The following is a 108,778-nucleotide window of genomic DNA, read 5'->3' as shown; positions in this document are numbered from 1 at the left end:
CGATCCCGTTCCCCGCCGACAACGCCTGGAATCGCGACGTCTCCGGAGACCCCGTCGATCCGAACTCCGACCGCATCATCGCCTCGATCGGCCTTGATCGCGGGCTCCATCCCGATTTCGGCCGCGGAACCTACGCCGGCGCGATCATCGGCATTCCTTATGTGGTCGTCTCGGGCGACCGGCCGAAGGTCAGGATCAAATACAAGGCCTACGGCGACGAGAGCGACAAAGGCCCCTTCCCCATTCCGCCCAAAGCGCGGATCGAGGGTTGGAAACCGAACGGCAAGCCGTTCGGCGGCGACCGCCATGTGATCGTGATCGACCGCGACAACGACCGGCTCTACGAGCTCTACCGCGCGTTCAAGCGCGACGACGGCGGCTGGAACGCCGACTCCGGCGCCGTCTTCCACCTCGACTCCAACGACGTCCGGCCAACCGCCAAGCCCGGATGGACCAGCGCCGACGCCGCGGGACTGCCGATCTTTCCCGGCCTCGTGCGCTACGACGAGGCCCCGGCCGGCGCGATCCGTCACGCGTTGCGCTTCACCGTCTCACGCTCGCGCCGCGCCTATGCGCCGCCCGCCACCCACTGGGCGTCGTCCGACACGGACCCGGACCTCGCCCCATGGGCATGCGGGTGCGGCTGAAGGCGTCCTACGCCGTCCCAGACGGCTTCAGCCGGGAGACGAAAGCGATCCTGAAGGCGCTCAGGACCTACGGGATGTTCGTCGCCGACAACGGCAGCGACTGGTTCCTGTCCGGCTCGCCCGACGATCGCTGGAAGAGCGGACGGCTTCTGGACGAGCTTCGTCAGGTCGCCGGACGCAACTTCGAGGTGGTGCGGATGGACGGGCTGGTGACGCCATAACAGGCGCGCCGCTCAGGCCTCGCGCTTCCAGCGGCCGTCGTCGGTCTGCTTCCAGTAGGTGACGGCGTGACCCTGCGCCTTCAGGGTCTTCCACTGCGCGCGGGCGGCGTCGAGCGCCTCGCCGTCATGGCCGTCGAACATCACGAGCGCGCGCTCGTAGCCCGACAGGTCCGGCGGCGCGGCGCCGTCGACCAGCACGCGCACCGCAGCCTTGTTGGGGTTCTGGTCCGTGACGGTCAGCCAGATCGGCTCGTCAGCGCCGTCCGGGCCGGCGCCGTGCGGCAGGAAGCTTTCGTCCGAGACCGTCCAGAGCGCGTCGTCGAGCGCCGAAACACGTTCTGGCGCAGAGGCCTGCACCACGACGTTCCAGTTCCGCTCGAGGCACTTTTCGAGCAGGGACGGCAGCGCCTTGTCGAGCGGCTGCCGGGTGAGGTGATAGAACAGGACTTCGGTCATCGTGGACCGACCATGCGCCATCGGCGCGTCCGCGTCAGCAACAGTTGAGCCGCCGCGCTTGTGATATTTTGTGATAAAATCACAAGCGCGATGTCAGGAGGATCTCGATGGCCACGATGACGCTCTCGATGCCCGACGCGATGAAGGAATGGATCGAGGCCGAGACGGCCAAAGGCGACTACGCCAGCACCAGCGACTTCATGCGCGACCTCGTCCGCCGCGAGCGCGAGCGGCGGGAGCCGCGCATGACGCTGGAGGAGCTGCAGCAGAGACTCGCCGAGGCGAGCGCTTCGGGGCCGGGCGATCGGACCATCGAGGAGATCATCGCGGAAGGCGACCGCATTCTGAAGCAGCGCGGAACCTACCGTGACTGATTGGACTCTGGCCCCGCAAGCCGAGCGTGATCTTCGGGATCTTTACGTTTACGGGGCCGAGGCCTTCGGCCGAACCGCCGCGCTGACCTATGTGGATCAGCTCTTGGCGTGTTGCGCGACGCTCGCGGAACAACCACGGATGGGTCGCGCCGCCGACGCAGCCCGCCGCGGCGCGCGCCGGTTCGAGCATGGCCGTCACGTGATCTATTATGAGGAGCGCCCGCCCGGTGTTCTCATCCTGGCCATCATCCACGAACGCAGCATCCGCGGAACCGGTCCCTGAACGTCCCGGACCGGCGACGCACGGCCGCCGGTCCGGAACAGCGCTTCACTTCTCGTAGGCGTCCGCAACCATACGGTCGAGCAGGCGCACGCCCCAGCCCGAGCCCCAGCTGCGGTTGATGTCGCTCGCGGGCGACCCCATGCCGGTGCCGGCGATGTCGAGATGGGCCCAGGGCGTCCCGTTGGTGTGGCGCTTCAGGAACTGCGCCGCGGTGATCGATCCGCCGTGGCGCCCGCCGGTCTGCTTCATGTCGGCGAACTTCGAGTCGATCAGCTTGTCGTATTCCGGGCCGAGCGGCATGCGCCACACCGGCTCGCCCACCGCCTTGCCGGCCTTGAAGATGTTTTCGGCGAGCTCGTCGTCGCTCGAGAACAGGCCGGCGTTGTCGACGCCGAGCGCGACCAGGATCGCGCCGGTGAGCGTCGCGAGATCGACCATGAACTTCGGCTTGTAGATCTCCTGCACGTGCCACAGCACGTCGGCGAGCACGAGGCGGCCTTCGGCGTCGGTGTTGATCACCTCGATGGTCTGGCCCGACAGCGAGGTGAGGATGTCGCCCGGGCGATAGGCCTTTCCGTCCGGCATGTTCTCCACGCAGCCGATCGCGCCGATGACGTTGGCCTTGGCCTTGCGTGAGGCGAGCGCGTGCATGAGGCCGACCACGCAGGCCGCGCCCGCCATGTCGCCCTTCATGTCCTCCATGCTGGCGCCCGGCTTGATCGAGATGCCGCCGGTGTCGAAGATCACGCCCTTGCCGATGAAGGCGATCGGCTGCTCGTCCTTGTCCTTGGCGCCCATCCACTTCATGACGACGACGCGGCTCTCCTGCTGGGAGCCCTGGCCGACGGCGAGCAGCGCGCCGAAGCCCGCTTTCTTGAGGTCCTTCTCGCCCATCACCTCGACCGCGACGCCGAGCTTGGAGAGCTCTCCGGCGCGCATGGCGAATTCGGTCGGCGTCAGGACGTTCGGCGGCTCGTTGACGAGGGTACGGGCGATCTCGACGCCCTCGGCGAGACCCTCCTTCGACTTCCAGGCCTTCTTGGCCGCGCTCTCGTCCGCGACCGCGATCGTGACCTTCGCGAGCTGCCCGGCGTCGTCGTCCTTCTTCTTGGTCTTGTAGGTGTCGAACGAATAGCTGCGGAGCCTCAAGCCCAGAGCGAGGTCTGCGGCGGCGTCCGCGTCCGCCGCCTGACCGCTCGCGGCCTCCAGAAGCACGACGACGTTTTCGGCCGAGGCCGGCAGCTTGCCGCGGATCTGGCCGCCGAGCTTCACCCAGTCGGTCGGCTCCTTGCCGTCGCCGATGCCGACGACGATCAGCCGGTCGACGCCGGGCAGCGCGGGCGCCAGCAGCTCGAACGACGCTCCGGCCTTGGCCTTGAAGCGGTCGCTGGCGGCGGCGCGCAGCAGCGTGTCGTGGACCGGCTCGGTCCAGGCCGCGGTCGCGGAGCCGAAGGCGAGATCGGGTCCGGTCAGCGCCACCACCACCCCGCTCGCGGACGCGGTCAGCTTCTGGAAGGCGATCTTCAGCGGCGCGGGCTGGGCCGCCGCCGGCTCCTGGGACTTCGACATCGGTTGCAAGATCCTCGCAGGTTGCGGCCGGGCGCGGCGTGTTCGCGGCTTGCGGGCCGCGCCGGGAAATGGGCGTGCGGTGTCTCATCTATACGACAGGCCGCTCATCTTCCAGCGCAAGGGCGCGCCCGAAGCCTCGCCGCCGCTTGCAACAGGCGACGGCCGCGTCTCATGTGGCGCAGAGCGCGTCGCCGGTCGGACTGCAACCCGAGTCGAGACGCCGCGACGGGGACGAATCGGGCGGCGGATGACGGCAGGCTGGGCGGCGATCAGGGGAGGCAAGCGCGTTTCAGCAGCGCCGGTCCGCATGGTCACGCCTCGTAAACGCGCCTCTGAGACACTCTTCCCCCGGACCCGCGATCGGGCCCCTGTTGCCGCGATGCGTCGGCGCGCCGGTTTCGCGCCGGCCGCGGCGGAGCGCGATGCGAAGGAAAGGTCTCGAACTGCAAGCTCCGATGCGTTTTTTCAACGTTCGCCGCGTTGCGGCGACGGAAACCCGCCACGCGTTTTTGGCGATGGCGCAGCCGCGGGCTTCGTGCTTTATCTCTGCCCGGTTGCCGCCGATGGTTCGGGGGCGACGGGTGCTCTGCGCGCTCGTGAATGGGCGCCGTCCGTCGCTGCCTTCGGCAGGCTCGTAAGCGTGAGGTTTCGGTGGGATCGGGAAGGCGGTTGACGCTCGGTTTGCGCCCCGTCCGGCTGATCCGGCCGGTCGCGCTCGGCGTCGCCGCGGCGCTGATGGCGACGGCTGCGCCCGTGAGCGCGGCCGAGGTCGGCATTCCCGTCATCGACCAGCTGCTGCCGACCCGCCCGAAGTCCTTCAGCGGGCCGCACGCTCCCAATCCGCTTGCGCCGGGACCTGGCCTCAAGGGCAAGGCGGCCAAGCAGAACGACCCCAACGCCAAGATGCTGATGGAGGCCAAGCAGCTCGTCTACGATTACGACCGTGAGGTCGTGACGGCGGTGGGCGGCGTCGACATCTATTACGACGGCCGCGCGCTGCAGGCCGACAAGGTGATCTACGACCAGAAGGCGAACCGCGTGAAGGCGGTCGGCCGGGTCAAGATGACCGAGCGCACCGGCGACGTCGTCTACGCCGAGTCGATGGACGTCACGGACAACTTCAAGGACGGCTTCGTCGAGCCGCTCCGCCTCGAGACCGTGGACCGCACCCATTTCGCCGCCGCCAAGGGCCGGCGCGAGAACGGCAACGTCATGGTGTTCGACCGCGGCGTCTACACGGCCTGCGAGCCCTGCCGCGAGAACCCGTCCAAGCCGCCGCTGTGGCAGATCAAGTCCAAGCGCATCATCTGGCGCCAGGACGAGAAGACGATCTATTACGAGGACGCCACCTTCGAGCTGTTCGGCCTGCCGATCGCCTGGCTGCCGTTCTTCTCGAGCCCCGACCCGACCGTGAAGCGCCGCACCGGCGTGCTCGCGCCGACCGCGCGCTATTCCGGCGACGTCGGCGTCGCGGTCGAGACGCCCTATTACTGGATCCTGTCGCCGACCTCGGACCTCACCCTCGCGCCGGTCTTCAGCTCGAAGCAGGGCGTGATGCTGAAGGGCGAGTACCGCGAACAGCTGATGGACGGCGCCTATTCGATCCGCGGCGCCGGCATCCACCAGCTGAAGACCAGCGAATTCGCCGACAAGGTGCCGCTGACGAAGCCCGACGGCTCGCCCGCGCCCGACGGCGGCCTCACGGTCGGCCCCGGCGACAAGAAGGACCGCTGGGCGGTCTCGACCAAGGGCGACTTCTGGATCAACGACAAGTGGTCCTGGGGCTGGGACATCAACGCCGTTTCGGACAAGTGGGTCCGCGGCGACTACAACCTCTGGGGCTCGCGCTACGACGCGACCTCGACGGTCTATCTCGCCGGCCAGGGCGACCGCAGCTGGTTCGAGATGCGCGCCTACTCGTTCTACGGCATGACGCGCTACGACCAGCAGGACAAGCTGCCCTGGGTCGGCCCGGTCATCGACTACAACTACGTGTTCGAGGACCCGGTCGCGGGCGGCGAGCTGGCGTTCAACCTGAACGCCACCAGCGTCTATCGCGAGGACGCCGACTTCGCGCGCTACCGCATGCGTCCGCGTCAGGACAACGCGCTCGTGGGCGCGGCCGGCACCTACAGCCGCATCTCCGGCGACATGCATTGGCGCCGCCAGTTCATCGACCCGATCGGCCAGGTCTGGACGCCCTTCGCCTTCATGCGCGGCGACCTGATCTACACCGATCCGAAGACCGACCCGCGCATGGGCCCGTTCCTCGACGCCCGGCAGGACGCGCTGTTCCGCGGCATGGCGGGCGTCGGCCTCGAATACCGCTTCCCGTTCATCGCCGAGAGCGCCAATGGCGCGCATCAGATCGAGCCGGTCGCCCAGATCATCCTGCGGCCGAACGAGGGCCAGATCGGCAAGCTGCCGAACGAAGACGCGCAGAGCCTGATCTACGACGACAGCACGCTGTTCTCGTGGAACAAGTTCTCGGGCTACGACCGCATTGAGGGCGGCAGCCGCGCGAATGTCGGCGCGCGCTACACCTTCACGTCCGACACGGGCGCCACCTTCTCGGCGATCGTCGGCCAGTCCTATCACCTGTGGGGCCGCAACTCGTACGACGCCATCGACGCGACACGGACCGGCCTCGACTCGGGCCTCGACACCGACCGCTCGGACTACGTCGCGGGCGCGACCTTCGCGCCCAACCAGCACCTCTCGTTCGGCAGCCACTTCCGCTTCGACGAGGACAATTTCAAGCTGCGCTCGGCCGAGATCGCCGCCCGCGCCAACTTCGACCGGTTCCAGGCCAACGTGATCTACGGCCGCTACGATCAGCAGCCGCTGCAGGGCTATGATTCGATCCGCGAGGGCGTGCTGACCGGCGGGCGCGTGTATGTGACGCCGGACGTCTATGTCGAAGGCGGCGCGCGCTACAATTTCGACTTCAAGGTGTTCGACCGCACCGAGGTCGGCTTCGGCATCGACGACATCATGCAGTGCCTCGCGCTCGGCTTCACCTACATCCGCGAAGTCGACAACTCGAGCGACTCGATCAAGCTCAACGACGTCGATCACAAGTTCTTGCTGCGGGTCGACCTGCGCACGCTCGGCAGCGCGAGCGCCTCGACGCAGAACCGCAGCACCCGCGACAACTACGATCAGAGCGGCTTCTGATCCGAAGGATCCATCTCCGCAAAAAGGCGGCTTCGGCTCAAATCGGCCCCGTTCTCCCGTGATCGTGGCGGCGCGCATGTTGACGGGGCGCGGCTGAGGCCGGAAAAACGGCGCGTCTCGTCTTCCGCGCCGCCCGAGCGCCGTTCATACAAGGGTCGCGATGTCATCGAAGTTGCGTGTTGCGGGGCGGTCCCGCGCCCTCTCCCTTCTCGCGCCGGCGGCTGCGGCTTTCGTCGTCGCCTTCTCGGCCCCCGCCTCGGCGCAGTCGATCGCCGTCGTGGTGAACGGCCAGCCGATCCTGTCGAGCGAGGTCGCGGCGCGCAACGCGCTCGCGAAGCTCGGCGGCGGCAAGCCCGAGAAGAGCGCGGTCGACGAACTCATCGACGAGAAGCTGAAGCTCGCCGAGGTTAAGCGCTACAACATGGTGGCGAGCGACTCCCAGGTCGACCAGGCCTACGCCTCGATCGCCTCCCGCACCAAGCTCTCGGTCGACCAGTTCACCAAGGCCATCGGCCAGCGCGGAGTCACCGCTCAGACGCTGAAGGACCGGCTGAAGGCCGAGATCAGTTGGGCGCAGTTCATCCGCCGCAAATACGCCGCCCAATACGCCAACCGCGACGTGACGGCGGCGCTCAGCAGCCGCGGCGCGACGGCGAGCAACAAGTCCACGCAGTACACGCTGCGCCAGATCATCTTCGTGGTGCCCAAGGGCGCGAGCGACGCGCAGACCAACCAGCGCCGCAGCGAGGCCGTCGGCGCGCGCGGCCGCTTCCCCGGCTGCGACGGCGCCGTCCAGTTCGCCGGCCAGCTGCGCGACGTCGCCGTCAAGGATCCGGTGATCCGGTCGAGCGGCCAGCTCGGCAAGGAGATGACCGACATCCTCGACAAGACCAAGCTCGGCGCGCTCACCGATCCGCAGCGCGGCGACCAGGGCTGGGAGATGATCGCGGTCTGCGAGAAGAAGGACATCGCCGACGATTCGTCGCTGCGCGCGCAGGTGATGGAGGAGGTCGGCGCGAAGGAGGCGCAGGCCCAGGCCGACAAGTACCTCGCCCAGCTTCGGACCCGCGCGGTCATCGAGCGTCGCTGACGCCATGAGCCGCGAGGGAGCCCTGACTCGCCCCCTCGCGCTCTCGATGGGCGAGCCGGCCGGCGTCGGCCCCGAACTCGCCCTCGCGCTCTGGCGCGACCGCGACCGCCTCTCTACGCCGCCCTTCACCGTCCTCGGCTGCCCCGCGACCTTCGCGGCCCGCGCCAGGCTCGTCGGCATCGACGCGCCGATCGCCGAGGTCGAGCCCGAAGGCGCGCCGGCGGTCTTCGCCGACCGCTTTCCCGTCACGCCCGTCGGACGCTGCGTCGCCGAGCCAGGCAAGCCGAATTCGGCCGACGCGAAGACGGTGATCGAGGCGATCCGCCTCGGCGTCGAACTTGTCCATGGCGGGCGCTGCTCGGCGCTCGTGACGCTGCCGATCGCCAAGGCGCCGCTGGTCGAGGCCGGCTTTCCGCATCCCGGCCACACCGAATATCTCGGCGCGCTTTCCGAAACGCTCTGGGGCCGGCCGTTCCGGGCTGTGATGCTGCTCTGGGCCGAAGAAATCGCGGTCGTGCCGGTGACGGTCCATATGCCGCTTCGCGAGGCCTGCGAGCGCCTCACCGAAGATGACATCGTCGCGACCGGCGAGATCGTGGCGCGCGACCTCTGCCGGCGCTTCCGCATCGAGCGGCCGCGGCGCCTCGCGGTCGCCGGCCTCAATCCTCACGCCGGAGAAAACGGCGTGCTGGGCCATGAGGACGACGCCATCGTCGCGCCGGCGGTCGAGCGGCTGAAGGCCGAAGGCATCATCGCCACCGGCCCTCATCCCGCCGACACCATGTTCCACGCCGCCGCGCGCGCCCGCTACGACGCCGCGCTCGCGATGTATCACGACCAGGCGCTGATCCCGGTGAAGACGCTCGCCTTCGACAGGGCGGTGAACGTGACGCTCGGCCTGCCCTTCGTGCGCACCTCGCCTGACCACGGCACGGCGTTCGACATCGCCGGCACGGGCGCGGGCGACCCGTCGAGCCTCCTCGCCGCGCTGAGGCTCGCGGCGCGCATGGCGCGGGAGCCCGCCCTCGCGTGAGCCAGATCGACGACCTGCCGCCCCTGCGCGACGTCATCCAGCGCCACGGGCTCGCGCCGAAGAAGTCGCTCGGCCAGAATTTTCTATTGGACCTCAACCTCACGAGCCGCATCGCGCGCACTGGCGGACGGCTCGAGGGCGTGACGGTGATCGAGGTCGGCCCCGGCCCCGGGGGGCTGACGCGGGCGCTTCTCGCCGAGGGCGCGGCCAAGGTGGTGGCGATCGAAAAGGATTCGCGCGCGATCGCCGCGCTGACCGAGATCGCCGAGCGCTATCCGGGCCGGCTCGAGATCGTCGAGGCCGACGCGCTCGAAGTCGACATGGCCGCGCTTGCGGGCGAGGGCCCCTCGCGGGTCATCGCGAACCTGCCCTACAACGTCGCGACGCCGCTGCTCACCGGCTGGGTCGCGACCGAGAGCTGGCCGCCGTTCTGGGACGGGCTGACGCTGATGTTTCAGCGCGAGGTCGCCGAGCGGATCGTGGCTGAGCCCGGCGACGAGGCCTATGGGCGGCTCGGCGTACTGTGCGGATGGCGCTGCGAGGCGAGAATCGCCTTCGACGTGCGCCGCGAGGCCTTTACGCCCCCGCCCAATGTCACGTCCTCGATCGTTCGCCTGACCCCGCGCGAAAATCCCCTGCCCTGCCCGGTGCGCGATCTCGAGGCCGTCACGCAGGCCGCGTTCGGCCAGCGCCGGAAGATGCTGCGGCAGAGCCTGAAAAGCCTCGGCGACGCGACCGCGCTGCTGGAGGCCGCGGGGCTGGAGCCCACGCGGCGCGCCGAGGAGATTCCGGTGGAAGGCTTCGTGGCGCTCGCCCGCGCGCGGCGGGCGGCGCTCTAAACCGCGACTTCACCGGTCGGAGACGTATCCGAGTAGGTAGTTCTCCGAATAGCGGCAACATCCGCGCTGGGCGACCGTCCATGCCTTCAGGCGGAGGTCGACATGCGCAAGCGATCGGTTTTTTGGCCCACTGTGGCGGCCATTCTCACGGCCTGCGCGCCGGCGGCGGCGGAAACGCTGGTTTTCAAGTCTGGCAGCTGCCCCCCGGGCGACGGCAGCTGCGTCTACAGCTTCGGCCCCAGCGAAACCATGCCGCTCTACATTCAGAATGTGGTGGTCAAAGCGCCGAGGAGCGGCGTCGCGACCGTCCTGCTGAACGGTTCGATGCAGTGCGCTTATCCCAGCTACACGCAGGGCGATGTCGGCGTCATCGACCTGACCGCGGTCGTCTCAAAGGGTAAGAGCGCGCCGCCTGTCGGCGGTGGAGGATCGGTGCGGCTCGCGATGCGGGTCCCTCCGATCGTCGGGACCCCGGGGCCGGCGCTGAGCTATGCGGTGAATCTCGCTTCGACACGCGTGTTCGAGGTCGAAAAGGGCAAGACCGAATTTCGCTACTGGTTCAATAAGAACCGAATGGACCCGGACACCACCTGTTCGATCTTCGACATCACGATGACGGCGACCTTCAGCGATTGAGGCGATCGGCCTGAGAGCCGGACGGCTTCCGACCGAACCGCCGCCTCGCCCCCGCGCGAGACGCAGCGAGCTCAAGCGATCGTGTCACGCTCTGGAATGGTCGCGGTCCACGTCGAAGTCGTGGATACACGCACGAAGGCGCGGGCATGACCAAGCGGGACGGATCAGCGCAAGTTAGGAAACGCTTTAGCGCCGGATGTCCCGGCGGCGCGAGACGACGCGGACGGGCTTGAGCTCCTGCTGGCGCGCGTCCATCGCCGACAGCACGGCGTACATGGCCGCGCCGAATCCGAGCAGCATCAGGGGCGCGACATAAAGCAGGTAGGTCTCAGCCGTCATGTGCGATGGCTCCAAGCAAGCGTCTTGCGAAGAAATGTAGTGCCGCACCGCTGAAAAGCCAAATCCCCGCGCTCAAGATAAGGCGACCGCCCGACACATGCGCCCCGTTCGGCGCGAGACCGACCAGGATCGAGGCCGCAGGGATCACAATCCCGGCCAGCACGCAGCCCGAGGCGAGCGTGTTGAAGAAGGTCGCGGAGAGCTTGATCCGCTCGACATGGACGAGCCTCAGATCCTCTTCCCGCGCGTCGTCGGCGCCGTCGCCGGCCGCGCTCACAGCAGAGTCTGGCCGAGCGTCTCGACGAGGCCCTTGGCGAAGACGCCGATCGCAGGCCGGCGCAGGCGCTTCAAGCGCTCGGCGTCGAGAATGGCGCGAATCTCCTTGAAGCAGCGGTCGAGGTCGTCGTTGACGACCACGTAGTCGTACTCCTCCCAATGCGCGATCTCGACCGCGGCGTTGCGCAGGCGCCGGGCGATGACCTCGGGCGTGTCCTCTGCGCGGCGCTCCAGGCGCGCCCGCAGCTCCTCGGCGGAGGGCGGCAGCACGAACACCGTGGCGACGTCGGCCGCCATCTTCTCGCGGACCTGCTCGGTGCCCTGCCAGTCGATGTCGAACAGCACGTCGCGGCCGGTGGCGAGCGCGGTCTCGATCGGCTCGCGCGGCGTGCCGTAGCAGTTGCCGTGGACCTCGGCCCATTCCAGCAGGTCGCCGGCGTCGCGCATCTCGTCGAAGCGCTTGCGGGTGATGAAATGGTAGTGCCGGCCGTTGATCTCGCTGCCGCGCTTCTCCCGCGTCGTGACCGAGATCGACAGCTCGACCAGCGGATCCGACTCGATGAGGTTCCGGGTCAGCGTCGACTTTCCCGCGCCCGAGGGCGAGGAGAGAATCAGCATCACGCCCCGTCGGGCGAAGGCGGGGGTGGTCGCGGGATCCGCCATGCCGGTCACTCCACGTTCTGCACTTGCTCGCGGAACTGCTCGACCACGGCCTTCAGCTCCAGTCCGATCGCGGTGAGGCCGCGGTCGTTCGACTTGGCGCAGAGCGTGTTCGATTCGCGGCCGAACTCCTGCGCCAGAAAATCGAGCCGCCGTCCCACCGCCCCGCCCTCGGCGATGAGCGCCCGGGCCGCCTCGACATGGGCGGCGAGCCGGTCGATCTCCTCGCGCACGTCGGCGCGGGTCGCAAGCAGCGCCGCCTCCTGGTGCAGCCGGTCTGGATCGAGCCCGACGCCGGTCCCGACGAGCGCCTCGACCTGTTCGGCGAGCCGTTTGCGCACCGCCTCCGGCGTGCGGGCGGGACAGGCGTCGGCCCTGGCGGTCAGATCCTCGATGGCGGCGAGGCGTTCGGCGAGCACCGCCTCGAGCGCCGCGCCCTCGCGCGCGCGGGCGGCGGCCAGATCCTCGAGCGCGCCTGAGAAATCAGCGATCACGGCGCCGGCGACCGCGGCGCGCTCGTCGGCCGTCTCCTCCGCCTCGACGAACTCCACCACGCCGCGCTGCGCAAGGATCGCGTCGACGCTCGGGCTGCCGGCTCCCGGCACGCGGGCCGCGATGGCCTCGGCGGCCGCCAGAACGGCCGCGAGCGCCGCCTCGTTGACCCGCACCTCGGTCTCGCTCTGCGGGCGCTCCAGCGTCAGCGTCGCCTGCACCGAGCCGCGCTTCAGCCGCGCCTGCGCGGCGGCGCGCGCCGCCTGCTCCACCTCGTCGCAATGCGGCGGAACCCGCAGGCGCACGTCCAGCCCCTTGGCGTTGACGCTGCGCAACTCCCAGACCCAGCGCGCCCGGCCAAGCGCGCCGGACGCGCGGGCGAATCCCGTCATGCTCGCTAGCGGCATACTGCTCATCCCCGACCAGGCGCCCGGCGGCCCCCGCCGTCGCCCGCATGTCTCGATATCGACGCTGACCGCGTCCCTACACCTTCGCGGCCGCCGCGTCAGCGCTCACCGCTGCTGACGGCGCGGATCGGCGGGCTTGGGACGCTGCGCGGCCGGCGTCGAGGTCGCGGCCGCCGCCGAGCCCGCGGCGCCCGTCCCGGAGGCGTCGGCCTCGTCGTTGGAGGCCTCCGGCGTCTGCTCGTCGGGATCGAGGCGGTCTGCGGGCACGCCCCTCTGCTTCTCGATCTTGCGCCAGTTCGCGACGTTTCGGTTGTGCTCGGCGAGCGTCTTGCCGAAGGCGTGGCCGCCGGAGCCGTCGGCGACGAAATAGAGGTCGCTGGTCTTGGCCGGCCGCGCCGCGGCTTCGAGCGAGTCGCGGCCGGGATTGGCGATCGGCCCCGCGGGCAGGCCGCGCACCACATAGGTGTTGTACGGGGTCTTGGACTGGATGTCGGCGCGCGTCAGCGAGCGGCCGAGCGTGCCTCGCCCGCCGACGAGCCCGTAGACGATCGTCGGATCGGACTGGAGGCGCATGCCCTTGGCGAGGCGGTTCGCGAACACGGCGGCGACCTGCGGCCGCTCTTCGGGAACGCCGGTCTCCTTCTCGATCAGCGACGCCATGATCACGAGCTCGTCCGGGCTCTTGAGCTTCGTCGCCGGATCGCGGCCCTTCCAGATCTCCTCGACCACGGCCTCGCGATGCTGGCGCATGCGCGCGACCATCTGCTCGCGGGAGGCGCCGCGGGTGAACTTGTAGGTCTCGGGGAGCAGCGAGCCCTCCGGCGGGACTTCCTTGACGTCGCCGGTGAGCAGCGGCTGGTCGCGCAGACGCTGGACGATCTGCAGGCTGGTGAGGCCCTCGGGCGCCGTGAAGGCGTGCTCGATCGACTTGCCCGAGACGATGATCTCCATCACCTCGCGCATGCTGGCGCCCGGCGGGAAGGCGTATTCGCCGAAGCGCATCCTGTCCTTGGCGCCATAGGCCGCGACGCCCGCCTTGAAGACGTTGGCGTCCGAGATCACGCCGGCGCGCTCGAGACTGTCGGCGATCTCGCCGACGCCCTGGTTCCGGTTGATCATGACGGTGGCGTCCTGGGCGAGCGGCCCGCGCTCGTCGAACGAGGCCTTGCCCCAGTAGACGACGCCGCCGATCGCCAGAACGCCGAGCGTGGCGAGCGTGAACAGCCCGCTCATGTAGCCGACGAGGGCGCTGTCGCGGCGGCGCTTGCGCGGGCGGCCCGCAGGCTTTTCCTGAAGCGCGGCCTCGTGCGGCGCGTTCGCCGAAGAGCCTTCAGCTTCGACAGCCTGCTGGTTCGGCTCCGTCGTCAACCGCTGGGCGCTCCCTTGAGAATCGTCGGCAAGCGCCGAAGCCGGCGCCTGCGCGAAGGTCCGCGCACTCTAACCGCGAATGTGGCGAAAGGCGCGTCGGTTCACGGTCCGGAGCGCAGCGGCGCCGGACCTCGCGTTCACGACGCCGTCAGGCTGCGTGCCGCTTGAAGACGAGCGACGCGTTGGTGCCGCCGAAGCCGAAGGAGTTCGACAGCGCGACGTCGATCTGCATCTGCTTGGCCTTGAGCGGCACGAGGTCGAGAGCGGTCTCGACCGACGGGTCCTCGAGGTTCAGCGTCGGCGGAGCGACGTTGTCGCGCATCGCGAGCAGCGAGAAGATCGTCTCGACCGCGCCGGCGGCGCCGAGCAGATGCCCGATCGCGGACTTGGTCGACGACATCGTGATCTTGGCCGCCGCGTTGCCGACGAGGCGCGTCACGGCTCCGAGCTCGATCTCGTCGCCGAGCGGCGTCGAGGTGCCATGGGCGTTGATGTAGTCGATCTCGCTCGGCTGTAGCCCGGCGCGCTTCAACGCCATCTGCATGCAGCGGAACGCCCCGTCGCCGTCCATGGACGGGGCGGTGATGTGATAGGCGTCGCCCGACAGGCCGTAGCCGACGACCTCGCCGTAGATCTTCGCGCCGCGCGCCACTGCGTGATCGTATTCCTCGAGCACCACCACGCCCGCGCCCTCGCCCATCACGAAGCCGTCGCGCTGCTTGTCGTAAGGGCGCGAGGCCCGGGTGGGCTCGTCGTTGAAGTTCGTGGAGAGGGCCCGGCAGGCCACGAAGCCCGCGACGCCGAGGCGGCTGATCGGGCTTTCGGTGCCGCCGGCCACCATCACGTCGGCGTCGCCGAGCGCGATGAGCCGCGCCGCGTCGCCGATGGCGTGGGCGCCGGTCGAGCAGGCGGTGACGACGGCGTGGTTGGGACCTTTGAGCCCGTGCCGGATCGACACATGGCCGGAAGCCAGATTGATGAGGCGGCCGGGGATGAAGAACGGCGAGATGCGTCGCGGGCCCTTCTCCGCGAGCACGATCGCCGCGTCCTCGATGCCCTTGAGCCCGCCGATGCCCGAGCCGATCAGAACGCCGGTCGCCCAGCGCTCCTCGTCGGTCTGGGGCTTCCAGCCGGAATCGGCGAGGGCCTCGTCGGCCGCCGCCACCGCATAGGTGATGAAATCATCGACCTTGCGCTGCTCCTTCGGCTCCATGACGGCGTCGGGATTGAACGTTCCGTTCGATCCGTCGCCGCGCGGGACCAGGCCCGCGACTCGCGCGGGCAGGTCGTCGACCGGGAACAGGTCAATGTTCCGGAGCCCGCTTTCGCCGGCCACGAGCCGACTCCAGACGGTCTCCACGCCGGAGCCGAGCGGACAGACGATTCCGAGGCCGGTGACGACGACCCGCCTCATGAAGTCGTCCCTGACATCATCAAGTCCATCAGCGCCATGCGTAGTTATGCCAGCGACAGGCCCTCAGGCCTGGGCGGCGTTCTTCTCGAGAAACTTGGTGGCGTCGCCGACCGTCAGAATGGTCTCGGCGGCGTCGTCCGGGATCTCGCAGCCGAACTCTTCCTCGAACGCCATCACGAGCTCGACGGTGTCGAGGCTGTCGGCGCCGAGATCGTCGATGAAGCTCGCGTTTTCGGTGACCTTCTCGGCGTCGACGCCGAGGTGCTCGACCACGATCTTCTTCACCCGTTCGGCAATGTCGCTCATCGTTGTCTTTCCCTGATCCTAAGGTGTTCGGAAGATCGCCCCGTCAAACCGGTCCGGCCGACGAGACGTCCGGGATCCGCGATTCCTCCGAGCGGGCTATTTGGAGGCGGACGGCGTCCCGGGCAAACGTTTTTCGACGAAGCCGCCGCGACCCTTTGGACGGCGACCTTGCCGAGGACCGCCGCTCCTTCGAGACGGCGGGTTCGTAACATGTAAAAAACGCCTGCGCCAGACGAAGAGCGCAGGCGCGGACAAGTCCTCAGATCATAGCCATTCCGCCGTTCACGTGAAGCGTCTGCCCCGTGACGTAAGAGCTTTCGCCGCTTGCGAGATAGACAGCCGCCGCGGCGATGTCCGCGCCTTGGCCGAAACGCGCGGACGGGATTCGGCTGAGCGAAAGTTCGCGCTGCTTCTCGTTCAGCTCGTCCGTCATCGGGCTCTCGATGAAGCCCGGCGCGATGCAGTTCACGGTGACGTTGCGGCTGGCGACTTCATAGGCGAGCGATTTCGACATGCCGATGAGCCCGGCTTTCGAGGCCGCATAGTTGCCCTGCCCCGGATTGCCGGTGACGCCGACCACCGAGGTCACGCCGATGAGGCGTCCATAGCGGCGCTTCATCATGCCGCGCAGGGCGGCCCGGTAGAGCCGGAAGCCGGCCGCGAGATTGACCTCGAGGACGTCCGCCCACTCCTCGTCCTTCATCCGGACGAAGATGTTGTCGCGCGTGATTCCGGCGTTGTGGACGAGGATGTCGAGCCCGCCCATCGCCGCCTCCGCCGCGCCGGGGAGCGCGTCGACGGCGGCGGCGTCCTTGAGGTTGGCCGGCGTGACGTGGACGCGTTCGCCCAGATCGCCGGCGAGCGACTCGAGCGCTTCGGCGCGCGTGCCGGAGATCGCCACGGTCGCGCCCTGCGCATGAAGCGCCCGGGCGATCGCGCCGCCGATGCCGCCGGTCGCGCCGGTGACGAGGGCGTAGCGCCCCGTGAGGTCGAACATCTGTCTCGCCTTCCCTTGGAGAGCTTGCGTCAGGCCGCGTCGAACGCGGCTTCGCCCTTGAGGCGCGCGACGTCGTCGGGCGTGCCGACGGATTCGGCCGAAGCCTCCGGCGCGATGCGCTTCACGAGGCCGGCCAGAACCTTGCCGGCGCCGATCTCGACGAAGCGGGTCACGCCGGCCCCGGCCATGAAGACCACCGATTCGCGCCAGCGCACCGCGCCGGTCACCTGCTCGACGAGCCGGGCGCGGATCGCCTCGGGGTCGGTCAGCGGGCCGGCGGTCACGTTGGCGACCAGCGGAGCCTTCGGCGCGGCGATCTTCACGCCCGCGAGCGCCTCGCGCATCACGTCGGCGGCGGGCTGCATCATGGCGCAGTGGAACGGCGCGGAGACCGGCAGGAGCATGGCGCGCTTGGCGCCCTTGCCCTTGGCGATCGCGATCGCGCGCTCGACCGCGGCCTTGGCGCCGGAGACCACGACCTGGCCCGGAGCGTTGTCGTTGGCGGCGGCGACCACCTCGCCCTCCGCCGCCTCGTCCGCCACCTGGCGCGCCGCCTCGAGGTCGAGCCCGAGCAGCGCCGCCATGGCGCCCTCGCCGACCGGCACGGCCTTCTGCATGGCGTCGCCGCGCGTCCTGAGAAGCTTGGCGGCGTCGCCGATGGTGAGCGAGCCCGCCGCCGCCAGCGCCGAATACTCGCCGAGCGAATGGCCGGCGACGAAGGCCGCGTGGCGGCCGACCTCGAGCCCCGCCTCCGCCTGCAGCACCCGCAGCGCGGCGAGGCTCACCGCCATCAGCGCCGGCTGGGCGTTGGCGGTCAGGACGAGCCTGTCGTCCGGCCCCTCGAAGATGGTGGTCGAGAGGCTCTCGCCGAGCGCGGCGTCCACCTCCTCGAAGACGGCGCGGGCGACCGCGAAATTGTCGGACAGCGCCCGGCCCATGCCGACCTGCTGGCTGCCCTGTCCCGGAAAGATGAGCGCGATGGTCACGGCGTTACGCCTCCCTCGACGCGGCGCGGAGGCCGCTTGTCGTGGTTTTGTTGGCCCGGCGATCCGGGCGGGGGCTGCAAAGCAGGCGAGCGCGGGCGATGTCAAGCGCCGCGCCCCGGCCAGCGCCCGCCGGCCTCCCGCCGATCCGCCCCCCAAGGAGGTTTAGTCGACCACCTCGTCGCACCACACCTTGAAGCTTTTCAGCTGGTTCGGGCCGAAGGCGTTGGTGAGCGCGACGTCCGAGGCGTCGCGGCCGCGGCCCATGACGATGCGCCCGATTCGCGGGTGGTTGTGACGCGCGTCGAAAGTGTGCCAGCGCCCGCCGAGATAAACCTCCATCCAGGCGGAGAAATCCATCGGCGCCGGGTCCACGGGGACGCCGATGTCGCCCAGATAGCCGGTGGCGTAGCGGGCAGGAATGTTCATGCAGCGGCACAAGGTTATGGCGAGATGCGCGAAATCCCGGCAGACGCCCTGCCGCTCCTGATACGCCTCGAAGGCCGATTTGGTGGCGCGGGCGTGCTCGTAGCCGAACGCGATTCTGCCGTGGACGAAGTCCACGATGGCCTGGACCCGCCCCCAGCCCAGCGGCCCCTCGCCGAACAACTTCCAGGCGTCGTCCACCAGCCGGTCGGTCTCGCAATAGCGGCTTCCGAGCAGGAAGATCAGCACGTCGTCGGGCAGGTCCTCGATGGCGTGCTGGATCGCCCCTGGCGTCGCGACGTCCGGCTCTCCGCTGTCGGCGACGATCGCGTCTGCGGTGAGCAGGAAATCTCCCGCCGGGGCGGTCATTCTGCTGCAGAGATTGCCGAAATCGTCGGAATAGACCGAGATCGGCACGTAGGGCTCGCATGTGATGGTGTCTGGCGTCAGCAGGTCCCGATCCCGGCTCGGATGCACGTTCAGCATCGCGAGCATCGGCGTCGGATGGGGAAACGTCTGGACGATCTCGAAGCCTATGCGGATCTTCATCGCGCGAGACCCGAGGGCGGCGACGGAAGCGGCTTCATGGGCATGGCGGGCCTTTGTCGGCGACGACCCGGCTGGGCGGCGCTTGCTTCAAGAAACGCGCCGCCGCCGTGATGGTTGCCGGACGGCGCGGGCTCGATCCGCTCCTGCAAGTCCTGCGCCTATATAACCGCCCGAACCCAGGAGACGACGAGATGCCCCAATCCGACGACCGCCGCGCTCGGGGAAACGAGACGCTCGACCAGATCCACGGGCCGCTCGGCCGGGAGGTGGCCGCCCGGCTCGCCAAGGTGGCGCCGGACTTCGCCGACCATCTCGTCGACTACGCCTTCGGCGACGTCTATTCGCGCCCGGGCCTCGATCTCCGCGCGCGCCAGATCGCGACCATCGCCGCGCTCGCGGCGCTCGGAAACGCGGAGCAGCAGCTCAAATGGCACATCCGGGGCGGACTGAACGTCGGCCTGAGCCGTGACGAGATCGTCGAGATTCTGATGCAGATGGCGATCTATGGCGGCTTCCCGGCGGCCGTTCGGGCGCTGACGGCGGCGGGCGAGGTGTTCGACGAGATCGAGACCGCGGCCGCCGAGGAGAGCCTTCAGGACGACGCCTGAACGCCGCCTCGTTCCGGTCGCTTCACTCGCAACGCGCGAGCCTGTTGACCCAACAGGTGACGTCGAAGAACCGGTCGAAGCTTTCGCCGAGCGTGTCGTAAGGCGTCGCGAAACCGCTCGGATCGGTCGCGACAAGATCGTCGGTCGTCACGAACCACCAGCCGCCGTTTTGCCCCGTCGGTTTCTGAAATCGAATCTCGCGCGCGACTCGGCAGAGCCGCGTCCGGTCGCTGGGGGCCGCGAGCGACCCGCTCGTGTGAACGAGACAGGCGAACCGCTTCGCCTTCTGCTTGCGCAGCGCCTTGGGCAAGACGACGTCGCTGAAGTTCGCGCCGACGTCTTCGAAGACCACGAGAACGTCGAACAGGTCGCGGTAGCGCTTGTGCGGAGCGCGGCCGGGATTGCCGATCAGCAGCGCGTCCTCGCCGAAGGTCTCGCGCGCCCGGGCGAGGAGCTGATCGTAATACGCCTTCTTCTCGCCCGCGTCGTCGTTCGGCACCTGGTCGAAAAAGAAGCCGCGGATCTTGGGATAAAACCGCTTCCACGCCGCTATGTCGTCGAGGACGTCGGCGACCGGCCGCTCGATCCCGGCAGGATCGAGACGCGACAGATAGCCGACCAGCGTCGCGCCGGCCGCGTCCATGCGATCGACGACGGCGACATAGTTCGGATCCGCGGCGCGGAAGCTGCCGTTCGACGGATTCACGATCGTCACGAAATCGATCCCGGCGGCCGCGCTGCGCCGGGCGTATCCCTCGAGCCGCGTCCACGACTCCGCGCCGTAATCAGTCGTCGGGTAGAAATAAGCGGGCACGATCACGCCAAGCGAGCGCGCCTGCGTCACCGACGGGCATACCTCCTCGGCGCGGACCTGCCCCGCCGCAGCGACGCCGATCAGCGCCGCAGCGATCAGACCTCGAAACCACCCCAGCAGAGCCGCTCCCGGAGCCGAACGCCACAACTCGAGATGGTATGGACACGCTATGGTCGGGGCAACGTATCCTTGGTCGTGGGTCAAATCCGCCAAGCGCCTCGGTCGCGATTCCGTCGCTGGCCGCGGTTGGCGGACCCGGTCAGACCGGCTCCGGACTGCTGGCTCGGCGGCGCTCCGACAGCCTCCGCCCAAGCCCGCGGCCGATCTGCTGCGAGGGCAGCTCGACGCAGATCCGGAAGAGAAGAGCGACCGGCGGAAGGCTCGCGAGCCCAAACACGATCGCAGGCCCCACTCCGATGACGCCGCCCAGAATCAGCACGGCCCCGTAAAGCCACGGCAGATGGACAAGATAGAGGCTGTAGGAGATGCGTCCGAAAAACAGCGGAGCGGCGCGGTTGAGCGCCGAACGCGCGGGGACCGCGCGGGCGGCGAGCGCCACGAGCGTCGCCGCGCCGACCGCGACCAGCGCGTCGTTCGGAAACCACATCAGGCCCCAGGCGAGCGCGAAAACGCAAAGCGCGCCTCGAGGCCCGAGCCGTTCGATCCCGAGCTCCGACCGCCTGAGAGATTCGGACGTCGCGGCGCCCAGCAAAAACATCGGCAGGCAGTAGACCGTGCCGAGCAGGCTCAGTCCGATGTCGCCGAACGCCTGGTAGTTGCGCTCCGCCAGGCTCTCCTGGGCTGACGCCGACAGGGCGACGTCGGCGAGGATCGCCAGGCCCACGCCGACGGCGAGCGTCGCCCCGCGGGCCCGCACGATGAGAATCGACAGAACGGGAAGCAGAAGCGCCACCCGCAGTTCGTATACCAGCGACCACGACACCGAGTTGAGCGCGAGGTGGCGCTCGATCCCGTCGAGCGTCAGGTGCCGGGCGAGCGCCGCAAGGCCGTATCCGTCCTCGGGCCAGCCGCGCATCGGCGCGGGCAGGAGTTGGGCCGGAAGCGTGGCGAAGACAGACGCCGCGGCCGCGACCGCGGCCGCCAGCAGGCCGGCCGCCGCGAAAGGCGGCCAGATCCGGCAGAATCGCTTGAGCGCGAAGGCGCCTATGTCGACGCGCCCCGTCGCCCGGCGTTCCGCCGAAAGCGCTCCGTGGAGCACGAAGCCGCTCAACACGAAGAACAGGATGACGGCCGGCCGCCCGGTCGCGAGCGGATAGAGCGGCGAGCAGAACAGCGCCCACATCGCTTCGCGGGACGGCGGATGAAGCGCGAGCGCGTGATAGGCGACGACGCAGACCGCCGCGACGCCCCGCAGCGCGTCGAGCTCCCCTCGCCGTTCCGGCCGAATGTTCAGGGCCTCGCTCATGGTCCGGCAGTAAACCGCCGCCCCGCTTAAGCCCGACTGAACGAAAAGGGCCCCCGCGGTCGCCCGCGGAGGCCCGAAACGACGTGGAAGCCGAGAGCTTACCAGCCGAACTTGTAGGCGACGCCGACCATCACGCGATGCTCGTCCTGGCTCGCCTTGCCGAAGTTGTACTTGTCGCTGCCGTAGTCGGTGTAGCGATATTCGGCGCGGGTCGAGACGTTGTCGGTGACCGCGTATTCGGCGCCGGCGCCGACGGTCCAGCCGAAGTTGGTCTTGCTGTCCTTGGCGCCGCCGACGCGAACGCGGGTGTCGGCGTAGGCCACGCCGCCCGCGCCGTAGACGAGGAAGCGGTCGAAGGCGTAGCCGACGCGAGCGCGGGTCGCGCCGTTCCAGCGCTGGTCGAACTTCACGCGGCCGGCCTTGTCGTCAGCGTCGGACCAGTTGAAGTCGGTCTCGATGCCGACCACGACCGGCGAGCCGTCCATCTGGTAGTTGTAGCCGAGGTAGCCGCCGATGGTGAAGCCTTCCGGCTTGATCCGGCCGACGTTGCTGTCGCCCCAGATGTAGCCGGCCTGAACGCCGAGATAGGGGCCGGTCCAGGTGAAGGACGGCACCGGAGCGGCGACCGCCGGAGCCGGCTCGTAAGCCGGGAGGTCGGCGGCCAGAGCGGGAACCGCGGAGAGGGTCACGACCGCGAGGGCGGCCGCCGAAACGTAACGATACATGCGATGCAACCTTTTATGCGTACCTAACTAGCGGATGACGGTATCGACCCGGAATGTGGCGTCGAATGGTGATCACGTGGCCATTTCGTGACCGCGGCGCCGCCGTCCTGCAGCGCAGCATTTTGGCAACACTCGCCTTTCCCGCCGCACGTCCCTTGCGCGTGCGCCCCTGTTCCTCTATAGGCCGCGCCTTCGCCGTCGTTCGGCTGGGGGCTGAACGGAGGGATCGGGCTCGCCCGATCAGGATTTTCGGAAGCTTGCTCCCGAGACTCCGGCCTCCCGTGTCTCCGCCTTCGAGAATTCGTTCGGGCCTTCGCGGGCTCGGAGGGCTTCGCGCCGAACGGCACGTTTGGAACCGATAGAAGGCCATATCTCATGCCGCTCTACGAACACGTCTTCCTGGCGCGCCAGGACGTGACGTCGCAGCAGGTCGAGGACATGACCGCCCAGTACAAGACCCTCCTGGAAAGCCAGGGCGGTTCGGTCGCGAAGATCGAGCACTGGGGCGTCAAGCCGCTCGCCTACCGCATCAACAAGAACCGCAAGGCGCATTACACGCTCCTCAACATCGACGCGCCGGCCCCGGCCCTCGCCGAGATGGAGCGCCAGATGGGCATCTCCGAGGACGTCCTCCGCTTCATGACCATCAAGGTCGAGGAGCTCGAGGACGGTCCGTCCGCGATGCTTCAGCGCCGTGACCGCGACGATCGCGACGACCGTCCGCGCGGCGGCGGCCGCGGCTTCGGCGGCGGCGACCGCGGCGATCGCGGCCCGCGCCGCGACCGCGAAGACCGTCCCCGTCGTGACGAGGAGGCCAACTGATGGCTGCCGCAGCTTCCGGCGGCCAGCGCCGCCCGTTCTTCCGCCGTCGCAAGACCTGCCCGTTCTCCGGCGCCAACGCCCCGAAGATCGACTTCAAGGACGTGCGTCTCCTGCAGCGCTACATCTCCGAGCGCGGCAAGATCGTGCCGTCGCGCATCACGGCGGTCTCCGCCAAGAAGCAGCGCGAGCTGGCTAAGGCCATCAAGCGCGCCCGCTTCCTCGGCCTGCTTCCTTACGTGATCAAGTGAGTTCCGCGGCCTGAGGGCCGCCGGACGAAGGCGTCGTCCCGGACGGCCGAAAGGCCGCTCCGGGATCGTTTTCAGAAGTGCACGCATCCCGTGGACCAGCCTGGGATGACGACGTTGTTTCTGGCGCACGCGCCGAAACTGGTTCCCTTTCGCCGGCCTCGGCCGGCGTCGCTGGGCGGATCACCCGCCCTAACCGCGGCCGAACAATCGGCCTCGGGACAGCAGGACGGACGATGCAAGCTGGCGTTTTCCCTATCGGCCTTGGCGCCGGCGCGGTTTCGGCGCTGCTCTATGCGGCCGCCGCCTCCGGGTCGCCGCTCGCGCTCGTCCTGCTCTACGTCGCGCCCCTCCCGGTCCTGCTCGCCGGCATCGGCTGGCGCCATCACGCCGGCATCGTCGGCGCGACCTTCGGCGCGCTCGCCCTGACGCTGCTGGTCGGTCCGAAGACCGGCGTCTATTTCGCGATCGCGGTCGGGTTCCCGGCCTGGTGGCTGGCCTATCTCGCGCTGCTCGCGCGCGACGGAGCCGACGGCGCCCCGGCCGAATGGTATCCGGTCGGCCGTCTCGTCGCCTGGTGCGCGGCGATCGGCGCGCTCCTCGTCGCCGCCACCATTCCGCTCGTCGCGACCTCCCTCGAGGAGTATCGGGCGGCGCTGCGCGACGTGTTCTCGAAGGCGCTTCAGGCCGCAGGCCCCACGCCGCAGCTTCCCGGCGGACAGGATCCGAAGGCGCTGATCGACTTCATGGCGCTGCTCGCTCCTGGCCTCGCCGCCACCTTCTGGACGCTCTCGTCGCTGTTCAATCTCTGGCTCGCCGGGCGCATCGTGCGCGCCTCCGGCAAACTCGTGCGGCCGTGGCCGGACATCGCGCGCTTCGAACTCCCGCGCGGCGCGAGCCTCGCGCTGCTCGGCGGCTTCGCGGGATCGTTCCTGCCGGGCCTTCCGAGCCTCGTGGCCGAGCTCGTCAGCGCGACGTTCCTCATGGCCTTCATGCTGCTCGGCCTCGCCGTGATGCACGTGACCACCCGCGCGCTTCCCGCCCGCGGGCTGCTGCTGTTCGCCCTCTACGCTCTGCTCGTGTTCATGCCCTGGATCGCGATCTTCCTCGCGGGCCTCGGCCTCGCCGAACAGTTCCTCGGAATCCGGAGGCGCTTCGGCCCTCCCCCCGGCGGCCCGCCCACGGCCGTCGCCAACCTGCCCTGATCAAAACCCAAACGAACGGAGACTGACCCATGCAAGTGATCCTGCTCGAACGCATCGCCAAGCTCGGCCAGATGGGCGACGAAGTCCGCGTCAAGGACGGCTACGCCCGCAACTTCCTGCTGCCGAAGCAGAAGGCGCTTCGCGCCAATGAGGCGAACCGCAAGAAGTTCGAGGGCCAGCGCGCCCAGCTCGAGGCCCGCAACCTCGAGCTCAAGACCGAGGCCGAGCGCGTCGGCGAGACCATCGAGGGCAAGGTCCTCGTGCTCGTCCGCCAGGCCGGCGAGACCGGCCAGCTCTACGGCTCGGTGTCGCCCCGCGACGTCGCCGAGGCGCTGACCAAGGACGGCGCGAGCATCAACCGCAACCAGGTCGTGCTGCACACGCCGATCAAGACCATCGGCCTGCACGTGCTGCCGATCCAGCTCCACCCGGAGGTCGAGGTCTCGATCACCGTCAACGTCGCGCGCTCCGAGGCCGAGGCCGAGCGCCAGGCGCAAGGCGAGGATCTCACCCAGCGCGAGGAAGGCCCGGCCTTCGAGACCTTCTCCGAGGACGACGAGGACGACGACCGCCGCGGCCGCCGTCGCGACCGCGACGACCAGCCGGAGGCCTTCGAAGAGACCGAGGAGCAGGAGGGCTGAGGCCCTTCGCCGATCCGATCTCGCTTCAGCGGCCGCCCCCTCCCGGGGCGGCCGTTTCGTTTCGCAGGCGCGTCATCACCGCCTGTTGACCCAGCGCGCTGTTGAGGCCGCGAACCTCTCGCGATTTAGCTGCGCGCCCCGGGGGCCGAGATCGCCCCCTTCGGAGGCGCTCCCCATGGGTCTGATCGAACGCCGTCGCGTCCTCGCCGTCGCAGGCGCCGCCACGCTCGCATCCTTGCCGGGGACCCGCGCCTTTGCGCAGGCGGACAAGACCGCGGCCGAAAAGGCGCTCGCAGAAAGCGGGCCCTTGCCCGAGAACGTCTTCGGCTCGGCGAGCGCGCCCGTCACGGTCGTCGAATACGCCTCGCTCACCTGCCACCGCTGCCGCGATTTTCACATTCAGACCTGGCCGCAGGTGAAGGCCAAATATGTCGACACCGGACGGATCCAGTTCGTGTTCCGCGAATTTCCGCTGAATGCGCTCGACACCGGCGGTTTCATGCTCGCGCGCTGCGCGGGCGAGAAGCGGTGGAGCCAGATCGTCGACCTGCTCTACCGCGCCGACGACGCGTGGGCGCATGCGCCCGACCCGCTCGAGGGCCTTCGAGGCGTCATGAAGCAGGTCGGCATGGGCCGGGAGGCGGTCGACGCGTGTCTCGGCGACCAGAAGATGCTGGACGGGATCAACGCCGTCGCGCGCCGCGGGACGATCGCAGGCGTAACCGGCACGCCGACCTTCTTCGTCAACGGCCGCAAGGCCTCCGGCATGATGACGATCGAGCAGTTTTCGGCGCTGATCGAGCCGCATCTCGCCGGGAAGTAGGGCGCGCGCTCAAACCGCCGCAGGCGTCTCCCGGACTTGAGCCGGGCGCCGTGGACGCTACGTCGGTCAGACGCCGCAGCCCTGGGAGCTCCATTCACCGAAGCGTCACGGTCATGGGTTCGGGTTTCAAAAGCCGGGACGCGGTGGCGGAGGTTCCTGCGGCTTCGCGGTCAAGCGATTCCGCCGCCAAAAAAGTTCTCGCCGAGTCGCCTGTGGGAATCGGGACCAACCCCTCCCCGCGCTGGTCCGCCCAACTGACGCCAAGCCGTCCGTGTTAACGTCTCGCTAACCCCGACGCCGCGAAGTCCCGTCCCATGGCCCTTGTCGAATCCCTCCGCCGTCTGCCCGAACCGGACGCCCAGTACCGGCAGGCGCCTCACAACGTCGAGGCCGAACAGGCGCTGCTCGGCGCGGTGCTGGTCAACAACGACGCCTTCTGGCGCGTCTCGGACTTCCTGACGCCCGAGCATTTCTACGAAGGGCTGCACGGGCGGATCTTCGAAATCGCCGCCTCGCTGGTGCGCGCCGGCAAGGCCGCGACGCCGGTCACGATCAAGACCTTCCTGCCGACCGACCTCGACCTCGGCGGCATGACCGTGCCGCAATATCTCGCGCGCCTTGCGGCCGAAGCCACGACGGTGCTCAACGCCGAGGACTATGGCCGCACGATCTATGATCTGGCGCTCCGCCGGTCGCTGATCGGCATCGGCGAGGACGTCGTGAACGTCGCCTATGACGCGCCGGTCGACGCCACGCCCCGCGACCAGATCGAGGACGCCGAACGCAAGCTGTTCGCGCTCGCCGAGACCGGCGCCTATGGCGGCGGGTTCCAGAACTTCTCCACCGCGCTGAAAAACGCGGTGGACATGGCGGCCGCCGCCTACAAGCGCGACGGCGGCCTCTCGGGCATCTCCACCGGGCTCGACGATCTCGACCGCCTGATGGGCGGGCTGCAGTCCTCGGACCTGATCGTGCTCGCCGGACGTCCCGGCATGGGCAAGACCTCGCTCGCCACCAACATCGCGTACAACATCGCCAAGGCCTATCGCGGCGAGGTGCAGCCGGACGGGCGCACCAAGACGGTGAACGGCGGGGTCGTGGGCTTCTTCTCGCTCGAAATGTCGGCCGAACAGCTCGCCACCCGTATTCTGGCCGAGCAGGCGGAGATCTCGTCCTCGTCGATCCGCCGCGGCTCGATCACCGAGGCTGAGTTCTTCAAGCTGACCGAGGCGGTCGTCGAGATGCAGCGCTCGCCGCTCTTCATCGACGAGACCGGCGGCATCTCGATCGCCCAGCTCGCCGCCCGCGCAAGACGGCTCAAGCGATCCAAGGGCCTCGACCTTCTCGTTGTGGACTATCTCCAGCTGCTCTCCGGCTCGTCCAAGAAGGGCGACAACCGCGTCCAGGAGATGACCGAGATCACCACCGGCATGAAGGCGCTGGCCAAGGAGCTCGCGGTGCCGATCATCGCGCTCTCCCAGCTCTCGCGTCAGGTGGAAAGCCGTGAGGACAAGCGCCCGCAGCTCTCGGACCTGCGCGAATCGGGCTCGATCGAGCAGGACGCCGACGTGGTGATCTTCGTGTTCCGCGAGGAGTACTACGTGAAGAACAAGAAGCCCCGCGAGGGCACGCCCGAGTTCGACCAGTGGATGACCGAGATGGAGAACGTCTCGGGCAAGGCCGAGGTGATCGTCGGCAAACAGCGCCACGGGCCGACCGGAACGGTGGAGCTCTCCTTCGAGGCGCAGTACACCCGCTTCGGCAATCTCGCCCAGTCGAGCAACCTGCCGGAGATGCATTGACGACCGATTTTCCGGGCGGCCGGCTGACGATCGATCTCGGGGCGCTGGCGGACAACTGGCGGACGCTGCGCTCGATCTCTCCGCAGAGCGAATGCGCCGCCGTGGTGAAGGCCGACGCATATGGGATCGGCTTGCGGCGCGCCGCGCCGGCGCTCGCCGACGCGGGCGCCGGGACCTTCTTCGTCGCCCAGCTTTCCGAGGCCGTCACCGCGCGCGCCGCGGCCCCCGGATCCGCGGTGTACGTCCTCAACGGCCTGCCGCCGGGCGCCGCGGCGGCTTATGCCGCGGCGGGCGCGCGTCCAGTGCTCGGATCGCGGGAGGAGATCGGAGAATGGGCGGCCTTCGTCGCCTCGACCGACGCCGATCCTTCCGCCGCGATCCATGTCGACACCGGCATGAACCGGCTCGGCCTCAGCCCCGACGAGTTCCGCGCGATGCGGGCGGCCGGCGGCCCGGGTTTCGCGCCCGCGCTCCTGATGAGCCACCTCGCCTGCGCGGACGAGCCGGAACGGCCTGAGACCGCGCGGCAGCGGAAACTGTTCGCCGAGCTTCGCGCTCTGGCTCCGGAAACGCCCGCAAGTCTCGCCAACTCCGCCGGAACCCTGCGGCCGGAGACAAGCGAAGGCGACCTCGCCTTCGACCTCCGCCGTCCCGGGGTCTCGCTCTATGGCGCGAACCCGATCGCGGGTTTCGCCTCCCCGCTCAAGCCTGTCGTGCGGCTCGAAGCCCGCATCATACAGGTGCGCGACGTCGCGGCGGGCGAAACGGTGGGCTATGGCGGCGTGGAGCGCATGCGCCGTCCCTCGCGCGTCGCCGTCTTGTCGCTCGGCTACGCCGACGGGATCCTTCGGGCAGGCGGCGGCGCGGACGGCGTTCCGGGCGCGGCTGCGTTCGTCGGCGAGACGCCCTGCCCCTATGTCGGCCGCATCTCCATGGACCTCATCGCGATCGACGTCACCGACACGCCGCATGCCCAGCGCGGCGACTGGGCGGAAATTCTCGGCGACCATGTCGGCGTCGACGACCTCGGCCGCGCCTGCGGCACGATCGGCTACGAGATCCTGACGAGCCTCGGGCGGCGCTACGAGCGGACTTACGTCTGATGGCCCGCGGCAAGTCCAGCTTCGTCTGTCAGGCCTGCGGCGCGATCTCGTCGCGCTGGCAGGGCAAGTGCGAGGCCTGCGGGGCCTGGAACGCGATCGTCGAGGAGGCGGCCTCCGCCCCCCTGCCCGGCTCCGCGGCGCGGGCGCTGGGGCGCGGGCGCGTGGTCGCGCTCGAGACTTTTGAAGGCGAGGCCGACGAGGCGCCGCGCATCCGCTCAGGCATCGACGAACTCGACCGCGTCACCGGCGGCGGCTTCGTGTTCGGCTCGGTGCTGCTGCTCGGCGGCGAGCCCGGCATCGGCAAGTCGACGCTGCTCGTGCAGGCGAGCGCGGCGCTCGCCCGCGCTGGACACCGCGTCGTCTACGTCTCTGGTGAGGAGGCGTCCGCGCAGGTGCGGTTGCGCGCCCAGCGCCTCGGCCTCGCCGACGCCCCGGTCGCGCTCGCGGCCGAGACGTCGGTCGAGGACATTCTCACGACGCTCAAGGACGGAGCGCCGCCGAAGCTCCTCGTGATCGACTCGATCCAGACGCTCTGGACCAATCAGGTCGAGTCCGCCCCCGGAACCGTCACCCAGGTCCGCGCCTCGGCGCAGGCGCTGATCCGCTACGCCAAGACCACGGGCGCCTGCGTCATCCTCGTCGGGCATGTGACCAAGGACGGGCAGATCGCCGGCCCCCGCGTCGTGGAGCACATGGTCGACGCGGTGCTGTCCTTCGAAGGCGATTCGGGCCGCGACTTCCGCATCCTGCGCGCCCAGAAGAACCGCTTCGGGCCGACCGACGAGATCGGCGTGTTCGCCATGACGGGCCTCGGGCTCGAAGAGGTGCGCAACCCCTCGGCGCTCTTCCTCGGCGACCGCGAGCCCGACGCGCCGGGCACATCGGTGCTCGCGGGCCTCGAAGGCTCCCGCCCGATCCTCGTCGAGATCCAGGCGCTGGTGGTGCCCTCCACCCTCGGCACGCCCCGGCGCGCGGTGGTCGGCTGGGAAGGCTCGCGCCTCGCGATGGTGCTCGCCGTTCTCGAGGCGCGCTGCGGGGTGCGCCTTGGCAGCCACGACGTCCATCTCGCCGTCGCAGGCGGCCTGCGCGTGCAGGAGCCGGCCGCGGACCTTGCGGTGGCGGCCGCCCTCGTCTCCTCGCTCCTCAACGCGCCGCTGCCTGTCGACGCCGTGTTCTTCGGCGAGATCGGCCTCACGGGCGCGGTGCGGGCCGTCGCGCATCCCGGGCCGCGGCTCAGAGAGGCGGCGCGCCTCGGCTTCAAGCGCGCGGCGCTCCCTGCTCCGGCCGAGGAGGCGGCCAAGGACGCCGGCCTCGTCGCTTTGCCGGTCGCGACTCTGGACGCGCTGGTGGCCCGCCTTGCGGCGCGCGCAGGGAGCGATCCGCGACAAGGCGCGTGACGAAGGTTGTCACGCGGGTTATAGAGACCGCGCCCGAGGGGGGCGCCGCCTCGAGGCGCGGCCCGACGATCACGAGCCAGGGTTCCGGCGCGTCAATGACCATCACGCTTCTCGACGTCATCCTGCTCGCCGTGATGGCCATCTCGGCGCTGCTCGCCATGGTGCGCGGCTTCACGCGGGAAGTGCTGTCGATCGCGTCCTGGGTCGCGGCGGCGGCCGCCACCTTCTATTTCTTCGAGCCCGCCCGCACGATCGCGCGCGAGCACATCAAGTTCAATCCGCCGCAGCTCGTCGACGTGATCGCCGCCGGCTCGATCTTCATCGTCGTGCTCCTGGTGGTCTCGTTCATCACCATGAAGATCTCCGACGTGATCCTCGACAGCCGCGTCGGCCCGGTCGACCGCATCCTCGGCTTCGGCTTCGGGGCCGCGCGCGGGCTGCTGCTGGTGGTCGTGGCCTTCCTGTTCTTCACCTGGCTGGTGCCCGAAAAGGGCCAGCCCGAGTGGTTCCGGACCGCCCAGTCCAAGGTCATTCTGCAGGATGCCGGGGACAAGCTTCTCGCCATGTTGCCGGAAGACCCCGAAAGCACCATCTTGCAGAAGCTTAAGCGGCGCGACGGCGCCGGCGAGGCCGCTGGCCCCGCGGCCCCAGGCGGCCCGGACTCTCCTCCGGCGCCCGACGAGGCGCCGGACGCTAACCCTGCGGACAGACAGGGGATCGACAAACTCCTCGAGCGGGACGACAAGCCCCGGCAGTAACGGCCTCCGTCCGAATCCGGGCGGAGTTCACCAGTTTCCGACTTTGCGGGAGTTGGACGAGATGATCGATTCCGACGACGACGCCCTCACCACCCTCGACCTCGACGCAGATCGCCTGCACGAGGAGTGCGGGGTGTTCGGCGTTTACGGACACCCGGACGCCGCGGCGCTCACCGCGCTCGGCCTCCACGCGCTCCAGCACCGCGGCCAGGAGGCTGCGGGCATCGTCTCCCGCGACAAGCATCGCTTCCACGCCGAGCGCCGGCTCGGGCTCGTCGGCGACCACTTCTCCGACGCCCGCGTCATCGCGCGCCTGCCCGGACGATCCGCGATCGGGCACAATCGTTATTCGACGACCGGCGAGACGATCCTCCGCAACGTTCAGCCGCTGTTCGCCGAGCTCGACGCCGGCGGCATGGCTGTCGCGCACAACGGCAACCTCACCAACGCGCTGACGCTGCGCCGAGAGCTCGTCCGCGCCGGCGCGATCTGCCAGTCGACCTCGGACACCGAGGTGATCCTCCACCTCGTGGCGCAGTCGCGCCGTCCGCGCATCATCGACCGTTTCGTCAACGCGCTGCGCGAGATCGAGGGCGCATATGCGCTCGTCGCCCTGACGCCGAAAAAGCTGATCGGCGCCCGCGACCCGCTCGGCATCCGCCCTCTGATCCTGGGCGAGCTCGACGGCTGCCACATCCTCACCTCCGAGACCTGCGCGCTCGACATCATCGGCGCGAAATACGTTCGCGACATCGAAAACGGCGAGGTGGTGATCATCTCGGAGGACGGCATCCAGTCGCTGAAGCCGTTCCCGCCGCAGCGGATGCGGCCCTGCATCTTCGAGTTCGTGTATTTCGCACGGCCCGACTCGGTCGTTCAGGGCCAGTCGGTCTACGAGGTTCGCAAGAACATGGGCGTCGAACTCGCCCGCGAAAGCGCGCCCGAAGCCGACGTCATCGTGCCGATCCCGGATTCGGGCGTGCCGGCGGCCATCGGCTTCAGCCGCGAGAGCGGCATCCCGTTCGAGCTCGGCATCATCCGCAACCACTATGTCGGCCGCACCTTCATTCAGCCGACCCAGGGCGTGCGCGAGCTCGGCGTGCGCATGAAGCATTCGGCGAACCGCAGCCAGATCGCGGGCAAGCGCATCGTGCTCGTCGACGACAGCCTGGTGCGCGGGACGACCTCGCTCAAGATCGTCAAGATGATGCGCGACGCCGGCGCGAAAGAGGTGCACTTCCGCCTCGCCTGCCCGCCGATCACCCATTCGGACTTTTACGGCATCGACACGCCCGAGCGCGAAAAGCTGCTCGCCGCGACCCACACGCTCGAGGAAATGCGCCAGTTCATCGGCGCCGACAGCCTCGCCTTCCTCTCGGTCGACGGGCTCTACCGCGCGATGGGCTATGAGGGCCGCGACAAGAACTTGCCCGAGTTCACCGACCACTGCTTCACGGGCGACTATCCGACCCCGCTCACCGATCTCGCGGGCGAGACGCCGCGCCAGCTCTCGCTGATCGCCGAAGCGAGCTGATCACGTTTTTGAACGCGACGTCTGTCACTCCCCTCTCCCCTTGTAGGGGAGGGTAAGGGTGAGGGGTGACGGCGGCGCCTTTTCCAGATATGGCGCCGCCGTCACCCCTCACCCGACCGCCGCCTCGGGCGCCGGTCACCTTCTCCCGCAAAAGGAGAAGGGAAGAACAGCCGAGCGCCTCTTGACCACTCCCCCCTCCCTCACCGGCCGGATCGCGGTCGTCACCGGCGCCACGCGCGGGATCGGCTATGCGACGGCGCTCGCGCTCGCGAGCGCCGGCGCTCATGTGGTCGCGATCGGCCGGACGCAAGGAGGGCTCGAGGATCTCGACGACGACATCCGCAAGGCCGGCGGCTCGGCGACGCTCGTCCCGCTCGACCTGACCGACTTCGGCGCGATCGATCGTCTGGGGGCCGCGCTCCATGAGCGCCACGGCAAGCTCGACATCCTGGTGGGCAACGCCGGGCTGCTGGGCGGGATCTCGCCGCTCGGCCATATCGAGCCGAAGGACTGGGACAAGACGCTCGCGGTCAACCTCACGGCCAACTGGCGGCTGATCCGCTCGCTCGACCCGCTGCTGCGGGCCTCCGACGCCGGCCGGGCGGTCTTTCTGACCTCCGGAGCCTCCCACAAGGCGCGCGCCTATTGGGGCCTCTACGCCGCCACGAAGGCGGGCCTCGAGGCGCTCGTCCGCGCCTATGCGGCCGAAACGATGAACCACACGCCCGTGCGCGTGACGCTCGTCAATCCGGGGCCGCTCGCCACCGCCATGCGCAAGAAGGCGATGCCGGGCGAGGACCAGTCGACCCTGAAGACGCCGGCCGACATCGCGCCGAAAATCGTCGCGCTCTGCGGTCCGGACTGGACCGAGACCGGACGGTTCTATGATTTCCCGTCCGATCGCATGATGGATTTCCGCGCGCCGGACTGAGCGCGCGGCGTACCGGCCCGGGGGGGTCACTTCACCTTGTATTTGAAGATCTTGAGGACGTCGTAGGTGAAGTTGAAGTTCCCGCCGAAGTCCCGGCCGAACTGCTTCACCCTCAGCCGGAAGCCCTGATAGGGCCCCTCGGCCGCGAACCACTCGATCTCCGTGCGCGTCGAGACGACCTGGGACGAGCCCTTGGGCGTGACGACCGACTTTTCCGTCAGCTTGCAGGCCTTGTAGCTTCCGAACGGCGTGCGGACGGTTTCGACGCCGTCGAACGTCAGCGTCCGCTTCGAGACGCCCGTCTGCGACCTTCCGCCCTGAGTGACGGTGACGTCGGAGGTCTGAGCATAAGTCGCGTCGGACTTCAGGTCTCCGGGAAACCTCTCGCCGGGGTCATAGCTAAGGGTCTGCGACCCGCTCTTCCCCCCATACCGGGTGAGATCGCTTTTCGTCGCGACGTAATATTCGAAGCCCGTCTCCGAACCGATCTGGAGCTTGATCTCGACGGCGTCGACCCCTGCGAACCTCTTCGCTTTCCCCGCCTCCCAAACGAACCGCCTCTCACCGGCGCCGTCGCCGGAACGCCGCACCTGATAGTCGATGAACGCGCTCGTCTTGTAGACGCCGTCGTTCAGGCAGGACCCGAAGGTCTTCACCGCCGCGCTCTCGACCTCGCCCGCAAAGGCCGTCGTGGCGCACAGACACGCTGCGCCGAACGCGCCCAGAATTGCGATGCTCTTCACTGTCTCCGACCCCTACAGTCGACGCGCGGCCCCCGCCGGCGCAAAGCTTCGTCATTTCACGTCGAATTCTCGGATCTTGACGACCTCGTAGGTCGTCGCCGGTTTTCCGGACACGGACTTGAGCCCGAACCCTCGATAAGGTCCCTCGGCTGCGACCCAGCTCGTTTCGACGGACGCGTCGGCCGCGGACACGTCGGTGATCTTGGAGGACGACTTCGTCTCGAATTTGCAGGCGGCGAACTTTCCGAGCGGGGTCTTGATCGTTTCGATCCCAAGGAAGGTGATCGCGCTCTTCCACTTGCTGCCGGCCGTGCTGCCGTTTCCAAAGAAGGTCTTGTAAGTGACCGTCTGCTTGAACGTCTCTCCTTCTTCAAGGTTCGTCGGAGTCTTGGAAGGAGGCGTAACCACCGTCCGGCTACTCCCGTTCGCGTATCCGTAGAACACGAGCGCAGACTTCGTGACCCTCACATATGTGTTCGAGACGAATTTCCCGAACTCGTCTTCAAAGGTGTTCTTGATGAGCGTGGTCGCGACGCCTTCGAAGTCTTCGACGCCTTTCACTTCGACGCGCTCGCGCTGCTCGCTCTTGCGCCCGAGCGCAGAAATGGTGGAGTCGAAGTCGAGAAACGCGCCCTTCTTATAGAGCCCGGGATTGAAGCACGCCGCGGAGTCCGCGGCCTGCGCCTGACCAACGGTCGCCGCTCCGATCGCGACGGCGCCCGCGACGATCGATCGTCAATGCCCTGCCATGACGTGCCCCCCCAGCGCGCGACGGAAGCCGCCCGCGCGAGCCGCCGGGCGACTGCTACCCAAGATAGCGTCGAGAGCTTCCGCCAGCGCGTGGCGGGCGGCAACAAGAGAAGACGCCGTCCCGCATGCGACGGCAAGAAAATCAGAAGGTGAGCGAGCGAATGTCACGTCGGCGCAACAGAGCCGGCCCGTTGCCACGCGTTCACCAGCAGGGCGTCACTTCAGCTTGAAGGTCCACACTTTGGTGACCTCGAGCGCCTGATTGATCGAGAAGCCGGCCGAATAGGTCGCGGAGATCTTGCTGCGCAGCGTGAGGCCGCGATACGGGCCCTCGGCCGCGATCCAGTCGGTCCGGTTCGTGAGATAGGTTCCGACCGCGTTCTTCGCCGTCGCGCGGATCGACATCACGCAGGCCTTGTAGCGGCCGACCGCGAATTTCTTCTCTTCAAACCCGTTGAATGTGTACTTCTCGTTCGTCTTGGTGACCTCTTCACGCCCATCGCCGTAGACGTTGCGGTTCTGGAAGGTCTGCTTGAAGGATTTGCCTTTCTTCAGATTGATCGGAAGGCGCTGGGCGGGCTCGACGAACTGCGTCACGCCCTCGCTTTCGAGGCCGTAGGTCACCAGATAGTTCTTGGCTTTGGCCGCGTAGGTGCGGTTGACGCCTGCGGGCTTGCCCGCGTCGTCGAAGAACTTAGCCCTGGTCTCGACAGCCTCGTTCCCGTTGAACGTCTTCACGCCGCCAACTTCGATCGAGATGCGCCTCGGCGGCGTCGCGCCGTCGCCCGACACCTTCATGTCGTAGTCCATCCTGGACCCCTTTTTCAGGATCCCCTCGTCGAAGCAGACGTCGGAGCGCTCGGCGGCGGCCGCGCCTGCGGTCCCCGGCAAGAGGGCCGCTTCAAAAACCAGCGCCCCGACGGCTCCCGCGATGAGACACTTCGACGTCATCGACCTGAACGGACCTTTCACGGGACACGCTTCAGCTGTCGCAGGCCTCGCCCCCCGACCGGCGCGACCGTGCGACTCTCCGCGGCTGCGCCTCGGATTTGGTCGCTCGATCATCGCTTGCCGAAGCGAGCCGGTCGACGGCCCGCCGCGTGCATGGCGCGTCAGCTTTTCGCGTAAGGGTTTTCTGCCGAGCGGAAGCTCAGACGGATGGGGGCGCCTGGAAGGTCGAAGGCTTCCCTCAGCCCGTTGATGAGGTAGCGCGTGTAGGAGGTCGGCAGTTCGCTCGTGCGCGTGCCGAACAGCACGAAGCTCGGCGGCCGCGCCTTCGCCTGGGTCATGTAGCGCAGCTTGATGCGCTTGCCCGAGACCGCGGGCGGCGGATGGCGCTGCAGCGTCTCCTCGAGCCAGCGATTGAGCGCGGCGGTGGGGATGCGGCGGTTCCAGACCTCGTGGGCCTTCACGACTGAGGCCATCAGCTTGTCGACGCCTTCGCCGGTCTCGCCCGACAGCGGCGCGAGCTCCGCGCCCTTGATCTGCGGCAGCAGGCGGTCGAGCCGCTCGCGCGCATGCTCGAAGCCCACCTTGCGGTCGTCGATCAGATCCCATTTGTTGAGACCGATGACGAGCGCCCTGCCCTCGCGCTCGACGAGGTCTGCGATCGACAGATCCTGCTTCTCGAACGGCACGGTGGCGTCGAGGAGAAGCACCACCACCTCGGCGAACTTCATCGCCCGGATGGAGTCGGCGACCGACAGCTTTTCGAGCTTGTCGACCACCTTGGCCTTGCGGCGCATGCCGGCGGTGTCGACGAGGCGGACCTTGCGGCCCCGCCACTCCCAGTCGACCGAGACCGAGTCGCGGGTGATGCCGGCCTCGGGGCCGGTCAGCATGCGGTCGGAGCCGACGAGGCGGTTGACCAGCGTCGACTTGCCGGCGTTCGGCCGGCCGACGATCGCGATCCGGAGCGGCGCGTCGTCGCCCTCGGCCTCCTCCTCGTCCTCGACGGGTTCGGGAAAGAACGGCTGGAGGGCGTCGTAAAGGTCGCCCAATCCCTCGCCATGCTCGGACGAGATCGGCAGCGGATCGCCGAGACCGAGCCGATAGGCGTCGTAGGCGCCGTCGAGGCCCTTTCGGCCCTCCGCCTTGTTGGCGAGCAAGATGATCGGGCGGGTGGAGCGCCTCACCACCTCGGCGAAGCGCTCGTCGTCGGCGGTCACGCCGGCGCGGCCGTCGATCATGAACAGCACGACGTCGGCCTCGGCGATCGCGGCCTCGGTCTGCTCGCGCATGCGGGCCTCGAGCGAGCCGCCGACGGCGTTCTCGAGGCCGGCGGTGTCGACGATGCGGAACACGAGGTCGCCGAGCCGCCCCTCGCCTTCGCGACGGTCGCGGGTGACGCCCGGCCGGTCGTCGACCAGCGCCAGGCGTTTGCCCACGAGGCGGTTGAACAGCGTCGACTTGCCGACGTTCGGCCGGCCGACGATCGCGATCTGGACTTGTGGTTCGCTCACGGGCTCAAGGCCTCCCGGCGACGTCGCCGCCGGGGCCGAATGGCCTCGGGGCGATCGATCAGGCGAGGTTGGCGACGCCCGGCGCCGGCAGCGCCGAGAGCGGCTGCGGCACGGAGTCGGGCGGCGGCGGGGCGACGCGCGGGACAGGGCGGCGATCGCCCTGCAGCGGCGTCTCCTTCTCGTTGAAGGGGTTCATGTTGGAAAGCGTGTCGCAGCCCGCAAGCGAGCCCACGACGGCGAGCGCAAGCGCGGCTCGGGCGACTGTGGCGAGGCGGCTGGTCACGGCTTGGCGAACTCCGGTCGATGCGGCGCGCAAGCGCCGAAACACTCAGTTGACGGGCTTGGAAGCGTCCTTGCCGGCCGCTTCCGGCGCCGGCAGGACGGCGAGCATCAGGTCCGCGCGCTGGCGGCTCGCGCCGGGCGCCTCGGGATCGGCCACCACGGCCTCGAACTGTCGGCGGGCGTCGGCCATGTCGCCGGCCTTGTAGGCCGCAAGGCCCATCGCCTCGCGGGCGAGCGTCGACCAGGCGCCGTTGGTCGCGGCGAGCGGCTCGGCCAGCGCCTTGACGTCGTCGCGCGAGCCGGCGTCGACGGCCAAGAAGGCGCCGCGAACCCGCGCCGCGTCGCGCAGCTGGCCATCGGCCGCGGCGTCGTTCGCGATCGCCTGATAAAGCTTCAGCGCGCCGGCCTTGTCGTCCTTCGCGGCCTCGTCGGCCTCGCGGAGCTTGGCGATGGCGCTGTAGCCGGCGGGGCCATCGGCCGCGATCGCCGCGAAGGCGGCGCGCGCCTCGGCGGTCTTGCCGTCCTTGGCGAGGGCTGCGGCCGCCTCGTAGCGGTCGCCTGCGGTCTCAGCCTGCTGATTCTCGTAGTATTGCCAGCCGCGCCAGCCGCCGACGCCCGCCACGACGACGACCATCACCACGACGATCGCGGTTCCGTAGCGGTCCCAGAACGCCTTGAGGCGGTCGCGTCGGAGGTCTTCTTGGACCTCTTGGAAGATGTCGGCCATTGAACTCGGTCGTCAGAACAGCAGTCAAACCCCGGAGCCGGACGGTCCCGCGGCGCGCGGCACCATATCGACGCGGCCCCGGAGCCGCAATGCTCTGAGAGACTAGATCGCGAAGGCCGGCCTGCCGATCAACAGCGGGTGCAGGAACGTGCCGAACAGCAGGTAGATCGCCGTGCCGATGACGAGCGCGATGACGTCGTTCTGCCACGAGGCCGGCCGCGGCGGCGCGCCCGTCGCCCGCTCCTGCCGCTTCAGCCCGATGCGCGCGACGACGCCCCAGGCCAGGAACGAGCCGAACAGCAGCATGCTGGCGAGATCGCCGTTGGCGATGAGATGGGCGGTCGCCCAGAGCTTCACCGCGGCGAGCATGGGATGCTTGGCCCGGGCGCGGATATGGCCCGGCAAGCGATAGGCCGCGAGCAGCACGAAGACCGGCCACATCAGCAGAATGACGACGTGCCGCGTCCAGGCCGGGGGCGACCAGATCTCGATGTAAGGCGCAGCCTGCCAGCCGATGACGATCAGGACGAGACCCGCGAGCGAGACGAGCGAATAGGCGGCCTTGTAGCCGCCCTCCCCGAAGCGCGCGATCAACCCGGCGCGGACGCCGCGCGCGCGGGTTACGAGATGCGCGCCAAGAAACAGCGCCAGTCCGAGAATGAGGAGAGCCATGAGGCGGATCCGCTGCCTGGCCGATGTTGGAACGGCTCGAAACTAGCCGAGCGGCTCTCCCGACGCCATCGCCTGCGCTCACGAGACACGTGATTCGACACCTCGCCACATATGCGGCACAACTGTGGCGCGGCCGTGCGGGAGCGGACCGCATGGGGCTCCAGCAATGAAAAGCGTCGCGTTCGCATTGGCTTGCCTGCTCGGGCTCGCCCTGTCGCCGTCGCTCGCGCAGGCGAGCGTGGTGGCCAAGATCAGCCTGTCGGCCCAGCGCGCCGACATCATGGTCGACGGCTCGACGGCCTATTCCTGGCCGGTCTCGACCGCCCGCCGCGGCTACGTCACGCCGACCGGGATCTTCCGCCCGTACCGCACTGAAAAGATGTGGCATTCGCGGAAATACGACATGTCGCCGATGCCGCATTCGGTGTTCTTCCGCGGCGGCTACGCCATCCACGGCACCGGCTATGTGCGCTCGCTCGGACGGCCTGCGAGTCATGGCTGCGTGCGCCTCGCGCCGGGCAACGCCGCCACATTCTACAATCTCGTGAGGAAGCGCGGCATGCAGAACGCGCGGATCATCATCACGCAGTGACCAAACAGGCGAAGGCGACGACCCGACCGATCCCCTCTCGCCTTGCGGGAGAGGGTCGGGATGAACCTCCGCGTCATCCCCGAATGGCGCCGCCCGCTCTCTTCATCCGCCCGACGCTTCGCGCCGGACACCTTCTCCCATGAGCGGAGAAGGGAGAAGCGCCCTCCCTCCCGCTTGACCTTCGGGCCCGCCGGGGGTCTTTGGCCGCGCGATGGCGTATGCGGTCAAAGAACTCTTCAAGACGCTGCAGGGCGAAGGCGCGCAGACCGGGCGCGCGGCCGTTTTCTGCCGTTTCGCGGGCTGCAATCTGTGGTCGGGCCGCGAGCAGGATCGCGAGACCGCGGTCTGCCGCTTCTGCGACACGGACTTTGTCGGAACCGACGGTCCGGGCGGGGCAAAATTTACGACGGCCGACGATCTCGCGGCGGCGATCGAGCGGACCTGGGGCGGCGCGCCGGGCCGCGCCTACGTGGTCTTCACCGGCGGCGAGCCGCTGCTCCAGCTCGACGATGCGCTGATTAAGGCGGTCCACGCGAAAAACTTCGAGATCGCGATCGAGACCAACGGCACGCAGGAGCCGCCCGCGGGCGTCGACTGGATCTGCGTCAGCCCCAAGGCAGGAGCCGAGCTGAGGCTCGCTCGCGGCGACGAGATCAAGCTCGTCTATCCGCAGGACGGCCTGGCCCCAGAAATCTTCGCGGGGCTCGACTTCCGGCACTTCTTCCTGCAGCCGATGGACGGCGCGGCGCGCGAGCAGAACACCGCCGCGGCCGCCGCCTATTGCCTCGACAATCCGCCCTGGCGGCTCAGCCTCCAGACCCACAAGCTCATCGGCCTGCCCTGATAGACGCCCGTGCATGAACTTTCCAAACAGTTCCGCTTCGAGGCGGCCCACACGCTCACCCGTTCGATCGACGTGGAGCCGAGCCGCCGCATCCACGGCCATTCCTATCGGGCCGAGGTGAGCTTGCGCGGCCGTCCCGATCCGGAAACCGGAATGCTGGTCGATCTCGGCCTGTTTTCCCGCGCGCTCGCGGAAGCGCGGGACGGGCTCGACCACCGCTTCCTCGACGAGGTCGCGGATCTCGGCCCCGCGACGCTGGAGAACCTCTCTGTCTGGATCTGGCGCAAGGTCGAGGGCGTCTGTCCGGGGCTCCACAAGGTCACGGTCTATCGCGACAGCGAGGGCGACGCCTGCAGCTACTTCGGCCCGGGAGCGAAATCCGCGTGAGCGCGCAGGAAAGCGCCCTCGTTCTCTTTTCCGGCGGGCAGGACTCGACCACCTGCCTCGCCTGGGCGCTCGACCGCTTCTCCCGCGTCGAGACGCTTGGCTTCGACTACGGCCAGCGCCACCGGGTGGAGCTCGAGCGCCGGGAGACGCTCCGCGAGGGGCTCTGCGAACTGAAGCCCGAATGGCGCGACCGTCTGGGCGAGGACCACACGATCGACCTTTCGGTTCTGGGCGAGATCTCCGACACCGCGCTCACCCGCGACGCCGAGATCGCGATGACGGAGGCCGGGCTGCCCAACACCTTCGTGCCCGGCCGCAACATCGTCTTTCTGACCTTCGCCGCCGCGCTCGCCTATCGCCGCGGCCTGACGCGCCTCGTCGGCGGCATGTGCGAGACCGACTATTCGGGCTATCCGGACTGCCGCGACGAAACCATCCAGACGCTGGCGAAGGCGCTCACCCTCGGCATGGACCGGGCGGTCGAGATCGACACGCCGCTGATGCGGATCGACAAGGCCGAGACCTGGGCGCTCGCCGAGCGACTTGGCGGCGGGCCGCTCGTCGAACTGATCGTCGAAGACACCCACACCTGCTATCTCGGCGACCGCGGCGAGCGCCACGCCTGGGGTTTTGGATGCGGCGAGTGTCCCGCTTGCGAGCTTCGCGCGCGCGGCTTCGAGCGCTACGCGGCGACGCGAGCGGGCTGAGCGGCCTCAGCCCCACCCGCTTTCCGCAGCCACACGCGCCGCATAGGTCCGGAAATCCGTCCCCTTGCGGCCGAGCGCCTGCTCGACGCCGTCGGCCGTCATGGCGTTGCGGCCGTCCAGAACCGTGCCGAACAGATAGACGACGAGGTCGATCATCTCGGCCGGCACGTCGTGGGCGCGCATCTCGGCCGCATAGGCGTCCAACGGAACCTCCACGTAATCGAGCGCCACGCCCCGCGCTTCGGCGATGGCGGCGGCCGCCTCGCGGAAGGTGAGCGCGCGCGGGCCCGTCAGCTCGTAGAGCATTCCCACGTGCCCCTCTTCGGTCAGCGAAGCGAAGGCGACGTCTGCGATGTCGTCGCAATCGACGAAGGGTTCAGGAACCGCGCCCGCCGGCAGCACGAGCGCCCCGGCGGCGACGCCCTCGCCCATGAAGCTTTCGGAGAAATTCTGGGCGAACCAGCTGCAGCGCAGGATCGTCCAATCGGCCCCCGAGCCGATCAAAACCTGCTCCGCCGCCTGCGCCTCCTCCTCGCCGCGGCCCGAGAGCAGCACGATGCGGCGCACCCCCGCCGAAAGGGCCGCGTTCGTGAAGGCGCGGATCTTCTCCACCGCGCCGGGCGCGGCGAGGTCGGGATAGTAGGCGACATAAGCCGCCCCGGTCCCCTCGAGCGCCGCCGCCCAGCCGGCCTCATGCTCCCAGTCGAAGCCCGGCGCCGCGCCGCGCGAGCCCTGCCGCACGGGCAGACCCGCCCGCTCCAACCGTTCGACCACGCGCCTGCCGGTCTTTCCCGTCGCGCCCACCACCAGCGTCGGCTTGGCCTCACGCGCCTTGAACTCGATCCCGGTCATCACCTTCTCCCTAATATGAGTATCTCTCATATTTTGAGAATGTGACGAGTACTCATATTATGTGTCAAGCAAAATGTGAGTAACCCTCATGTCTGATGTCGAAACCGGCCCGAGCCTGCGCCGCGCGCCCAGCCAGAAGCGGGCGCTGGAGCGCGTCGAAAAGCTGCTGGACGCCGCCAGAGGGCTGATTTCGGAGAAGGGCAGCGACGCCATGCGCATGGCGGAGGTCGCCGAGCGCGCAGGCGTTTCGATCGGCTCGCTCTACCAGTATTTTCCGGACAAGACGGCGATCATCCGCGTGCTGGCGGAGCGCATCAGCGCGGAGGGGCGCGCCTGCATCGCGGCGGAGCTTTCAGGCGTCTCGACCACGGACGAGCTGCGCGAGGCGTTCCGGCGGCTGGTCGAGATCTATTACGGCCTGTTCCTCGCCGAGCCCGTCATGCGCGACGTCTGGTCTGCGACGCAGGCCGACAAGGCGCTGCGCGCCTTCGAGCAAGAGAACAGCCGGGCTGACGGAGCGCTGGTCGCCGCAGCGATGGCGCGCGTGCGGCCAGACGCCGATCGCGAGGCGCTTGAACGCTCCGCCTTCCTCGTGATGCAGCTCGGGGAAGCGGCGATGCGGATCGCGATCTCGGTTCCGCGCGAGGAAGGCGACGCGCTGGTCGAGACCTATGTGCGCATGGCGTTGAAGGAGATCGCCCCTTGAGCCTCGACAGCGTCCGAGCCTTCCTCTCCGAGCATGCGCCCGACCTCATGGTCGTCGAGCATGAAGTGAGCACCGCCACTGTGCCGGAAGCCGCGACGGCGCACGACTGCGCGCCGGGGCAGATCGCCAAAACGCTGTCGTTGCGGGTCGGAGATCGCGTCATGCTGTTCGTGACGCGGGGCGACGCGCGGCTCCACAATCGCAAGGCCAGGGAAGCGCTTGGCGGCAAGCCGCGGATGCTTGGCGTGGATGAGGTCGCGCAGCTGACGGGCCATCCGGTCGGCGGCGTGTCGCCCTTCGGGCTCGCAGCGCCGCTTCCGGTCTATTGCGACGTGTCGCTGAAGGATTTCGACGTCGTCATACCCGCAGCGGGCTCGCCGCGGAGCTCCGTGCGGGTCTCGCCGCACCGCATGGCGGAGCTGGTCGGCGCGGAATGGATCGACGTCTGCGATATTCCCGGCTGATCTCGGTCAGCCGAACGCCTTGGCGTAAAGGTCCGGCTTGAAGCCGACCATCAGTTTGCCGCCCGTCTCGAGCACCGGCCGCTTGATCATCGAGGGCTGGGCCTGCATCAGCGCAAGCGCCCTGCCCTCGTCGATCCCGGCCTTCTCGTCGTCGGGCAGCTTCTTGAAGGTGGTTCCGGCGCGGTTGAGCAGCGTCTCCCAGCCCACCTCGCCGGCCCAGCGCTTCAGCGTCGCGGCGTCGATCCCGGCGACCTTGTAGTCGTGGAAGGAATACGCGACGCCGTGCTCGTCGAGCCAGGCGCGCGCCTTCTTCATCGTGTCGCAGTTCTTGATGCCGTGGATCGTGACGCTCGCCATGAAGCCGGGTCTAGACGGCCGGCTGGCCTCTGACCAGACGCAAAATCACCACCGCGACGGCGACGATCAGCAGCAGATGGATGAGCCACGAGGCGACGTGGAACACCACGAAGCCGAGCGCCCAGGCGATGACGAGAAACAGTGCGATGGCCCAGAGCATGAGAACCTCCCAGTCATGGGCCGATACGCAATTGCGGCCCGTGCTCTCAAACGCGTGAACCGGAACGAACGTTCCGGCTCAGCCTCGGCCGGACGGGCGATTTGAAGCGGTGTGCGCGAGGATCTGCGCGGCGATCACGTCGAGGTCGTCGCCATGGAGCTCATGGCCCGCGTCCGGCAGGACATGAAGTCGGGCGCCCGGAATCCGCCGCCCGATCGCCTCTCCGTTGGCGAGCGGCAGCACCGGGTCATGGGCCCCGTGGATGACGAGCGTCGGCGCGGCGATCTCCCGGAGATCCCAATGGTCGAAGTCGCCGCCGACGGTCGCATGATTGAACGCCGACCTGAGATTTCGGGACCGCGCGAATTCGCGCGCGATGCGCTCGTCCGTGACGGCGCGGTCGACGCCGCGCGCCGGCGAGGAACTCAGTTCCGCGATGCGTCCCAGAAAGGCGCCGACGGCGCTTTCGTCCCTCCAGTCGACGTCGTCCAGCGTCGCGAAATGAGCAAGGAACGCCTCGCTCATCGACGGCCCGGGCGCATCTTCGCCGCCGAGCGGCTCGGCGGCGATCAATGTGAGGCTGGACACCCTGTCCGGATCGCGCAGCGCGACCAGCTGCGAAACGAAGGCGCCGAGCGACATCCCGACGAGATGCGCGCGCGTCAGCCCATAGGCGTCAAGGATGGCCAGGACGTCGTCTGCGAGATCCTCGACGGCGTAGGCCGCGGGTCCCGGCGGGTTCGTCGTGCTCGCGCCGGTGTCGCGGTGATCGAAGCGGATGACGCGGCGTCCCCCTTCGGCGAGCGCCTCGCAGAAGCGATCGGGCCACCACATCATCGACGCGGCGGCGCCCATGACGAGCAGGACCGGCGGGGCGTCCGGATCGCCGAAGGCCTGCGTGCACAGCTCCACGGGACCGTTTCGTGCGATCAGGACGGCGGCGGTCATTCAGCGTCTCCTGCGTGGGCGTCGACGGACGCCGGACATCCCACGAGGGATCCAGCGCGACAACCCGAGCCAAAACACTTAAGCGCACACTTGACTATCGACCCCGGCGCTGTAACTTAAGCTCGTGCTTAAGCATCAAGACGTCGACGCCCTGCTTCGCGCGCTGGCCGACCCGACGCGTCGGGCGATCGTCGAGCGATTGGGCCGCTCTCCCGCTCCGGCGGGCGAGCTCGCCAAGCCTTTCGACATGTCGCTCGCCGCGATCATGCAGCATCTGCAGGTGCTGGAGGCTTCAGGGGTCATTGCGAGCGAGAAGGTCGGACGCGTCCGCATCTGCCGGCTGGAGCCCGGCGGCATGGACGCGCTCGCCCTCTGGCTCGAAGAGCGTCGCCATCCGGCCGAGCGAAAGCTCGACCGGCTGGCCGCTTTCCTCACCGAAACCGACGCCACGGGAGACGACGGCGATGACTGACGCAAGCACAGAACTGAAGCCCGCGGTGCACAGCACCTTTCGGATCGAGCGCCTTTACAAGGCGGGCCCTGCGCGTGTGTTCCGCGCCTTCGCCGACACGGACGCCAAGCGCCGCTGGCTCGTCGAGGGCGAAGGGTTCGAGGTGTTCGAGCACGCGGCGGACTTCCGCATCGGGGGCCGAGAATTCTCCCGCTTCCGGTTCGGACAGTCGCCCGAGATCACCAACGAGACGATCTATCAGGACATCGTTCCCGACGCCCGCATCGTGTTCTGCTACCGCATGACGCTCGGCGGCGCGCCGATGTCGGCTTCGCTCACCACCATCGAGCTGACGGCCGCGGGCCAAAGCACCCTGCTCGTCCATACCGAGCAGGGCGCCTATCTCGATGGCTCCGACGACGGCGCCGGCCGCGAAGAAGGCACGCGCCTGCTCCTCGAGGCCCTGGCCAAAGAAGTCGAGGGCTGAGACGCCGAACGCGACGGCGACGCGGCCGCTCAAGACGCGTCGCCGTCGCCGATGAGATCGGAGAGTTCGTAGAACGGGCGGATCTCGATCTCGCTCGGGCCCGGCATCGGATTGGGGCAGCGCTTCACCCAGGCGACCGCCTCGTCCATGTCGGCGACGTTCCAGATCCAGAAGCCGGCGACCAGCTCCTTGGTCTCGGCGAACGGCCCGTCGATCACCATCCGGCCGGCGCCGTCGAAGGCGACGCGCTTTCCTTCCGAAGACGGCTTCAGGCCGTCGCCCGTCACCAGGACGCCGGCGGCCTCAAGCTCGTCGTTGAACCGGCCCATCGCCTCCATCATCGCCATGGTCTCGGGCGTCTGGAAGAAGCCCTTCTCGCTGTCGGCGGTCGCCTTCACCAGAACCATCACGCGCATCGTCCCGTCTCCATCTCCTGCATGGCGGCAAAAAACGCCGCCTGTCGTCGAGAAGACGAACCGGGAGCGCGGGATCCGACATCGGTCCATGGATTTTTCGCGATCAGGACGAATACGCGGTGGACCGCGAGACGCCGTCCCATGCGGCCATCTCTGCGCGGAGCTGCTCCAGCTTGCCCGCCACGAGCGCGAGAGCGTCTTCGCCGAGGAACAGCCGCGTCGGCGGGTTCTCGGCCTCCACCAGCCTGAGCAGCGCCTGCGCGGCCTTTTCCGGATCGCCCGGCTGATTTCCGCTCTTGGCCTGCCGCGCGGCGCGGAGCGGATCCATGACGGCGTCGTAGTCGGCGAGACTGCGCGGCGCGCGGTCCATCGAGCGGCCGGCCCAATCGGTGCGGAACTGGCCCGGAGCGAGCGCCGTAACGTGGATCCCGAAGCCCGCCACCTCCTTGCCGAGCGACTCGGAGACGCCTTCGAGGGCGAACTTGCTGCCGCAGTAGTAGGCGACGCCCGGAACGCCCACGAAACCGCCCATGGAGGTGACGTTGACGATGTGGCCGCGCCTGCGCGCGCGCATGCCGGGCAGCACGGCCTTGATCATCGCCACCGGCCCGAAGACGTTGGCGGCGAACTGGCGCTGGAGATCCTCGAGCGAGGATTCCTCCAGAGCGCCCTCCTGTCCGTAGCCGGCGTTGTTGACCAGCACGTCCACCGGTCCCGCGACGCGCTCGGCTTCCGAGACTTTTTCCGGAACGGCGGCGTAGTCCGTCACGTCGAGCTGAAGCGCGAACGCGCCGTCGGCCGCGCCGAACGCTTTGGCGTCCTCCGCGCGGCGCACCGTTCCGATGACGCGATGGCCCGCCGCGAGCGCGCCGGCCGCAAATGCGCGGCCGAGCCCGGAGCTGACCCCGGTGATGAGAAAGGTTTTGGAGCCTGCGGTCTGTCGTTCGGTCATGAGACTTCGCCTGGGTGATTGAAACCAACTTATATCATGATATAAAAAATGGATGTCAGACGACAACCCCCTCCGCCCGCCGAAGCTTCCGACGAGAGAACGCGTGCTGGACGCAGCCGAGCGGCTGCTGGCGCAAGGCGACGCGTCGTTTTCGATGCGGGAGCTGGCGCAGGAAGCCGGGGTGAGCTTCGCGACGCCGTTCAATCAGTTCGGGTCCAAGGGCGCGATCATGCTCGCGCTCTCGGAGCGCCGGATCGCAGCGATGCGGCTGCGGCTTTCAGAGACGGCGTCGCCTGACGCGGCCGCAGCGCGCGTCCTTGCGGCGGTCGAAATCGCGACGGCCGTGATGCTGGAGCGGCCGGCCGTGAACCGCGCCGTCATGGGCGCGATCGGCGCGCCCGCGGAGACGCCCGGCGACGTGTTCTCCCAGTCCGCTTTGCTGTGGAGGGAGGCGCTCGGGTCCGGCGAGGGCCTCGCCCCGGATATGCGCGCCACGGCGCTCAAGACCCTGCCGGTTCTGCTCGCCGTCGCGTTCCGCGGCGCGCTGTCGTTTTGGACCGTGGGCGAGACGTCGAACGACGCGCTGGAGCCGCGGGCTCGGGCCGCCGCCGCGGGCGCGCTGCTGGGCTTTGTGCACGAAGACGATCGCGCCAAGATGATCCTGCGGATCGAGGCCGACCTGATCTGAGCGCGCAAGGAGCGCGGCGCCCTGATGAGCCCATCGGTGAAGCGAGCGCTCAAGCTGACGGGAGCTCTCGCGGCCGGCTCCGCCGTTCTCTGGTTCGCCATGGAGCTGTGGGTGACCCGCTCGGCCACCATCCTCGTGGTCTCGAAACAGACGCACGGCTCCCCCGACCTTGTCTTGCGGGGCGTGGTCGACGCGGACGGCATGGCCTTCGGAGTCGGCATCGACACCATCGCGAACGAGGACCGCGACGCGCTCTGGGAGAAGCTGCGGCCGGGCTGCCGATACCGCGTCCGTTTCGTCGACCAGGGCCGCTATCCTTCCGGCCGAAGGCGGAAAATGAGCGGCTCCGTCATCGCCGCCGCGACGCCGCTCAACTGCCCCGGCCTGCCGAATGAGCCGGACCGGCCGGCCCTCTCCGGCGCCGAGCTTCTTGAGCGGCTGACGTCGCCGCAGACGTCTCCAGAGCGCTGAAGCGCGCGTTCAGTCGCGCCCGAGATAGTCGAGCTTGCCGATCGGGACGCCCTTGTGGCGGAGAATGTCGTAGGCGGTCGTGACGTGGAAGAAGAAGTTCGGCAGCAAGAAGCCGAGCGCGTAGTCGACGCCCCGGAAACGCCGCTCGCTCGACGGCGTCTTCAGCACGACCTCTGCGTCTTCCTTGCCTTCGAAGGCGGCGCGCGGCGCAGCTTCAAGGAAAGCGCGCGTCTTCGCGATGCGGGCGAAGAGATCGGCGAAGTCGGTTTCGGCGTCCTCGAACGGGACGTTCTCGACCCCGCCGAGCCGAACCGCGGCGAACTTGGCGGTGTCGCTCGCCCGCTGGATCTGTCCGACGAGCGGATACATGTCCGGCGCGAGCCGAGCCTCCAGCAAGGCCGAGGGCGCAATCCCCTGCTCGCTTGCGAAGGCCTCGCCCTTCCCGAGCACCGCCTCGAGATTGCCCAAGCCCCGCAAAAGCACAGGGACAGTTATGTCGTAGAGCGATGTCGTCATGACCAAGTCTCCGGCGGCGCGTCCCAGTAGCAAGATAGAGAGCCTCGCTCGACCTCGCTCGCACGGGGCGGCTTGCGCCGGCGCCCGCACGTTTCAGCCACGCCGGACGTCCGGAAAGCCTGGGCGGATGGGCTCGATCGCTCGAGCTTTCATGCGACGCCCGTCGCGAGCTCCCGCATAGGTTGATTGAGGCGACATCTGGACACGTAACAGACCCAGGTATAGATACTTTGGTATGAGCCGCTTGTAGGTGGCTGTAATGATTATAGAAATCTGACCGACGACTTCGTTTACGAGCGCGCGTCGGCCATCGAAAGCCTTCGCGGAGCTCCCCATGACTGAAAACGAAACCTCGCGCGCCAAGGCGGCGTCGAAGCCGCTCGCCATCACGCGCCGTCGCCTCCTCGGCACAGCGCTCGGCGCCGGCGCGGCGTTCTTCGCCTACCGATGGCTGACCGAAGAGCAGCATCGCGCCGAAACCGCCGACCGCAGCGTGGACGTGCTTCTCATCGGCGGCGGCATCATGAGCGCGACGCTCGGCGTGATGCTCGCCGAGCTCGAGCCGACCTGGCGGATCGAAACCTTCGAACGGCTGTCGAACGTCGCCGACGAGAGCTCGAACGGCTGGAACAACGCCGGCACCGGCCACTCGGCGCTCTGCGAGTTGAACTACACGCCCGAGGACGACAAGGGGAACGTGCAGATCGCCCGCGCGATCGACATCAACGAGCAGTTCCAGATCTCGCGCCAGTTCTGGGCGCATCAGGCGCGGACCGGCGTTCTGGAGAACCCGCGAAGCTTCATCAATTCGACGCCGCACATGAACCTGTGCTGGGGCGAGGAGAATGTCGAGTTCATCACAAAGCGCGTCGAGGCGCTCAAGGCCAGCCCGCTGTTCGCCGGCATGGAGATCACCACCGATCCCGCCAAGATCGCCGAATGGATCCCGCTCGCGATGGAGGGCCGGGAGGACACCTCGAACCTCGTCGCGACGCGCTCGCCGCTCGGCACCGACGTCAATCTCGGCGAGATCACGCGGCAGTTCTTCGCGCGCCTTTCCAAGAACCCGACATTCACGCTGAAAACCGGCGTTGAGGTGCGCTCGATCACCCGCAATCCGAGCGGAACCTGGCGGGTGTCGGCCTTCGGCACGGAGGACGGCTCCAAGATCGAGACGGTCGACGCGCGCTTCGTGTTCATCGGCGCCGGCGGCGCCGCGCTCCCGCTTCTGCAGCTTTCGGGCATCGAGGAGGCCAAGGCCTATGCGGGCTTCCCCGTGGGCGGCTCGTTCCTCGTGACCGAGAACCAGGAGGTCGCCGCCAGGCATCTCGCCAAGGTCTACGGCAAGGCCGACGTCGGATCGCCGCCCATGTCGGTGCCCCATCTCGACACCCGCGTGCTCGACGGCAAGCGCGTGCTGCTGTTCGGCCCGTTCGCCACCTGGTCGAGCAAGTTCCTCAAGAACGGCTCCTATTTCGACCTGCCGGACTCGGTGACGATCGAGAACCTGTCGTCGATGCTGCAGGTGAGCTGGAACGAGATCGCGCTCGTCAATTATCTCGCCGGCCAGCTGGTGCAGTCCCACGACGCCCAGCTCACCGAACTTCGCCGCTACTATCCGGAGGCCAAGGACGAAGACTGGCGCCTGTGGCAGGCCGGCCAGCGCGTCCAGATCATCTACAACGACCCGAAGAAGGGCGGCGTCCTGAAACTCGGCACCGAGGTGGTGATGGCCAAGGACCGCTCGATCGCCGCGCTGCTCGGCGCCTCGCCCGGCGGCTCCACCTCGCCCGCGATCATGCTCGGCCTGCTGGAGAAGGCTTTCCCCGACCAGGTGAAGGGCGCATGGAGCGGAAAGCTGCGGACGATCGTTCCGAGCTACGGCAAGAAGCTCAACGGCGATCCCGTCCTGATCGCCTCGGTCTGGAAGGAGACCGCGGACGCCCTGCAGCTGTCGATCCCCTCGCCCGATCTCACGGGCGTGGCCGGCGGCGTCGCGGCGCCGAGCGGAGCGCCGATGCCGGTCGACAACGAGGTGAAGCTCTAAGGAGCCTCAAGGTCGCGGCGCCCGTCCGGACAGGGCGGGCGCCGAACCGGTCCGCGCGCGCGCGGCGCCGTCGGCCTTTGGTCATCGCGCTGGCCCCCGCCCGTCGCAGACCACATCCGTTATGAACGCATGACTGGCGTAAGTATTTCTGCACACCTCACCGGTTTGGCTCGTCAGAACATATACCCGTTGCGGCTCGACGATACTGAATAACACCAATAGCATCCCCTGCGTCGCGCCAACTCAAGAATATACAACTTACGGTTTAAAGTGTAATCTGTACTAATATTTCTAGATTTAATCTTTTCTAAGAGCCTATTCGTCATCTACGCAGAGTTCAGCGGCAACAGCCTCGAACTCCTATTGCGTATCCCGCCTCGCGGACGACTTGCCTCGCTGGAGGCGCGGGTCGGACGCGGTTGGCTTGAGTGAGCAGGCAGAATGTCGTCGTGGTGGAGGTTAGGCCGGGACAACCGCGGATCGATTCCGGTTCTGTTCGCCTTGACCCTCGTGCCGCTGATAGGCCTCGCCGGAGGCGCCATCGACTACAGCAAGGCGATCGCCGACCGGGCCCGACTGAACAACGCGCTCGACGCGGCCGTCATCGTCGGAGCGAAACAGGCGCAGTCGGACGACGCGAAGAATCTGACCAACAAGGCCATCCGCGCCAACGCCAAGGCTGCGGCGACCGACTACTTCAACACGGCTCCGAATCTCCCCGTCGGGGCGAAGCCGACCTTTACGGTCAAGCTGAACAACCGCACGGTCACGGTCGAAGGCAGCTACACGTCGACGACGCCCGCGTCTCTTCTGAAGATCATCGGGTTCGACAAGTTCGCGATCGGCGGCACGGCGGCCTCGGCGATCGACCTGTCGCCCATGGTCGACATCCATCTGCTGATCGACGTCTCCGGCTCGATGGCGCTCGGCGCCACCACGGCCGACATCAACAAGCTGACCTCCAACCTCGGCTGCGCCTTCGCCTGTCATGACGGCGTCAAGGTGAAGAACACCCAGCTCGATGCGTTCGAATGGGCGCTCGCGAACGGCGTGACTCTCCGCATCAACGAGATCAACGCCGGCATTCTCGACTTCATCGCCTGGCTGAAGACGCAGACGTCCTCGACGAAGCGCATCAGGATCGCGGTCCACAGCTTCAGCACCACGCTCGAGACGATCGTTCCGATCACGGCCACGCTCAACGCCGCGGCCACCAATCTGCCGAAGGCCCCTGACGCCTCCGGCGAATTCGACGGCGCGACGCATTTCAACGAGATCATGGCCCAGTTCTCCGACGAGGTCGGCGCATCCGGCGACGGCGCTCAAGACGCTCGAAAGCTCGTCATCATCGCAACTGACGGCGTGCAGGATCCCAATCGGACGTGGTCTTGGAACATCCCGCTCCGCAAGAAGGTGGTCCCGTTCTCGCCGGACGACTGCCGCAAGATCGACCCGAGCGTCTCGATCGGCGTGCTCTACGCGCCTTATCTGAAGATGCCCTGGGACTGGGGCTACAACGCCACCCTCGGAAGCCCGAGCCTGATCGGCGGCCCCGGCACGCGATGGGACGACATCGTTCCCCAGTTGAAGGCCTGCACGACCTCCGCCGACCTGTTCGTGGACCTGTCGACCACGGCTTCGGTGGGCGCGGCGTTCACCAGCATCTTCCAGCGGTTCACGCAGGTGAGGCTGACGAAGTGATCGGGCGTCTCCGGCCGACGGTGGCGCTGCGATCATTCGCGCGATCCCGGGACGGAAGCTACGCCGTCGAATTCGCGATCATCAGCAGCCTGCTGGTGGTCTTGGTGATCGGCCTCGTCCAGTTCGCCATGATCTTTCTGGCCCGCAACAGCCTCGAGGCCTCGCTCCAGACGGCCTCGCGCTCGGTTCTCACCGGCTCGTTCCAGACCGACAACGCCGACGCCAAGGACGCGGCGACGATCCTCGCCAATCTTCGCTCGTCGATGTGCGGCTCAGGCGCCAAGGCGTCGGTCCTCTCGCTGAGCTGCGCGAACATGAAAGTCGACGTCTCGGTCGTCAGCGCGTTCGCGGGCGCGCAAAGCGGCTCGGCGCTCGACGCCTCGGGCGGCTGGGCGAAGAATTTCGGCACGTCCTACGCCTGCCCCGGCCCCAGAAGCATCGCGGTCATCCGGGCGGCGCTGAAATATCCGCTGTTCGTCCGGGCGCTGTCCTTCGGGCTCTCGAGCTTTTCGGACGGGGCCGCCCTCATCCAGTCGAGCGTCGTGTTCCGCGTCGAACAGTACCAGTCGGGCGCGTCATGCTGAGGCGCGCCTCGGCCCGATCAAGGCGGTCGTTCGCCCGGGAAGACGGCGGCGTCGCGGCGATCGAATTCGCTTTGTTCGCGCCGCTTCTGATCGCGCTGTTTCTCGGCTGCGTCGAATTCGTCAACGCGATCGACCATCGCCGCAAGGTCAATCAGGTCGCGCGCACGATCGCCGATCTCACGGCGCAGGGCGACGTCCAGAACCCGATGTCGGCCTCTCTCCTGCGCGACATCTTCGCTTCCGCCGTCCCGATCATGGCTCCCTACGCGTCCGCGCTGGAGGAGGTCCGGGTCTTGGCCGTCGGCGTCTATGCGGGAAAGCTCGGACTTCCCTATGTCTGCTCGAGCTGGACGACTGGCTCCAAACCCCGTTCGGTCGGTTTCGCCGCGGACATCGACGTCCCGGACAACTTCAAGCGGTTCGGGGCGAGATACGTCGTCGCCGAGATCAGGACGCCCTACCGGCCGGTGCTGGGAAGCCTGACGTCGAAGTTCGTCAAGGGCCTGAACCTCGACTTCACATGGTCCGAGGTCGCCTCGTGGCCCGTGCGCGGCGGCGGCGCCTACACGATCCTGACCGACGCTGAGGTCGTGCTGCCGAACGGGAAACCGTGCCCGTGACGGTCGTCCGGATCGTCGGCGACGCTCGGCGTCACGTCTGAACGAGCGCCCGCGCGGGCGTCACTCCCACTCGATCGTCCCGGGGGGCTTGGAGGTCACGTCGTAGACCACGCGGTTGACGCCCCTCACCTCGTTGATGATCCGGGTCGCCGCGCGGCCGAGGAAATTCATGTCGAAGGGGTAGAAGTCGGCGGTCATGCCGTCGACCGAGGTCACGGCGCGCAAGGCCAGCACATATTCGTAGGTGCGGCCGTCGCCCATGACGCCCACGGTCTTCACCGGCAGCAGAACCGCGAAGGCCTGCCAGATCTCGTCATAGAGCCCCGCCTTGCGGATCTCGTCGAGATAGATCGCGTCGGCCTGGCGCAGGATCTCGAGCTTCTCGCGGGTGATGTCGCCCGGGCAGCGGATCGCCAGACCCGGCCCCGGGAAGGGATGGCGGCCGACGAAGCTCTCGGGCAGGCCGAGCTCACGGCCGAGCGCCCTCACCTCGTCCTTGAAGAGCTCGCGCAAGGGCTCCACGAGCTTCATGTTCATGCGTTCGGGCAGCCCGCCGACGTTGTGGTGCGACTTGATCGTGACCGAGGGGCCGCCCGAGAACGAGACGCTCTCGATGACGTCGGGGTAGAGCGTTCCCTGCGCGAGGAAGTCCGCGCCGCCGATCTTGCGGGCCTCGTCCTCGAACACGTCGATGAACAGGCGCCCGATGGTCTTGCGCTTGACCTCTGGATCCTCGACGCCCGAGAGCGCGTTGAGGAACATGTCGCTCGCGTCCACATGGACGAGCGGGATGTTGTAGTGGCCGCGGAACAGGCCGACGACCTCCTCGGCCTCGGCCTTGCGCATCAGCCCCTGGTCGACGAACACGCAGGTGAGCTGGTCGCCGATCGCCTCATGCAGCAGCACCGCGGCGACGGACGAGTCCACGCCGCCCGACAGGCCGCAGATCACCCGGCCCTTGCCGACCTGTTTGCGGATCTTCTCGATCGCCTCGTCGCGATAGGCGGCCATCGACCAGTCGCCCGAGCAGCCGCAGATGTCGCGCACGAAGTTCTGCAGCAGCTTGCCGCCCTGGGGCGTGTGAACGACCTCGGGGTGGAACATCAGGCCGTAATAGTGCCTCGACTCGTCGGCGATCGCGGCGAAGGGCGCGTTCTCCGAGACGCCGACGATGCGGAAGCCCGGCGGCATGCGGACGATGCGGTCGCCGTGGCTCATCCAGACGATGTTCTTGCTCTTGTCTTCCCAGACGCCGGTGAAGAGCCGCGAGGGCGCCACGACGTTGAGGTCGGCGCGGCCGAACTCGCGGTGATGGCCGCTCTCGACCGAGCCGCCGAGCTGTTCGGCCATGGTCATCTGGCCGTAGCAGATGCCGAGCACCGGAATGCCGGCGTCAAAGACCGCCTGCGGGGCCCGCGGGGTGCCGATGTCCGCCACCGACGCCGGACCGCCCGAAAGGATGACGCCCTTGGCCCCGAAGGTCGCGAAGGTCTCCTCCGCGAGATTGAACGGCGTGATCTCGCAATAGACGCCGGCCTCGCGCACCCGTCGCGCGATCAGCTGCGTGACCTGCGAGCCGAAGTCGATGATGAGGATGCGGTCGTGATTTTGGGCGGCGCTCATGCGCAGTCAGTACGCCGAACCCTTGGGCCGCCGCAACGGCGCCTGCGCAGAGCTAACCGTCGTTTTTTGCCGCGGACTCGTGTCAGAGCCGTCCGCCGCCCGGCGACGCCGGCTCTCCGGGCGCGGCGTTCGGCGTCGCGGGCGGGCTCGTCGGCGACGCGGCCGGGCTGCAGACCGACGGCGCCTCGGCGGCGAAGCGCGCCGAAAGCTTGCCGCAGCCCCAGTTCTTGAACGCGGGCGGCAGGACCTCCGCCACCGTGGTCCCGATCCGGTCGTTCGGGTTCGGACCCCAGTTCGCGTACCAGATCCAGTACCCGGCGACGAGCACGACCAGAACGCCGATCAGCTCCAGAAACCCTCTGATGGTGCGCATGAATTCCCTCGGCTCGCCCGTCCTGTGGGAGATGTCGCCGAGGGCGGCCGCGTCAAGAGCGCGTGAGGATCGCGACGAAGAAGCCGTCGGTGCCGGAACGCCGCGGGGTGAAGAGGAACGCCGCGCCGTCCTCCGTCGCATGGGCCGCAAGCGACGGCGCGCCGACAGCCGCGGCGGCCTCCGCCGCCGGCCTCGGCGCGAAATCGGGCCGCCGCTCGCGGAAGGCCGCGACCCGCGCGCCGTTCTCATGCGGCAGCAGCGAACAGGTGACGTAGACGAGCCGCCCGCCGGGGCGCACCAGAAGCGCGGCGGCGTCGAGGGCGGCGTCCTGCTCGATCATGCGCTGCTCGAGCGCGCCTGGGCGCATGCGCCACTTGGCGTCCGGATTGCGCCGCCAGGTGCCCGTCCCCGTGCAGGGCGCGTCGACGAGCACGAGATCGGCCCGCTCGTCGAGATCGGCCAGCACGTCCTTCGCCCCGCGGGGCGAGCGGATCTGGAGATTGCGCAGCCCCGCGCGCTCGGCCCGCTCGTGCATCGGCGCCAGCCGGCGGATGTCGCTGTCATGGGCGTAGAGCTGGCCGCGATTGTCCATCTGCGCGCCGAGCGCCAGGGTCTTTCCGCCGGCGCCGGCGCAGAAATCCACCACCTGCTCGCCGACGCCCGCGCCCGCCAGCAGCGCGGCGAGCTGCGAGCCTTCGTCCTGCACTTCGACGAGGCCCTTGAGGAAGGCGGGCTCGGCCTGCACGGGCGGGCCGCGGCCGTCGGAGGTGAGCGCGACCCGGAGCCCGAAGGGGGAGAGCGGCGTGGCTTCGGCGTTGAGGTGAGCCAACGCCGCCAACGCCTTGTCACGGTCGCCTTTCAGCACGTTGACCCGAAGATCGAGCGGCGCGCGCTGCGCGAGCGCGGCTCCCTCGGCCGCGCGATCGTCGCCGAACGCCTCGGCGAGCCCCGCGTCGAGCCACTCCGGATAGTCGCCGGCGACATGGGCCGGCGCGCCGTCGAGCGAGCAGCCGGCGATCGCCGCGCGCTCGGCCTCGTCGGGAGCCGCCGGAGCGTGGCGGTCGCCCGAAAAGCTCGCGGCGAGCCCGTCGGCCGTGACCCCGCGCACGAAGGCGAGCGTCCCGAGCGCAAGCGCCCGCGGGGCGTCGGAGCCCATCCGCCAGGCGATCGAGGCGCGCTGGCGAAGCGCGTCATAAGTCAGGCTCGCGATGCGCGCGCGGTCGCCGGAGCCCGCGAAACGATGCGCCGCGCCCCAGTCCTTGAGCGCCTTGGCGGCGGGAGAGCGTCGCTCCTCGATCTCGGTCAAAACCTCGATCGCGGCTTGCGCATGGGCGGCGGGGGTCATCGGCGGGGCTCCGGAGCGAGCCCCGCGAGGTGCACGAGGGCCGCGCCGATTGCAAGCCCCGACGGCGCGACGGCGATTATTGGATGACGTTGGCGGAGGTGAAGTTCTCGAGCTTGTACTTCTTCAACCGGACGGTCGCGCTCGCGCCCTTCGGATCGGTCTGGTCGACGAGGGTGATCACCACGTCCTTTCCGACCTGCTTGGCCGCCGCCACGACGTCCTCGCGGCCGTTGTAATGAAACGCGGAGGCGTCGACGCGGTCGATCGACTGGAAGTCGAGGATCGTGTCCTTGCCGCCCTTCGGCGCGAAGATGAAGACGTCCGCGCCCGGCCCGCCCGTGATCGTGTCGTTCCCGCCGCCGGGCGCGATCTGGTCGGCGCCCGCGCCGGCGACGATGACGTCGTCGTCCTCGCCCCCGTCGATCAGGTCGTCGCCGTCGCCGCCCTTCACCTCGTCGGAGCCTTCGCGCGCGAGCAGCGTGGCGGCCGCAGCCTTTGCGGCCAGCTTGTCGCCCTTCGGCGTTCCGACGGCCAGCGCGGCGATCCGGTCGCCCCAGATGCCGCCATTGGCTGCGAACAGCTTCAGGAAGTCGCCATTGGGCAGGACCGCGTGTTCGGTGTTGTTGTTGGGGATGGCGATCTCGCTCGGACCGTCGATCCCGAAGCGTTCCGTCACGAGATCCTCGGACAGCGGCTTGCCGGCGGGGTCGAAGAACCGCATCCGCTGCGTGGCGAAGCCGCCGACCACCTGGACGTTGTGCCAGCCGATCCCGAAGCCCTTGTCGAACGCCACGATCTCAGGCTCCGCCTGATCGCCGGACACGTCGCGGTGGACGACGAAGTCCTTTCCGACCGCCTTACCCTTGCTGTCGAAGACGCGGGCGTAGACGTCGAACCGCAACTGCTGGCCGGCGTCGTAGGCCACCCAGGTCACCACATATCCGCCATTGGATATGGGCTGGGCCTTCACGGTGAAGCGCGCGAAAGCGAAGAAGTCGAGCGCGGGCATCGTCGTGCTGTTGATCTGGAACTGCTTTCCGGGCTTGCCCGCGCCGTCGAACGGCACGCCCTTGAGCTGGCTGTCCGAGGCGCGGAAGATCGCGACGCCGCCCGAGCCGTTTGCCACCACGGTCTGCTCGTAGCTCGCGGCGCCGAACGGTCCGGAGACGTCGTCCTCCACCACGCGCGACGCGCCGACGGGCTTCATCGCGCCGTCGAGCTTGATCAGCGTGGTGTCCTCGCCGCCGGTCGCGAAACTGCGGGTGACGACCGCGACCTTGCCGTTCTTCAGCAGCGCGAGATCGTGGATGTAGCTCGCGGCGCCAGACGCAAGCACGGGAGTGATCGCCCCGATCTTGCCGGTCGCCACATCGTAGACCGCGCCCTTCAGCGAGGGGCTGAAGGAGGCGTTCGGCCCCTTCCAGACGACGCCCACCTTGCCGCGGCCGAGGTCGACCAGCGTCGGCAGACCTTCGACGAAGCCCGGACCGTCAAGCTGCAGCGGTTGGCCGACCGCCGAACCGTCGTCCTTGAAACGCTGGATCAGGATGGTGGCGGAGGTTCCCGAAGACCGGTTCCACGCGACCACAAGCCCGCTCGAGGTTCCGACCGCGCTGATCTTGCTGTCGGAGGTTCCGGCCGCCGGCGCCGTCAGGGCCTTGGGCGTGGTCGGAAAGTCCGCCGCCGCCGCGCCCCCTGCGCAGCACAGCGCCAGCATCGCAGCCGTTCCGACGGTCGACAGCAGGAAAGTGGTCGCAGCCTTGGGCACTCGCATATCCGTTCCCCCGATTTACGGGGGCGGACAATGCTGAAGAGATTTTCGAGCGGCAAGCATCGAGGCCGCCGAAAATCCTCTCCTAAGGGTTCTTACTTACCCGAGATCAGACGTCCGAAATATTGTCGGACGACAACAAATATCTACTAACGCGTTGCAGCGCCTGAGTCCGGCCTTGGACAGACGGGATCCGCACGACGTCTTAGAGCCCGATGAACACTTTGAGAGCGAACCAGATCCAGAGCGCCATAAGCGCGATGGCGCCTGCGAGAAACAGGCTGAACCGGCGGCGGACCCGATTCGTCCCGACGTGCTCGAAAGCGTGCAGGTAGCGAAGCGCGACGAACACCCAGCACAAGCCGACGAAAACGAGATCCGCGGTTTTCGTGACCAGCGCGAGCGTGACCACGGCGTAGAACAGCGGCGGCAGCTCGAGCTGGTTGTGAAAGCAATCCGAGACCTTCGCGGCCTTTTCGGGCCAGGCGAAGCCGCGGGGCGAGCCGCGGCCGACCTTCACATCGCCGGCGCGCGCCGCCGCGATGCGCGCGCGCCCCATGGCGACCAGCAGCACGAAGGTCAGCAGAACCTGCGCGAAGAGCGGAGCGAGGACCGCCTGGACGGTCATCGCCGCGCCTCAGGCCACGCTCGGATAATTCGGGCTCTCGCGCGTGATGGTCACGTCGTGGACGTGGCTTTCGCGCAGCGACGCGCCCGAGATGCGGACGAACTGCGCGCGGCTGTGAAGCTCGGAGATGGTCGGCGCGCCCACATAGCCCATGGCGGCGCGCAGGCCGCCGGCGAGCTGGTGGAGGACCGCCGCGACCGGGCCCTTGTAGGGCACCTGCCCCTCGATGCCTTCCGGCACAAGCTTCAGGCGGTCGTTGACCTCGGCCTGGAAGTAGCGGTCGGCGGACCCCTGCGCCATCGCGCCCACCGACCCCATGCCGCGATACGACTTATAGGAGCGGCCCTGGTAGAGGTAGACCTCGCCGGGGCTCTCGTCGGTGCCGGCGAGCAGCGAGCCCACCATGGCGGCGTCCGCGCCGGCGGCGATGGCTTTCGCAAGGTCGCCCGAGAACTTGATGCCGCCGTCGGCGATGACCGGCACGTCCTCGCGCCTGGCGACGTCGACCGCCTCCATGATGGCGGTGAGCTGCGGCACGCCGACGCCCGCGACGATGCGGGTGGTGCAGATCGAGCCCGGGCCGATGCCGACCTTCACGGCGTCCGCGCCGGAATCGATCAGCGCGCGGGTGGCGTCGCCGGTCGCGACGTTGCCGGCGACGATCTGGACCTCGTTCGAGAGCCGCTTGATGCGGGCGACGACGTCGAGCACGTGCTGGGAATGGCCATGGGCGGTGTCGACCACGACGAGGTCGCAGCCGGCGTCGATCAGCGCCTCGGCGCGTCCGAAACCCTTGTCGCCGACGGTGGTGGCGGCGGCGACGCGAAGGCGGCCCTGAGCGTCCTTGTTGGCGTTCGGATTGGCGACCGCCTTCTCGATGTCCTTCACCGTGATCAGGCCGACGCAGTGGTAGTCGCCGTCCACCACCAGCAGCTTCTCGATGCGGTGGGTGTGGAGCAGGCGCTTGGCCTCCTCCTGGGTCACGCCCTCATGCACCGTCACGAGGTTCTCATGCGTCATGAGCTCGGAGATCGGCTGGCGCGGATTGGTGGCGAAGCGCACATCGCGGTTGGTCAGGATGCCCACGAGCTTGCCCGGACGGCCGTTCGCCGTGCGCTCGGTCACGGGAATTCCCGAGATGTTGTTGCGCTTCATCAGGTCGAAGGCTTCGGCGAGCGTGGCGTCCGGCGCGATGGTGACCGGGTTCACCACCATGCCGCTCTCGAACTTCTTCACCTGCCGCACTTCCGCGGCCTGCTGCTCGGGATCGAGGTTGCGGTGGATCACCCCGATGCCGCCGGCCTGCGCCATGGCGATGGCGAGGCGGGCTTCCGTCACCGTGTCCATCGCGGACGAAATGATCGGGATGTTGAGCGAGATCGTGCGCGTGACCCGCGAGCGCAGATCCGCCTCGCCGGGCATCACTTCCGACAGACCAGGCCTAAGCAGCACGTCGTCGAAGGTGAGAGCTTCCCTGGCGAAGACCTCTTCGAAGCGAGACATGGCCGACCTCCTCGGATGGGTGCGCGCGCACGAGATGTGCGTGATGCGCCCGGCGCCGCCCGTCGGCGTCCGGCCCCTGATGCGCGAAAAGCGCCGCTGGGGGAAGTTGGCGCGGACCTTTAGCACGGCGATGACGCGGCGCAAATGACGCGATGGCGCAGGGGGCGGACGGAGCAGCGCCGTCCTTGCGCCATTCAACCGTCAGGCATGCGCGGCGGCGGGTCGTTGGCGCCGCGCGCAACCCTATATCGCGCTCAGTCCGATGCCCACCTTCCCCAACACACGCGTGCCTGCGCGCATCCTCGTTCCCCTGATCGTCGCCTGCGCGCTGTTCATGGAGAACCTCGACTCGACCGTGCTCGCGACCTCGCTGCCGGAGATCGCGCGCGAGCTCGGGGAAAACCCGATCGATCTCAAGCTCGCGCTGACCTCCTACCTGCTCAGCCTCGCGATCTTCATTCCCGTGTCCGGCTGGCTTGCGGACCGGCTCGGCGCGCGGCTCGTCTTCCGCGCCGCCATCGCCGTGTTCGCGCTCGGGTCGGCGCTTGCGGGCTTCTCCTCCTCGATGCCCGAGATCATCGCGGCCCGCATCGTCCAGGGCATGGGCGGCGCCATGATGGTGCCGGTCGGACGCCTCGTGATCCTTCGCACCGTGCCGAAGTCGGAGCTCGTCGGCTCGCTCGCCTGGCTCACCATCCCGGCGCTGATCGGCCCGGTGCTCGGCCCCCCGGTCGGCGGCTTCATCACCACCTATTTCTCCTGGCGCTGGATCTTTTGGATCAACCTGCCGATCGCAGCGCTTGGCCTCGTGCTCGCGACGCTGTTCATCCCGGACGTGCGCGCCGAGGAACGGACCCCCTTCGACACGAAAGGCTTTCTGCTGTCCGGCTTCGGCCTCGCCACGGTGGTGTCGGGCTCGACCGCGCTCGGCCTCGACGCCCTGCCCCATTGGGCGGCCGTCGCGATGCTTGGCGTGGGGGCCGGCGCGATCTGGCTCTACGTGCGCCACGCGGAGACGGCGGAGCACCCGATCCTCGACCTGAAACTGTTCCGCATCCCGACGTTCCGAGCCGCGATCGTCGGCGGTTCGCTGTTCCGCGTCGGCATCGGGGCCGCGCCCTTCCTGCTGCCGCTGATGCTCCAGCTCGGCTTCGGCATGACGCCGTTCCAGTCCGGCATGCTGACCTTCGCCTCGGCGCTCGGCGCGCTGGTGATGAAGTTCACCGCCAAGCCCATCCTCAAGCGCTTCGGCTTCCGCGCCGTCATGGTGTCGAACGCGCTCGTCGCCGCATCGATGATCTCGGTCCCGGCGCTGTTCACCCCGGCGACGCCCGCGTTCCTGATGCTGGTCGCGCTGCTGGTGGGCGGCTTCTTCCGTTCGCTCCAGTTCACCGCCGTGAACGCGCTCGGCTACGCCGACGTCGACCAGGCGCGGATGAGCGGCGCCACGAGCCTCGCAAGCGTCGCCCAGCAATTGTCGCTGTCGGTCGGCGTCAGCGTGGCGGCGCTCGCGCTCGAATCGATTCTCGCCGCGCGCGGCGGCGCGACGCTTCAGGCGGGCGACTTCCCGATCGCCTTCGCGATCATCGGACTGATTTCGGCGGCGTCGGTGTTCATCTTCGCCCGCATGGCCCCGGACGCCGGCGAGGAGGTTTCGGGCCATGTGGGTCCGCGCCCCGACCCGGTGACGGCGGCGCGCGAGCGCGGCTGAAGCGGAGTGCGCGCTTCGAGACGCCTCAGTCCTTCGCCTTCTTCCGGGTCCCGTCGGCCCTGTAGGTCACGACCTCCCAGGCGTTCGGCGTCGTCATGAGGGTCTTCAGCAGCCCGAAATTCGCATCGTGGCCCGGACGGATGGCGATGATCCGCCCCACGATCGGGAGCCCCGCGAGGGCGAGGTCGCCAACCACGTCGAGCGCGCGGTGGCGCACCGGCTCGTCGGGAAAGCGCAGGCCGCCGATCGCGCTCTTGCCGACCAGCGCCGCGATGGTGTTCTGGCTCGCCCCGCGCAGCATCGGCTCGCGGCGGAACAGCCCGGCGATCCTGCCGACGATCGCCCAGCGCATGCGCCCGAACGAGCGCGAGACCGCGAGCTCCCGGTCGAAGGTCTCGGCGTCGATCCGCCCTTCCCACCGCATCTGCCCGAAGTTCGACAGGGTGATGCCCGAGCGCAGCTCGAAGGCGGGCGCGGGTTCTGCGGTCTGCTTCTTGTCCGCAGCCTGGTGGCGCACGCGCTTGACGACCCGCAGATAGCGGCGATCCCGCGCCTGCTCGACGCGGCCTGCGTCCCGGATGCGCGCGCACCACGGCTCGGCGCTGCCGTCGAAGATCGGCAGCTCCTCGCCCTCGATCTCGATCAGCGCATTGTCGATCTGATGGGCCGACAGCGCGGCGAGCAGGTGCTCGACGGTGCGAACCAGCGGTCCGTCGCCAAGCTGGAGCGCGGTGCAGAGCGGCCGCGAGCGCCGGTTGGTCCAGACCGCCGGCACGTCATGAGCCACGCCATTCAGGACGCGGCGGAAGACGCGGCCATGGCCCTCCGGCGCCGGCAGCACGCGCACCTTCGAGACGCGGCCCGTGTGGAGGCCGATCCCTTCGCCCTCGAAGACCGCTCGAAGCGTCGCCTCCTTCAGGGGCCCGGGCGGAGGCGGCGGCTCGTCGCTCATGCCCGCCTCACGCCATCGCGAAGCGCGAGACGAACAGGCCGCGGAACCTCGGCGCGCTCCGATGCCTTCCCCATGGCGGGCGCGTCGCGTCCGGCCGCTTCACGACACGGGAAGATCGACATGACACGCACCATCGCCGCCGCGCTCCTCGTCGCCGCCCTGAGCCCGGCGGCCGCGCTCGCCGCAGATGCCTACGAGATCATGGGCAAGGACGGCAAGGCGATCGGCAGCCTCTCGCTCACCGAAGCGCCGTCCGGCGTGCTGATGGAGCTCGAGCTCCAGCCCAGCTCGATGGAGCCCGGCAAGCACGGCCTCCACTTCCACGAGACCGCCGACTGCTCCGACGTCGGCCAGTACAAGAAATCCGGCAGCCACGCCGGCCACGCCGAAGGCAAGCACGGCCTGCTTAACCCGAACGGCCCGGAGCCCGGCGACCTGCCGAACCTCGTCGTCGGCGCCGACGGCTCGGCCAAGGTCGAGCTCTTCACCGGCCTCATCAAGCTCGACGGGTTGAAGGACGCCAACGGCAGCGCGCTGATCATCCACGCCAAGGCCGACGACCACAAATCGCAGCCGATCGGCGGCGCCGGCGACCGCGTCGCCTGCGCGGCGATCAAGTGAGGCCTAGCCCTCGCGGATGAGCCGCGCCTCCTCCTCGCCCGCCTTGCAGCGGCGGGCGAGCGCCTGGCCGGACGCAGGATCGTCCAGCAGGCGCGTGAACTCCGCGTCCGAAATCTCGTAATGCGAGGGGCAGATCGAGTCGCCGTCGATCACGTCGACTGAGATGTAGCGCTTGCCCGTGACGCGCTCGATGCCGAGCGCGTAGTTCTCCTCCTCGGAGATCATCAGGTCGTCGAACTGGTAGGCCGCGCCCATGGCTGAACGTTCCGGTGACGAGGGCATTCTAGCGCGTCCAACGCGGGACGAAACTGCGCGCTTCGAGACGCCCGCTTTGCGGGCGCTTTGGCATGAGGAGCGTCGTGCATGTTCTAACAGCCCTCATGCTGAGGAGCTTGGCGTCCAGCCAAGCGTCTCGAAGCACGCAGTCCGCCTCAGCTCTCAGACCCGGAGCCCCGAAATCCCGTCGCCAGCACATAAAGCTCGGCGGAGTCCGCGCGGCTCGCGGGCGGCTTCACATGCTCGACCTTGGCGAAGTCGCGCTTGAGCGCGGCGAGCAGCTCGCCCTCGGTGCCGCCCTGGAACACCTTGGCCAGGAACGCTCCGCCCGGCGCCAGCACTTCGCTCGCAAACAGCGCCGCGGCCTCGACGAGGCCGATGATGCGCAGATGGTCGGTCTTGCGATGGCCGGTGGTGTTGGCGGCCATGTCCGACAGCACGAGGTCGGCCTGCCCGCCAAGCTTCTCCTTCAGGATGTCCGGCGCATTGTCGTCGAGAAAGTCGAGCTGCATGAAGTCGACGCCGGGGATCGGCTCGATCTCGAGAAGGTCGATCGCGATCACCTTGCCGCGCCCTTCCGTCGAACCGACGCGGTCTGCGGCGATCTGGCTCCAGCCGCCGGGGGCCGCGCCAAGGTCGACGACCCGCTGGTTGGGCTTCAACAGCCGCTTCTTGCCGTCGATCTCCAGCAGCTTGTAGGCCGCGCGCGAGCGGAACCCGTCGCGCTTGGCCGCCTGCACGTAGGGATCGTTGAGCTGGCGGTTGAGCCACTGGGTCGAGGCGTGGCTGCGCTTCTTGGCGGTGCGCACCCGCACCTCCAGTCCGCGCGACGCTCCGCCGCCCGCGCCCGGCCGCGCGCTTCCCGTTCCGGCGCCCTTGCCGCCGCCTTTTCCGCCCTGCCCGCTCACCCGCGCCGCCCGCGCCTGCGCGGCCCGCGGCGGCGCCAGACGCCGTCGGCGCGCATCAGCTCGACCAAAATTCCCTCGCGCAGGCCGCGATCGGCGACCCGCAGCCGCGCGACCGGAAAGGCGCGCCGGATCGCCTCGAGGATGGCGCAGCCGGCGAGCACGAGATCGGCGCGGTCCGGCCCGATGCAGGGGTTCTGGCAGCGCTGGTCGTAGGACATCTCGCGGAGGCTCTCGACGACGCGGGTGACGTCGGCGGTGGCCATCCACTGGCCGTCGACGAGACGCCGCTCGTAGCGCGGCAGGCCGAGATGGACGCCGGCGATCGTCGTCACCGTGCCCGACGTGCCGAGGAAATGGATGTCGCTGAGCGAGGCCGCGAGCGTCTCGCGCTCCGGGAAGGCGTCGAGCATCCGCTCGACCTCCGCCACCATGTTCTCGAAGACTTGCGTGGTGACCTTCACGCCGCCGTGCCGTTCGGCCAGCGTCACGACGCCGACCGGGAGCGAGGCCCAGGAGCGCATCGAGAGCGCGCCCGACCCGCCGCCGCGCTTGCGCTCGAGCCAGACCACTTCCGAAGATCCGCCGCCGATGTCGAACAGGATGACGCCGCCGGCCGACGGATCGGCGAGCGAGGCGCAGCCGGCCGCCGCGAGCCGCGCCTCGGTCGCGCGGTCGATGATCTCGAGCTCGAGCCCTGTCTCCTCGCGCACGCGCTCGAGGAAGGCTTCGCCGTTGTCGGCCTGCCGGCACGCCTCCGTGGCGATCAGCCGGGCGCGCGAGACGCTGCGCGCCGCCATCTTGTCGCGGCAGATGGCGAGCGCCGACACCGCGCGGCCGATGGCGTCGTCGGACAGGCGTCCCGAATGCGCGAGCCCCTCGCCGAGCCGCACGATGCGCGAGAACGAATCGACCACGCGAAACCCGCGCTCGCGATCGGGCCGCGCGACCAGCAGGCGGCAATTGTTGGTGCCGAGGTCGAGCGCGGCGTAGGTGCGCGCAGGAGCCCTCTGATCCGGCTCGGCCCCCGCCGCGGATCGCCCCGGCGGGGGCGGCGCGGCCGCTGGGCCTGCGTCGCGAAGCGACGCGGTGGTTTCAGTCACGTGCGACCGTTCCTTCGACCGCCGCTCGGAACGCGCGCGCTAAGGGCGCAGATTCGGGGCGGTCCATGTGCTGTCTTCCCCATGACTGTAGCAGCGGCCGTCCCTGCCGCAAGCACGCGATGGCGGAGGCTTTGAGGCCGCGCGCCCGGAACGCCCTGAGATTTCCACCGAAAACCTACACGGAGGCGTGATCGTGCGGGGCGCTTGGGATACCATCGGGCCTTCGACAGCGCGCGCGGGGAGACGCCGCGCTGCCGGCGTTGAAAAAAGCGCGCCCATCCGAAGCGCGCAGGAGACACAAGCCCATGGTCTGGCAACAGGTCTACGACCCATTCGGGAATGCGGTGATATCGACGCTCGTCGCCGCCATTCCCATCGTCGTGCTGCTCGGCGGCATCGGCGTCCTGCACATGAAAGCGCACACGGCCGCCATCGCCGGCCTGATCGCGGCGCTCGCCATCGCGATCTTCGCCCACGGCATGCCGGTCGACAAAGCGGGCATGACCGCGCTCTACGGCGCCGCCTTCGGCCTGCTGCCGATCGGCTGGATCATCCTCAACATCATCTTTCTCTACCAGCTGACGCAGGAGAAAGGCCTTTTCGTCGTCCTGCAGGACTCGATCGCCGGCATCACCGACGACCGCCGCCTGCAGCTGCTGCTGATCGCCTTCTGCTTCGGCGCCTTCTTCGAGGGCGCGGCGGGCTTCGGCACGCCGGTGGCGGTGACGGGCGCAATCCTCATCGGCCTCGGCTTCTCGCCGCTCGCGGCTTCCGGCCTGTCGCTCATCGCCAACACGGCCCCGGTCGCCTTCGGCGCGCTCGGCACGCCGGTGATCGCGCTGCAGTCGGTGACCGGACTTCCGCTCGAGGATCTCTCGGCGATGATCGGCCGCCAGCTGCCGTTCTTCTCGGTCATCGTGCCGTTCTGGCTTGTGGCCGCCTTCGCGGGCTTCCGCGGCATGTGGCAGGTGTGGCCGGCGATCCTCGTCGCGGGCGTCAGCTTCGCGGTGCCGCAGTTCCTGGTCTCGAACTATCACGGCCCCTGGCTCGTCGACGTCGTGGCCGCGGTGGTCTCGATCGGCGCGCTGACCTTCTTCCTGAAGTCCTGGAAGCCGCGCGAGGTCTGGGTCTCGGCCGACGGCTCGGCTCCGACCTCGGGCGCGGGCGCCGGCGGCGGCCATGTGGGCAAGACCCACGACCGCGCGCTCGTGATCCGCGCCTGGATCCCGTGGCTGATCCTCTCGGTGGTCGTGTTCCTCTGGGGCATCCAGAGCGTGAAGGCTCTGCTCGACAGCATCTCGCTGGTGCAGTTCGAGGTCGCCCATGTCCACAAGCTGATCGAGCGCGTGCCGCCGGTCGTCGCCAAGGCCTCGGCCGAGGGCGCGATCTACAAGCTCAACTGGCTGTCGGCCACCGGCTCCGGCATCCTGCTGTCGGCGATCATCGCGGGCTTCGTGATGGGCTTCTCGCCGCTCCAGATGCTGAAGGTCTACTGGAAGACGCTGGTGCTGGTGCGCTACTCGCTCATCACCATCGCGGCGATGCTCGCGCTCGGCTTCGTCACCCGCTACTCGGGCGTCGACGCCACTCTGGGCCTGGCCTTCGCCAAGACCGGCTGGCTCTACCCGTTCTTCGGCGCGATGCTCGGCTGGCTGGGCGTGGCGCTGACGGGCTCCGACACCTCGTCCAACGTGCTGTTCGGCTCGCTCCAGAAGATCTCGGCCGAGCAGCTCGGCGTCTCCTCGACGCTGATGGCGGCCGCGAACTCCTCGGGCGGCGTGATGGGCAAGATGATCGACGCCCAGTCGATCGTCGTCGCCTCCACGGCGACGCGCTGGTACGGGCACGAGGGCGACATCCTGCGCTACGTGTTCTTCCACTCGATCGCGCTGGCGAGCCTCATGGGGCTTCTGGTGATGGCGCAGGCCTATATGTGGCCCTTCACCGAGATGGTGATCCATCCGCCCGCCGTGACGGCGCCCGCCGGCCACTAAGGGCCGCCGGAACGCCCCGAAAGACCGCGACGCCGCCTGGACCCCTCCGGGCGGCGTTTGCGTTTGTCCACGCAACTGTGAATTTGCGACGCCTGCCCTGCGCCGTCGCCCTTGCCCATCGCCCGCGAACCCGCTAGACGATGCGCCGCGACGCGAAGAACGCTTCGGCGGCCTTCGCCGGCGACTATCGCCGACCGCGCCCCTGCTGGGGGATAGTTTAACGGTAGAACCGCGGACTCTGACTCCGCTAGTCCTGGTTCGAATCCAGGTCCCCCAGCCACTTCCTTCCTAATCAACACCACTAAAAATCGTTCATAAATGAGGGATTTTGGCCTAGCGGCTAAAGATCCCGCAGGGCCGAGCCGTGCGCTCCTCGACCCCGGAAACCCCTCGACCCCACAGAGTGGCCTTGTTAGAGGCTTGTTAGAGACCCCGATCTCTAACGAGGCCGAAATGACCGAAAGCGCCGTGGTCACGCTCTCCCCCGCCTTGGTGAAGGAAGCCTTGGCCCTCGCGGCCTCGGGCTACGAGACGGGCGTGTGGATTCGGACCGACACCGGACGCACCGGACTGCAGGTCCGTGTCGAGGGCCGGAACGCCGTCTACATTCTGCGCTGCTCCAACAAGGGCAAGTCGCTCACTCGCACCCTCGGCCCCGTCCTCGCCGACCAGTCGAAGCTCCCTCCCGAGCAGCGCACGCCGGGCCTGCGCAATGTCTCGGAAGCGCGGCTCATGGCCCGCGAGGTCCGCGAGCGGTTCGTCGCCGGGCTGGACGTGAGCGACGCCTGGATCTCGGCGCGTCGGCTCGGTCAGGACGCGGCGACCGCCGACCGCACCGCGGCGACCGTCGAGCATGTCGCCGCCGGCTCGTGGACATACGAAGACCTCGTCGAGCGCTACGTCGCCCTCAAGACCCGCGAGCGCGTGACGAAGTCGGGCGAGGTCCGGCCACCCAAGAAGAAGTCCGAGTCCGACGTGCGCCGCTACATGACGTATCCGTCGACTGCTCATCTGCGCGGCCGCCTCGTGCGTGACCTGACCGTCGCCGACCTCGAGCGCGCTCGAGACGAGGCTTGGGCGACGGGAGCGACCGGGCCGCAGCGAAAGATCGTGGTCTACGTGCGCGGGGCTCTCACGTGGGCCATGAGGAAGCATGCCGCGGCATCAGGCCTGCATGGGGTCGCGCCGTGGTGGCTTGCGGTCGAGCATCTCGACGCTCCCACCAAAGCGCAGCGTGCGTCGGTGACCCGCTCAAAGGGTCCGCGACCTCTCGGCGCCCGCGACGCGGCCCGGCTGCTGTTCGTTGCCGAGAAACACAGGGTTGTCCCGGGCCGCGAGCAGTCGCACCCGACCGATGAGGTCGTGCTGGCCGCGCTGTGGTGGCTGGTCCTCGGCGTTCAGTGGAGCCATGCGTCGGCTGGTGTGGAGCGGGAGCATGTCTACCCGCCGGAGCCTGAGAGCCTGACGACGTGGTGGAACGTGGAGTTCGACCCGCTACTGACCAAGTCCGGGCGCTGGCACACGTTGAGCATCAGCCAGCGCGTCTACGACAAGACGATCGGCCGAGCGCTTGCCGCGCCCGACAGGCGGAAGGGTTCGCGCTACGTGTTCCCATCGACCACCAGCAAGGACCGCGGGCGGGACAGCCACACCGACCGTCCCCTCGGCGACAGCGCGCTCAACATCCTCATTGATCGCTTGCGGGGCAAGCGGGCTCTCGTCCGCGGTGGGATCAAGCTCCCCCCGTCGGGGATCGACCTGCTCGAGGGCATGCCCCCCGTCAGCCCGCACAAGCTGCGTTCGGCGCTCACGACCGAGCTTGCCGACCTCGCGCTTCCCGCGGGCGGAGCCACAGCGGTCCTCGATCACAAGGTCCCGGGCGACAAGGCCGACGAGGCGCATGTCGAGTCCGAGGTGACGAGGCGGCACTACAACAAGTCCGCGAAGGCTCGATTGAAGTATCTCACGCTAGAGGCGTGGGCCGACCGGGTGTTCGAGGAATACGAGGCGCTGCGCGCTGCCCAAGCCGAAAAGGATGCGATCGTTCAGGCGGGCATTAGGCGCCGGATGCTCCGCGACGGCCTGATCCAGAAAGGGACCGCGAAGGTCATGGCGGAGTCCAAGCCCATCCCCGTCGTCGAGTTGCCGGGTGATGTGACCATCGACATGCCTGTCGGCTGGCAAGAGGAGCAAGACCGCCATCGCGAGCAGCAGGAGGCCGAAGAGGCCCGCCGCGCCGAGGAAGAGAACGCGCGCGCCGCGGCGGAGCGAAAGCCGCTGTCGGAAGGGCTGAAGGCGTTACTGAAGACGCGGCCCGACGACCTGTCGGAGGACTAGGCGGCCCGCCACTCGTCCGATTCTTTGCAGGGGACGCACACCCGCTGCCCGGGGCCGGCCGACCACATGCCCCTGCCGCACATCAGGCACGGCCTCCGGCGCCCGGACGCCAAGGATTCACTCGCCGACGATCTCCCGCGAGTCCTCTGGGGCAGTCCCCGGGCCGTGGCGGCTCTCGCCACGCTGCTCTCCGTGCGGTCCATCTCCAAGCCGATCTCGACGGCGCTCGCGCCGTCGCCCCAGCGCCTGATCAGCGCCTCGATCTCCTCCGCCGTCTACGGCCGCCTGCTGGTCATCATCGTCTCCCCCGCCGAGGGGAGCATTGGTCCAAGACCTCGCCGGCGCGAGGCCGCCGGGCGGGATTCTGGCGATGACGCGCGCGACCGCGTCGCCCAGCGCAATGAACGTCGGCGGCAGCGGCCTCATTCGTCGTCCGCCTGGCTGCCCGACCACGGCGGCAGCCCACGGGCCGTGACCGCGTCGAAGAACTCGCCCAGCTCCATCCCGAGCGCATAGCGAGCGGTGCGGTCGCCGACCTCGCCCGCGGCGTATCGAGCCACGACCTCGTCGACTGGCGGGACGCGTGGGGCGGCCCGAAGCTCTGCCGCGACGTGGTCGTAGCGGCGAGCGAGGTCCTCGAGCGCGGGATCCCCTGCTGACCTCAGGTCAGCGGCCCAGCCGTCCACGTGGTGGAGGTCCTCGTGCCAGGGCCAGTAGTGCGGCGACCTCTTGAGCGCGTGCCCCTTCGGAAGCGCGAACGACGACTCCCAGTTGAGCTCCCTGAGATCGTCGATGACGTGCAGCATGTCGCGCTCGATGCCCGACATCATCCGACCTCGACCACGAGCGCCGGATCGAACTCCGCATTCTCCCTGCCGAAGCCCCGGGGGTTGGCAATGATCCGAGTGTCTCCGACGACGTAGTCGACGCTCGCGTGCATGTGGCCGTGGATCCAGAGGTCCGGCCTACCGGCCTCGATGAGGTCCGTCAGGTCGGAGGCGTAGGTCTCCGACGACACCGCGCCAGCGAAAGGCGCCGAGACGCTCCGCGGGTGCGGCGCGTGATGGGTGACGACGACCGTCGGGCCGTCGAAGGGAACAGCCAGCTCGCCCTCTAGGAAGGTCCTCGAGCGCTGGTGCCGCCGCCGCAGGACTTCGGCCTTCAGGCCGTGCCGGGCGTCGGCGCTGGTCCCGTCGGCCCAGCGCATGGCCCACGCCACGCTCTCGTCTCGCTCGCGCCCGGCTGCGGGTGCGTAGAGCGAGTAGTCGGTCCACAGGGTGCAGCCGAGGATTCGGACCCCGGCGACGACGCGGACCTCGTCCTCGAGCAGGTGGACAGGGCGGCCTCGGGCGGCGCGGAGACCGCCGAGCAGCGCCCAGTCGGTGCGATCACCCCACAGCTCGTGGTTCCCCATGACGTAGACGACGGGCATGTGCCTGCCGATGTGACGGGACAGCCAGCGAACTGCCGAGCGCGGCCGGCTGGCCACGTCCCCGGCGACGACGCACACGTCGGCGGCCGGAATCTCGGGGATGTCGTGCGGCTCGAGGGAGTAATGCTCGAGGTGCAGATCGGAGAGGACCCAGAGCCGCGCCATCAGCCCGTCCAGCCGTCATGATCGTCGCAGCGGGTCGCATACCAGCCGCCGGAGTTGCGCAGGCTCCCCGGCCGGCCGCACACGTCGCACGTCCGCTCCGAGGCTTCTTCGGCCCAGTCGACGATCTCGTCCACGCGCGGTCCGCCCGCGTGGTAGGCCCTCAAGGTCCCAAATTTCTCTTTGACCTGGCTGAACATCGTCCACTCCCGGTCCTCGGGAGCCAACAGCATGATCCGCTTGCACATTTCGCGGAGCAGGAACCGCCATCCCCCGAGGCATTCAAACCCGAAACCCGGGGCGAAAAGCTCAGGGAAGTCGGCCACCATCCGCTGGTGCCAGTCGTGGGAAAGCGCCAGCGAGCGCGCCACCTTCCTGTCGTCGGTTGTCATCACGGTCGCCTCCATCAGTTCGGGTTCGTCGTCGCGCGGCGGGCCGCAAGCAGCGCTTCGACGAAGCGGCGCAAGGTCCGCACGCTGCCGCTGTCGCCCCACGCCGCGGCGAGGGCCGAAAGCTCTTCGCCATCGAGGGGCGGAAGGAAGCGCTCGTCCTCGCCGCGCTCGTGCGCGATGTCCCTGAGGACCGACGCGGTCAGCACCGGGAGATGCTCGGCGGCCGGCCGGGGCAGCCGCAGGATCCTCAAGCGGTTCCTCAGCGGAGCCGGGATGCCGTCGAGGGTGTTGGCGGTGCAGATCCAGCTCACGCCGGAGAGGTCGACTTCCGCGTCGAGATACTGGTCCCTCCACGCCCGCGCCGTCAGCGGCTCGAGCAGGCTCAGCAGGCTGTCGTGCAGGGACCCGGCCGAGGACCTGCCTGCTTTCTCGATCTCGTCGACGACGAGCGCCGGGTTCGGAACGCGGTGCGCCGCGATCGTCGCGAGGGGCAGCGAGGGATAGGCGCTATACCAGCGCCGCGGGGACCCGGTGACCGCCTGGTCGTTGCACGTCCCCGCGTCGAGGGTGGCGACGGGCAGGTGCAGACGCTCGGCCACCCGGCGCGCCAGACGCGACTTGCCGCCTCCGGGGTCGCCCACGATGACGGCCGGCCGGATGCGGATGACCCGATCCTCCGCGAGGCCGTCCAGCAGGGCGTCGACGACCTCAACGGCGTGCGGGAACTCCTCGAGCAGGGAGGCGCGGACGTGGTCGAGGGCGTGGCCCCGGCGCGGCGCGAGATGCGCCCCGAGGACCTGCTTGATGGAGGTCGGAAGGTCCTTCTTGACCAGCTCCGACACGGCGGTCTCGGCGACCACCACGACCGACCTCTCGGCCATCCGCTTGCGGATCTTGTCGACGGCGGAGGGGTCCTGAAGGGCCTCGAGTTCGGACATGAGACCCTCGCCGAGGACGGGCTCCGGCTTCGAAGCGGCCTCGGCCTTCGCCTCGCGGGCCTCCTTCCGCGCAACGTCGTTGACGCCCTCCGCGTAGCCATCGGCCCACTGCTGCTGCCCGAGGCCGTGAAAGACGTTGACCGCGAAGCTCGTGGCCCGACGCTCGACCTCGGCTCGCCGATCGGTGAGGTCCTGGGGGACCTCGCGACCGATGACGGGATCGACTAGGCTCCCCCATGCGATCGCCCGGGAGGAGGCGTTGAAGAGGCGGATCTCGACCCGCTCGCGCTCGCTAAGCGCCGCCCCCTCGAGCGGGCGCTTCAACATGTCAACCAGCAGCCGCTCCAGTCCGCGCGCGATCCCGGCCCAGCCGGCCGCGACCTCGAGGACGGCGAGACGTTCGCCCGCGGCGGCGCAGGCGACGGCGAGGTTCCAGCGGTGACGGTGGGGCAGCCCGGCGATCGCGGCCTCGGCCCGCAGGCCCGGCATCGCAGCGAGGTCCGGCGGCTCGGCCTCGAAGATCGCGCTCTTGAGACCCTTGAGCGCCGGGATCACGTCGCCGCCGAGGTCGGAGGACCCCACCCACGAGTTCGGGTGCTTGAGCGAGGCGCCCGCGACGCCGCGGTTCCCCTCGCGGTAGGCGTTCTCGTCCACGCAGAAGTCGTGCAGGGCCTCGAGCGGATGGCGCTCGGCGGCGCGCTCGGCGAGGTCCTTCGGCAGTTCCGTAAGCGGCTCGGTCATGGGGTCCCCCTCGGCTCGGCGGTTCACGCCGGGCGCGGGGACCCGGCGGTCAGTCAGCGATGGTCGCTATGGCGGTCACGGGCGCGTCTCCGGGGACAGCGGCAACGGCGCCGGGCGCAAGAGCCGAACGAGGGTCCCGTTGGTGCAACGCGCCCAAGCGGGTCGCCCGGGCGCGCCCTCGCTCCAGCAGTCGACTTCCACGACGGTCACCAGGCCGAGGTCGCACAGCCCCACGATCGTCGGCGGGCCGCCCGCGGCCGCGAGCGACCACAGGTCGAGGCTGGGGGCGTCGGCCGGGACCTTGGGACGGTCGTCGTCCTCGGCGCGCGCGTCGGCGACGGCCATGGCCGCCTTGAGGGCGGCGAAGCCGGGAAGGCCCTTGTGGGCCGGATTCGGTCGTTCGGTGGGATATGCCATGTCGTCCCTCGATGCCCGCGGCCGCGTCAGCACGGCTCGCGTTTAAGCGCTTAAAATCAGCGGCTCTGGCTTATCGAGATAAGGGTCATGGCGGGTTGTCTCCGACGGGCGGCCGCAACGTAGCCGGCGGCCCGGTGGGGCGTCAATCGGGGGATTCTCGTGTCGGCCGGCGGGGTTAACGCCGGGCTCTCACGCGTCGAGGACCATCTCCGTCTCCTCGCCCGGGGCGTGGCTCACCGTCGTGGGCTTCGGCAAACGGACCGGACCGAAGGCCTTGCAAGGGCGAGCCTTGGTCTCGTGGACCGACTTCACCACCGCCCACGAGATCGAAGAGAACTTCTTGAGGTCGCCCTCGAAGTAGGCCTCGCTCCACTTCGTCAGCGTGGCCTTGGCCTTCTCCGACAGGCCGATGACCTTCATTCCCCAGCCGCGGCCCTCGACGATCCGGCGCGGGTCCTCCGCCATGGCGTCGTCGATGGCGTAGCTGAGCGGCCGACGGAGGCGGACGAAGGCCTTGCGCAGCGCCTCCGCGTCTCTCTCTGGAAGCTCCCGGAGGGCGAGCGAGAACACGGACTGCTCGGGATCGATGAGGTCGGGGACCATGTCCGGCGTGCAGTGCTTCGAAGCCACGTATTCCAGCATCGCGGAAGAGTGGGTACGGCGACGGTGGATCGCCTTGGCCTCCGGTGAGTCGTCGCTCTCGGCGGTCGCTGCGGCCGGCCGCACAGACATCAACTCCACCGAGGCCACGCCGGGATGCGCCCTCAACTCGGTCACCGCGGCCTTCGGTAGGGACTTCGTCGACAGGTCGTAGTGCAGGTCCTCGCCCTCGCCCGGCACGACGACGGTGACATGGACCGGGCGGCCTTCGGACCACGGCCAGGCGATGACGCGCTGCGCTGCCGCCGCGACATGCTCGTTGTCGTCGCCCTTCCGAGCCAGACGGATCGTGACGGCCTCGGCGATCTCCCATTCCCGGTCGAGCCTGACGATCGCCTCGCGGACGGCCTCTTCCCGGGCGACGCGGTTGGCCTGGGCGCCGTCGAGGTGCCTGCCCGTGTGCGCCGCGCCGCCGGCCCAGATCTCGAACGCCGCGTCCAGGCCGTCCTCCTCGATCGCGTCGAGCAGCTCCTGCCCGGCGAGGTCGGCCGGGGTCGCCTCCGGCAGGTCCTCGCGGAAGACGCCGAGGCGGGCCTCGTCGAGCGCGGCCCGCCAGCCGTGCGCGAGGTCGGCCGGCCGAACGTCGAGCGCCTTGGCGACGCGCAGGACCCAGCCGTCTTCCGGGATGAGGTCGCCGACGTGCGCCGGGTCGGCCCCGCCGAGGGCGTCGAGCGCGCGGGCGTTCTCGAAGATCGTGACCTGCTGCTCGTCGGCCCGGCGCTCGCGCTCGAAAGTCTCGAAGACGATGGCCGTGACCTTGCCGCGGGCGGCGGTCTCCTCGCGAAGCGTCACGCCGAAGCGGCGAACGTGCTGGTTGATCTCCGCGACCGACTTGTCGAGGACGCGCAGCTTGAAGGGGCCGTAGCCCTTGTAGTTCCATCCGAGGTCCTCGGCGAGGCGTTCCGGCGCGATGGACCAGGGGCGGCGCTTGTCCGCAGAGAACCCGGCGCGGCGGGCGAGCCGGGCGTAGAGCCGGGCGGTGAACTTGGACTTGAAGCGCGGCAGGGCCGCCAGCTCGAGGTAGGTCACCAACTCGGACTCGAAGAGGCGGCGGAGCTGAGACGGGAACGAGTAGACGACCTCCCGGCCGGCCGCGCCTTCGCGGGAAGACGGCAGGACCAGCGGGAGGACGCCCCACTCGCGGTAGGCGCGGCGGCGCACGTCGAATCGGACGCGAACCTCGAGCAGCCGCTCGAGCGTCGCCTCGATGTCGCGCCAGTCGTTCACGCCGAGGTAGGTCTGCAGGACGCGGCCGGACAGCACGTATTCGTCGTCGGCGAAGCGGCGCTCCCGGGCGACCGCCATCATGGCTTCGAACGCGGCGTGGTCGCGGGCCGTCAGGTCGCCGCCCTCGATCCTCATCCGCTCGACCATCACCGACGGCGACGGCGACGCGGGGTCCTGGCGGGCCAACTCGGCCGGGTCGGAGAGAGCCGCGGCGAGGTCGTCCGCACGGACCTCGGGCAGGTAGCGCCCGCCCGTCAGAGCCATCTCGAAGCCACGCTGCATGCTATCCCCCGGTCACCGATTACGTCCTCCCCCGAGGACGTAATCGGATGGTGTGCGGCCGGCGGGAACGGATCAATTACGCCGACCCGTAAAAATGTGATCGGTCGCCGGAAAGGCTGGCCCTCTAGGGATTGGCGCGACCGATTACATTTTCACGGACCGATGCGATCGCGCGCCGCCGTGGATCCGTAATCGGTCGCCGACACAGGCCGTTGACCGACCGAGCGCGGTTGCCGGGCCGTCAACCGATGCCGTCCCGCCCTCGCATGGGCCTGGCGCGTCTCCATGGGCGGGCGCTGTCCGTGAAAGTGTAATCGGTCAGAGGCCTGATTCCGGCTCTTCCGGCTAAGAGACTCAAGGCCCCGTCAACAGAACTGAACTGTGGGTATTCTATCTAAGTAAGAAACTGGCGCACGCGACGCCTACGCGCGCCCGCGAGGGCGGGCCGGGAGCGCGTCGGTGACCGAGCCTCCGGCTGCGCGGTCTCCGGTCGCCTCCGGCGCGATGGATCCTGGCTCCGCCCCATGCCGCGGCTGAGGTCCTGCGACGGCCCCGGGACAGGGGAAGGGAAGGAAGAGCCGTGGGGGGATTTTTTTGGGTAAGGCCAGCGTCCCCGCATCGCGAGACAGTCCTGCCCGACCAGAGCCAGTCCTGACGATCGACCCCGACTGACCGAACAGGCGCCTCCGGCGCAAGGATTCGACAGAACCTGCAACGACTCGGAGAGACCGTGCGCCGGAGGCGGACAGGATCCGCCCCCGCCGTCCGCCGCCGACCCCGCGCCGCCGGCCCCGTCCCCTGAACCCGCTTCACGGCGTGCCGCTCGTTTCAGTTTTAAGCGCTTAAAACTTGCACCGTTCTCGCCAACGCCTCAGGCTCGTCTCAGCGGGCCGGCGGGGGCTGGCCGTGACTGGGGGATCCAAGATGACCGAGACCGACATGAAGGCGCTCGACCCCGCCGCGCTTTACTCGGCCTACCTCGAGCGCGCTCGGGAGCGCGGCGAGTATCACGCCCTGACCGACGAGCAGCGGGCCGCATATCACGACCGCAAGGCGCGGGAGTCCCGGGAGCGCCGGAAGGCCTCCAAGGCGGCCGGCTCTCCGGAGCTGGTCACCTCCGAGATCATGGCGGCGCTGGCCAACGCCTCGGCTCGAATCCTGGCCGAGGGCGGCCCGGGGGCGGACATCGTTCGCGAGGTCGTCGCCGCACACTTCCCCGGCCGCGCCGCGGCGGCCTCTCATGTCGAGGCGCTGGCCCGGCTCGGCAAGCTGCGTCGTCGGCGACGCAAGACGACCTGACGCAAGTTGCGGAAAAGCGTTGCGGCCGCCGGGATCACTCGGCGGCCGTCGTCGCTTGCGAGGCCCGGCCGCATCCTCGCTCGTGTCTGGAGTGACAGGGGCAAGACCATGAGATCTGAGGGGAGGACGAGGAAGCGGACCGCGCCGAAGCCCGCCCGGCCGAGGTCAAGGACGCCGAAGGACCCCGGCCATTCGGAGCGCCAGCGGGCCTACAGGGCGGCGCTCGAGGCGCTGTCCGAGCCGGAGGCCGACGACGTTGACAACGCGCTGCTGGCGGTCGTGCGCCGCCGGCTGGCGAAGATCGTCGAGGCCATGAAGGCCGAGGCCAAGGCGAACGCCGAGGCCGGCCGCGACAAGCGCCAGATGTCGGCGTCTACGGAACGCGACGTGACCTGGTCGAACCGCCTGATTCAGGACGTGGCCGACGAACTGGTGGTCCGCGGCTACGGCGAGGAGCCGTCGAAACGCCGGGCCGAGAACCGTCTGTTGGCGGGTGTTCGGAAGCCTCGCAGGAGGCCGTCTACAAGGGTCGTTTCCCCGCCGGCGTGAGGTCGCGTCGGGAGGCCGTGCCACGGTCTCCCGAGACCGCAAGAGCCTCTCGGCTCCCCCGACGACGATCGCGTCACGGGGTGACGTTCTACGTCCAGCGAATTCCCCCCGTTACTTCCTCGCTTCGCGACAGAGATCTTGAAATTTGAATCGAAGTTATTGGAAACTCTCAGTTTTTCACTGGAGTGACAGCCTCCGTCGCAAGACATTCTTGGCCGAGCGGTCTAATACAACACGCGTTTTTCTATGCATTCGTTAGACCGCTCGACCCCGGGGCGGCCGCTGCAGATCGATTATCGGCGCTGCATTTCGATTACCGGACCCCCTCCCGGCTGCGGATCGATTACGGCGCGGCCGTTGCCCCAGCCCCCGCCGGCGCCGACCTTGCCCTTGGGGACGTTCGCCTTCCTGCGCCGCGCCACGGCAAATCTCAGGCCCCGTCCTCGCGGGGGCCCTTTTTGTCGGCGACCCTGGACTGGAGCGCGAGCCTCAGCCGCCGGGCTTCCTCGACCGCCGCCGCCCACGCTCCGCTATCCGGCCCCGCGGCCCCGTCGAGGTCGTCGGACCAAGGGTCGGCGGCGTAGGGACCCCAGCCGTGCGCCGGGTGTTTTGGGACGTCTGCCATGCCCGGCACCGTAGCCGGCCGCGCGCCGGCCGTCGCCCCGCGCTTGGTGCTTTCCTCCGGCCGGCGAACCCTTGGTCTCAGGACAACCGGGGGGCTCAGCCGCCCCGGCAGGTGTCGTCGACCGACGACAAGATGACGATCTACCTGCTGGCGAACGGGACGCTCCGCATCGTCGAGGGCAAGTGGCAGCACCGAACATCGACGCACGCCTCGTTCGACGCGTGGGCGGCGCTCTACGCGCAGCTTGCCGGGACAGTCGAGTGGTGGGATTTCGCCGAGGCCGCCGCCGCGGTGCGCGCGCACCTCGATGTCCTCCGCGTCCGAAAGACCCGGCCGGCTCCGCCGCAGTGCCCCCGGTGACCTACCCCAAGCGCGAGCCGCTGCCGGAAGGCGCCAGCCTCGCCGAGCGCTGGGCCTGGTGCGACGCGCACCGCGGCGACCCCGACTACGTCATCTGACCTCGGCCGGCCGCTTTCCTGTCCCCAGGGCGGCCGCCACCGAATCCTTAGGTCACGAACTCGTGATCTTAAGGACTCGTAAGGCTCCAGCGTCAGTTCGCGCTTGTCAACAATAGTTGCCGCGCCCAAATCCTTGTGACGAATCCTTACACACAAGGATCCGAAAGGACCTGTAAACTGATTTGTCGCCCCTCTCGACTTCAAGGATACAAATCTCGCGCCGGCCGGCGCTTGATTCATACTATCCAAAACCGGATAGTTCTCTTTCCGGCGCGTCGGGGGATGCGTCGGCCAACCAGGGAGAACTACCGTGACCATCCAGAACGCCGTCGCCGCCGACATCCGCCCGATCGCCAAGATACTCCTCGCCCATCCGGCCTCCGCCCGCGCGTCGGTGGTCCTGCGCGACCGCGAAGTCCGCGACGCCCGCGCCATCGAGATCCTCGTCAACGGCCAGATCGTCGACCGCGTGTTCGAGGTCGACGGCGATTTCTTCCGGGCCACCACGGACGCACAGGGATGGCAGTGGACCGCCCGCTGCAGCGCCAAGCTCCGCCGCCGCAACCTCGGGCAGGCGCAGTCGCGGTCCCTGCGCTCGCTGTCGCGGATGGGCATCGAAACCCGCCGCACGCCCCTCGCGGCCTTCGGCGGCGCGGACGAGATCGCTTGGCGTCTCGAGCAGAGCTTCGCCGCAGACGAGGTCGCCTGAGACCTGAGGCGGGGCTTCTGCCCCGCCCCTCCTCCGGCCGCCTCGAGGGACGGCCAGACGAGGGGCGCAGCCACTCGAGACCCGGCGGGGGCCGGGCATCCACCAACCAGGGAGAACTACCGATGCCGTCCGCAGCCACGCACACCGTCGACTTCCTCAGCTACAAGAGCTTCGGCCATGCCGACTACACCTTAGTGTTCGCGGAGACCAGCCTCGGCATGGCTTTGGACGCCGTCGGCGATGACGCCGCGAACAGCGTCATCGCGCCTGAGCTGGCGCCGGCGAGTGAACCCGTGGGCCTCGGCGGACCAGAATTCGTAGCCACCCCGCTTCCGGGTCGCGCCGGAGACCTCGTAGGAGCCCGAGAGGCCCTCAAGCGTCCATGAGACGTGAGCCGTGGACCTGCGCACCGCCGAGGCCGCAATACAGCAGGTCGTCGCCCTCGACCTCGCCCCCGCAGCCGAAGTCTTGAAGAAGGCCGGCTACGTGCGGGTCGCCGCCGCCGAGCAGCAGGTGGCCGTCACTGACGCCATCGAGCGCGGCATCCACTACAGCGAGGCCAGTGGCAACGTTATGCAGGGCGACGAGGCGCAGGAGCTGCTGACCCGCAAGAAGACGCTCCGCTACTGGTCCTTGCTTGAGGGCGTCGTGCCGACCCCAGAGGAGGTCGTCGAGCAAGCCGTCCACACGGCCTCCTACGAGGAAACTATCGTCGTCGGCGAGGCGGGCATGTGGGTCCGCGTCGAGGACGCGGAATGGTTCCTCGCTGCGCTCTGGCCCGCGCTTCACGACTGCATCGGCAAGCACGCGAAGCAGTGGGCGATCGACAAGGCCAACCGGACCGTTCTGTCCACGCGAGGCGCGGATAGCAGCCTCTGGGCCGTGGCGTTCAAGGCGGCTCATAGCGAGTTCACAGCCTCGACGCCCGTTCTCGAAGCCGCGTCCGAGCGTGCCGCGGTCGTGGTGAGGAAAGCGGTCGCCGAACGCCGGAAGGCCATGAGGCTCGACCAAGAGGACAGCACGGGCGACTTCGAGAAGATCTTTCTCGGCGGGGCCGCGTGATGGCCGTCGATCTCACCGACCCGAAGGAGCGTTTTGGCTCGCTCCGACGGGCCATCGGCCAGCCGCTCGAGGTCATCGCCGTCGAGACCAACGTCCCGCTCGGCACCCTCAAGTGGTTCGCCAAGCGCAAGGACGGCGGCATGCCCTCCGAGGCCTGCCTGTCCGCGATGGCCGCGCTGCTCGGCCGGCTGAACCAGCAGCGCCTCGCGCTGTCTTTGACCGAGGCGGCCCGCAAGGCCTCCTAAGAACACAGCAGCCCGTCGGGGACGGGCGCCACCAACCAGGAAGAACGACGTGAGTAACTTCGATTCCGCGATCTCGATCGCGGCGACCCTCGACCTCGCCGAGGTCGAGGCGATGATCGAAATGTCCGGCGCCAGCCGCAGGGAGGCCTGGGACCTCGCCGCGGCACGGGTCAGCGTCGAACCCGACCACCGTGCCGACGTTATCGCGGCGCTCCAGCTCCGGAAGCTGCGCCTCGTCGCCGACCAGAGGGCCGACGAGATGCGGCGGGAGTGGGAGCTGTGAGCGCGGTCGCATACATCCTGCCGGAGCCGGACTGCGAGCCCGGCTTCACCCTCACCGCCGACCAGTTCGGCGAACTCCTGAGGATCCGCTATCTCGAGGGTCGGCTCACGCTGCGCGACAGGGCCGAGGACGTGGTCCGCAAGATCCGCGAGGACGGGTTCACCGTCACCGACGAGGTCGCGGCCGGAGCCGAGCGGACCTTCGTCTGGGCCGTGCGGAGCGTCATCGAGCCCGTGGGTATCGTGTACGCCGTCCAAACCAGCTCGGGGGTCGTGGCCGGCTGCACAGACGTCCCCAGCTCCGACATGGACGACGAGCGTTCGAAAACGCACGTCGCCAGCATGCTGTCGTGGCCGCTCAAGAAGCTCGGGAGCCTAAGGCGGGCGCGGCCGGCCGACCGCGACTGGGGCCTGCACTTCAGGCTCTGGCGCTTCTCTCCCGGCGAGGGCGACCGAGCGCTGCTCGAGCGCTTCGGCGTCGACCAAGGCCTCTGGCTGTTCGTCCCAAAGAAGACCCGCAGCCGGAGGCGAGTTTGACCCGCGAGGCCCACGACTACCCGGCTTCGGTTCGTCGGGCGGTCCGAGCGCTGCGGCGCTGGGACGGCGAGAGCGTCGCCGACCTCAAGCGGCTGCTGCTCGAGACCGTCGCCGCGGCCCGCGCCGCCGGCCTCCAGGGCTACGGCCTCCGGGCACGCTGCCCGCACGACGTGCGCTGGGCGCTCGGGCAAGCGCAGGACAACCGGAGGATCTCGGCAGGCTGCTCCGGGGTATGGAACGCCAACGACTGCCGCCCGGCGACCGTCGACGTCGAGGACGCGCGCGGCGGCGCCCTTACGCTGCGCGGCGACCGCATCGTCTTCTGGCGCATGGTCGACGAAGACCCGTCTACGGCCCGAGCAGATCAAGGTCTTGTCGCTCGCGTCATGAGCCCGGTGATGTTGTCCGCCTTCGCGAAGTGCGCGGCCGTCATGCTTGGGGGCGGCCTCGTCTCCGAGCCGGCCGATGCCGACAGGCTGCGCGACGCTGTCCTCGCCGTCGACCTGCCGGAGGGGCTATGCGCGGTGGTCCTCGCGGGCGACTGGTGGCGTGTGCAAGTGACGGGCCGCGGCGTGTCCGTTGCCTCGGAATGGACGGGCTGGGAGGCAGCGGCCGCATACGTCGACCGCCTCGGCCGCGACCTCGAAGCGGGGTCACATCACCCCACCCTCGCCATCGACGGGCGTCAGTGGGCTTCCTAGCGAGCCCGCTGGCGGGCGTAACGGTCTCGGGTGGCGGGCAAGCCCCTCCCCTGACGTCGGCCCGTTGCTTAAAGCTGGTCAGCAAGCAGCATTTGCCGACACGCTCGATCAGTCCCTAGCCAGCGCTTGAGCCACGGCGAGGATCTCGCTCGGTAGATGGGCGCGATCTCGAGCCCAGAACCTCCGCAGCAACGCCTCGGGCACGAACTCGTCGTACTTCGCCGCCCGGAGGTTCTCGACGAACTCGGCTAGGTCCCCGGCCGGGATCGGCGGCATTCCTGCCAGATTGGCGACCACGGCCCGGACCTCCTCGACGGTGGCGTTCGCCACGGTGATCCCAAGGTCGTTCACCTCCACCTCGAGGCCGGCCGACTGCAGCGCGATCGAGAAGACCGTGCAGAACTCGGTCCCGCGCCAGAGCAGCACGTGCACGTCACGCCCGGAGGCTACGAAGCGGGTCTCGGCGAGCCCGTGCTCGTCGAAGGCCTCGCGGCCCTCGGTCAGCATCGCCTTGGCTGCCGGATCGAGGAAGGCGGGCACGTCGCCGGATCGGTAGACCTCGAACATCTCTGCAAGCAGGCGGTCGTGCAGCGGCTCGTTCGCCTTGCCGTCGAACTTCGGGACCTTGGCCGAGCGGTGGATCTCGACCTCGAGGACGTTGCTGCGGTCGTCGACCGCGGTGACCCGCCATCGCTGGCCCGCGAAGGCGACAAGGCTACCGACGCCGACCGCGTTCGCGATCGGGATCGTGCCGAGCGTCCGTCCGCCGGCGACCAGCCGCCATTCCTCATCGCTTGGAAAGATCGCGTAGAAGTCGCGTCCGGTCGTGAGCTGCTCGCCCTTCTCCCCGAGCATGATCGTCCCGTCGGGCGACTGCTCGAGCAGCTTGGCTTCCGGCGAGGCCATGGAGCGCAGCAGCTCGACGAAGTCCGCCTTGCCGAAGCTGGACAGCGGGCCGGCCCCGCAGACGGCGGCGTAGAGGTCGGGCGCCCTCGCGCCGCCGCGCTCGGCGATGATCGACAGCACCTGGTGCAGCACGACGGTCGCGACGGCGGGATCGGTCGTCGGCGGCTCGACGAAGCGGGCGAGCAACAGCCGGACCGCGGCGACGGACATCGCTACGTCGACGCGAAGCCGCTCGAGCGGGTCGGAATCGGCCGTCACGACAAGCTCGCGGACATAGATGCGCAGAACGGCGGCCGCGCCCTTTCGCCGACCGCTTCGACCCAGCCGCTGGCGGAGCGAGGCGAGCGAGCGCGGCGCGCCGACCTGCGCGACCGACTTCACCGAGCCGATGTCGATGCCGAGCTCCAGCGTGGTCGTGGCGACGCCCGTGGTCGGCAGGTCGCCCTTCTTCAGGCGCGCCTCGAGTTCCTCGCGCAGCCCCTTCGCCAGGCTGCCGTGGTGAGGGAAAAACTCGTTTGGGACGCCCGCGGCCTCGCAGCGGCGGCGCAGGCGGTCGGCGACAGCTTCGACGCGGCGCCGCGAGCCGCCGAACACCAGGTTGTTGGCGCCGCGCAGCGTCGCGAACATGTGGTCGGCGATGCGGTCGAGCGCGATCGGCTCGGCTTCCCCTTCGTCCGCTTCCATGTCGTCGGGGTCGTCTACCTCCGGGCGCTCGAGATAGCCGCGGACTTGCAGAAGCAGCTCCGGGGCGCCGCCGGAGGACTCGACCATCACCACGCTCTCGGGGCGCTCCGGGGCGAGCCACGCTGCGGCCACCATCGGGTCGCCGATCGTCGCCGAGAGGCCGATCCGGCGCGCGCGCTTTTTCGACAACGCGTCGATCCGGCGGAGCAGGCTCGAGAGGTGGAGGCCGCGGGGTCCCTTCAGGAACGCGTGGAGCTCGTCGATGACGATGAAGTCGAGCGCCCCGAGCAGCTTCCGGGCCTCGGCCGGCCGTCGCACGAACAGAGCCTCGATGGACTCGGGCGTGATCAGCGCGACGCCTCGCGGGTTGCGCCGGGCGCGGTCCTTGGCCGATTGGGGCGCGTCGCCGTGCCAGCGCACGACGTCGACCTCGAGGCGCTCGCAGAGCTGGTCGAGCCTGCCGAACTGGTCGTTGATCAGCGCCTTGAGCGGGCTGACGTAGAGCACCGAGAGGCCAGGCTCCTCGCGGTTGGCGACCGCCGTGAGCACGGGCAGGAAGGCGGCCTCAGTCTTGCCCGCGGCGGTCGCGGCCGAGACCAGCACGTCGCCGTCGCCGCCGAGCACGGCGCCGATGGTGCGGTCCTGGACGTCGCGCAGCTCCTCCCACTTCTGCTCCCAGATCCAGCGTCGGATCTCGGGATGAAGGCGGTCGAAGCTCGCGACGGTCTCAGAGGCGGAGGGAGGCGAGCTCGTCGTCACCTGCGCTCGATCCCTCGCCATCGGGCCCCTCGGTCGGCGCCTCGACGTCGGAGAACACCTCCACGCCGCCCAGCAGCCCCTTCCAGTCGGTCCCCGGGTTCTGCTCGAGCACCGCGAGAAACTGCACGAAGGCCTTGATCGTGTTGCGGGGCGTTCGGAAGTAGGCCTCGCCGATCCTCTGGTTGCAGTGGGTCATGAAGGCCGGGAAGGCCTCCTCGGGAACGAGGTAGGCCGACTGGTCGCCGCCCGCGAACACCGCCCGGATGTTCGACAGCAGGATCAGCAGGTCCTCGGGGGTCAGGCTCTGGAGCCGCAGCACGGGGCCGGAGAGGTCGACCAGACCCTTCGTGGCGAAGGCGTTCTCGGCGAGCCGAGACTGGAGGGCCTGGTAGCTGTAGAGGCCGCGCCGTGTGTCCATGAGGAACTCGGGCGTTCCGCCGAGCACGAAGCCGAGACCCGAGACGTTGCCCTGCAGCACGTCGTTCAGCATGCGCAGGATCTGTTCGTAGTTCTGGTTCCGCGCCTGGGCGCTCTGGAGCTTGTAGAGGTTCACCATCTCGTCGAACACGACGAGCATCCCGGCGTAGCCGGCGAGCCGAACGAAGGCGGCCAGGAGCTTCAGGCTGTCGTAGACGTCGCCGTCGTCGATGATGTTGCGGACGTTCAGCGCCTGGCGCGCCTCGGTCTTGGTCGAGTACTCGCCGCGGAGCCACCGCAGCGCCGCCGCCTTCAGGGCCTCGTCGCCCTCCTCGCTGCCGCGCCAATACGCCTTGAGGACCGCGGCGTAATCGTAGCCGCCGACGTGCTCCTGCAACTGCGCCAGTCGGTCGTCGATCGCCTTCTCGACAGGTACGCCGCGCGCCTCGCCATCCTTCACGCACTCGGTGACGAAGCGCTCGACGACGCTGGCAAGCGCTCCGCCCTCGGGCTTCGTGCGGGTCGCCATGTTGCGGACGGCCTCGGAGTAAAGGCCGCGGGCCTGGCCCGAGGTCGCGTGCACGCGACGGTCCGGGGCGAGGTCGGCGTGGAGCGTCACGCACTTCCGCTCGAGCGCGATCAGCCGAATGAGGTTCAGGAAGAACGTCTTGCCCGCGCCGTACTCGCCGATCACGAACCGCATCGCCGATCCGCCGTCCGCGATGCGGTCGATGTCGCGGACCAGCGCCCCGACCTCGGCGGCGCGCCCGACCTGGATGTGCCGAAGTCCGGTCCGCGGAACCACGCCCGCGGCGAGGGCCTGCAGGATGGTGTCGCGGTCGCGTGCCTTGATGGTCTGCGTCATGCCGCCTTTTCCAGTTGCTCGAGCTGGGAGCGCAGGTGCCCTGCGACGGTCACGTCATCGTCGCCCTCGATGACAGGCTCATCGAAGGTCTCGAAGCCCCATTCGTTGATCGTCTCGATCGCGCCGTCGGGCAACAGCCGAAGGGCGCGTGCGCGCTCGTCGAAGTCTCCCCGCGCGATGCTGCCGGCCGACAGGATCGCCGCGAGCAGCTCGCCGTGGGCCGCGTCGAGACCCTTGAACGCGGCCGGCCCGCTCGTTGGGGATGCGACGGGAACAGGTGGCGGAGGAGTGTCCTCGACGAAGATGTCTGCGAGCAGGCTCGACACCGCCGACGTCTCGGCCTTGATGCGCTCCAGCCGGGCGGCGTCGATCTCGACCACGTTGGACTTCGGGGCCGCGGGCGCGGGGCGCTCCGGTATCGGCACTCCGCGGGACGGTTCCGCCTTCGACACGGCGACGGGCGCATCCACCTCGACCCCGCCCCGATGCAGCGAGGCGTAGACGTCGTCGACCGGGAATCCGAGCGTCTTGTAGAGCTTCTCGAGGAACTTGACCTCGGTCGGCGAGGCGTGGCCGTCGGCGAGCACCGCCGCGACCGCGGACTTGGCCGCCTGCCGCTTCTCTGCGTCCGGCAGCTTGGCAAGACGGCCGAGCGCCGACTGCTGGCGAGGCCCGTCCTTCAGCAGGATCGAGGCGTGCGCGAGGAGCCTCGCCCGCTCGATCTCGGAAAGGCCCGTCGCGTTCCTGAGGTCCGTCCTGATGGCCGTGAACTCGGCCTCGGCGACCTCTCCGTCCGCATGGGCCGCCATGGCCGAGATCTCGAGCATCGTGCGTGCGGCCTTGTAGGCCCCCGCCTCACCGTCGACGGGGGCGCCACCCGCGGCCTTGAACAGAAGGACCCGCCCTCCCGTGGCCGGCCCGCCCGGCCCGTACCTGCGGTCGGGCTCGTGGCCGACGTCGATGCGGTCGAGGAAGGCTCCGACCTGGTTCGCCATCGCCGTGTTCACCTTGGCGCCCGCGGGAAGCTCGATGCCGAGCGTCTCGAGGAGCAGCTCCGTCCTGACCGTCGCGAGCGACCTACCCTCGAACAGGGCCTCGATGGTCTGGCGCGCCTCCGCGACCTGTCCACCGACCGACGCGAACAGCTCCTTCGGCAGGAGGTGGGCGGCCTCGACGGTGCCGCGGCCCTCCGGGTTCTTGCCCAGGAAACGGCTGTAGGCGCCGAGCTCGTCGGTGCAGCCGTCGAGGATCTGGTGGAGGTTCGCCAGCGGAGCCGACAGCGCGGCCACGTCCGGAAGCTCCCGTCCTCCCAGCCGCACGTCGACGTCGATCTCGAAGTTCCCGCTGGCCGGGCGGTACTGCATCTTCAGCCGCGATTTGGGCGCCCGGACCTTCAGCCCATTCGGGTAGCGCTCGGCGAACCGAAGTCTCCAGAGCGGCACCAGCTCGTCGAAGCAGCGCGTCGCCGGGGTCCGCAGTCCGGTTTCGGGGGAGCCGAGGAGCCAGACGAGGGCGTCGTCGGCCCCGAACGCGGCGCCGCCGTCGAGCAGGCGGCCGAGGTAGATCCTCGCCGCCATCGGCATCTCGTAGCCGACGCGCATGTCCGGCGAGAGCGCCGGTCGGACGTCGTGCTGCGTGGACATCACCTCGAGGGTGTCGAGGAGCCTGTTGGCGTAGCCGTGGAAGGACCCGTTGCCTCCGTAGATCGACACGAGGCGGCGGACCTCCTCGGCGATCGCGGGGAAGTCCTCGCGGACGCGCTCCACGAACAGCCTCCGCTCGAGGCCGTAGAAGAACAGGAAGACGTAGCCGATGCCGACTTCCGGATCCTTCCGGCCGCCAGCGAGCCACTCGAGATAGGCCCGGCGCGCCTGCGGCTGGATCTGGGAATAGGACGGCCAGTAGTACATCGAGTGGCCGGCCCGGTCGGGCGATCCCGGCGAGACCTTCAGCGACGGGTCGATAAGACTGTTGTCGACGCCTCCGCCCCTTGGAGCCTCGAGCACCTTGCCGAAGTAGACCATGCCGCCCGCGTAGCGGAACCCGGCGACCTCGATGGTCTCGCCGGGAGCGATCCACCGTCCCCGGGAGGGCGTGGCGACGGAGCGCTCGGGTTGGGCCGATCGCTCCCAGGCAGGCTTCGGCGAAGGGTTAGGAGGGGCAGGACGCTCCTCCCGTTTTGGAGGTTCCGACCGAAGGCCCCGGAACTGCGCGGCGGTCCTGTCCGGTCTTGGCTGCCGCTTGAGCGTGTAGACTGGATCCTGGTTCTTCCGTGACATTCCGCCGACGTCGCGCGGCTGGCCTCGCTCATATTCCGGCAGGCCGACGGGACGGCCGGGGTTCGACTTCTTCATCGCCTTCCAAACGATGAACGCCGCGATGGCGAGGGCAATCAAAAACCAGGTCACGCGAGGCCGCCGAACCCATGGGTTGAATGCGGCGACAATGACACGCGGATGCGGCGCCCCGCTACCCGCTGTTCACGCGCGGGAAGACGTCAACGGGACAACGTGCTGCAAGCCGGATCCCACAGTGCAAGAAGCCTGCTCCCGCCGAGCGAGCCAGACCACGGGCTCGTCTCAGACTCGGAGGGTGAAGCTGTCCAGATTACCGGATCGATCACCTCGAAAGCTCGTTCGGCCGCCTCAGCCGTCCCGGCACCCTGAAGATGACAAGGTGGCGCGCCTCGGTGTCGCCCTCCGGGACGAGACTGTCGTACCAGAGGCAGCTCTCCAGCCCTGGCGGCGGCCCAGTCCGATCGACGAGCTCAAGAATTCCGAGCATGCCAAGCTTCACGTTTGTGCCCTGGTAGCTCGCCGCCTGCCCGACGTACTTCCTGGCCTCCTCCGGCGTGACGAGATCCTCGTGCCGCTTGAGCTCGACCAAGAACCGCCAGCCGCCGTGACCTACGTACACGTCGCATCGACCCTTCGCGATGCCCTCGATCTCCGTGAGCACCGTGGCTTCGGGCATGTTTCCCTTGAGCCAATCGCGAAGGTCCTTTTGGAGGTCGCCCTCGACGGCGTTTTTCTCGAACAGATAGGCTCCGCGCGGTCCTAACTCTCGCTTGGCCGCGTCCTGTCGGTCCATGCAGAAGAGGATCACCTGCAGGAGGAGGCGGTCAAACGTGACTCGTATCCTGCCCTCGTAATGCGTGGCGCCTTCGAGCCTTGAGCGGATGTCGTTGAAGAGCCGCTGCACGACCGGGTTGGCGATCTCCAAGTCGACCAGGAGCTTGCTGTCGACGAGGTCCGTCACCCGCTCAATGAAGCGTTCCGTTGCTCCGATTTCCTCGAGGGCGCCACGGAGCTTCTCGAAGGCGCCCTCTCCGAATTTTCCCGGCGGGTTTGGCTCCGCCGCGATCTCCTCGATCCGCCTCCGCAGGGCGACGGCGGCATTACGGTCCGCGCCCACGAAAGCCTCGTCACCCAGGCGATCGTCGAGATGGGCGAGCAGCCCCCGCTCTCGCACGAAGCTCGCCTCGATACGCGGCCTGAGCACGGCGCCGAACCCGGCCGCGCCCGGGATGGTGCGGTCCGCGTCGTAGACCTTGAGAAGGCCGTCGAGCACGGCGCAGGCGCGTAGCCAGCTCGGTCGGCCGAGGTCGCAGGCGATGCGCGGGACGCTGTCGACCAGCTCGAGCCACTGAACGTCCCGGTCCCACCGCGGGGCCAGCCAATCGGGAAGTCGGCCCGCCGACAGCAGGAACGCACGATCGGCTGCGGCTTCCCCGACGGCTTTCACCGCGGCGTCCAGGTCGGCTTCCCCGGCGCCTTGCGCGAAGCCCCGGACCACGCCGATGACAGCGGCGTAGAGGTGGGCGTCGGATCGGTCCGCGTCGATGCGCCCGGCCTCCGCGAACAGGACCTGCGCGGTCTCGAGGCCGCCCATCACCTCGTGCTGGTCGTCGCCGTCGAGGGCGACCGAGAGCAGGGCGTTGGCGTACTCGAACGTCGCCTCGCCGCTGGCCTCGGGGTTTCTGCGCAGGCGATCGAGCACGGGCAGCAGGTCGTTCTCCCGCCAGGCGTGGAATGCGGTGCCCACGATCTTCGCGGCATGCTCGGCGAACAGGCCGTTCTCGTCGGTCTCGATGTCGACGAGGATCGAGACGAGGCGGTGCCGCTGGACGACCTCGGCCAGAGCCAGACGGAGCCATGTCTCGAGGGCGTAGGCGGCGACGAGGCCGTTCCGCTCGTCGCCGCGGATCTCCGACCTCTTTTCGAGCGCCCTTCCGATGCGTGGAGCGAGCCGGGTCCGGACGGGCGCCGAGGCGATCAGGGCGTGCGACGCGGCCCGGAGCGTGACGGCGAAGCCGGCATTCTGGAACCCCTTGATGACGAGGTCGTCGGTGAAGGACTCGTCGCCGGGAGCGGCGTCGACGGCCCATCCGACCATGACGTCCACGTGCGGCGAGGCGAGGAGCGCGCCGAGGTCAGCCTCGACCGCGGCGCGCCCGCCAACGGCGCCGAGCGTCACAGGCGCCCCGCGCTCCAGCAGGTCGTCTATGGCTATGACGGTCGACATGCAGGCTTCCCATCTCCTTCACCAAAGGTACTCGCCCTTGGCCGCGACGCGACAGTTCGCGGGAGCGAGCAGCGTGAGGACCTCGCTCGCCTTCGCGCTCGACACGAACACCTGAAGGCTTACCTCCTCCGCGACGGAACGGAGCTCCTTCAGGAGCGCTTCGAGGTTGCTGTCGTCCGTCTCCTCCGCTCCGGGGGAGTCGACGACCAGCAGCCCCGGATGGCGCCCGACCCCAAGTACCTTGCCCACCCTCAAGAGTGCGACGGCGGTGGCAATTCTCAACCGGAGCCGCTCGCCCTTGGTCACCTCGCCGAACGGCATCGAGGCCCCGCCCTTTCGGAGCTGCATGCGGGCCTGAGCATCGATCTCGACCGCTTCCAGCGTCACGACGCCGAAGCGCTGCGCCAGCTTGAGGACTTCGGCGTTCAGCGTGGTCAGAAGCTCATTCGCCGCAGCGTCCATGGCGCTCTTGGCGAGGTCATGCGCCGCCGCCACGACCGGGCGGTCGGGCGCGGCTTCCGGCTCCTCCGCGCTTTCGGAATGCGCCTCGAGCTTCCCCTCGAGCCCGGCAATCTCAAGCTCGATGTCGCGGCGCTTTCGCAGGTCGCTCGACGCGGGAGCCGCGGCGAGGGCGTCGCGCGCGGCAGCCATCCCATCCCGGGCAATCTTCACATGACCTTTCAGCTCGCGGACGGAAGCTGCGGCGCGATCGAACGCGGCCTTCGTCGCCGCGGCGCGTTCGTCGGCCTCCGCAAGGCGCTCGTTGACGTCTTCCATCTTCTCGGCCGGGATCGATTCGGTGCAGACGGAACAACTGAAGTCGGTCTGCTCCCGCTTGATCCTGTCCTTCGTGACCACCGCTTCGCAGCGAGGGCAGCAGGTCGGTTGAAGGCCATTGAAGAAGCTCGAGGCGACGAACGTCTCGCGGATGTCGCGGGCCTCGCGCTCGTCGGCATCCTTCGCGGCCCGAAGCTTCCTTTCCTCATCCTCGGCGTCTGCGAGCCTTCGCTCGATCTCGTTGTACGCGTTGGTCGCCTCAACGACCGCTTCGGCGAGTCCGTCGACCAGCCGTGCGAAATCGGCGTTGTCAGAGAGCTTCGACAATCGTTCACGGGCGTCCGAAAGGTCTTTCTCAACCTGCTCGACCGCCTTTGCGCTGAGCTCGGAAGCCGTTTTCTGGACCGCTCTTGCCCGGGCGTCCTCGGTGCCGAGGTCCTTCAGCGCCGTCGACGTCTGCATGACCGTGGAGGCCCATGGCAGGCCCACGTAGATCTGAAGGATTCGCGCGGGCAGTCCGCCGAAGTCCGTGTCGCCGAGCAGGCGCGTGTGCGCGCCCCATAGGTAAAGCCCGCCGGCTAGCGCCTTCCAGCCGTGCTCGGCCACCTGCGCCGCCTCGTCCTTCCCTAGCTGGTACGGGATCGGATCGAGATCCAGCGCCTCCATCATGAAGTCCGACATCGTCGCCGCGAAGGCAGCGTGGGTCTCGAAGCCGTCCTTCGCGTCTTCGCTTCCGTCCGGGCGGAGGCGCACCAGCCTGCCCTTCGGCACGCCCTTCGTCACGGCGAAGTCGATGGCGAACGGCTGGTCGTCGAGCGCGAAGTCGACCCTGACGTGCTCAAGCCATTTCCTCACGTCGCCTTGCAGGCTCTTCACCTCGCCGCGCAGCGACCAGAGGATGATCTCGAGGACGGTCGACTTCCCGACGAGGTTCGTGCCGTCGCTCGCGACCGCCCAGACCCCATCGCCGAGCCCGTCCCACGAGAAGTCGATGCGGCCGCTGGCCTTGCCCTTCTTCTCTCCGGAAAACCTGACTGCCGTGATCCTGAGCTTGCGCGCGGGCCTGGCCCCGAGGCGGGTGCGAATGTTCCTCTTCCTGAGGATGGTCTCGACCCGCGACGTCTCGACGCCCGCCTTCTCGGCGACCTGCTCGTGCCAACGATCGCTCATCCGTCCGCCTTCTCCGCCAGCGCTTCCAGGCGCTCGCGCACACGAGGGGCGATCGACGGGATCATCCCCTTGAGCGGCGTCGCCGCGTATTCGTCCTGCAGGTACTGGCGACCCTTCAGGGCTGCGCCCCCGGCTCCGCCGGCGACCCGCGACGCGACGGCCGCGCGGTCCCGATACCAAGCCAGTTCAGGCGCCGCGGCGGCCAGGTCGTCCATCGCCGCGCGGCCCGACTTGGTCAGCAGGTACCATGTCTCTGTCACGTGTCCCGGCTGGCCGTGACGGTGCTGCCTCACGAGGTCGCGCGACCGCAGGATCGAGAGCGGGTTGTGGAGTGGCTCGAAGGCGCCGAAGTGGTACCGGATCATCGGCACGCGCCGAAGGTCCGGCTCGCGATCGTCGAAGATCCGGCGCGCCAGCTCGAGTTCGTCCTTCGAACCCGTTTTCTCGAACCCGTTCAGCAGCTCGTTGGCCAGGTAGTCCGGGTAGCGGATCCAGAAGTCGAGCGCCTGCAGGCGCGACTGGGCCCTGAGGACACCCACGACGTCCGCCCCGACCTTGTCGTCGGCGGGAGGCTGGGCAGCCGCGCAGATGGCCGCGAGCAGCCTCACGGCCGATTGCTGGTCGGTGTGGGATTCGACAGGGGGCGGCATCACGAGTCCTGAACGCTGGTCCGGCCTCGCTTCGCCTCCGGATACCTCGCGCGAAAATATGCACGCGGGATTCGTTGGCGCAACCCGGGGTTAGCCACGATTGCCGGAGCCTCAAGGCCGCCCGGGCTGCCAGCATTCAACACCAACCTAGCAGCTTACGCTGGGTTGTGGACGTGGACGGGGTCACGAGATCCCGATGCCGTAGACCGTGGGCTGCCTCACTGTCGTTCCCGCACGGAACACCCTGACCCAGATGAGGATCTCCAAACGGTTGCCGTGAGGGCGACTGTTCAGAAGTTCGGCTCCCAAGTCTCGCCGCGGGCCTCGATGCGATCGGCCTCCCGTCGCAGCCGGTCCGCGCGCTCATGGTCCTCGTTCCACTCGGCTTCCGCAGCTTCCTTCCGAAGCTGCTTCACGACTTCGGCGGCGAGTTCGACCCTAGGACCCGTCATCGCACCGTAGCCCGCCTGACACGACCGCGGGCGTAGCCATTCGACACGCGAGACGACAGCCGGGCTACCTCCTCCTCGAGGGCGGCGTTGGCGATCAGAAGCGCCCGCACCGCGGCCCATGCGTCGCCATCGCACGCCTCGACCGCCTCGTCGGTGGCGCGCTCTAGCGCGAGTGCCGCCTCGTCCGGTCCCATCGGCTTCGCGGCCTCCGCCATGGCAATCTCTCCTTTGTTGACAGCACGGAGAGTGCCCGAGTCGCCTTGACGGGTCGAGCAAATGTTCTCTCTATGTTCACGTCATGGAGACCGCGCACAAACGCAGGCGCCCGAGCCTCGACACCATTGCGCGGCGTCTCGAGGCTGCCTTCAGGGCGGACCGAACCGTGACGCTCAAGCCCGAGACGGCGCTGGTTGTGGCAGCCGCGGTCAGGGCCTTCGCGACCCAGCCCACTCGGGACGACATCGTGAAGCTTGTCTGTGACCGCAAGGAGCCGTGCGAGAGCTTCTGCTATCCGTGCGTCAGCCTGGCGAACAGGATCTCGATGCTCTTCGGCGGCGAGCAGAGGTAGCTCGCCGCTCCTAGGGCCCGAAGCGCGCTGACTCGATGGATCGGAAGAAACGCAGGATCGCGGAAATCGAGTCGAAGAGGAACCTAGCCTCGCGAGGATCGAGCAGCTCGTTGTCGTGCGCCAGCGTCTTGTTGTTGCGAACCGAGTTGAACCGGTCGAATACCGTGATCGAGCTCTTCACGATCTGCTTGGTCATCTCCTGGAGCGGGTGCCTACGCTCCAGCTCCTTCACGTACTTGCCCACCCGGCTGTTGAGCGGCTCCTCGGCGTTCCAAGCCACACCGTTCTGATCGAGCAGGTGCGTGAACTTCTTCATGCAGTAGGTGTGCAGCCTGTCCAAGGCGACCTGGGGCTTGTCCGCGCTGATGTCGCGACTGATTCCCTCGATCAACTCGTCCAGCGTGAGGTCGGGCTTGAAACGGTCAAGCGCATCCATCAGCGGCAGGTCGGATCCGCGCTCGAGCCTGTCCGCGAGATCGAGCACGGCTGCCTTGAGGCGTTCGTGGTCAGGTTTCTGGGCGTACACGGGGAGCGTCTCGCGATGGGCCCACAGGGCGCGCAGGCAGCGGGCCACGACCCTTTCGTCCTCGACCTCGAGAAAGGCGCGCAGACGCTTCGCCTTGGACTGGCCGTTGAACGCGTATCTCTCGTCGTAAAGATCAACGCCGACCTCGTCCTGGAAGAACTCGGCGATGGTGCGGTCCGAGAAATGCAGAACGTAGCCGCCGCCCATGTCGAAGGCGTCCTCGACCGCACGGCGATCCCCGTAGCGTAGCTTCACCATTCCGAACCCCAAGCGGCAGCTTGCCTTAATAGACGGCCGGGCCGGCCACAGGACAACGGTCGCTTCAAGGCAGCGGTAGGAACGCGTCAAACGCGTGAATGCAATGAAAGAATTTCAATGGTGGGGAGGCGCAAGAGCACAGAGGCGTAGCGCTCGTTGTCATCACGGCAGCGCGATCTCTAGCTTCCCGCTAGAACGCCACCCGATCCGCGGAGCCCTGGCTGGTCGACGCGCTTTGCTGGCGTTCCTTCCGCATGCTGGGTGCTCCGCTCCCGCTTTTCGGTGCGGAGCAGAGCAGGTCGATCAGGTCCGGAACCGCACGTGGCGGGAGGACGGTCTGACCTCTGGCTCACGAACGTAAGGCTGGCCTGCGCCAGACAGCAGACATCGCATCGTCGCCGAGAAGCGGACTAAATTTACGCCTCCCGACGAAGCACTAAAGCGCGACGCCTCCGTGGAACCGCATTATGGCCCGAGGCTCGCCGTCGCCGAAAGCCATCACGTCGTAGGATTCTCGATCACGGCCCTCGACCTCCATGCCGGGCGACCCGATCGGCATCCCGGGCACGGCGAGGCCGCGAACCTTCGGGCGCTCGGCGAGCAGCCTGCCGATCGCCGCCGCGGGCACGTGCCCCTCGAGCACGTAGCCGTCGATCTCGGCCGTGTGGCAGGACCTCAGGCCCGGGGGCACGCCGAGCTTCGCCTTGACGGCGTTGATGGCCGCGGTCTCAACGACCCGCGTCTCGTAGCCGGCCGCGCGGACGTGATCGACCCAGGCGCCGCAGCAGCCGCAGCTTGGATCCTTGTGGACGGTCATCGCCGGAGCGGCGCGGACCCCGCCCGGGAGAAGCAGCGCGGCACCGGCCGCCGCCAGCGTGAACGTCCTGCGGTCCATCGTCATAGCCTTCGCCCTCCTTCTCTTCCCAGCCACCTTCGCACACGTCCGGCTCACGTCCACTTGTCGACAGGCCTCGTCGACGCAAACCGTCGCGATCCCTCCTTCAAACGACAATGGCCCGACGTCTGCCTGGAGCTGCCGACGGCAGCGGCTCCTCCGTCGTCTCCGCGTGGCGACGGCGGACACGCTTCGGCTTCTGCGGTTCAAGTCTGGGAGCTGAGGCGCCGTAGACGGACTTCAGCTTCGGGGAGGTCGGGCCGGGGGTTCGGAGACCGGGCCTGCCCTGGCGGGGTCGTCACCGGGAAAGACGGCGGACAGCACCAAGATCCGATGTGACCTGGTCATGACCGCCATCGGCGCGGCGGGGGCGCATTTCGTCATGCAGGTCGCGAGCAGCGGACAGCTCTTCTGGCAGTCCGGCATGACCGGCGCGTCATCCGGGGAGCAAGGCATGCCGTCCGCCATGGTCTCCATCGAGTCCATGGCGACAGGCGTCGCGGCCATGACCGCCGCGGCGTTCGCCGCGACCGGGATCGCGCCGACGCCGAGCATCAGCACGAAGATCAGAACATGCCGCACGCGGGCGCCGAGGTTCATGCAAGCGACCATGCGCCTAAACACAGCGCTCGTGAAGACGTCAGTCGGTCGGTCTTCGCAAGCATCGGTCACTGCTTCGCCTGATCCAGCATGCGGTCGTAGAGGTCGTGACGGATCTCATGCTGGGCCAGGATCCCCTGCACCAAGGGCTTCGCCGTCGCCTTGCACCAGGCGGCCAAGCGCTCCGATTGCTCGTCCGCCGGCCCGTCTCCCATGACGTGGATGAAGCCGATCGAGACCGCCCGCGACGCGTTCGCGGCGCGGATCACCACGATCCCCGACTCCGTCTGCGAAAGGCGATCGAGCACCTCACGCTGGACGTGGTCGGCGAATCCGACGCCGTCGAGGTCTCGGATCCTGGTGTCCTCGGCGAACCACCTGTCCTGCTGCGAACAGACGAGGGTGAGGTTCTTCGCGAGGAACGCCGTCGACAGCACGTTCGCCAGCATGTCCGTGTCAACCGAGGGGGGACTTTGGCCCTCAGGGGCGGCGACCGCCATCGAAGCGCTGAGCGCGAGGCAGATGAGGATCACGCGCATCGTCGTCCTCCCGGCAACGGCGGCGACCGAGGCCTCCGCCCGCCGCCGGACCTTCACTTCGCCTTGTCGGACTTGGCCGCCCACGCCTCGAACTCGGCGATCTCGCGCTCCTGGTCCGCGATGATCTTCTTCGCCCATGACTTCGCCTGCTCGTCCTTGCCGGACTGCAGCTCGATACGGCTCATGGCGACGGCGCCGCGGTGATGGGCGATCATCCCGCAGATGAAGGCGAGGTCCGGGTCCTTGATCCCGTGGGTCGCGCGCATGGCCTTGCCCATGTCCTGCATGGCCTTCATCGAGGCCATCCGGGCCTCGCCCATGTCGGACATCGAATGGGCCGCCATGTCGCCCATCTCCATCGCCTTGCCCGTTGCGCCCTGTCCGGGGGAGGCGTCCTGGCAAGCCTTGGGAAGGCTCTCTGTGCCCGACGGCGGTGACTTGGCTTCCTGCGCGATGGCCGTCGAGACGGTCAGGGCAAGCGCGGCCGCAAGTGCGATCCGGTTCATTTTGAGTTTCCTCGTTCAATGGGAGCTGAGCGGCCACGTCCCGCGGCCGCCCAGCGGGACGTCACTTCTTCTGGATCTTGGTGAGGGTGATCTGTCCGTTCACCCGGTCGGCCTCGAACAGCACCTTGTCCCCGGGCTTCACGCCCTTGAGCATGGCGGGGTCGGCGGCTTTGAAGACCATCGACATCGGCTCGTCCATGCCGAGGTTCTTGATCGGGCCATGGTCGAGCGTGATCTTGCCCGCGCTCTCGTCGACCTTCTTGACGGTGCCGTCTGCGGCCGACGCTGCGGTGGAGATGATGGCGACCGCGAGGGCCCCGAGGAGCGTTGCTGTCTTCTTCATGTTCGTATGCCTCCGTAGGGTCACTTGACGGCGACCGTGCCGTCCATCCCGGCCTCGCGATGGCCGGGGATCAGGCAGGCGAAGTTGAACTCGCCCGACTTCGAGAACTTCCAGGTGATCTCGTCGGACTTGCCCGGCGCCACGCGGCGGCCGTTCGGCTCGTCGTGCTCCATGTCCGGGTTCTTCCGCATCGCGACCGCGTGCCGGTCGTTCTCGACGCGCGTCGCAAGCATGAACTCGTGGTCGATCTGGCCCTCGTTCCTGAGGACGAATCGGACCTGCTCGCCCATTTTCGCGGCGATCGAGATCGGCTCGAACAGCATCTTGCCGTCGTCGGTCTCCTTCATGACCACATCGATAGTGCGTGAGGGCTTCTTGGGGTCGCCGGGCTCGCCGAAGGCCGTGGCCTCGCCATGCGAATGGCCGGGGTCCGCGGACGCCGCGGCCGGAGCGAGCGCCGCGACGAGCACGGCAAGCGTAAGGAACTTCTTCATCTCATTGGTCCTGTTGGGCGTCGGGTTCAGTGGTTCGCGTGCCCGCCGGAGCCTGCCTTCGGCTTCACGACGTTCATCTGCATGTCGCCGGGCTTGGCGGCCGCGGGCGCAGCCTTGCGCGCCGCGGGCGCCTCGCCCTTCCATTCGAAGGCGACCTGTCCCTCCGGGTGCTTGAACCAGCCGGGATCGCTGTAGTCGCCGGACGCGATTCCCTCGCGGACCTTCACGACCGAGAACATCCCGCCCATCTCGATCGGGCCGAACTGGCCGAAGCCCGTCATCATGGGCAGCGTGTTGTCGGGGAGCGGCATCTCCATCTCGCCCATGTCGGCCATGCCCGCCTGACCCATCGGCATGTAGCCGGGGACCAGCTTTTTGATGGTCTTGGCCACGTCCTTCTTGTTCACGCCGATGAAGTTTTGGACCTCGTGGCCCATGGCGTTCATGGTGTGGTGCGACTTGTGGCAGTGGATCGCCCAGTCGCCGGGAGCGTCCGCGACGAAGTCGAAGGCGCGCATCTGCCCGACCGCGCAGTCGATCGTGACCTCGGGCCAGGCGGCAGCTTCCGGCACCCAGCCGCCGTCCGTGCACGACACCTTGAAGTCGTAGCCGTGCATGTGGATCGGGTGGTTGGTCATGGTGAGGTTGCCGAACCGCACCCGCACCCTGTCGCCCTTGGCGGCCACCAGATGGTCGATCCCCGGGAACACGCGCGTGTTCCAGGTCCAGAGATTGAAGTCGGTCATCTCCGCGACGCGGGGCACGTAGGTTCCCGGGTCGATGTCGTAGGCCGACATCAGGAAGACGAAGTCGCGGTCGACCCGCCGGAACGCCGGATCCTTCGGGTGCACGACGAAGAAGCCCATCATGCCCATGGCCATCTGAACCATCTCGTCGGCGTGCGGGTGGTACATGAAGGTCCCGCTCTTACGGAGCTGGAACTCGTAGACGAAGGTCTGTCCGGGCTTGATGTGCGGCTGGGTCAGTCCGCCGACGCCGTCCATCCCCGAGGGCAGGAGCATGCCGTGCCAGTGCACGGTCGTGTGCTCCGGCAGCTTGTTGGTGACAAAGATGCGGACCTTGTCGCCCTCGACCGCCTCGATGGTCGGGCCGGGCGACTGGCCGTTGTAGCCCCAGAGGTGGGCCACCATGCCGGGGGCGAGCTCGCGGATCACGGGCTCGGCGACGAGGTGGAACTCCTTCCAGTTGCCGTTCATGCGCCAGGGCGCGGTCCAGCCGTTGAGCGTGACGACGGGGTTGTAGTCGGGGCCGGTCGTCGGAACGAGCGGCGGCCGCATGGTCGCGTCCTTCATGGTTGCGGCCTCGGGTATCGATGCGGCCTGGACGCGGCCGGACACCGCGGACGCCGCGACCAACGACGTCGCCCCGGCGGCGGACGCGGACAGGAACGATCTGCGCGAGACGGTCATGGGTGCCTCCGGTTTCATTGGGGGGACGCCGCCGAGGCGGATGTGGCCGAAGCGAGCTTCGGCTCGGGAGCCGACTCGGCCGGGGAGCCGCCGCCGATCAGGGCGGCTTGGAAGTCGACGTCGGCGATGAAGAAGTCGCGCTTGGCCCGGATCGCCGCGACGTTCGACGCGACGTTCTCGCGGGCGTTGGTCAGGAGCTCAAAGGCGTCGACCAGCATGCCGTTGTACTGGAGCTGCGATTCCTCGGTGATGACCTTGCGCAGCGGCAGCACGCGGCTCTGGTAGGCGCGCGCGATCTCGTGGCGGCCGCGATAGGTCGCGTAGGCCTCTCGGGCTTCCGAGCGGGCGTTTACCGCCTTCTCGAGCAGCCGGTTCACCGCGCCCATGTAGGTTTCACGGGCCTTCGCCAAACGCGCCTTGCCGAAGTCGAAGATCGGGATTTGGACGGCGAGCTCGAATCCCTTCGGGTTCGCCTTCTCGCCCTCGGCCGACTTCGCGTGGTTCGCGAGCCCTGTGACCTCGAGCATGGAGATCGCACGGGTCTGCTCGGTGAGGCCGTAAGATTGCGCAAGCGCGTCGAGCTCGAGGCGGTCGCCGATGATGTCGACCCGGCGCCGGATCGCCGTCGCCTCTACATCGCCTTGGGTCTTGAGCCGCGGGAACGACGGCAGCCGCGCGGGCAGCCTGTAGTCGAGATCACGCCCCCACAGGCCGAGCTGGCGGGTCAACGCCTCGCGCTCCTTGGCGGCCTCCAGACGCGCCTCGGCAAGCTCGGTCGCGACCTCGGCGTAAAGCGCGCCGGACCGAGCTTGGTTGAGCTTGGTGGCGGCTCCCGTTTCACCGAGCTTCTTGGTGAGTTCGGCTGCGGCGCCCGCCGAACCCCGCGCCGTCTCGAGGAAAGCGGTGGTCTCCCGGGCTGCGACCGCGCGGAAGAACGCCCGGCGCGCCTCGGCGGCCGTCCGGAAGGTCGCCGCGATCGCCTTGTACTGGGCCGCGCGGAACTCGCTCTCGGCGATCTTCGTGCGGCGCGGCAGCGTCAGGAGCTGGAGCAAATCGGCGATAAGACGCCGCTCGACGTCGAGGTCGCCGGAGCCGGCGACCCGCTCGATCGAGATCGTGGGCGATGGCGGCAGGCTGGCTTCGACGAACTCCGCCTCGGACACGCCAAGCGCGTTGTACTCGGCTTGGAGACCGCGGTTGTTGAGCAGCGCGATCTGGACGGCGGCGTCGGCGGTCAGCGGCCTCGCGAGCAGGCGGTCGACGCGCGCCTTCACCGCTCCGGCGTCCGACGCCGTGACGATCTTCGCCGTGTCCTTGCCGAGGTCGAGCGAAACCCGTGAGACGACCGGGATCATGCCGCCGTCCGCCGAGACCGACGCGCAAGCGCCGAGCGAGGCCGACAGCGCGACGACCGCAGCCGCCCTCGGGAGGCGTGAAAGGAGCGCCGCCATCACATGCCCTCCGCAGGCTTCGGCGCGACGCCCTTGTTCTGGTCAAGCCAAGGCTTCGGCTCGACCGGGCGGTAGTCCGCCGTGCCCGCCGTGACGGAGCTGTATCGGACGGTCGGAACCGACGCGGACGGATTGCTTGGGTCGTCACGCCCCGCGATGGGCGATGGCAATTGCGTTGAGCAACCGCCCAAGAATAGAGCGGCGGCGGCCGAGACGAGCGGCTTCATGAAAAACCCCGGAATCTGAACGAGCAAGCGCAAGGGCGCCGTGGCGCCGGCGAGGCGCGTGGTCGGTCAGATGTCTCGGAGTGTGTCGACGGAGCCCTGGATAAGGGCGTGCGTCAGGCGTTTGAGACCATCAGCCGACCAGCGCGGCGGACGTTCTCGGGGGGCGCTTGATGTGGACGGTCGGCCCGGACAGGGCGGCCTTCGCCGGAACCGCGGGTAGGACGGTCACCTTGAGAGTCACGGCCTGGAGCGGCTCCATCTCGGTCGAGATGGCGGCATGGCAGGTGTTGCTGCAGCAGGTGGTCTTGCCCGAGCCGGACTGACCCATGTGACCTGTGCAGTCGGAGGAGGTTGCCTCCATGCCCTGATCGGGCGTCGAAGCGACGACGTCCGAGGTCGCGGCATAGTCTTCGGCCTGCTGGGTGGCCGCGGCGGGCGCGCCGTGGGCCTCGCTGGGCGTAGCCCAGCTCATCGCCACGAACAGCGCGAGCGCGAGGCCGGCGGCGATCCTGAGCAGCGAGCGGACGGTCATCCGCGCACCCTCCCGAGGACGTCGACGAGCTCCGCCACCTTCTGGCGCTGCTCGTCCTTGTTCCCCGACTGGATCGCATTCTCGACGCAGTGGCCGACATGGTCCTTGAGGATCTCCTCCTCGACCCGCTTCAAGGCGGCCCGGACGGCGGAAATCTGGGTGACCACGTCGATGCAGTAGCGGTCCTCCTCGAGCATGCGCGCGATGCCCCGGACCTGACCTTCGATCCGGTTGAGTCGCTTCCCGCAAGAGGCCTTGGTGCAGCACTGCATGATTGACCATGTACCCTATTGGGGTATATCACGCAACTGCTGAACGATACCCTTGGTGGGTATATCGGAAAGCGACGGGAGGTGACCATGGACCCGCACGGACACGCGCACGGCGCGATGCCGAAGGCTTCGTGCTGTGGCGGGCACGGCCACGGACGCGACGTCAGGGGCTCGATGGCGATCGACCCCGTCTGCGGCATGACAGTCGATCCCGCGACAGCCAAGCATCGGCTCGAGCTTGGGCCCAAGACCGAGTTCTTCTGCTCGGCCGGCTGCAAGGCGAAGTTCGAGGCGGATCCGGAAAGGTACCCGTCGCCGTCCTCCGCCGAACCGGAGCCGATGCCCGAGGGCACGGTCTACACCTGCCCGATGCATCCCGAGATCCGGCAGGAGGGTCCGGGCTCGTGCCCGATCTGCGGCATGGCGCTCGAGCCCGACCTCGTCACGGCGGAGGCCCAGCCCAACCACGAACTCGCCGACATGACGCGGCGCTTCTGGATCGGGCTGGCGCTCGCCGTTCCGGTCTTCCTGCTGGAGATGGGCTCGCACCTCGTCCCCGCGATCCATCACCTTGTTCCGATGTCGGTCTCGGTCTGGATTCAGTTCGCGCTCGCGACGCCAGTCGTGCTTTGGGCCGGGTGGCCGTTCTTTCAGCGCGGATGGGCGTCCATCGTGTCGCGAAACCTCAACATGTTCACGTTGATCGCAATGGGAACGGGGGTCGCTTACGCCTACAGCGTCGTGGCGACGCTCGCTCCGGGCGTCTTCCCTCCGGCCTTCCGCGGCCCGGATGGGACGGTCGCGGTCTACTTCGAGGCGGCCGCCGTGATCACGGTTCTGGTGCTGCTCGGCCAGGTGCTGGAGCTGCGCGCCCGCGACCAGACATCCGGCGCGATCCGCGCGCTGATCAACCTCACGCCAAAGACCGCAAGGCGGCTCAAGACGGACGGATCGGATGAGGAGGTCGCGGTCGAGGAGATCGCGGTGGGCGACCGCATCCGCGTCCGCCCGGGCGAAAAAGTCCCCGTCGACGGCGAGGTCGTGGACGGACGCTCCGTCGTCGACGAGGCGCTGGTCACGGGCGAGTCGATGCCGATCGCGAAAGCCGTCGGCGACGCGGTTACGGGCGGAACGCTGAACCAGTCTGGAGCCCTGACCGTCCGGGCCGTAAAAATCGGACGCGACACCATGCTGGCGCGCATCGTCCAGATGGTCGCCCAGGCGCAGCGCTCGCGCGCGCCGATCCAACGTCTTGCCGACACCGTGTCGGGATGGTTCGTGCCCGCCGTCATCCTGATCGCCGCGGTCGCTTTCGTCGCCTGGGCCGCGTTCGGGCCGGAGCCGTCCTACGCCTATGGGCTGGTGGCGGCCGTCGCGGTGCTGATCATCGCCTGCCCTTGCGCGCTCGGCCTCGCGACCCCGATGTCGATCATGGTCGGCGTCGGCAAGGGCGCGGGCCTCGGGATCCTGGTCCGAAACGCCGAGGCGCTGGAACGGCTGGAGAAGGTCGACACCCTGGTGGTCGACAAGACGGGCACGCTCACCGAAGGCAAGCCATCGGTCACGGCGGTCGTGGCTGCCGAAGGATTCGCGGAGGACGACCTCCTGAGGTTGGCGGCGGCGGTCGAGCGCGCCTCCGAGCATCCGCTTGGGGCCGCCGTGGTCGCGGCCGCCGAGGCCCGCAGCTTCGCCATCCCGGGGGTCGATGACTTCGACGCCCCGAGCGGCAAAGGCGTGTCCGGCAACGTTGGTGGGCGGCTGGTGGTGATCGGAAACGCCGACTTCCTGAAGGCTCGCGGCGTCGAGGTGTCCTCGTTGACCGCCCGGGCCGACCAGCTTCGGCGTGACGGAGCGACCGCCATCTATGTCGGGGTGGACGGGAAGCCCGCGGGCGTGCTCGCGATCGCCGACCCGATCAAGCCGACGACCGCCGAGGCGATCCGCGCCCTGAAGGCCGAGGGGCTGCGAGTCGTCATGCTGACGGGCGACAACCGCACCACCGCTGAGGCTGTGGCGCGCACCCTTGGCATCGACGAGGTCGAGGCCGACGTGCTGCCGCAGGCCAAGCACGAGGTCGTAGAGCGGCTGAAGCGCGAGGGCCGGGTCGTCGCCATGGCCGGCGACGGCGTGAACGACGCTCCCGCCCTTGCGGCCGCCGACGTCGGCATCGCCATGGGGGCGGGCACGGACGTCGCCATCGAGAGCGCGGGGGTGACGCTGGTGCACGGCGACCTCAACGGCATCGTGCGGGCTCGGCGGCTGTCGGAGGCGACGATGTCAAACATCCGGCAGAACCTGGTGCTCGCCTTCGTCTACAACGCCGCCGGGGTCCCTATCGCCGCGGGCGTGCTCTACCCCGCTTTCGGGCTGCTGCTCTCGCCCGTCGTGGCGGCCGCAGCCATGGCGCTGTCGTCGGTCAGCGTAATCGGCAACGCGTTGAGGCTGAGGACGAAGCCGCTCTGATTGTCGTCCTGTGGCTCCGGACGTTCCGGCGATGCCGGCTGATCCGTTCTCTCCAAATGTGGAACTGTAAGGAGAACCATATCGACAGTCGTCGATTTATTGATATAGAGGTCTCCTGATGCAGGAGGAGACATGTCCGCGCCCGCTCATTCCATCGAACGCGACCATGAGGCCTCGGCCCTCGACGCCCTGTCGGCGCTCGGACAGTCGACGCGGCTCCGCATCTTTCGGCATCTCGTCACGACGGCTCCCGATCCACAGCCCGCGGGCGGGATCGCAGACGCGCTCGGATGCCTTCAGAACACGCTCTCGACCCATCTCGCGATCCTCGTGCGGGCCGGGCTGATCACCGGGGTCCGTGACGGGCGGTCGATCCTCTACGCTGCGAACTTCGACGGCATGCGCGGCCTCGTGAACTACCTGCTCGAGGACTGCTGCAAGGGCCATCCCGACGTCTGCGCGCCCGTCTTCGAGCAGCTTGAGAAGGGCTGCTGCGGCCCGGCCGCGAGGGCCTGACCATGTCCCTGTTCGAACGCTACCTGACCGTCTGGGTCTTCCTCTGCATCGTCGTCGGCGTCGCGCTCGGCTACGCGGCGCCCGGCTTCTTTCGGGCGATCGGCGCGCTCGAGGTCGCGAGCGTGAACCTGCCCGTCGCCGTGCTGATCTGGCTGATGATCGTCCCCATGCTGGTGAAGGTCGACTTCGCGGCGCTCCGCGAGGTCGGCTCGCACTGGCGGGGCATCTCGGTGACGCTGTTCATCAACTGGGCGGTGAAGCCGTTCTCGATGGCGCTGCTCGGGTGGCTGTTCGTCGGCTGGCTGTTCCGGCCCTACCTGCCCGCAGACCAGATCGACAGCTACGTCGCGGGGCTGATCCTTCTGGCCGCGGCTCCTTGCACCGCAATGGTGTTCGTATGGTCGAACCTCACCAAGGGCGAACCGCTGTTCACGCTGAGCCAGGTCGCGGTCAACGACGCGATCATGATCGTGGCCTTCGCGCCGCTTGTCGGCCTGCTGCTCGGCCTGTCGTCGATCACCGTGCCGTGGAGCACGCTGGTCCTGTCGGTCGGGCTCTACATCGTCGTGCCGGTAATCGCGGCGCAGGTTCTGCGGCGACAGGTTCTGGCCTCCGGCGGACAGGCGGCGCTCGACCGCGTCCTCGCCGGCATCCAGCCGCTCTCGCTCGCCGCCCTGCTCGCGACGTTGATCCTGCTCTTCGCCTTCCAAGGCGAGCAGATCGTCGCCCAGCCGATGGTCATCGCGCTGCTCGCGGTCCCGATCCTGATCCAGGTCTACTTCAACTCCGGCCTCGCCTACCTGCTGAACCGCGCGACCGGGGAGGCCCATTGCGTGGCCGGCCCCTCGGCTCTGATCGGGGCGTCGAACTTCTTCGAGCTCGCGGTCGCCGCGGCGATCAGCCTGTTCGGCTTCAAGTCCGGGGCGGCGCTCGCCACCGTGGTCGGCGTGCTGATCGAGGTCCCCGTGATGCTGTCGGTGGTCTGGATCGTGAACCGCACAAAGCCCTGGTACGAGGCCCGCGGCGTTCGCGCGGCCGCCCCCGAACCCCGTTCCTGAGGAGGCCGTCATGACCGAGGCCGTCACCATCTGGCACAACCCCGACTGCGGCACGTCCCGCAACACGCTGGCGATGATCCGGGCCGCGGGCGTCGAGCCGACTGTCGTCGAGTACCTGAAGGCGCCGCCGACGCGCGAGGAGCTGGCGAAGGCGTTCGCCGCCGCCGGGCTGACCCCGCGTGAGGCCGCCAGGGAGAAGGGAACGCCCTTCGCGGAGTTCGGCCTCGGCGATCCGTCCGTCACCGGCGACGCGATCCTCGACGCCATGCTGGCGCACCCGATCCTGGTCAACCGCCCGTTCGTGTTCACCGAGCGCGGCGTTCGGCTTTGCCGCCCCTCCGAGATCGTGCTGGAGATCCTGCCAGCGCCGCTCGCTGGCCACTTCACCAAAGAGGACGGCGAGGTCGTGAAGGCCGGGATGGCGGTGAAGGAGTGAGGACTGTCGAAGGCGTTCCAGTGTCCGTCGGCTCGGTTCGGGAGGTCTTTGGGGCGTTCCTGAAGCTCGGCCTCACCTCATTTGGCGGGCCGATTGCGCATCTCGGCTACTTCCGCGACGAGTTCGTGGGCAAGCGTAGATGGATCGACGACGCCAGCTACGCCGACCTCGTGGCCCTCTGCCAGTTCCTGCCGGGACCAGCCTCGAGCCAGGTGGGATTCGCGCTGGGCTTGATGCGGGCCGGACCAATGGGCGCGATGGCGGCCTGGTCGGCGTTCACGCTTCCCTCGGCCGCCATCATGATCGCGATCGCTTACGGGGCAGACCTGTTCTCGGGGCCGCATGGTTCCTCGCTCGCACATGGTCTCAAGCTCGTCGCGGTGGCGATCGTTGCGCATGCTGTCCTCGGCATGGCGCGCGCGCTGTTGCCCGACCGCGCGACGGGGACCATCGCGGTCGTGGCGATCGCCGCGGTAGTGCTGGGCGGGCCTCATGGCCAGTTGGCCGCGATCGCGCTGGGAACGGTAGTGGGATTCGCGGCGTTCGGCCGCGCCGACGCCGCGCCACAGCGGACAGGGATCGCCGCTCGCCTGAGCCGCGCGACCGCCATTGCGTGCCTGCTCGCCTTCTTCGCGCTC

The 108,778-nt window shown here is 68.6% G+C and carries 121 protein-coding genes and 1 tRNA gene (2 of these 122 cut by a window edge); 57 read left to right on the top strand and 65 right to left on the bottom strand.

The features are described 5' to 3' along the window. Window positions 1-647 carry the 3' portion of a hypothetical protein gene (locus tag ACFOWB_RS13965; protein ID WP_261402812.1) on the top strand. 124 nt of this gene lie to the left of the window's left edge, so 647 of the gene's 771 nt are visible here — the last part of the coding sequence; its start codon lies beyond the left edge, outside the window; its stop codon occupies window positions 645-647. Then, the gene (locus ACFOWB_RS13960; RefSeq protein WP_261402811.1) at window positions 626-868 is read left to right on the top strand and encodes a hypothetical protein; all 243 of its coding nucleotides are present in this window, start codon (window positions 626-628) and stop codon (window positions 866-868) included. Before ACFOWB_RS13965 ends, ACFOWB_RS13960 begins: the two co-directional genes overlap by 22 nt. A gap of 12 nt (window positions 869-880) precedes the next feature. Here ACFOWB_RS13960 and ACFOWB_RS13955 read toward each other — a convergent pair whose 3' ends face one another. Then, window positions 881-1,324 (bottom strand): DNA polymerase III subunit chi, encoded by a 444-nt coding sequence (locus tag ACFOWB_RS13955; RefSeq protein ID WP_261402810.1) that lies wholly within the window; start codon window positions 1,322-1,324, stop codon window positions 881-883. 107 nt (window positions 1,325-1,431) lie between these two features. Between ACFOWB_RS13955 and ACFOWB_RS13950 the strand changes: the two genes are divergently transcribed. Together ACFOWB_RS13950 and ACFOWB_RS13945 are read left to right on the top strand one after the other, a co-directional pair. Beyond that, complete coding sequence (locus ACFOWB_RS13950; protein WP_261402809.1) at window positions 1,432-1,698, top strand: ribbon-helix-helix domain-containing protein; 267 nt, start codon at window positions 1,432-1,434, stop codon at window positions 1,696-1,698. Further along, entirely contained in the window at window positions 1,691-1,981 is a 291-nt protein-coding gene (locus ACFOWB_RS13945; RefSeq protein ID WP_261402808.1) for a type II toxin-antitoxin system RelE/ParE family toxin, read from the top strand. Before ACFOWB_RS13950 ends, ACFOWB_RS13945 begins: the two co-directional genes overlap by 8 nt. Before the next feature lie 45 nt (window positions 1,982-2,026). Here the strand turns inward: ACFOWB_RS13945 and ACFOWB_RS13940 are convergent, their stop codons facing one another. Further along, window positions 2,027-3,550 carry a leucyl aminopeptidase gene (locus tag ACFOWB_RS13940; RefSeq protein ID WP_261402807.1) on the bottom strand — a complete coding sequence of 508 codons (1,524 nt, stop codon included), beginning with the start codon at window positions 3,548-3,550 and terminating at the stop codon, window positions 2,027-2,029. Window positions 3,551-4,219: 669 nt separating this feature from the next. On the opposite strand from ACFOWB_RS13940, the gene ACFOWB_RS13935 reads away from it, so the two are divergent. From ACFOWB_RS13935 to ACFOWB_RS13915, 5 genes are all read left to right on the top strand, one after another. Continuing rightward, on the top strand, window positions 4,220-6,727 hold the full coding sequence (locus ACFOWB_RS13935; protein ID WP_261402806.1) for an LPS-assembly protein LptD: 2,508 nt from the start codon (window positions 4,220-4,222) through the stop codon (window positions 6,725-6,727). Window positions 6,728-6,887: 160 nt separating this feature from the next. Then, window positions 6,888-7,817, top strand: a complete 930-nt coding sequence (locus tag ACFOWB_RS13930; protein WP_261402805.1) for a peptidylprolyl isomerase — start codon at window positions 6,888-6,890, stop codon at window positions 7,815-7,817. Between the two features lie 4 nt (window positions 7,818-7,821). Beyond that, entirely contained in the window at window positions 7,822-8,850 is a 1,029-nt protein-coding gene (gene pdxA, locus ACFOWB_RS13925; protein WP_261402804.1) for a 4-hydroxythreonine-4-phosphate dehydrogenase PdxA, read from the top strand. Further along, complete coding sequence (gene rsmA, locus ACFOWB_RS13920) at window positions 8,847-9,689, top strand: 16S rRNA (adenine(1518)-N(6)/adenine(1519)-N(6))-dimethyltransferase RsmA (RefSeq protein ID WP_261402803.1); 843 nt, start codon at window positions 8,847-8,849, stop codon at window positions 9,687-9,689. Before pdxA ends, rsmA begins: the two co-directional genes overlap by 4 nt. Window positions 9,690-9,791: 102 nt before the next feature. Further along, on the top strand, window positions 9,792-10,325 hold the full coding sequence (locus ACFOWB_RS13915; RefSeq protein ID WP_261402802.1) for a hypothetical protein: 534 nt from the start codon (window positions 9,792-9,794) through the stop codon (window positions 10,323-10,325). A 186-nt stretch (window positions 10,326-10,511) separates the two neighbouring features. Here ACFOWB_RS13915 and ACFOWB_RS13910 read toward each other — a convergent pair whose 3' ends face one another. The 10 genes from ACFOWB_RS13910 to ACFOWB_RS13865 all read right to left on the bottom strand — a co-directional run bounded on the left by ACFOWB_RS13910 (window position 10,512) and on the right by ACFOWB_RS13865 (window position 18,542). Next, window positions 10,512-10,664, bottom strand: a complete 153-nt coding sequence (locus tag ACFOWB_RS13910; protein ID WP_261402801.1) for a hypothetical protein — start codon at window positions 10,662-10,664, stop codon at window positions 10,512-10,514. Continuing rightward, window positions 10,654-10,941, bottom strand: a complete 288-nt coding sequence (locus tag ACFOWB_RS13905; RefSeq protein WP_261402800.1) for a hypothetical protein — start codon at window positions 10,939-10,941, stop codon at window positions 10,654-10,656. The genes ACFOWB_RS13910 and ACFOWB_RS13905 overlap by 11 nt, the downstream gene beginning before the upstream one ends. Continuing rightward, a complete protein-coding gene (gmk, locus tag ACFOWB_RS13900) occupies window positions 10,938-11,603 on the bottom strand; it encodes a guanylate kinase (protein WP_261402799.1) in 666 nt (221 codons plus the stop codon). The genes ACFOWB_RS13905 and gmk overlap by 4 nt, the downstream gene beginning before the upstream one ends. A gap of 5 nt (window positions 11,604-11,608) precedes the next feature. Beyond that, window positions 11,609-12,499, bottom strand: coding sequence for a YicC/YloC family endoribonuclease (locus ACFOWB_RS13895; RefSeq protein ID WP_261402798.1), 891 nt, complete (start codon window positions 12,497-12,499; stop codon window positions 11,609-11,611). Window positions 12,500-12,604: 105 nt separating this feature from the next. Then, the gene (mltG, locus tag ACFOWB_RS13890; protein ID WP_261402797.1) at window positions 12,605-13,867 is read right to left on the bottom strand and encodes an endolytic transglycosylase MltG; all 1,263 of its coding nucleotides are present in this window, start codon (window positions 13,865-13,867) and stop codon (window positions 12,605-12,607) included. Window positions 13,868-14,015: 148 nt separating this feature from the next. Beyond that, window positions 14,016-15,281, bottom strand: coding sequence for a beta-ketoacyl-ACP synthase II (fabF, locus tag ACFOWB_RS13885; protein ID WP_378147875.1), 1,266 nt, complete (start codon window positions 15,279-15,281; stop codon window positions 14,016-14,018). Between the two features lie 63 nt (window positions 15,282-15,344). After that, complete coding sequence (locus ACFOWB_RS13880; protein ID WP_261402796.1) at window positions 15,345-15,587, bottom strand: acyl carrier protein; 243 nt, start codon at window positions 15,585-15,587, stop codon at window positions 15,345-15,347. Between the two features lie 259 nt (window positions 15,588-15,846). Beyond that, window positions 15,847-16,584 carry a 3-oxoacyl-[acyl-carrier-protein] reductase gene (gene fabG, locus ACFOWB_RS13875; RefSeq protein ID WP_378147872.1) on the bottom strand — a complete coding sequence of 246 codons (738 nt, stop codon included), beginning with the start codon at window positions 16,582-16,584 and terminating at the stop codon, window positions 15,847-15,849. Window positions 16,585-16,613: 29 nt separating this feature from the next. Further along, window positions 16,614-17,570: an ACP S-malonyltransferase gene (gene fabD, locus ACFOWB_RS13870; RefSeq protein WP_261402795.1), complete on the bottom strand. Its 957-nt coding sequence runs from the start codon at window positions 17,568-17,570 to the stop codon at window positions 16,614-16,616. A gap of 162 nt (window positions 17,571-17,732) precedes the next feature. After that, the gene (locus ACFOWB_RS13865; RefSeq protein WP_261402794.1) at window positions 17,733-18,542 is read right to left on the bottom strand and encodes a transglutaminase-like domain-containing protein; all 810 of its coding nucleotides are present in this window, start codon (window positions 18,540-18,542) and stop codon (window positions 17,733-17,735) included. A 191-nt stretch (window positions 18,543-18,733) separates the two neighbouring features. Between ACFOWB_RS13865 and ACFOWB_RS13860 the strand changes: the two genes are divergently transcribed. Then, a complete protein-coding gene (locus ACFOWB_RS13860; RefSeq protein WP_261402793.1) occupies window positions 18,734-19,150 on the top strand; it encodes a carboxymuconolactone decarboxylase family protein in 417 nt (138 codons plus the stop codon). A gap of 22 nt (window positions 19,151-19,172) precedes the next feature. On the opposite strand, the gene ACFOWB_RS13855 is transcribed toward ACFOWB_RS13860, so the two are convergent. From ACFOWB_RS13855 to ACFOWB_RS13845, 3 genes are all read right to left on the bottom strand, one after another. Beyond that, window positions 19,173-19,994 (bottom strand): spherulation-specific family 4 protein, encoded by an 822-nt coding sequence (locus ACFOWB_RS13855; protein ID WP_378147869.1) that lies wholly within the window; start codon window positions 19,992-19,994, stop codon window positions 19,173-19,175. Window positions 19,995-20,223: 229 nt separating this feature from the next. Next, window positions 20,224-21,390, bottom strand: coding sequence for an acyltransferase family protein (locus tag ACFOWB_RS13850; protein WP_378147867.1), 1,167 nt, complete (start codon window positions 21,388-21,390; stop codon window positions 20,224-20,226). A 98-nt stretch (window positions 21,391-21,488) separates the two neighbouring features. After that, window positions 21,489-22,115, bottom strand: a complete 627-nt coding sequence (locus ACFOWB_RS13845; RefSeq protein WP_261402789.1) for an outer membrane protein — start codon at window positions 22,113-22,115, stop codon at window positions 21,489-21,491. Between the two features lie 375 nt (window positions 22,116-22,490). Here ACFOWB_RS13845 and rpsF point away from each other — a divergent pair, with 375 nt between their 5' ends. From rpsF to ACFOWB_RS13790, 11 genes are all read left to right on the top strand, one after another. After that, window positions 22,491-22,937, top strand: coding sequence for a 30S ribosomal protein S6 (rpsF, locus tag ACFOWB_RS13840; RefSeq protein ID WP_261402788.1), 447 nt, complete (start codon window positions 22,491-22,493; stop codon window positions 22,935-22,937). Beyond that, window positions 22,937-23,185 carry a 30S ribosomal protein S18 gene (gene rpsR, locus ACFOWB_RS13835; protein ID WP_261402787.1) on the top strand — a complete coding sequence of 83 codons (249 nt, stop codon included), beginning with the start codon at window positions 22,937-22,939 and terminating at the stop codon, window positions 23,183-23,185. Before rpsF ends, rpsR begins: the two co-directional genes overlap by 1 nt. 233 nt (window positions 23,186-23,418) lie before the next feature. After that, window positions 23,419-24,387 carry a YybS family protein gene (locus ACFOWB_RS13830; protein WP_261402786.1) on the top strand — a complete coding sequence of 323 codons (969 nt, stop codon included), beginning with the start codon at window positions 23,419-23,421 and terminating at the stop codon, window positions 24,385-24,387. A 29-nt stretch (window positions 24,388-24,416) separates the two neighbouring features. After that, window positions 24,417-25,028, top strand: coding sequence for a 50S ribosomal protein L9 (gene rplI / locus ACFOWB_RS13825; protein WP_261402785.1), 612 nt, complete (start codon window positions 24,417-24,419; stop codon window positions 25,026-25,028). 175 nt (window positions 25,029-25,203) lie between these two features. Next, complete coding sequence (locus ACFOWB_RS13820) at window positions 25,204-25,851, top strand: DsbA family protein (RefSeq protein WP_378147863.1); 648 nt, start codon at window positions 25,204-25,206, stop codon at window positions 25,849-25,851. Between the two features lie 314 nt (window positions 25,852-26,165). Continuing rightward, a complete protein-coding gene (locus ACFOWB_RS13815; RefSeq protein ID WP_261402782.1) occupies window positions 26,166-27,653 on the top strand; it encodes a replicative DNA helicase in 1,488 nt (495 codons plus the stop codon). Beyond that, window positions 27,650-28,756: an alanine racemase gene (gene alr, locus ACFOWB_RS13810; protein WP_261402781.1), complete on the top strand. Its 1,107-nt coding sequence runs from the start codon at window positions 27,650-27,652 to the stop codon at window positions 28,754-28,756. The genes ACFOWB_RS13815 and alr overlap by 4 nt, the downstream gene beginning before the upstream one ends. Next, entirely contained in the window at window positions 28,756-30,153 is a 1,398-nt protein-coding gene (gene radA, locus ACFOWB_RS13805; protein WP_261402780.1) for a DNA repair protein RadA, read from the top strand. Before alr ends, radA begins: the two co-directional genes overlap by 1 nt. A 95-nt stretch (window positions 30,154-30,248) precedes the next feature. Continuing rightward, on the top strand, window positions 30,249-30,911 hold the full coding sequence (locus tag ACFOWB_RS13800) for a CvpA family protein (RefSeq protein WP_378147860.1): 663 nt from the start codon (window positions 30,249-30,251) through the stop codon (window positions 30,909-30,911). Window positions 30,912-30,972: 61 nt separating this feature from the next. Further along, window positions 30,973-32,445: an amidophosphoribosyltransferase gene (gene purF, locus ACFOWB_RS13795; protein ID WP_261402778.1), complete on the top strand. Its 1,473-nt coding sequence runs from the start codon at window positions 30,973-30,975 to the stop codon at window positions 32,443-32,445. A 181-nt stretch (window positions 32,446-32,626) separates the two neighbouring features. Further along, window positions 32,627-33,376 carry an SDR family NAD(P)-dependent oxidoreductase gene (locus ACFOWB_RS13790; protein ID WP_261402777.1) on the top strand — a complete coding sequence of 250 codons (750 nt, stop codon included), beginning with the start codon at window positions 32,627-32,629 and terminating at the stop codon, window positions 33,374-33,376. Between the two features lie 26 nt (window positions 33,377-33,402). On the opposite strand, the gene ACFOWB_RS13785 is transcribed toward ACFOWB_RS13790, so the two are convergent. The 7 genes from ACFOWB_RS13785 to ACFOWB_RS13755 form a co-directional block, all read right to left on the bottom strand. After that, window positions 33,403-34,119, bottom strand: a complete 717-nt coding sequence (locus ACFOWB_RS13785) for a hypothetical protein (RefSeq protein ID WP_261402776.1) — start codon at window positions 34,117-34,119, stop codon at window positions 33,403-33,405. A gap of 51 nt (window positions 34,120-34,170) precedes the next feature. Next, a complete protein-coding gene (locus tag ACFOWB_RS13780; protein WP_261402775.1) occupies window positions 34,171-34,680 on the bottom strand; it encodes a hypothetical protein in 510 nt (169 codons plus the stop codon). Between the two features lie 405 nt (window positions 34,681-35,085). After that, window positions 35,086-35,760 (bottom strand): hypothetical protein, encoded by a 675-nt coding sequence (locus ACFOWB_RS13775; protein ID WP_261402774.1) that lies wholly within the window; start codon window positions 35,758-35,760, stop codon window positions 35,086-35,088. Between the two features lie 221 nt (window positions 35,761-35,981). After that, window positions 35,982-37,331 (bottom strand): ribosome biogenesis GTPase Der, encoded by a 1,350-nt coding sequence (der, locus tag ACFOWB_RS13770; protein WP_378147856.1) that lies wholly within the window; start codon window positions 37,329-37,331, stop codon window positions 35,982-35,984. A gap of 58 nt (window positions 37,332-37,389) precedes the next feature. Continuing rightward, window positions 37,390-37,614, bottom strand: a complete 225-nt coding sequence (locus tag ACFOWB_RS13765; RefSeq protein ID WP_378147854.1) for a hypothetical protein — start codon at window positions 37,612-37,614, stop codon at window positions 37,390-37,392. A 45-nt stretch (window positions 37,615-37,659) separates the two neighbouring features. Next, window positions 37,660-38,340, bottom strand: a complete 681-nt coding sequence (locus ACFOWB_RS13760) for a tetratricopeptide repeat protein (protein ID WP_378147852.1) — start codon at window positions 38,338-38,340, stop codon at window positions 37,660-37,662. A gap of 102 nt (window positions 38,341-38,442) precedes the next feature. Then, window positions 38,443-39,012 carry an NnrU family protein gene (locus ACFOWB_RS13755; RefSeq protein WP_378147851.1) on the bottom strand — a complete coding sequence of 190 codons (570 nt, stop codon included), beginning with the start codon at window positions 39,010-39,012 and terminating at the stop codon, window positions 38,443-38,445. A gap of 166 nt (window positions 39,013-39,178) precedes the next feature. Here ACFOWB_RS13755 and ACFOWB_RS13750 point away from each other — a divergent pair, with 166 nt between their 5' ends. The 4 genes from ACFOWB_RS13750 to queC all read left to right on the top strand — a co-directional run bounded on the left by ACFOWB_RS13750 (window position 39,179) and on the right by queC (window position 41,542). Further along, complete coding sequence (locus ACFOWB_RS13750) at window positions 39,179-39,604, top strand: L,D-transpeptidase (RefSeq protein WP_261402772.1); 426 nt, start codon at window positions 39,179-39,181, stop codon at window positions 39,602-39,604. Window positions 39,605-39,815: 211 nt separating this feature from the next. Next, window positions 39,816-40,448 (top strand): 7-carboxy-7-deazaguanine synthase, encoded by a 633-nt coding sequence (gene queE / locus ACFOWB_RS13745; RefSeq protein ID WP_378147848.1) that lies wholly within the window; start codon window positions 39,816-39,818, stop codon window positions 40,446-40,448. A gap of 9 nt (window positions 40,449-40,457) precedes the next feature. Beyond that, window positions 40,458-40,835 carry a 6-pyruvoyl trahydropterin synthase family protein gene (locus ACFOWB_RS13740; protein WP_378147846.1) on the top strand — a complete coding sequence of 126 codons (378 nt, stop codon included), beginning with the start codon at window positions 40,458-40,460 and terminating at the stop codon, window positions 40,833-40,835. Further along, window positions 40,832-41,542: a 7-cyano-7-deazaguanine synthase QueC gene (gene queC, locus ACFOWB_RS13735; RefSeq protein ID WP_378147844.1), complete on the top strand. Its 711-nt coding sequence runs from the start codon at window positions 40,832-40,834 to the stop codon at window positions 41,540-41,542. Before ACFOWB_RS13740 ends, queC begins: the two co-directional genes overlap by 4 nt. Before the next feature lie 6 nt (window positions 41,543-41,548). Here the strand turns inward: queC and ACFOWB_RS13730 are convergent, their stop codons facing one another. Then, a complete protein-coding gene (locus ACFOWB_RS13730) occupies window positions 41,549-42,394 on the bottom strand; it encodes an NAD(P)H-binding protein (protein ID WP_378147842.1) in 846 nt (281 codons plus the stop codon). A gap of 88 nt (window positions 42,395-42,482) precedes the next feature. Between ACFOWB_RS13730 and ACFOWB_RS13725 the strand changes: the two genes are divergently transcribed. Both ACFOWB_RS13725 and ACFOWB_RS13720 read left to right on the top strand, forming a co-directional pair. Further along, window positions 42,483-43,100, top strand: a complete 618-nt coding sequence (locus ACFOWB_RS13725; protein ID WP_378147840.1) for a TetR family transcriptional regulator — start codon at window positions 42,483-42,485, stop codon at window positions 43,098-43,100. Beyond that, complete coding sequence (locus tag ACFOWB_RS13720; protein WP_378147838.1) at window positions 43,097-43,564, top strand: YbaK/EbsC family protein; 468 nt, start codon at window positions 43,097-43,099, stop codon at window positions 43,562-43,564. The genes ACFOWB_RS13725 and ACFOWB_RS13720 overlap by 4 nt, the downstream gene beginning before the upstream one ends. Window positions 43,565-43,570: 6 nt before the next feature. On the opposite strand, the gene ACFOWB_RS13715 is transcribed toward ACFOWB_RS13720, so the two are convergent. The 3 genes from ACFOWB_RS13715 to ACFOWB_RS13705 form a co-directional block, all read right to left on the bottom strand. Beyond that, complete coding sequence (locus ACFOWB_RS13715) at window positions 43,571-43,921, bottom strand: ArsC family reductase (protein WP_378147836.1); 351 nt, start codon at window positions 43,919-43,921, stop codon at window positions 43,571-43,573. 10 nt (window positions 43,922-43,931) lie between these two features. Beyond that, window positions 43,932-44,081 carry a lmo0937 family membrane protein gene (locus ACFOWB_RS13710; protein WP_261402771.1) on the bottom strand — a complete coding sequence of 50 codons (150 nt, stop codon included), beginning with the start codon at window positions 44,079-44,081 and terminating at the stop codon, window positions 43,932-43,934. Window positions 44,082-44,159: 78 nt separating this feature from the next. Continuing rightward, a complete protein-coding gene (locus ACFOWB_RS13705) occupies window positions 44,160-45,029 on the bottom strand; it encodes an alpha/beta fold hydrolase (RefSeq protein WP_261402770.1) in 870 nt (289 codons plus the stop codon). 124 nt (window positions 45,030-45,153) lie between these two features. On the opposite strand from ACFOWB_RS13705, the gene ACFOWB_RS13700 reads away from it, so the two are divergent. Then, window positions 45,154-45,501, top strand: a complete 348-nt coding sequence (locus ACFOWB_RS13700) for an ArsR/SmtB family transcription factor (protein WP_261402769.1) — start codon at window positions 45,154-45,156, stop codon at window positions 45,499-45,501. Continuing rightward, window positions 45,494-45,967: an SRPBCC family protein gene (locus tag ACFOWB_RS13695; RefSeq protein ID WP_261402768.1), complete on the top strand. Its 474-nt coding sequence runs from the start codon at window positions 45,494-45,496 to the stop codon at window positions 45,965-45,967. The genes ACFOWB_RS13700 and ACFOWB_RS13695 overlap by 8 nt, the downstream gene beginning before the upstream one ends. Window positions 45,968-45,996: 29 nt before the next feature. Here the strand turns inward: ACFOWB_RS13695 and ACFOWB_RS13690 are convergent, their stop codons facing one another. Then, entirely contained in the window at window positions 45,997-46,383 is a 387-nt protein-coding gene (locus tag ACFOWB_RS13690; RefSeq protein WP_261402767.1) for a YciI family protein, read from the bottom strand. Between the two features lie 103 nt (window positions 46,384-46,486). Next, window positions 46,487-47,335: an oxidoreductase gene (locus ACFOWB_RS13685; RefSeq protein ID WP_261402766.1), complete on the bottom strand. Its 849-nt coding sequence runs from the start codon at window positions 47,333-47,335 to the stop codon at window positions 46,487-46,489. Between the two features lie 103 nt (window positions 47,336-47,438). On the opposite strand from ACFOWB_RS13685, the gene ACFOWB_RS13680 reads away from it, so the two are divergent. Together ACFOWB_RS13680 and ACFOWB_RS13675 are read left to right on the top strand one after the other, a co-directional pair. Further along, entirely contained in the window at window positions 47,439-48,023 is a 585-nt protein-coding gene (locus ACFOWB_RS13680; RefSeq protein ID WP_261402765.1) for a TetR/AcrR family transcriptional regulator, read from the top strand. A 24-nt stretch (window positions 48,024-48,047) separates the two neighbouring features. Beyond that, window positions 48,048-48,494 (top strand): hypothetical protein, encoded by a 447-nt coding sequence (locus tag ACFOWB_RS13675; RefSeq protein WP_261402764.1) that lies wholly within the window; start codon window positions 48,048-48,050, stop codon window positions 48,492-48,494. A gap of 9 nt (window positions 48,495-48,503) precedes the next feature. On the opposite strand, the gene ACFOWB_RS13670 is transcribed toward ACFOWB_RS13675, so the two are convergent. After that, window positions 48,504-49,010 (bottom strand): DUF1993 domain-containing protein, encoded by a 507-nt coding sequence (locus tag ACFOWB_RS13670; RefSeq protein WP_378147832.1) that lies wholly within the window; start codon window positions 49,008-49,010, stop codon window positions 48,504-48,506. 334 nt (window positions 49,011-49,344) lie between these two features. Here ACFOWB_RS13670 and mqo point away from each other — a divergent pair, with 334 nt between their 5' ends. The 4 genes from mqo (at window position 49,345) to ACFOWB_RS13650 (ending at window position 53,962) form a co-directional block, all read left to right on the top strand. Next, window positions 49,345-51,057: a malate dehydrogenase (quinone) gene (gene mqo, locus ACFOWB_RS13665; protein WP_261402763.1), complete on the top strand. Its 1,713-nt coding sequence runs from the start codon at window positions 49,345-49,347 to the stop codon at window positions 51,055-51,057. 441 nt (window positions 51,058-51,498) lie between these two features. Then, window positions 51,499-52,758, top strand: coding sequence for a pilus assembly protein (locus ACFOWB_RS13660; protein ID WP_378147829.1), 1,260 nt, complete (start codon window positions 51,499-51,501; stop codon window positions 52,756-52,758). Next, window positions 52,755-53,342, top strand: coding sequence for a TadE/TadG family type IV pilus assembly protein (locus tag ACFOWB_RS13655; protein ID WP_261402761.1), 588 nt, complete (start codon window positions 52,755-52,757; stop codon window positions 53,340-53,342). Before ACFOWB_RS13660 ends, ACFOWB_RS13655 begins: the two co-directional genes overlap by 4 nt. Continuing rightward, the gene (locus ACFOWB_RS13650; protein ID WP_261402760.1) at window positions 53,336-53,962 is read left to right on the top strand and encodes a TadE/TadG family type IV pilus assembly protein; all 627 of its coding nucleotides are present in this window, start codon (window positions 53,336-53,338) and stop codon (window positions 53,960-53,962) included. Before ACFOWB_RS13655 ends, ACFOWB_RS13650 begins: the two co-directional genes overlap by 7 nt. Before the next feature lie 60 nt (window positions 53,963-54,022). Here ACFOWB_RS13650 and guaA read toward each other — a convergent pair whose 3' ends face one another. The 6 genes from guaA to guaB all read right to left on the bottom strand — a co-directional run bounded on the left by guaA (window position 54,023) and on the right by guaB (window position 61,205). Then, window positions 54,023-55,585 carry a glutamine-hydrolyzing GMP synthase gene (gene guaA, locus ACFOWB_RS13645; protein WP_261402759.1) on the bottom strand — a complete coding sequence of 521 codons (1,563 nt, stop codon included), beginning with the start codon at window positions 55,583-55,585 and terminating at the stop codon, window positions 54,023-54,025. A gap of 82 nt (window positions 55,586-55,667) precedes the next feature. Further along, window positions 55,668-55,958 carry a hypothetical protein gene (locus ACFOWB_RS13640; RefSeq protein WP_261402758.1) on the bottom strand — a complete coding sequence of 97 codons (291 nt, stop codon included), beginning with the start codon at window positions 55,956-55,958 and terminating at the stop codon, window positions 55,668-55,670. Window positions 55,959-56,010: 52 nt separating this feature from the next. Further along, a complete protein-coding gene (locus tag ACFOWB_RS13635) occupies window positions 56,011-57,303 on the bottom strand; it encodes an RsmB/NOP family class I SAM-dependent RNA methyltransferase (protein WP_261402757.1) in 1,293 nt (430 codons plus the stop codon). Window positions 57,304-57,379: 76 nt separating this feature from the next. Next, complete coding sequence (locus ACFOWB_RS13630) at window positions 57,380-59,071, bottom strand: hypothetical protein (RefSeq protein WP_378147825.1); 1,692 nt, start codon at window positions 59,069-59,071, stop codon at window positions 57,380-57,382. Between the two features lie 208 nt (window positions 59,072-59,279). Beyond that, window positions 59,280-59,702 (bottom strand): MAPEG family protein, encoded by a 423-nt coding sequence (locus ACFOWB_RS13625; protein WP_261402754.1) that lies wholly within the window; start codon window positions 59,700-59,702, stop codon window positions 59,280-59,282. A 9-nt stretch (window positions 59,703-59,711) separates the two neighbouring features. Beyond that, window positions 59,712-61,205 (bottom strand): IMP dehydrogenase, encoded by a 1,494-nt coding sequence (gene guaB / locus ACFOWB_RS13620; RefSeq protein ID WP_261402753.1) that lies wholly within the window; start codon window positions 61,203-61,205, stop codon window positions 59,712-59,714. Between guaB and ACFOWB_RS13615 the strand changes: the two genes are divergently transcribed. After that, the gene (locus tag ACFOWB_RS13615) at window positions 61,204-61,353 is read left to right on the top strand and encodes a hypothetical protein (RefSeq protein ID WP_261402752.1); all 150 of its coding nucleotides are present in this window, start codon (window positions 61,204-61,206) and stop codon (window positions 61,351-61,353) included. The genes guaB and ACFOWB_RS13615 overlap by 2 nt on opposite strands. 114 nt (window positions 61,354-61,467) lie before the next feature. Continuing rightward, on the top strand, window positions 61,468-62,916 hold the full coding sequence (locus ACFOWB_RS13610) for an MFS transporter (protein WP_378147822.1): 1,449 nt from the start codon (window positions 61,468-61,470) through the stop codon (window positions 62,914-62,916). A gap of 25 nt (window positions 62,917-62,941) precedes the next feature. Here ACFOWB_RS13610 and ACFOWB_RS13605 read toward each other — a convergent pair whose 3' ends face one another. After that, entirely contained in the window at window positions 62,942-63,868 is a 927-nt protein-coding gene (locus ACFOWB_RS13605) for a UDP-3-O-acyl-N-acetylglucosamine deacetylase (RefSeq protein WP_378147820.1), read from the bottom strand. Between the two features lie 120 nt (window positions 63,869-63,988). On the opposite strand from ACFOWB_RS13605, the gene ACFOWB_RS13600 reads away from it, so the two are divergent. Continuing rightward, window positions 63,989-64,489, top strand: coding sequence for a superoxide dismutase family protein (locus ACFOWB_RS13600; RefSeq protein WP_261402751.1), 501 nt, complete (start codon window positions 63,989-63,991; stop codon window positions 64,487-64,489). 3 nt (window positions 64,490-64,492) lie between these two features. Here ACFOWB_RS13600 and ACFOWB_RS13595 read toward each other — a convergent pair whose 3' ends face one another. The 3 genes from ACFOWB_RS13595 to ACFOWB_RS13585 all read right to left on the bottom strand — a co-directional run bounded on the left by ACFOWB_RS13595 (window position 64,493) and on the right by ACFOWB_RS13585 (window position 66,773). Continuing rightward, window positions 64,493-64,744, bottom strand: a complete 252-nt coding sequence (locus ACFOWB_RS13595; protein ID WP_261402750.1) for a hypothetical protein — start codon at window positions 64,742-64,744, stop codon at window positions 64,493-64,495. A gap of 176 nt (window positions 64,745-64,920) precedes the next feature. After that, a complete protein-coding gene (locus ACFOWB_RS13590) occupies window positions 64,921-65,673 on the bottom strand; it encodes an RlmE family RNA methyltransferase (protein WP_378147818.1) in 753 nt (250 codons plus the stop codon). Beyond that, the gene (locus tag ACFOWB_RS13585) at window positions 65,670-66,773 is read right to left on the bottom strand and encodes a Ppx/GppA phosphatase family protein (protein WP_261402749.1); all 1,104 of its coding nucleotides are present in this window, start codon (window positions 66,771-66,773) and stop codon (window positions 65,670-65,672) included. Before ACFOWB_RS13585 ends, ACFOWB_RS13590 begins: the two co-directional genes overlap by 4 nt. A gap of 305 nt (window positions 66,774-67,078) precedes the next feature. Here ACFOWB_RS13585 and ACFOWB_RS13580 point away from each other — a divergent pair, with 305 nt between their 5' ends. From ACFOWB_RS13580 to ACFOWB_RS13570, 3 genes are all read left to right on the top strand, one after another. Continuing rightward, window positions 67,079-68,767 (top strand): L-lactate permease, encoded by a 1,689-nt coding sequence (locus ACFOWB_RS13580; protein WP_378147815.1) that lies wholly within the window; start codon window positions 67,079-67,081, stop codon window positions 68,765-68,767. Between the two features lie 206 nt (window positions 68,768-68,973). Beyond that, a tRNA-Gln gene (locus ACFOWB_RS13575) sits at window positions 68,974-69,047 on the top strand. Window positions 69,048-69,220: 173 nt separating this feature from the next. Beyond that, complete coding sequence (locus tag ACFOWB_RS13570) at window positions 69,221-71,104, top strand: hypothetical protein (RefSeq protein ID WP_261402748.1); 1,884 nt, start codon at window positions 69,221-69,223, stop codon at window positions 71,102-71,104. Window positions 71,105-71,526: 422 nt separating this feature from the next. On the opposite strand, the gene ACFOWB_RS13565 is transcribed toward ACFOWB_RS13570, so the two are convergent. The 6 genes from ACFOWB_RS13565 to ACFOWB_RS13540 form a co-directional block, all read right to left on the bottom strand. Further along, window positions 71,527-71,931, bottom strand: a complete 405-nt coding sequence (locus ACFOWB_RS13565) for a hypothetical protein (RefSeq protein ID WP_261402747.1) — start codon at window positions 71,929-71,931, stop codon at window positions 71,527-71,529. After that, the gene (locus tag ACFOWB_RS13560; protein WP_261402746.1) at window positions 71,931-72,701 is read right to left on the bottom strand and encodes a metallophosphoesterase; all 771 of its coding nucleotides are present in this window, start codon (window positions 72,699-72,701) and stop codon (window positions 71,931-71,933) included. Before ACFOWB_RS13560 ends, ACFOWB_RS13565 begins: the two co-directional genes overlap by 1 nt. Then, window positions 72,701-73,090, bottom strand: coding sequence for a hypothetical protein (locus ACFOWB_RS13555; protein ID WP_378147808.1), 390 nt, complete (start codon window positions 73,088-73,090; stop codon window positions 72,701-72,703). Before ACFOWB_RS13555 ends, ACFOWB_RS13560 begins: the two co-directional genes overlap by 1 nt. Before the next feature lie 14 nt (window positions 73,091-73,104). Further along, a complete protein-coding gene (locus ACFOWB_RS13550) occupies window positions 73,105-74,769 on the bottom strand; it encodes an AAA family ATPase (protein ID WP_378147806.1) in 1,665 nt (554 codons plus the stop codon). Window positions 74,770-74,844: 75 nt separating this feature from the next. Next, entirely contained in the window at window positions 74,845-75,186 is a 342-nt protein-coding gene (locus tag ACFOWB_RS13545; protein WP_261402742.1) for a hypothetical protein, read from the bottom strand. Window positions 75,187-75,375: 189 nt separating this feature from the next. Next, window positions 75,376-77,355, bottom strand: a complete 1,980-nt coding sequence (locus tag ACFOWB_RS13540; RefSeq protein ID WP_378147803.1) for a hypothetical protein — start codon at window positions 77,353-77,355, stop codon at window positions 75,376-75,378. A 924-nt stretch (window positions 77,356-78,279) separates the two neighbouring features. Between ACFOWB_RS13540 and ACFOWB_RS13535 the strand changes: the two genes are divergently transcribed. Both ACFOWB_RS13535 and ACFOWB_RS13530 read left to right on the top strand, forming a co-directional pair. After that, on the top strand, window positions 78,280-78,654 hold the full coding sequence (locus ACFOWB_RS13535; protein WP_378147801.1) for a hypothetical protein: 375 nt from the start codon (window positions 78,280-78,282) through the stop codon (window positions 78,652-78,654). Window positions 78,655-78,762: 108 nt separating this feature from the next. Continuing rightward, window positions 78,763-79,203: a hypothetical protein gene (locus ACFOWB_RS13530; RefSeq protein ID WP_378147799.1), complete on the top strand. Its 441-nt coding sequence runs from the start codon at window positions 78,763-78,765 to the stop codon at window positions 79,201-79,203. Between the two features lie 430 nt (window positions 79,204-79,633). Here the strand turns inward: ACFOWB_RS13530 and ACFOWB_RS13525 are convergent, their stop codons facing one another. Then, window positions 79,634-79,828 carry a hypothetical protein gene (locus ACFOWB_RS13525; protein ID WP_378147798.1) on the bottom strand — a complete coding sequence of 65 codons (195 nt, stop codon included), beginning with the start codon at window positions 79,826-79,828 and terminating at the stop codon, window positions 79,634-79,636. A 132-nt stretch (window positions 79,829-79,960) separates the two neighbouring features. Between ACFOWB_RS13525 and ACFOWB_RS13520 the strand changes: the two genes are divergently transcribed. The 8 genes from ACFOWB_RS13520 (at window position 79,961) to ACFOWB_RS13485 (ending at window position 83,822) form a co-directional block, all read left to right on the top strand. Next, the gene (locus ACFOWB_RS13520) at window positions 79,961-80,188 is read left to right on the top strand and encodes a hypothetical protein (protein WP_378147796.1); all 228 of its coding nucleotides are present in this window, start codon (window positions 79,961-79,963) and stop codon (window positions 80,186-80,188) included. Window positions 80,189-80,596: 408 nt separating this feature from the next. Next, the gene (locus ACFOWB_RS13515) at window positions 80,597-80,995 is read left to right on the top strand and encodes a hypothetical protein (RefSeq protein WP_261402735.1); all 399 of its coding nucleotides are present in this window, start codon (window positions 80,597-80,599) and stop codon (window positions 80,993-80,995) included. Between the two features lie 122 nt (window positions 80,996-81,117). Further along, on the top strand, window positions 81,118-81,381 hold the full coding sequence (locus ACFOWB_RS13510; protein ID WP_261402734.1) for a hypothetical protein: 264 nt from the start codon (window positions 81,118-81,120) through the stop codon (window positions 81,379-81,381). A 10-nt stretch (window positions 81,382-81,391) separates the two neighbouring features. Then, a complete protein-coding gene (locus ACFOWB_RS13505; protein WP_261402733.1) occupies window positions 81,392-82,057 on the top strand; it encodes a hypothetical protein in 666 nt (221 codons plus the stop codon). Beyond that, window positions 82,057-82,302 (top strand): hypothetical protein, encoded by a 246-nt coding sequence (locus ACFOWB_RS13500; protein ID WP_261402732.1) that lies wholly within the window; start codon window positions 82,057-82,059, stop codon window positions 82,300-82,302. The genes ACFOWB_RS13505 and ACFOWB_RS13500 overlap by 1 nt, the downstream gene beginning before the upstream one ends. A 49-nt stretch (window positions 82,303-82,351) precedes the next feature. After that, entirely contained in the window at window positions 82,352-82,585 is a 234-nt protein-coding gene (locus ACFOWB_RS13495) for a hypothetical protein (protein ID WP_378147792.1), read from the top strand. Beyond that, on the top strand, window positions 82,582-83,121 hold the full coding sequence (locus tag ACFOWB_RS13490) for a hypothetical protein (RefSeq protein WP_261402731.1): 540 nt from the start codon (window positions 82,582-82,584) through the stop codon (window positions 83,119-83,121). The genes ACFOWB_RS13495 and ACFOWB_RS13490 overlap by 4 nt, the downstream gene beginning before the upstream one ends. After that, window positions 83,118-83,822, top strand: coding sequence for a hypothetical protein (locus ACFOWB_RS13485; protein WP_378147790.1), 705 nt, complete (start codon window positions 83,118-83,120; stop codon window positions 83,820-83,822). Before ACFOWB_RS13490 ends, ACFOWB_RS13485 begins: the two co-directional genes overlap by 4 nt. Before the next feature lie 108 nt (window positions 83,823-83,930). Here ACFOWB_RS13485 and ACFOWB_RS13480 read toward each other — a convergent pair whose 3' ends face one another. The 8 genes from ACFOWB_RS13480 to ACFOWB_RS13445 all read right to left on the bottom strand — a co-directional run bounded on the left by ACFOWB_RS13480 (window position 83,931) and on the right by ACFOWB_RS13445 (window position 95,241). Beyond that, complete coding sequence (locus tag ACFOWB_RS13480) at window positions 83,931-86,192, bottom strand: DEAD/DEAH box helicase (RefSeq protein WP_378147788.1); 2,262 nt, start codon at window positions 86,190-86,192, stop codon at window positions 83,931-83,933. After that, window positions 86,140-87,453 carry an ATP-binding protein gene (locus tag ACFOWB_RS13475; protein WP_261402727.1) on the bottom strand — a complete coding sequence of 438 codons (1,314 nt, stop codon included), beginning with the start codon at window positions 87,451-87,453 and terminating at the stop codon, window positions 86,140-86,142. The genes ACFOWB_RS13480 and ACFOWB_RS13475 overlap by 53 nt, the downstream gene beginning before the upstream one ends. Next, window positions 87,450-89,861, bottom strand: a complete 2,412-nt coding sequence (locus ACFOWB_RS13470; protein ID WP_261402726.1) for a tellurite resistance TerB family protein — start codon at window positions 89,859-89,861, stop codon at window positions 87,450-87,452. The genes ACFOWB_RS13475 and ACFOWB_RS13470 overlap by 4 nt, the downstream gene beginning before the upstream one ends. Window positions 89,862-90,072: 211 nt before the next feature. Further along, window positions 90,073-91,977, bottom strand: coding sequence for a hypothetical protein (locus ACFOWB_RS13465; RefSeq protein WP_261402725.1), 1,905 nt, complete (start codon window positions 91,975-91,977; stop codon window positions 90,073-90,075). An 18-nt stretch (window positions 91,978-91,995) separates the two neighbouring features. Then, window positions 91,996-93,924 (bottom strand): hypothetical protein, encoded by a 1,929-nt coding sequence (locus ACFOWB_RS13460; protein ID WP_261402724.1) that lies wholly within the window; start codon window positions 93,922-93,924, stop codon window positions 91,996-91,998. After that, on the bottom strand, window positions 93,921-94,574 hold the full coding sequence (locus ACFOWB_RS13455; protein ID WP_261402723.1) for a hypothetical protein: 654 nt from the start codon (window positions 94,572-94,574) through the stop codon (window positions 93,921-93,923). The genes ACFOWB_RS13460 and ACFOWB_RS13455 overlap by 4 nt, the downstream gene beginning before the upstream one ends. Before the next feature lie 290 nt (window positions 94,575-94,864). After that, window positions 94,865-95,026, bottom strand: coding sequence for a hypothetical protein (locus ACFOWB_RS13450; protein ID WP_261402722.1), 162 nt, complete (start codon window positions 95,024-95,026; stop codon window positions 94,865-94,867). Beyond that, on the bottom strand, window positions 95,023-95,241 hold the full coding sequence (locus ACFOWB_RS13445) for a hypothetical protein (RefSeq protein ID WP_261402721.1): 219 nt from the start codon (window positions 95,239-95,241) through the stop codon (window positions 95,023-95,025). Before ACFOWB_RS13445 ends, ACFOWB_RS13450 begins: the two co-directional genes overlap by 4 nt. Before the next feature lie 167 nt (window positions 95,242-95,408). Here ACFOWB_RS13445 and ACFOWB_RS13440 point away from each other — a divergent pair, with 167 nt between their 5' ends. Further along, window positions 95,409-95,594, top strand: a complete 186-nt coding sequence (locus ACFOWB_RS13440) for a hypothetical protein (protein ID WP_378147783.1) — start codon at window positions 95,409-95,411, stop codon at window positions 95,592-95,594. Between the two features lie 10 nt (window positions 95,595-95,604). Here the strand turns inward: ACFOWB_RS13440 and ACFOWB_RS13435 are convergent, their stop codons facing one another. The 11 genes from ACFOWB_RS13435 to ACFOWB_RS13385 form a co-directional block, all read right to left on the bottom strand. Then, window positions 95,605-96,327: an abortive infection family protein gene (locus ACFOWB_RS13435; protein WP_378147781.1), complete on the bottom strand. Its 723-nt coding sequence runs from the start codon at window positions 96,325-96,327 to the stop codon at window positions 95,605-95,607. Window positions 96,328-96,814: 487 nt separating this feature from the next. Next, window positions 96,815-97,279, bottom strand: a complete 465-nt coding sequence (locus tag ACFOWB_RS13430) for a DUF411 domain-containing protein (RefSeq protein ID WP_261402718.1) — start codon at window positions 97,277-97,279, stop codon at window positions 96,815-96,817. Between the two features lie 234 nt (window positions 97,280-97,513). Then, the gene (locus tag ACFOWB_RS13425; RefSeq protein ID WP_261402717.1) at window positions 97,514-97,873 is read right to left on the bottom strand and encodes a hypothetical protein; all 360 of its coding nucleotides are present in this window, start codon (window positions 97,871-97,873) and stop codon (window positions 97,514-97,516) included. Window positions 97,874-97,941: 68 nt separating this feature from the next. After that, window positions 97,942-98,412 carry a hypothetical protein gene (locus ACFOWB_RS13420; protein WP_378147778.1) on the bottom strand — a complete coding sequence of 157 codons (471 nt, stop codon included), beginning with the start codon at window positions 98,410-98,412 and terminating at the stop codon, window positions 97,942-97,944. 53 nt (window positions 98,413-98,465) lie between these two features. Then, window positions 98,466-98,918 (bottom strand): DUF305 domain-containing protein, encoded by a 453-nt coding sequence (locus ACFOWB_RS13415; protein ID WP_261402715.1) that lies wholly within the window; start codon window positions 98,916-98,918, stop codon window positions 98,466-98,468. 61 nt (window positions 98,919-98,979) lie between these two features. Beyond that, on the bottom strand, window positions 98,980-99,261 hold the full coding sequence (locus ACFOWB_RS13410) for a copper-binding protein (protein WP_261402714.1): 282 nt from the start codon (window positions 99,259-99,261) through the stop codon (window positions 98,980-98,982). 20 nt (window positions 99,262-99,281) lie between these two features. Further along, entirely contained in the window at window positions 99,282-99,755 is a 474-nt protein-coding gene (locus tag ACFOWB_RS13405) for a cupredoxin domain-containing protein (RefSeq protein ID WP_261402713.1), read from the bottom strand. A 26-nt stretch (window positions 99,756-99,781) separates the two neighbouring features. Then, complete coding sequence (locus ACFOWB_RS13400) at window positions 99,782-101,185, bottom strand: multicopper oxidase family protein (protein ID WP_261402712.1); 1,404 nt, start codon at window positions 101,183-101,185, stop codon at window positions 99,782-99,784. A 14-nt stretch (window positions 101,186-101,199) separates the two neighbouring features. Continuing rightward, window positions 101,200-102,636 (bottom strand): TolC family protein, encoded by a 1,437-nt coding sequence (locus tag ACFOWB_RS13395; RefSeq protein ID WP_378147774.1) that lies wholly within the window; start codon window positions 102,634-102,636, stop codon window positions 101,200-101,202. 357 nt (window positions 102,637-102,993) lie between these two features. Next, window positions 102,994-103,395, bottom strand: a complete 402-nt coding sequence (locus tag ACFOWB_RS13390) for a hypothetical protein (RefSeq protein WP_261402709.1) — start codon at window positions 103,393-103,395, stop codon at window positions 102,994-102,996. Further along, window positions 103,392-103,667: a metal-sensitive transcriptional regulator gene (locus ACFOWB_RS13385; protein WP_271202928.1), complete on the bottom strand. Its 276-nt coding sequence runs from the start codon at window positions 103,665-103,667 to the stop codon at window positions 103,392-103,394. The genes ACFOWB_RS13390 and ACFOWB_RS13385 overlap by 4 nt, the downstream gene beginning before the upstream one ends. A gap of 87 nt (window positions 103,668-103,754) precedes the next feature. Here ACFOWB_RS13385 and ACFOWB_RS13380 point away from each other — a divergent pair, with 87 nt between their 5' ends. The 5 genes from ACFOWB_RS13380 to chrA all read left to right on the top strand — a co-directional run. Continuing rightward, window positions 103,755-106,130 carry a heavy metal translocating P-type ATPase gene (locus ACFOWB_RS13380; protein ID WP_378147772.1) on the top strand — a complete coding sequence of 792 codons (2,376 nt, stop codon included), beginning with the start codon at window positions 103,755-103,757 and terminating at the stop codon, window positions 106,128-106,130. A gap of 132 nt (window positions 106,131-106,262) precedes the next feature. Further along, window positions 106,263-106,646 carry an ArsR/SmtB family transcription factor gene (locus tag ACFOWB_RS13375; protein WP_261402708.1) on the top strand — a complete coding sequence of 128 codons (384 nt, stop codon included), beginning with the start codon at window positions 106,263-106,265 and terminating at the stop codon, window positions 106,644-106,646. 2 nt (window positions 106,647-106,648) lie between these two features. Continuing rightward, a complete protein-coding gene (gene arsB, locus ACFOWB_RS13370; RefSeq protein ID WP_261402707.1) occupies window positions 106,649-107,704 on the top strand; it encodes an ACR3 family arsenite efflux transporter in 1,056 nt (351 codons plus the stop codon). 10 nt (window positions 107,705-107,714) lie between these two features. After that, window positions 107,715-108,140, top strand: coding sequence for an arsenate reductase (glutaredoxin) (gene arsC / locus ACFOWB_RS13365; protein ID WP_261402706.1), 426 nt, complete (start codon window positions 107,715-107,717; stop codon window positions 108,138-108,140). A 20-nt stretch (window positions 108,141-108,160) separates the two neighbouring features. Continuing rightward, a protein-coding gene (gene chrA / locus ACFOWB_RS13360) for a chromate efflux transporter (RefSeq protein ID WP_261402705.1) crosses the window boundary here: on the top strand, window positions 108,161-108,778 show its 5' portion. It continues 570 nt past the right edge of the window; 618 of the gene's 1,188 nt are visible here — the first part of the coding sequence; it begins with the start codon at window positions 108,161-108,163; its stop codon lies beyond the right edge, outside the window.

It is taken from the genome of Chenggangzhangella methanolivorans (assembly GCF_042648545.1).
Classification (GTDB): domain Bacteria; phylum Pseudomonadota; class Alphaproteobacteria; order Rhizobiales; family Methylopilaceae; genus Methylopila; species Methylopila methanolivorans.
Note: the sequence above shows the minus strand (reverse complement) of the source record. Positions and strands in the feature narration are given on the sequence as shown.

Bases quoted from the DNA above. Each gene is read 5' to 3' on its own strand.
- ACFOWB_RS13385 (WP_271202928.1), bottom strand. From the start codon at position 103,667: ATGCAGTGCTGCACCAAGGCCTCTTGCGGGAAGCGACTCAACCGGATC.
- rpsF (WP_261402788.1), top strand. From the start codon at position 22,491: ATGCCGCTCTACGAACACGTCTTCCTGGCGCGCCAGGACGTGACGTCG.
- ACFOWB_RS13865 (WP_261402794.1), bottom strand. From the start codon at position 18,542: ATGAAGATCCGCATAGGCTTCGAGATCGTCCAGACGTTTCCCCATCCG.
- ACFOWB_RS13435 (WP_378147781.1), bottom strand. From the start codon at position 96,327: ATGGGCGGCGGCTACGTTCTGCATTTCTCGGACCGCACCATCGCCGAG.
- ACFOWB_RS13845 (WP_261402789.1), bottom strand. From the start codon at position 22,115: ATGTATCGTTACGTTTCGGCGGCCGCCCTCGCGGTCGTGACCCTCTCC.
- ACFOWB_RS13445 (WP_261402721.1), bottom strand. From the start codon at position 95,241: ATGGCGGAGGCCGCGAAGCCGATGGGACCGGACGAGGCGGCACTCGCG.
- ACFOWB_RS13715 (WP_378147836.1), bottom strand. From the start codon at position 43,921: ATGGCGAGCGTCACGATCCACGGCATCAAGAACTGCGACACGATGAAG.
- ACFOWB_RS13640 (WP_261402758.1), bottom strand. From the start codon at position 55,958: ATGCGCACCATCAGAGGGTTTCTGGAGCTGATCGGCGTTCTGGTCGTG.
- ACFOWB_RS13540 (WP_378147803.1), bottom strand. From the start codon at position 77,355: ATGCAGCGTGGCTTCGAGATGGCTCTGACGGGCGGGCGCTACCTGCCC.
- purF (WP_261402778.1), top strand. From the start codon at position 30,973: ATGATCGATTCCGACGACGACGCCCTCACCACCCTCGACCTCGACGCA.
- mqo (WP_261402763.1), top strand. From the start codon at position 49,345: ATGACTGAAAACGAAACCTCGCGCGCCAAGGCGGCGTCGAAGCCGCTC.
- ACFOWB_RS13930 (WP_261402805.1), top strand. From the start codon at position 6,888: ATGTCATCGAAGTTGCGTGTTGCGGGGCGGTCCCGCGCCCTCTCCCTT.
- pdxA (WP_261402804.1), top strand. From the start codon at position 7,822: ATGAGCCGCGAGGGAGCCCTGACTCGCCCCCTCGCGCTCTCGATGGGC.
- fabG (WP_378147872.1), bottom strand. From the start codon at position 16,584: ATGTTCGACCTCACGGGGCGCTACGCCCTCGTCACCGGCGCGACCGGC.
- ACFOWB_RS13635 (WP_261402757.1), bottom strand. From the start codon at position 57,303: ATGACCCCCGCCGCCCATGCGCAAGCCGCGATCGAGGTTTTGACCGAG.
- ACFOWB_RS13565 (WP_261402747.1), bottom strand. From the start codon at position 71,931: ATGTCGGGCATCGAGCGCGACATGCTGCACGTCATCGACGATCTCAGG.
- ACFOWB_RS13610 (WP_378147822.1), top strand. From the start codon at position 61,468: ATGCCCACCTTCCCCAACACACGCGTGCCTGCGCGCATCCTCGTTCCC.
- ACFOWB_RS13760 (WP_378147852.1), bottom strand. From the start codon at position 38,340: ATGGCCGACATCTTCCAAGAGGTCCAAGAAGACCTCCGACGCGACCGC.
- ACFOWB_RS13690 (WP_261402767.1), bottom strand. From the start codon at position 46,383: ATGCGCGTGATGGTTCTGGTGAAGGCGACCGCCGACAGCGAGAAGGGC.
- queE (WP_378147848.1), top strand. From the start codon at position 39,816: ATGGCGTATGCGGTCAAAGAACTCTTCAAGACGCTGCAGGGCGAAGGC.
- ACFOWB_RS13415 (WP_261402715.1), bottom strand. From the start codon at position 98,918: ATGAACCGGATCGCACTTGCGGCCGCGCTTGCCCTGACCGTCTCGACG.
- ACFOWB_RS13650 (WP_261402760.1), top strand. From the start codon at position 53,336: ATGCTGAGGCGCGCCTCGGCCCGATCAAGGCGGTCGTTCGCCCGGGAA.
- ACFOWB_RS13450 (WP_261402722.1), bottom strand. From the start codon at position 95,026: ATGACGGGTCCTAGGGTCGAACTCGCCGCCGAAGTCGTGAAGCAGCTT.
- ACFOWB_RS13660 (WP_378147829.1), top strand. From the start codon at position 51,499: ATGTCGTCGTGGTGGAGGTTAGGCCGGGACAACCGCGGATCGATTCCG.
- ACFOWB_RS13615 (WP_261402752.1), top strand. From the start codon at position 61,204: ATGGCCGACCTCCTCGGATGGGTGCGCGCGCACGAGATGTGCGTGATG.
- ACFOWB_RS13500 (WP_261402732.1), top strand. From the start codon at position 82,057: ATGGCCGTCGATCTCACCGACCCGAAGGAGCGTTTTGGCTCGCTCCGA.
- ACFOWB_RS13395 (WP_378147774.1), bottom strand. From the start codon at position 102,636: ATGGCGGCGCTCCTTTCACGCCTCCCGAGGGCGGCTGCGGTCGTCGCG.
- ACFOWB_RS13670 (WP_378147832.1), bottom strand. From the start codon at position 49,010: ATGACGACATCGCTCTACGACATAACTGTCCCTGTGCTTTTGCGGGGC.
- ACFOWB_RS13850 (WP_378147867.1), bottom strand. From the start codon at position 21,390: ATGAGCGAGGCCCTGAACATTCGGCCGGAACGGCGAGGGGAGCTCGAC.
- ACFOWB_RS13695 (WP_261402768.1), top strand. From the start codon at position 45,494: ATGACTGACGCAAGCACAGAACTGAAGCCCGCGGTGCACAGCACCTTT.
- guaB (WP_261402753.1), bottom strand. From the start codon at position 61,205: ATGTCTCGCTTCGAAGAGGTCTTCGCCAGGGAAGCTCTCACCTTCGAC.
- ACFOWB_RS13455 (WP_261402723.1), bottom strand. From the start codon at position 94,574: ATGCCGCCCCCTGTCGAATCCCACACCGACCAGCAATCGGCCGTGAGG.
- ACFOWB_RS13895 (WP_261402798.1), bottom strand. From the start codon at position 12,499: ATGCCGCTAGCGAGCATGACGGGATTCGCCCGCGCGTCCGGCGCGCTT.
- ACFOWB_RS13960 (WP_261402811.1), top strand. From the start codon at position 626: ATGGGCATGCGGGTGCGGCTGAAGGCGTCCTACGCCGTCCCAGACGGC.
- ACFOWB_RS13560 (WP_261402746.1), bottom strand. From the start codon at position 72,701: ATGGCGCGGCTCTGGGTCCTCTCCGATCTGCACCTCGAGCATTACTCC.
- ACFOWB_RS13705 (WP_261402770.1), bottom strand. From the start codon at position 45,029: ATGACCGCCGCCGTCCTGATCGCACGAAACGGTCCCGTGGAGCTGTGC.
- ACFOWB_RS13820 (WP_378147863.1), top strand. From the start codon at position 25,204: ATGGGTCTGATCGAACGCCGTCGCGTCCTCGCCGTCGCAGGCGCCGCC.
- ACFOWB_RS13910 (WP_261402801.1), bottom strand. From the start codon at position 10,664: ATGACGGCTGAGACCTACCTGCTTTATGTCGCGCCCCTGATGCTGCTC.
- ACFOWB_RS13535 (WP_378147801.1), top strand. From the start codon at position 78,280: ATGACCGAGACCGACATGAAGGCGCTCGACCCCGCCGCGCTTTACTCG.
- ACFOWB_RS13625 (WP_261402754.1), bottom strand. From the start codon at position 59,702: ATGACCGTCCAGGCGGTCCTCGCTCCGCTCTTCGCGCAGGTTCTGCTG.
- ACFOWB_RS13580 (WP_378147815.1), top strand. From the start codon at position 67,079: ATGGTCTGGCAACAGGTCTACGACCCATTCGGGAATGCGGTGATATCG.
- ACFOWB_RS13815 (WP_261402782.1), top strand. From the start codon at position 26,166: ATGGCCCTTGTCGAATCCCTCCGCCGTCTGCCCGAACCGGACGCCCAG.
- ACFOWB_RS13955 (WP_261402810.1), bottom strand. From the start codon at position 1,324: ATGACCGAAGTCCTGTTCTATCACCTCACCCGGCAGCCGCTCGACAAG.
- ACFOWB_RS13525 (WP_378147798.1), bottom strand. From the start codon at position 79,828: ATGGCAGACGTCCCAAAACACCCGGCGCACGGCTGGGGTCCCTACGCC.
- ACFOWB_RS13460 (WP_261402724.1), bottom strand. From the start codon at position 93,924: ATGAGCGATCGTTGGCACGAGCAGGTCGCCGAGAAGGCGGGCGTCGAG.
- gmk (WP_261402799.1), bottom strand. From the start codon at position 11,603: ATGGCGGATCCCGCGACCACCCCCGCCTTCGCCCGACGGGGCGTGATG.
- ACFOWB_RS13675 (WP_261402764.1), top strand. From the start codon at position 48,048: ATGAGCCCATCGGTGAAGCGAGCGCTCAAGCTGACGGGAGCTCTCGCG.
- radA (WP_261402780.1), top strand. From the start codon at position 28,756: ATGGCCCGCGGCAAGTCCAGCTTCGTCTGTCAGGCCTGCGGCGCGATC.
- ACFOWB_RS13915 (WP_261402802.1), top strand. From the start codon at position 9,792: ATGCGCAAGCGATCGGTTTTTTGGCCCACTGTGGCGGCCATTCTCACG.
- ACFOWB_RS13425 (WP_261402717.1), bottom strand. From the start codon at position 97,873: ATGAACCTCGGCGCCCGCGTGCGGCATGTTCTGATCTTCGTGCTGATG.
- arsB (WP_261402707.1), top strand. From the start codon at position 106,649: ATGTCCCTGTTCGAACGCTACCTGACCGTCTGGGTCTTCCTCTGCATC.
- ACFOWB_RS13430 (WP_261402718.1), bottom strand. From the start codon at position 97,279: ATGACGATGGACCGCAGGACGTTCACGCTGGCGGCGGCCGGTGCCGCG.
- ACFOWB_RS13725 (WP_378147840.1), top strand. From the start codon at position 42,483: ATGTCTGATGTCGAAACCGGCCCGAGCCTGCGCCGCGCGCCCAGCCAG.
- ACFOWB_RS13520 (WP_378147796.1), top strand. From the start codon at position 79,961: ATGACGATCTACCTGCTGGCGAACGGGACGCTCCGCATCGTCGAGGGC.
- ACFOWB_RS13480 (WP_378147788.1), bottom strand. From the start codon at position 86,192: ATGGCGAGGGATCGAGCGCAGGTGACGACGAGCTCGCCTCCCTCCGCC.
- rpsR (WP_261402787.1), top strand. From the start codon at position 22,937: ATGGCTGCCGCAGCTTCCGGCGGCCAGCGCCGCCCGTTCTTCCGCCGT.
- ACFOWB_RS13400 (WP_261402712.1), bottom strand. From the start codon at position 101,185: ATGACCGTCTCGCGCAGATCGTTCCTGTCCGCGTCCGCCGCCGGGGCG.
- ACFOWB_RS13555 (WP_378147808.1), bottom strand. From the start codon at position 73,090: ATGACAACCGACGACAGGAAGGTGGCGCGCTCGCTGGCGCTTTCCCAC.
- fabF (WP_378147875.1), bottom strand. From the start codon at position 15,281: ATGAGGCGGGTCGTCGTCACCGGCCTCGGAATCGTCTGTCCGCTCGGC.
- ACFOWB_RS13605 (WP_378147820.1), bottom strand. From the start codon at position 63,868: ATGAGCGACGAGCCGCCGCCTCCGCCCGGGCCCCTGAAGGAGGCGACG.
- arsC (WP_261402706.1), top strand. From the start codon at position 107,715: ATGACCGAGGCCGTCACCATCTGGCACAACCCCGACTGCGGCACGTCC.
- ACFOWB_RS13570 (WP_261402748.1), top strand. From the start codon at position 69,221: ATGACCGAAAGCGCCGTGGTCACGCTCTCCCCCGCCTTGGTGAAGGAA.
- ACFOWB_RS13600 (WP_261402751.1), top strand. From the start codon at position 63,989: ATGACACGCACCATCGCCGCCGCGCTCCTCGTCGCCGCCCTGAGCCCG.
- guaA (WP_261402759.1), bottom strand. From the start codon at position 55,585: ATGAGCGCCGCCCAAAATCACGACCGCATCCTCATCATCGACTTCGGC.
- ACFOWB_RS13410 (WP_261402714.1), bottom strand. From the start codon at position 99,261: ATGAAGAAGACAGCAACGCTCCTCGGGGCCCTCGCGGTCGCCATCATC.
- ACFOWB_RS13475 (WP_261402727.1), bottom strand. From the start codon at position 87,453: ATGACGCAGACCATCAAGGCACGCGACCGCGACACCATCCTGCAGGCC.
- ACFOWB_RS13595 (WP_261402750.1), bottom strand. From the start codon at position 64,744: ATGGGCGCGGCCTACCAGTTCGACGACCTGATGATCTCCGAGGAGGAG.
- ACFOWB_RS13755 (WP_378147851.1), bottom strand. From the start codon at position 39,012: ATGGCTCTCCTCATTCTCGGACTGGCGCTGTTTCTTGGCGCGCATCTC.
- ACFOWB_RS13465 (WP_261402725.1), bottom strand. From the start codon at position 91,977: ATGTCGACCGTCATAGCCATAGACGACCTGCTGGAGCGCGGGGCGCCT.
- ACFOWB_RS13510 (WP_261402734.1), top strand. From the start codon at position 81,118: ATGCCGTCCGCAGCCACGCACACCGTCGACTTCCTCAGCTACAAGAGC.
- ACFOWB_RS13545 (WP_261402742.1), bottom strand. From the start codon at position 75,186: ATGGCATATCCCACCGAACGACCGAATCCGGCCCACAAGGGCCTTCCC.
- rplI (WP_261402785.1), top strand. From the start codon at position 24,417: ATGCAAGTGATCCTGCTCGAACGCATCGCCAAGCTCGGCCAGATGGGC.
- ACFOWB_RS13375 (WP_261402708.1), top strand. From the start codon at position 106,263: ATGTCCGCGCCCGCTCATTCCATCGAACGCGACCATGAGGCCTCGGCC.
- ACFOWB_RS13550 (WP_378147806.1), bottom strand. From the start codon at position 74,769: ATGACCGAGCCGCTTACGGAACTGCCGAAGGACCTCGCCGAGCGCGCC.
- ACFOWB_RS13530 (WP_378147799.1), top strand. From the start codon at position 78,763: ATGAGATCTGAGGGGAGGACGAGGAAGCGGACCGCGCCGAAGCCCGCC.
- ACFOWB_RS13405 (WP_261402713.1), bottom strand. From the start codon at position 99,755: ATGAAGAAGTTCCTTACGCTTGCCGTGCTCGTCGCGGCGCTCGCTCCG.
- ACFOWB_RS13880 (WP_261402796.1), bottom strand. From the start codon at position 15,587: ATGAGCGACATTGCCGAACGGGTGAAGAAGATCGTGGTCGAGCACCTC.
- ACFOWB_RS13390 (WP_261402709.1), bottom strand. From the start codon at position 103,395: ATGACCGTCCGCTCGCTGCTCAGGATCGCCGCCGGCCTCGCGCTCGCG.
- ACFOWB_RS13750 (WP_261402772.1), top strand. From the start codon at position 39,179: ATGAAAAGCGTCGCGTTCGCATTGGCTTGCCTGCTCGGGCTCGCCCTG.
- ACFOWB_RS13940 (WP_261402807.1), bottom strand. From the start codon at position 3,550: ATGTCGAAGTCCCAGGAGCCGGCGGCGGCCCAGCCCGCGCCGCTGAAG.
- ACFOWB_RS13420 (WP_378147778.1), bottom strand. From the start codon at position 98,412: ATGCGCGTGATCCTCATCTGCCTCGCGCTCAGCGCTTCGATGGCGGTC.
- ACFOWB_RS13830 (WP_261402786.1), top strand. From the start codon at position 23,419: ATGCAAGCTGGCGTTTTCCCTATCGGCCTTGGCGCCGGCGCGGTTTCG.
- ACFOWB_RS13685 (WP_261402766.1), bottom strand. From the start codon at position 47,335: ATGACCGAACGACAGACCGCAGGCTCCAAAACCTTTCTCATCACCGGG.
- ACFOWB_RS13860 (WP_261402793.1), top strand. From the start codon at position 18,734: ATGCCCCAATCCGACGACCGCCGCGCTCGGGGAAACGAGACGCTCGAC.
- ACFOWB_RS13800 (WP_378147860.1), top strand. From the start codon at position 30,249: ATGACCATCACGCTTCTCGACGTCATCCTGCTCGCCGTGATGGCCATC.
- ACFOWB_RS13950 (WP_261402809.1), top strand. From the start codon at position 1,432: ATGGCCACGATGACGCTCTCGATGCCCGACGCGATGAAGGAATGGATC.
- ACFOWB_RS13380 (WP_378147772.1), top strand. From the start codon at position 103,755: ATGGACCCGCACGGACACGCGCACGGCGCGATGCCGAAGGCTTCGTGC.
- ACFOWB_RS13730 (WP_378147842.1), bottom strand. From the start codon at position 42,394: ATGACCGGGATCGAGTTCAAGGCGCGTGAGGCCAAGCCGACGCTGGTG.
- ACFOWB_RS13710 (WP_261402771.1), bottom strand. From the start codon at position 44,081: ATGCTCTGGGCCATCGCACTGTTTCTCGTCATCGCCTGGGCGCTCGGC.